Source organism: Deinococcus alpinitundrae, from assembly GCF_009982895.1.
Lineage (GTDB): Bacteria > Deinococcota > Deinococci > Deinococcales > Deinococcaceae > Deinococcus > Deinococcus alpinitundrae.
Window position 1 is genome coordinate 1 of sequence record NZ_WXZL01000005.1, and the last position, 109,133, is coordinate 109,133.

At 66.5% G+C, this 109,133-nt stretch carries 117 protein-coding genes and 3 tRNA genes (1 of these 120 running past the window's edge); 48 read left to right on the forward strand and 72 right to left on the reverse strand.

The window, feature by feature from the left end:
• The first annotated feature begins 21 nt into the window (after nt 1-21).
• From GUI70_RS05805 to tgt, 3 genes are all read left to right on the forward strand, one after another.
• Nucleotides 22-97, forward strand: a tRNA-Gly gene (locus GUI70_RS05805).
• A 133-nt stretch (nt 98-230) separates the two neighbouring features.
• Entirely contained in the window at nt 231-677 is a 447-nt protein-coding gene (locus GUI70_RS05810) for a macro domain-containing protein (RefSeq protein WP_237724726.1), read from the forward strand.
• 19 nt (nt 678-696) lie between these two features.
• Nucleotides 697-1,869, forward strand: a complete 1,173-nt coding sequence (gene tgt / locus GUI70_RS05815; RefSeq protein ID WP_161881376.1) for a tRNA guanosine(34) transglycosylase Tgt — start codon at nt 697-699, stop codon at nt 1,867-1,869.
• Here the strand turns inward: tgt and GUI70_RS05820 are convergent.
• A complete protein-coding gene (locus GUI70_RS05820; protein WP_161881377.1) occupies nt 1,790-2,800 on the reverse strand; it encodes a DMT family transporter in 1,011 nt (336 codons plus the stop codon). The genes tgt and GUI70_RS05820 overlap by 80 nt on opposite strands.
• Nucleotides 2,801-2,941: 141 nt before the next feature.
• Here GUI70_RS05820 and GUI70_RS05825 point away from each other — a divergent pair, with 141 nt between their 5' ends.
• Complete coding sequence (locus GUI70_RS05825; RefSeq protein WP_161881378.1) at nt 2,942-4,099, forward strand: tetratricopeptide repeat protein; 1,158 nt, start codon at nt 2,942-2,944, stop codon at nt 4,097-4,099.
• 799 nt (nt 4,100-4,898) lie between these two features.
• On the opposite strand, the gene GUI70_RS05835 is transcribed toward GUI70_RS05825, so the two are convergent.
• From GUI70_RS05835 to GUI70_RS05850, 4 genes are all read right to left on the reverse strand, one after another.
• A complete protein-coding gene (locus GUI70_RS05835) occupies nt 4,899-5,792 on the reverse strand; it encodes a carbon-nitrogen hydrolase family protein (RefSeq protein WP_161881379.1) in 894 nt (297 codons plus the stop codon).
• Between the two features lie 50 nt (nt 5,793-5,842).
• A complete protein-coding gene (locus GUI70_RS05840; protein WP_161881380.1) occupies nt 5,843-6,364 on the reverse strand; it encodes a hypothetical protein in 522 nt (173 codons plus the stop codon).
• 269 nt (nt 6,365-6,633) lie between these two features.
• Nucleotides 6,634-7,383: a lysophospholipid acyltransferase family protein gene (locus tag GUI70_RS05845; protein ID WP_306468267.1), complete on the reverse strand. Its 750-nt coding sequence runs from the start codon at nt 7,381-7,383 to the stop codon at nt 6,634-6,636.
• Nucleotides 7,346-8,320 carry a sugar-binding transcriptional regulator gene (locus GUI70_RS05850; protein WP_161881382.1) on the reverse strand — a complete coding sequence of 325 codons (975 nt, stop codon included), beginning with the start codon at nt 8,318-8,320 and terminating at the stop codon, nt 7,346-7,348. The genes GUI70_RS05845 and GUI70_RS05850 overlap by 38 nt, the downstream gene beginning before the upstream one ends.
• A 151-nt stretch (nt 8,321-8,471) precedes the next feature.
• On the opposite strand from GUI70_RS05850, the gene glpK reads away from it, so the two are divergent.
• Complete coding sequence (glpK, locus tag GUI70_RS05855) at nt 8,472-9,986, forward strand: glycerol kinase GlpK (protein WP_161881383.1); 1,515 nt, start codon at nt 8,472-8,474, stop codon at nt 9,984-9,986.
• Between the two features lie 122 nt (nt 9,987-10,108).
• Nucleotides 10,109-11,671, forward strand: coding sequence for a glycerol-3-phosphate dehydrogenase/oxidase (locus tag GUI70_RS05860; protein WP_161881384.1), 1,563 nt, complete (start codon nt 10,109-10,111; stop codon nt 11,669-11,671).
• A 303-nt stretch (nt 11,672-11,974) separates the two neighbouring features.
• On the opposite strand, the gene GUI70_RS05865 is transcribed toward GUI70_RS05860, so the two are convergent.
• Nucleotides 11,975-12,871, reverse strand: a complete 897-nt coding sequence (locus GUI70_RS05865; protein WP_161881385.1) for an ROK family protein — start codon at nt 12,869-12,871, stop codon at nt 11,975-11,977.
• Between the two features lie 320 nt (nt 12,872-13,191).
• Between GUI70_RS05865 and GUI70_RS05870 the strand changes: the two genes are divergently transcribed.
• The 3 genes from GUI70_RS05870 (at nt 13,192) to GUI70_RS05880 (ending at nt 17,418) form a co-directional block, all read left to right on the forward strand.
• Nucleotides 13,192-15,543 carry a penicillin acylase family protein gene (locus GUI70_RS05870; RefSeq protein WP_237724727.1) on the forward strand — a complete coding sequence of 784 codons (2,352 nt, stop codon included), beginning with the start codon at nt 13,192-13,194 and terminating at the stop codon, nt 15,541-15,543.
• 61 nt (nt 15,544-15,604) lie between these two features.
• The gene (locus tag GUI70_RS05875) at nt 15,605-16,609 is read left to right on the forward strand and encodes a DHH family phosphoesterase (RefSeq protein WP_161881387.1); all 1,005 of its coding nucleotides are present in this window, start codon (nt 15,605-15,607) and stop codon (nt 16,607-16,609) included.
• Nucleotides 16,610-16,644: 35 nt separating this feature from the next.
• Entirely contained in the window at nt 16,645-17,418 is a 774-nt protein-coding gene (locus tag GUI70_RS05880; RefSeq protein WP_161881388.1) for a metallophosphoesterase, read from the forward strand.
• Here GUI70_RS05880 and GUI70_RS05885 read toward each other — a convergent pair.
• On the reverse strand, nt 17,415-18,092 hold the full coding sequence (locus GUI70_RS05885; protein ID WP_161881389.1) for a hypothetical protein: 678 nt from the start codon (nt 18,090-18,092) through the stop codon (nt 17,415-17,417). The genes GUI70_RS05880 and GUI70_RS05885 overlap by 4 nt on opposite strands.
• A gap of 48 nt (nt 18,093-18,140) precedes the next feature.
• A complete protein-coding gene (locus GUI70_RS05890; protein WP_161881390.1) occupies nt 18,141-18,713 on the reverse strand; it encodes a GNAT family N-acetyltransferase in 573 nt (190 codons plus the stop codon).
• 38 nt (nt 18,714-18,751) lie between these two features.
• Here GUI70_RS05890 and GUI70_RS05895 point away from each other — a divergent pair, with 38 nt between their 5' ends.
• Nucleotides 18,752-19,321, forward strand: a complete 570-nt coding sequence (locus GUI70_RS05895) for a putative glycolipid-binding domain-containing protein (RefSeq protein ID WP_161881391.1) — start codon at nt 18,752-18,754, stop codon at nt 19,319-19,321.
• Nucleotides 19,322-19,447: 126 nt separating this feature from the next.
• On the opposite strand, the gene GUI70_RS05900 is transcribed toward GUI70_RS05895, so the two are convergent.
• From GUI70_RS05900 to clpS, 7 genes are all read right to left on the reverse strand, one after another.
• Complete coding sequence (locus GUI70_RS05900; RefSeq protein WP_161881392.1) at nt 19,448-20,830, reverse strand: YdgA family protein; 1,383 nt, start codon at nt 20,828-20,830, stop codon at nt 19,448-19,450.
• A 98-nt stretch (nt 20,831-20,928) separates the two neighbouring features.
• Nucleotides 20,929-21,645 (reverse strand): ABC transporter ATP-binding protein, encoded by a 717-nt coding sequence (locus tag GUI70_RS05905; protein WP_161881393.1) that lies wholly within the window; start codon nt 21,643-21,645, stop codon nt 20,929-20,931.
• Nucleotides 21,642-23,405 carry a branched-chain amino acid ABC transporter ATP-binding protein/permease gene (locus tag GUI70_RS05910; RefSeq protein ID WP_161881394.1) on the reverse strand — a complete coding sequence of 588 codons (1,764 nt, stop codon included), beginning with the start codon at nt 23,403-23,405 and terminating at the stop codon, nt 21,642-21,644. The genes GUI70_RS05905 and GUI70_RS05910 overlap by 4 nt, the downstream gene beginning before the upstream one ends.
• Nucleotides 23,402-24,457, reverse strand: a complete 1,056-nt coding sequence (locus GUI70_RS05915; protein ID WP_237724728.1) for a branched-chain amino acid ABC transporter permease — start codon at nt 24,455-24,457, stop codon at nt 23,402-23,404. Before GUI70_RS05915 ends, GUI70_RS05910 begins: the two co-directional genes overlap by 4 nt.
• 101 nt (nt 24,458-24,558) lie before the next feature.
• Nucleotides 24,559-25,698 (reverse strand): ABC transporter substrate-binding protein, encoded by a 1,140-nt coding sequence (locus GUI70_RS05920; RefSeq protein WP_161881395.1) that lies wholly within the window; start codon nt 25,696-25,698, stop codon nt 24,559-24,561.
• Nucleotides 25,699-25,818: 120 nt separating this feature from the next.
• On the reverse strand, nt 25,819-28,011 hold the full coding sequence (locus GUI70_RS05925) for an AAA family ATPase (RefSeq protein WP_161881396.1): 2,193 nt from the start codon (nt 28,009-28,011) through the stop codon (nt 25,819-25,821).
• 46 nt (nt 28,012-28,057) lie between these two features.
• Nucleotides 28,058-28,384, reverse strand: coding sequence for an ATP-dependent Clp protease adapter ClpS (gene clpS, locus GUI70_RS05930; RefSeq protein ID WP_161881397.1), 327 nt, complete (start codon nt 28,382-28,384; stop codon nt 28,058-28,060).
• Between the two features lie 194 nt (nt 28,385-28,578).
• Here clpS and GUI70_RS05935 point away from each other — a divergent pair, with 194 nt between their 5' ends.
• The gene (locus GUI70_RS05935; RefSeq protein ID WP_161881398.1) at nt 28,579-29,451 is read left to right on the forward strand and encodes a DUF4384 domain-containing protein; all 873 of its coding nucleotides are present in this window, start codon (nt 28,579-28,581) and stop codon (nt 29,449-29,451) included.
• A 51-nt stretch (nt 29,452-29,502) separates the two neighbouring features.
• On the opposite strand, the gene GUI70_RS05940 is transcribed toward GUI70_RS05935, so the two are convergent.
• From GUI70_RS05940 to def, 6 genes are all read right to left on the reverse strand, one after another.
• Complete coding sequence (locus tag GUI70_RS05940; protein WP_237724729.1) at nt 29,503-30,957, reverse strand: ATP-binding cassette domain-containing protein; 1,455 nt, start codon at nt 30,955-30,957, stop codon at nt 29,503-29,505.
• Complete coding sequence (locus GUI70_RS05945; RefSeq protein WP_237724730.1) at nt 30,954-31,928, reverse strand: CdaR family protein; 975 nt, start codon at nt 31,926-31,928, stop codon at nt 30,954-30,956. Before GUI70_RS05945 ends, GUI70_RS05940 begins: the two co-directional genes overlap by 4 nt.
• Nucleotides 31,925-32,656, reverse strand: a complete 732-nt coding sequence (gene cdaA / locus GUI70_RS05950; RefSeq protein WP_161881399.1) for a diadenylate cyclase CdaA — start codon at nt 32,654-32,656, stop codon at nt 31,925-31,927. Before cdaA ends, GUI70_RS05945 begins: the two co-directional genes overlap by 4 nt.
• 59 nt (nt 32,657-32,715) lie before the next feature.
• Nucleotides 32,716-33,702: a GNAT family N-acetyltransferase gene (locus GUI70_RS05955; RefSeq protein ID WP_161881400.1), complete on the reverse strand. Its 987-nt coding sequence runs from the start codon at nt 33,700-33,702 to the stop codon at nt 32,716-32,718.
• Nucleotides 33,703-33,766: 64 nt separating this feature from the next.
• Complete coding sequence (fmt, locus tag GUI70_RS05960) at nt 33,767-34,738, reverse strand: methionyl-tRNA formyltransferase (RefSeq protein ID WP_237724731.1); 972 nt, start codon at nt 34,736-34,738, stop codon at nt 33,767-33,769.
• Nucleotides 34,735-35,370 carry a peptide deformylase gene (gene def / locus GUI70_RS05965; protein WP_237724732.1) on the reverse strand — a complete coding sequence of 212 codons (636 nt, stop codon included), beginning with the start codon at nt 35,368-35,370 and terminating at the stop codon, nt 34,735-34,737. The genes fmt and def overlap by 4 nt, the downstream gene beginning before the upstream one ends.
• Before the next feature lie 89 nt (nt 35,371-35,459).
• Here def and GUI70_RS05970 point away from each other — a divergent pair, with 89 nt between their 5' ends.
• The 4 genes from GUI70_RS05970 (at nt 35,460) to GUI70_RS05985 (ending at nt 38,147) form a co-directional block, all read left to right on the forward strand.
• Nucleotides 35,460-35,987, forward strand: coding sequence for a DcrB/PsbP domain-containing protein (locus tag GUI70_RS05970; RefSeq protein ID WP_161881401.1), 528 nt, complete (start codon nt 35,460-35,462; stop codon nt 35,985-35,987).
• 139 nt (nt 35,988-36,126) lie between these two features.
• The gene (locus tag GUI70_RS05975) at nt 36,127-36,606 is read left to right on the forward strand and encodes a hypothetical protein (protein WP_237724733.1); all 480 of its coding nucleotides are present in this window, start codon (nt 36,127-36,129) and stop codon (nt 36,604-36,606) included.
• A 79-nt stretch (nt 36,607-36,685) separates the two neighbouring features.
• Nucleotides 36,686-37,747 carry a M20/M25/M40 family metallo-hydrolase gene (locus GUI70_RS05980; protein WP_161881402.1) on the forward strand — a complete coding sequence of 354 codons (1,062 nt, stop codon included), beginning with the start codon at nt 36,686-36,688 and terminating at the stop codon, nt 37,745-37,747.
• A 19-nt stretch (nt 37,748-37,766) separates the two neighbouring features.
• Nucleotides 37,767-38,147: a hypothetical protein gene (locus tag GUI70_RS05985; protein ID WP_161881403.1), complete on the forward strand. Its 381-nt coding sequence runs from the start codon at nt 37,767-37,769 to the stop codon at nt 38,145-38,147.
• A gap of 13 nt (nt 38,148-38,160) precedes the next feature.
• Here GUI70_RS05985 and ilvA read toward each other — a convergent pair whose 3' ends face one another.
• The 3 genes from ilvA to GUI70_RS06000 all read right to left on the reverse strand — a co-directional run bounded on the left by ilvA (nt 38,161) and on the right by GUI70_RS06000 (nt 41,373).
• Nucleotides 38,161-39,666, reverse strand: a complete 1,506-nt coding sequence (ilvA, locus tag GUI70_RS05990) for a threonine ammonia-lyase, biosynthetic (protein WP_438503454.1) — start codon at nt 39,664-39,666, stop codon at nt 38,161-38,163.
• A gap of 310 nt (nt 39,667-39,976) precedes the next feature.
• Entirely contained in the window at nt 39,977-40,228 is a 252-nt protein-coding gene (locus GUI70_RS05995) for a hypothetical protein (RefSeq protein WP_161881405.1), read from the reverse strand.
• The gene (locus tag GUI70_RS06000; RefSeq protein ID WP_161881406.1) at nt 40,225-41,373 is read right to left on the reverse strand and encodes an FAD-dependent oxidoreductase; all 1,149 of its coding nucleotides are present in this window, start codon (nt 41,371-41,373) and stop codon (nt 40,225-40,227) included. Before GUI70_RS06000 ends, GUI70_RS05995 begins: the two co-directional genes overlap by 4 nt.
• A 91-nt stretch (nt 41,374-41,464) precedes the next feature.
• On the opposite strand from GUI70_RS06000, the gene GUI70_RS06005 reads away from it, so the two are divergent.
• Genes GUI70_RS06005 through GUI70_RS06015 form a run of 3 tightly spaced genes read left to right on the forward strand, consistent with a single transcriptional unit; the run spans nt 41,465 to nt 46,727 of the window.
• Nucleotides 41,465-42,730 carry a SpoIID/LytB domain-containing protein gene (locus tag GUI70_RS06005; protein WP_161881407.1) on the forward strand — a complete coding sequence of 422 codons (1,266 nt, stop codon included), beginning with the start codon at nt 41,465-41,467 and terminating at the stop codon, nt 42,728-42,730.
• A complete protein-coding gene (locus tag GUI70_RS06010; protein WP_161881408.1) occupies nt 42,727-45,645 on the forward strand; it encodes an LPS-assembly protein LptD in 2,919 nt (972 codons plus the stop codon). Before GUI70_RS06005 ends, GUI70_RS06010 begins: the two co-directional genes overlap by 4 nt.
• Before the next feature lie 47 nt (nt 45,646-45,692).
• Nucleotides 45,693-46,727, forward strand: coding sequence for a hypothetical protein (locus GUI70_RS06015; protein WP_161881409.1), 1,035 nt, complete (start codon nt 45,693-45,695; stop codon nt 46,725-46,727).
• On the opposite strand, the gene GUI70_RS06020 is transcribed toward GUI70_RS06015, so the two are convergent.
• From GUI70_RS06020 to GUI70_RS06030, 3 genes are read right to left on the reverse strand one after another with little or no spacing between them, the layout of a single operon-like run.
• On the reverse strand, nt 46,724-47,095 hold the full coding sequence (locus GUI70_RS06020; RefSeq protein WP_237724734.1) for a VanZ family protein: 372 nt from the start codon (nt 47,093-47,095) through the stop codon (nt 46,724-46,726). The genes GUI70_RS06015 and GUI70_RS06020 overlap by 4 nt on opposite strands.
• Nucleotides 47,092-47,553 (reverse strand): VOC family protein, encoded by a 462-nt coding sequence (locus GUI70_RS06025; RefSeq protein WP_161881410.1) that lies wholly within the window; start codon nt 47,551-47,553, stop codon nt 47,092-47,094. The genes GUI70_RS06020 and GUI70_RS06025 overlap by 4 nt, the downstream gene beginning before the upstream one ends.
• Nucleotides 47,554-47,602: 49 nt before the next feature.
• Nucleotides 47,603-47,824, reverse strand: coding sequence for a hypothetical protein (locus tag GUI70_RS06030; RefSeq protein WP_161881411.1), 222 nt, complete (start codon nt 47,822-47,824; stop codon nt 47,603-47,605).
• A gap of 208 nt (nt 47,825-48,032) precedes the next feature.
• On the opposite strand from GUI70_RS06030, the gene GUI70_RS06035 reads away from it, so the two are divergent.
• Nucleotides 48,033-49,028 carry a biotin--[acetyl-CoA-carboxylase] ligase gene (locus tag GUI70_RS06035; RefSeq protein ID WP_237724735.1) on the forward strand — a complete coding sequence of 332 codons (996 nt, stop codon included), beginning with the start codon at nt 48,033-48,035 and terminating at the stop codon, nt 49,026-49,028.
• A 147-nt stretch (nt 49,029-49,175) separates the two neighbouring features.
• A complete protein-coding gene (locus GUI70_RS06040) occupies nt 49,176-49,799 on the forward strand; it encodes a biotin transporter BioY (protein WP_161881412.1) in 624 nt (207 codons plus the stop codon).
• A 199-nt stretch (nt 49,800-49,998) separates the two neighbouring features.
• Here the strand turns inward: GUI70_RS06040 and GUI70_RS06045 are convergent, their stop codons facing one another.
• From GUI70_RS06045 to GUI70_RS06055, 3 genes are read right to left on the reverse strand one after another with little or no spacing between them, the layout of a single operon-like run.
• Nucleotides 49,999-50,655: a phosphoribosylanthranilate isomerase gene (locus tag GUI70_RS06045; protein WP_161881413.1), complete on the reverse strand. Its 657-nt coding sequence runs from the start codon at nt 50,653-50,655 to the stop codon at nt 49,999-50,001.
• Between the two features lie 49 nt (nt 50,656-50,704).
• Nucleotides 50,705-51,685 carry a DNA polymerase III delta subunit-related protein gene (locus GUI70_RS06050; protein WP_161881414.1) on the reverse strand — a complete coding sequence of 327 codons (981 nt, stop codon included), beginning with the start codon at nt 51,683-51,685 and terminating at the stop codon, nt 50,705-50,707.
• A 31-nt stretch (nt 51,686-51,716) separates the two neighbouring features.
• The gene (locus GUI70_RS06055; RefSeq protein WP_161881415.1) at nt 51,717-52,466 is read right to left on the reverse strand and encodes a metallophosphoesterase family protein; all 750 of its coding nucleotides are present in this window, start codon (nt 52,464-52,466) and stop codon (nt 51,717-51,719) included.
• A 110-nt stretch (nt 52,467-52,576) separates the two neighbouring features.
• Between GUI70_RS06055 and GUI70_RS06060 the strand changes: the two genes are divergently transcribed.
• Both GUI70_RS06060 and hemW read left to right on the forward strand, forming a co-directional pair.
• Nucleotides 52,577-53,128: a hypothetical protein gene (locus GUI70_RS06060; RefSeq protein WP_237724736.1), complete on the forward strand. Its 552-nt coding sequence runs from the start codon at nt 52,577-52,579 to the stop codon at nt 53,126-53,128.
• Between the two features lie 73 nt (nt 53,129-53,201).
• Nucleotides 53,202-54,374 (forward strand): radical SAM family heme chaperone HemW, encoded by a 1,173-nt coding sequence (gene hemW / locus GUI70_RS06065; protein ID WP_237724737.1) that lies wholly within the window; start codon nt 53,202-53,204, stop codon nt 54,372-54,374.
• Nucleotides 54,375-54,381: 7 nt separating this feature from the next.
• Here hemW and cutA read toward each other — a convergent pair whose 3' ends face one another.
• Nucleotides 54,382-54,696, reverse strand: a complete 315-nt coding sequence (gene cutA, locus GUI70_RS06070) for a divalent-cation tolerance protein CutA (protein WP_161881416.1) — start codon at nt 54,694-54,696, stop codon at nt 54,382-54,384.
• Between the two features lie 5 nt (nt 54,697-54,701).
• A complete protein-coding gene (locus GUI70_RS06075) occupies nt 54,702-55,256 on the reverse strand; it encodes a macro domain-containing protein (protein ID WP_161881417.1) in 555 nt (184 codons plus the stop codon).
• Between the two features lie 263 nt (nt 55,257-55,519).
• On the opposite strand from GUI70_RS06075, the gene GUI70_RS06080 reads away from it, so the two are divergent.
• The 6 genes from GUI70_RS06080 (at nt 55,520) to GUI70_RS06105 (ending at nt 59,468) form a co-directional block, all read left to right on the forward strand.
• Entirely contained in the window at nt 55,520-55,795 is a 276-nt protein-coding gene (locus GUI70_RS06080; protein ID WP_161881418.1) for a cold-shock protein, read from the forward strand.
• A 199-nt stretch (nt 55,796-55,994) separates the two neighbouring features.
• Complete coding sequence (locus GUI70_RS06085) at nt 55,995-56,249, forward strand: hypothetical protein (RefSeq protein ID WP_161881419.1); 255 nt, start codon at nt 55,995-55,997, stop codon at nt 56,247-56,249.
• A 39-nt stretch (nt 56,250-56,288) separates the two neighbouring features.
• Nucleotides 56,289-56,726 carry a hypothetical protein gene (locus GUI70_RS06090; protein WP_161881420.1) on the forward strand — a complete coding sequence of 146 codons (438 nt, stop codon included), beginning with the start codon at nt 56,289-56,291 and terminating at the stop codon, nt 56,724-56,726.
• A gap of 69 nt (nt 56,727-56,795) precedes the next feature.
• Entirely contained in the window at nt 56,796-57,053 is a 258-nt protein-coding gene (locus GUI70_RS25210; RefSeq protein ID WP_368733630.1) for a hypothetical protein, read from the forward strand.
• An 81-nt stretch (nt 57,054-57,134) separates the two neighbouring features.
• Complete coding sequence (locus tag GUI70_RS06100; protein WP_161881422.1) at nt 57,135-57,977, forward strand: HAD hydrolase family protein; 843 nt, start codon at nt 57,135-57,137, stop codon at nt 57,975-57,977.
• 57 nt (nt 57,978-58,034) lie between these two features.
• Nucleotides 58,035-59,468: a CbiX/SirB N-terminal domain-containing protein gene (locus GUI70_RS06105; protein WP_161881423.1), complete on the forward strand. Its 1,434-nt coding sequence runs from the start codon at nt 58,035-58,037 to the stop codon at nt 59,466-59,468.
• Between the two features lie 71 nt (nt 59,469-59,539).
• Here the strand turns inward: GUI70_RS06105 and alaS are convergent, their stop codons facing one another.
• Nucleotides 59,540-62,257: an alanine--tRNA ligase gene (gene alaS, locus GUI70_RS06110; protein WP_161881424.1), complete on the reverse strand. Its 2,718-nt coding sequence runs from the start codon at nt 62,255-62,257 to the stop codon at nt 59,540-59,542.
• A gap of 568 nt (nt 62,258-62,825) precedes the next feature.
• On the opposite strand from alaS, the gene GUI70_RS06115 reads away from it, so the two are divergent.
• The 4 genes from GUI70_RS06115 (at nt 62,826) to ahbA (ending at nt 66,071) form a co-directional block, all read left to right on the forward strand.
• Entirely contained in the window at nt 62,826-63,887 is a 1,062-nt protein-coding gene (locus GUI70_RS06115) for a PP2C family protein-serine/threonine phosphatase (protein WP_161881425.1), read from the forward strand.
• A 65-nt stretch (nt 63,888-63,952) separates the two neighbouring features.
• Nucleotides 63,953-64,363 carry a RidA family protein gene (locus GUI70_RS06120; protein ID WP_161881426.1) on the forward strand — a complete coding sequence of 137 codons (411 nt, stop codon included), beginning with the start codon at nt 63,953-63,955 and terminating at the stop codon, nt 64,361-64,363.
• A 64-nt stretch (nt 64,364-64,427) separates the two neighbouring features.
• The gene (locus GUI70_RS06125) at nt 64,428-64,907 is read left to right on the forward strand and encodes an Rrf2 family transcriptional regulator (protein ID WP_237724738.1); all 480 of its coding nucleotides are present in this window, start codon (nt 64,428-64,430) and stop codon (nt 64,905-64,907) included.
• 78 nt (nt 64,908-64,985) lie between these two features.
• Nucleotides 64,986-66,071, forward strand: a complete 1,086-nt coding sequence (gene ahbA / locus GUI70_RS06130; RefSeq protein ID WP_161881427.1) for a siroheme decarboxylase subunit alpha — start codon at nt 64,986-64,988, stop codon at nt 66,069-66,071.
• Between the two features lie 27 nt (nt 66,072-66,098).
• On the opposite strand, the gene GUI70_RS06135 is transcribed toward ahbA, so the two are convergent.
• The gene (locus GUI70_RS06135; protein WP_161881428.1) at nt 66,099-67,115 is read right to left on the reverse strand and encodes an alpha/beta hydrolase; all 1,017 of its coding nucleotides are present in this window, start codon (nt 67,113-67,115) and stop codon (nt 66,099-66,101) included.
• 34 nt (nt 67,116-67,149) lie between these two features.
• Nucleotides 67,150-67,452 carry a hypothetical protein gene (locus GUI70_RS06140; RefSeq protein WP_161881429.1) on the reverse strand — a complete coding sequence of 101 codons (303 nt, stop codon included), beginning with the start codon at nt 67,450-67,452 and terminating at the stop codon, nt 67,150-67,152.
• A 72-nt stretch (nt 67,453-67,524) separates the two neighbouring features.
• On the opposite strand from GUI70_RS06140, the gene GUI70_RS06145 reads away from it, so the two are divergent.
• On the forward strand, nt 67,525-69,276 hold the full coding sequence (locus tag GUI70_RS06145; RefSeq protein WP_161881563.1) for a dynamin family protein: 1,752 nt from the start codon (nt 67,525-67,527) through the stop codon (nt 69,274-69,276).
• Nucleotides 69,277-69,404: 128 nt separating this feature from the next.
• Here GUI70_RS06145 and GUI70_RS06150 read toward each other — a convergent pair whose 3' ends face one another.
• The 11 genes from GUI70_RS06150 to GUI70_RS06200 all read right to left on the reverse strand — a co-directional run bounded on the left by GUI70_RS06150 (nt 69,405) and on the right by GUI70_RS06200 (nt 77,355).
• A complete protein-coding gene (locus GUI70_RS06150) occupies nt 69,405-70,439 on the reverse strand; it encodes a DUF4384 domain-containing protein (protein ID WP_161881430.1) in 1,035 nt (344 codons plus the stop codon).
• A gap of 333 nt (nt 70,440-70,772) precedes the next feature.
• A tRNA-Gln gene (locus GUI70_RS06155) sits at nt 70,773-70,846 on the reverse strand.
• Nucleotides 70,847-70,937: 91 nt separating this feature from the next.
• Nucleotides 70,938-71,339, reverse strand: coding sequence for a ribosome silencing factor (gene rsfS / locus GUI70_RS06160; protein ID WP_161881431.1), 402 nt, complete (start codon nt 71,337-71,339; stop codon nt 70,938-70,940).
• A 58-nt stretch (nt 71,340-71,397) separates the two neighbouring features.
• Nucleotides 71,398-72,744, reverse strand: coding sequence for an LCP family glycopolymer transferase (locus GUI70_RS06165; protein WP_161881432.1), 1,347 nt, complete (start codon nt 72,742-72,744; stop codon nt 71,398-71,400).
• Entirely contained in the window at nt 72,741-73,319 is a 579-nt protein-coding gene (gene yqeK, locus GUI70_RS06170) for a bis(5'-nucleosyl)-tetraphosphatase (symmetrical) YqeK (protein WP_237724739.1), read from the reverse strand. Before yqeK ends, GUI70_RS06165 begins: the two co-directional genes overlap by 4 nt.
• 82 nt (nt 73,320-73,401) lie before the next feature.
• Entirely contained in the window at nt 73,402-74,709 is a 1,308-nt protein-coding gene (gene obgE, locus GUI70_RS06175) for a GTPase ObgE (protein WP_161881433.1), read from the reverse strand.
• Between the two features lie 209 nt (nt 74,710-74,918).
• Nucleotides 74,919-75,194 carry a 50S ribosomal protein L27 gene (rpmA, locus tag GUI70_RS06180; RefSeq protein ID WP_161881434.1) on the reverse strand — a complete coding sequence of 92 codons (276 nt, stop codon included), beginning with the start codon at nt 75,192-75,194 and terminating at the stop codon, nt 74,919-74,921.
• Nucleotides 75,195-75,286: 92 nt separating this feature from the next.
• Entirely contained in the window at nt 75,287-75,589 is a 303-nt protein-coding gene (gene rplU / locus GUI70_RS06185) for a 50S ribosomal protein L21 (protein WP_161881435.1), read from the reverse strand.
• A gap of 169 nt (nt 75,590-75,758) precedes the next feature.
• Nucleotides 75,759-76,052, reverse strand: a complete 294-nt coding sequence (locus GUI70_RS06190) for an exodeoxyribonuclease VII small subunit (protein ID WP_161881436.1) — start codon at nt 76,050-76,052, stop codon at nt 75,759-75,761.
• A gap of 15 nt (nt 76,053-76,067) precedes the next feature.
• Nucleotides 76,068-76,997: a hydroxymethylbilane synthase gene (hemC, locus tag GUI70_RS06195; protein ID WP_161881437.1), complete on the reverse strand. Its 930-nt coding sequence runs from the start codon at nt 76,995-76,997 to the stop codon at nt 76,068-76,070.
• A gap of 151 nt (nt 76,998-77,148) precedes the next feature.
• Nucleotides 77,149-77,355, reverse strand: coding sequence for a hypothetical protein (locus tag GUI70_RS06200; protein WP_161881438.1), 207 nt, complete (start codon nt 77,353-77,355; stop codon nt 77,149-77,151).
• Nucleotides 77,356-77,545: 190 nt separating this feature from the next.
• Between GUI70_RS06200 and GUI70_RS06205 the strand changes: the two genes are divergently transcribed.
• The 3 genes from GUI70_RS06205 to argR all read left to right on the forward strand — a co-directional run bounded on the left by GUI70_RS06205 (nt 77,546) and on the right by argR (nt 78,643).
• A tRNA-Leu gene (locus GUI70_RS06205) sits at nt 77,546-77,630 on the forward strand.
• Nucleotides 77,631-77,754: 124 nt separating this feature from the next.
• The gene (locus tag GUI70_RS06210) at nt 77,755-78,117 is read left to right on the forward strand and encodes a cupin domain-containing protein (protein WP_161881439.1); all 363 of its coding nucleotides are present in this window, start codon (nt 77,755-77,757) and stop codon (nt 78,115-78,117) included.
• Between the two features lie 64 nt (nt 78,118-78,181).
• On the forward strand, nt 78,182-78,643 hold the full coding sequence (argR, locus tag GUI70_RS06215) for an arginine repressor (RefSeq protein WP_161881440.1): 462 nt from the start codon (nt 78,182-78,184) through the stop codon (nt 78,641-78,643).
• Nucleotides 78,644-78,646: 3 nt separating this feature from the next.
• Here argR and GUI70_RS24260 read toward each other — a convergent pair whose 3' ends face one another.
• Entirely contained in the window at nt 78,647-79,033 is a 387-nt protein-coding gene (locus tag GUI70_RS24260; protein WP_237724740.1) for a DUF4037 domain-containing protein, read from the reverse strand.
• 146 nt (nt 79,034-79,179) lie between these two features.
• Here GUI70_RS24260 and GUI70_RS24265 point away from each other — a divergent pair, with 146 nt between their 5' ends.
• A complete protein-coding gene (locus tag GUI70_RS24265) occupies nt 79,180-79,335 on the forward strand; it encodes a hypothetical protein (RefSeq protein WP_237724741.1) in 156 nt (51 codons plus the stop codon).
• Nucleotides 79,336-79,345: 10 nt separating this feature from the next.
• On the opposite strand, the gene GUI70_RS06225 is transcribed toward GUI70_RS24265, so the two are convergent.
• Nucleotides 79,346-79,489 carry a nucleotidyltransferase domain-containing protein gene (locus GUI70_RS06225; RefSeq protein ID WP_161881441.1) on the reverse strand — a complete coding sequence of 48 codons (144 nt, stop codon included), beginning with the start codon at nt 79,487-79,489 and terminating at the stop codon, nt 79,346-79,348.
• Between the two features lie 8 nt (nt 79,490-79,497).
• Nucleotides 79,498-80,256 (reverse strand): PIG-L deacetylase family protein, encoded by a 759-nt coding sequence (locus tag GUI70_RS06230; RefSeq protein WP_161881442.1) that lies wholly within the window; start codon nt 80,254-80,256, stop codon nt 79,498-79,500.
• Nucleotides 80,257-80,289: 33 nt separating this feature from the next.
• Here GUI70_RS06230 and GUI70_RS06235 point away from each other — a divergent pair, with 33 nt between their 5' ends.
• The gene (locus GUI70_RS06235) at nt 80,290-80,994 is read left to right on the forward strand and encodes a phosphorylase family protein (RefSeq protein ID WP_161881443.1); all 705 of its coding nucleotides are present in this window, start codon (nt 80,290-80,292) and stop codon (nt 80,992-80,994) included.
• 58 nt (nt 80,995-81,052) lie between these two features.
• On the opposite strand, the gene GUI70_RS06240 is transcribed toward GUI70_RS06235, so the two are convergent.
• The 3 genes from GUI70_RS06240 to GUI70_RS06250 all read right to left on the reverse strand — a co-directional run bounded on the left by GUI70_RS06240 (nt 81,053) and on the right by GUI70_RS06250 (nt 84,217).
• Nucleotides 81,053-82,621, reverse strand: a complete 1,569-nt coding sequence (locus GUI70_RS06240) for a bifunctional metallophosphatase/5'-nucleotidase (RefSeq protein ID WP_161881444.1) — start codon at nt 82,619-82,621, stop codon at nt 81,053-81,055.
• 60 nt (nt 82,622-82,681) lie between these two features.
• Nucleotides 82,682-83,632 carry an endonuclease/exonuclease/phosphatase family protein gene (locus tag GUI70_RS06245; protein ID WP_161881445.1) on the reverse strand — a complete coding sequence of 317 codons (951 nt, stop codon included), beginning with the start codon at nt 83,630-83,632 and terminating at the stop codon, nt 82,682-82,684.
• A gap of 66 nt (nt 83,633-83,698) precedes the next feature.
• Nucleotides 83,699-84,217: a PadR family transcriptional regulator gene (locus GUI70_RS06250; protein WP_161881446.1), complete on the reverse strand. Its 519-nt coding sequence runs from the start codon at nt 84,215-84,217 to the stop codon at nt 83,699-83,701.
• 79 nt (nt 84,218-84,296) lie between these two features.
• Between GUI70_RS06250 and GUI70_RS06255 the strand changes: the two genes are divergently transcribed.
• Entirely contained in the window at nt 84,297-84,794 is a 498-nt protein-coding gene (locus GUI70_RS06255; RefSeq protein WP_161881447.1) for a DUF4188 domain-containing protein, read from the forward strand.
• On the opposite strand, the gene GUI70_RS06260 is transcribed toward GUI70_RS06255, so the two are convergent.
• The 10 genes from GUI70_RS06260 to GUI70_RS06295 form a co-directional block, all read right to left on the reverse strand.
• Entirely contained in the window at nt 84,791-85,639 is an 849-nt protein-coding gene (locus GUI70_RS06260) for an SDR family oxidoreductase (RefSeq protein WP_161881448.1), read from the reverse strand. The two genes, GUI70_RS06255 and GUI70_RS06260, sit on opposite strands and share 4 nt — an antisense overlap.
• 57 nt (nt 85,640-85,696) lie before the next feature.
• A complete protein-coding gene (locus tag GUI70_RS06265) occupies nt 85,697-86,437 on the reverse strand; it encodes an enoyl-CoA hydratase-related protein (protein WP_161881449.1) in 741 nt (246 codons plus the stop codon).
• Between the two features lie 72 nt (nt 86,438-86,509).
• Entirely contained in the window at nt 86,510-86,662 is a 153-nt protein-coding gene (locus GUI70_RS06270; protein WP_161881450.1) for a hypothetical protein, read from the reverse strand.
• Nucleotides 86,663-86,686: 24 nt separating this feature from the next.
• On the reverse strand, nt 86,687-87,037 hold the full coding sequence (locus tag GUI70_RS24270; RefSeq protein ID WP_237724742.1) for a hypothetical protein: 351 nt from the start codon (nt 87,035-87,037) through the stop codon (nt 86,687-86,689).
• Nucleotides 87,034-87,666, reverse strand: a complete 633-nt coding sequence (locus GUI70_RS06275) for a hypothetical protein (RefSeq protein WP_161881451.1) — start codon at nt 87,664-87,666, stop codon at nt 87,034-87,036. Before GUI70_RS06275 ends, GUI70_RS24270 begins: the two co-directional genes overlap by 4 nt.
• Nucleotides 87,663-88,559, reverse strand: coding sequence for a pyridoxal kinase PdxY (pdxY, locus tag GUI70_RS06280; RefSeq protein ID WP_161881452.1), 897 nt, complete (start codon nt 88,557-88,559; stop codon nt 87,663-87,665). The genes GUI70_RS06275 and pdxY overlap by 4 nt, the downstream gene beginning before the upstream one ends.
• Before the next feature lie 77 nt (nt 88,560-88,636).
• Complete coding sequence (locus GUI70_RS06285) at nt 88,637-89,782, reverse strand: alpha/beta hydrolase (protein WP_306468269.1); 1,146 nt, start codon at nt 89,780-89,782, stop codon at nt 88,637-88,639.
• Nucleotides 89,783-89,797: 15 nt separating this feature from the next.
• Nucleotides 89,798-90,034, reverse strand: coding sequence for a hypothetical protein (locus tag GUI70_RS25145; RefSeq protein ID WP_306468271.1), 237 nt, complete (start codon nt 90,032-90,034; stop codon nt 89,798-89,800).
• Between the two features lie 113 nt (nt 90,035-90,147).
• On the reverse strand, nt 90,148-90,318 hold the full coding sequence (locus GUI70_RS06290) for a hypothetical protein (protein ID WP_161881453.1): 171 nt from the start codon (nt 90,316-90,318) through the stop codon (nt 90,148-90,150).
• A 49-nt stretch (nt 90,319-90,367) separates the two neighbouring features.
• Entirely contained in the window at nt 90,368-91,219 is an 852-nt protein-coding gene (locus tag GUI70_RS06295; RefSeq protein WP_161881454.1) for a M55 family metallopeptidase, read from the reverse strand.
• A 36-nt stretch (nt 91,220-91,255) separates the two neighbouring features.
• Between GUI70_RS06295 and GUI70_RS06300 the strand changes: the two genes are divergently transcribed.
• Nucleotides 91,256-92,005 carry a GNAT family N-acetyltransferase gene (locus GUI70_RS06300; protein ID WP_161881455.1) on the forward strand — a complete coding sequence of 250 codons (750 nt, stop codon included), beginning with the start codon at nt 91,256-91,258 and terminating at the stop codon, nt 92,003-92,005.
• Here the strand turns inward: GUI70_RS06300 and GUI70_RS06305 are convergent.
• From GUI70_RS06305 to mglB, 3 genes are all read right to left on the reverse strand, one after another.
• Nucleotides 91,996-92,394: an ACT domain-containing protein gene (locus GUI70_RS06305; protein WP_161881456.1), complete on the reverse strand. Its 399-nt coding sequence runs from the start codon at nt 92,392-92,394 to the stop codon at nt 91,996-91,998. The genes GUI70_RS06300 and GUI70_RS06305 overlap by 10 nt on opposite strands.
• Before the next feature lie 21 nt (nt 92,395-92,415).
• Nucleotides 92,416-93,006, reverse strand: coding sequence for a GTPase MglA (gene mglA, locus GUI70_RS06310; RefSeq protein WP_161881457.1), 591 nt, complete (start codon nt 93,004-93,006; stop codon nt 92,416-92,418).
• Between the two features lie 104 nt (nt 93,007-93,110).
• Entirely contained in the window at nt 93,111-93,596 is a 486-nt protein-coding gene (gene mglB / locus GUI70_RS06315; RefSeq protein WP_161881458.1) for a GTPase-activating protein MglB, read from the reverse strand.
• 131 nt (nt 93,597-93,727) lie between these two features.
• Between mglB and GUI70_RS06320 the strand changes: the two genes are divergently transcribed.
• Nucleotides 93,728-95,971, forward strand: a complete 2,244-nt coding sequence (locus tag GUI70_RS06320) for a phosphodiester glycosidase family protein (RefSeq protein ID WP_161881459.1) — start codon at nt 93,728-93,730, stop codon at nt 95,969-95,971.
• A gap of 29 nt (nt 95,972-96,000) precedes the next feature.
• Here GUI70_RS06320 and GUI70_RS06325 read toward each other — a convergent pair whose 3' ends face one another.
• Nucleotides 96,001-96,636: a metallophosphoesterase gene (locus GUI70_RS06325; RefSeq protein WP_161881565.1), complete on the reverse strand. Its 636-nt coding sequence runs from the start codon at nt 96,634-96,636 to the stop codon at nt 96,001-96,003.
• 259 nt (nt 96,637-96,895) lie between these two features.
• Between GUI70_RS06325 and GUI70_RS06330 the strand changes: the two genes are divergently transcribed.
• Nucleotides 96,896-97,417, forward strand: a complete 522-nt coding sequence (locus GUI70_RS06330; RefSeq protein ID WP_161881460.1) for a GNAT family N-acetyltransferase — start codon at nt 96,896-96,898, stop codon at nt 97,415-97,417.
• Here GUI70_RS06330 and GUI70_RS06335 read toward each other — a convergent pair.
• The 3 genes from GUI70_RS06335 to GUI70_RS06345 form a co-directional block, all read right to left on the reverse strand.
• On the reverse strand, nt 97,414-97,953 hold the full coding sequence (locus tag GUI70_RS06335) for a DUF4385 domain-containing protein (protein WP_161881461.1): 540 nt from the start codon (nt 97,951-97,953) through the stop codon (nt 97,414-97,416). The two genes, GUI70_RS06330 and GUI70_RS06335, sit on opposite strands and share 4 nt — an antisense overlap.
• 71 nt (nt 97,954-98,024) lie before the next feature.
• Complete coding sequence (locus GUI70_RS06340; RefSeq protein ID WP_161881462.1) at nt 98,025-98,699, reverse strand: Dps family protein; 675 nt, start codon at nt 98,697-98,699, stop codon at nt 98,025-98,027.
• Between the two features lie 89 nt (nt 98,700-98,788).
• Nucleotides 98,789-99,679, reverse strand: a complete 891-nt coding sequence (locus tag GUI70_RS06345) for an MBL fold metallo-hydrolase (protein WP_161881463.1) — start codon at nt 99,677-99,679, stop codon at nt 98,789-98,791.
• Nucleotides 99,680-100,030: 351 nt separating this feature from the next.
• On the opposite strand from GUI70_RS06345, the gene GUI70_RS06350 reads away from it, so the two are divergent.
• From GUI70_RS06350 to GUI70_RS06370, 5 genes are all read left to right on the forward strand, one after another.
• Entirely contained in the window at nt 100,031-100,960 is a 930-nt protein-coding gene (locus tag GUI70_RS06350; RefSeq protein WP_237724758.1) for an Ig-like domain-containing protein, read from the forward strand.
• A 49-nt stretch (nt 100,961-101,009) separates the two neighbouring features.
• Nucleotides 101,010-103,685: a S8 family serine peptidase gene (locus GUI70_RS06355; protein ID WP_237724743.1), complete on the forward strand. Its 2,676-nt coding sequence runs from the start codon at nt 101,010-101,012 to the stop codon at nt 103,683-103,685.
• A 106-nt stretch (nt 103,686-103,791) separates the two neighbouring features.
• Entirely contained in the window at nt 103,792-104,280 is a 489-nt protein-coding gene (locus tag GUI70_RS06360) for a thioredoxin-like domain-containing protein (RefSeq protein WP_161881465.1), read from the forward strand.
• A gap of 8 nt (nt 104,281-104,288) precedes the next feature.
• Complete coding sequence (locus GUI70_RS06365) at nt 104,289-105,020, forward strand: SIR2 family NAD-dependent protein deacylase (RefSeq protein WP_161881466.1); 732 nt, start codon at nt 104,289-104,291, stop codon at nt 105,018-105,020.
• The gene (locus GUI70_RS06370) at nt 105,017-105,640 is read left to right on the forward strand and encodes a GNAT family N-acetyltransferase (protein ID WP_161881467.1); all 624 of its coding nucleotides are present in this window, start codon (nt 105,017-105,019) and stop codon (nt 105,638-105,640) included. Before GUI70_RS06365 ends, GUI70_RS06370 begins: the two co-directional genes overlap by 4 nt.
• A 31-nt stretch (nt 105,641-105,671) precedes the next feature.
• On the opposite strand, the gene GUI70_RS06375 is transcribed toward GUI70_RS06370, so the two are convergent.
• The gene (locus tag GUI70_RS06375) at nt 105,672-106,643 is read right to left on the reverse strand and encodes an NAD(P)/FAD-dependent oxidoreductase (protein WP_161881468.1); all 972 of its coding nucleotides are present in this window, start codon (nt 106,641-106,643) and stop codon (nt 105,672-105,674) included.
• 54 nt (nt 106,644-106,697) lie between these two features.
• Here GUI70_RS06375 and GUI70_RS06380 point away from each other — a divergent pair, with 54 nt between their 5' ends.
• A complete protein-coding gene (locus tag GUI70_RS06380; protein WP_306468273.1) occupies nt 106,698-107,102 on the forward strand; it encodes an MmcQ/YjbR family DNA-binding protein in 405 nt (134 codons plus the stop codon).
• A gap of 23 nt (nt 107,103-107,125) precedes the next feature.
• On the opposite strand, the gene GUI70_RS06385 is transcribed toward GUI70_RS06380, so the two are convergent.
• On the reverse strand, nt 107,126-107,413 hold the full coding sequence (locus tag GUI70_RS06385) for a hypothetical protein (protein ID WP_161881469.1): 288 nt from the start codon (nt 107,411-107,413) through the stop codon (nt 107,126-107,128).
• Nucleotides 107,410-109,133, reverse strand: the 3' portion of a protein-coding gene (locus GUI70_RS06390; RefSeq protein ID WP_237724744.1) for a copper amine oxidase N-terminal domain-containing protein. The gene runs 19 nt beyond the window's last position; the window shows 1,724 of its 1,743 coding nt (coding positions 20-1,743); its start codon lies beyond the right edge, outside the window — the gene reads right to left on this strand; the stop codon is at nt 107,410-107,412. The genes GUI70_RS06385 and GUI70_RS06390 overlap by 4 nt, the downstream gene beginning before the upstream one ends.

A 109,133-nucleotide genomic window follows, 5' to 3' on the forward strand; every position in this document is an offset into this window, starting at 1 on the left:
TTAGCGCTGCACCGATTTTTCGCGGGAGTAGCTCAGCTGGTAGAGCACTACCTTGCCAAGGTAGATGTCGCGCGTTCGAATCGCGTCTCCCGCTCCAAACCAAAAACGCCCCAACTGTCAAAGGTTGGGGCGTTGCTTATTGCCGTTTCGGCTTCTGGCCGTGGCGGACAGACGTGTGCCGAAGTAGAGTGGGCCCTATGTCCCCGGAGCTTCAGCTTGTTGAGGGTGATTTGCTGACCCAGCCAGTGGAGGTCATCGTCAACTCGTGGAACCGTAACCTCATTCCCTGGTGGCTACTGCTGCCGCAAGGGGTGTCCGGGGAGATCAAGCGCCAAGCAGGATTTCAGCCGTTTTGGGAAGTCTCCCGTGCTGGTTCAATGCCACTCGGAACGGCGGTCTTGACCTCGGCAGGCCGTTTGCCTTACCGGGGGATCATTCACGTCGCAGGCATCAACTTGTTGTGGCGGGCGTCAGAAAAATCGGTACGGCAGTCGGTGTGCAGCGCTCTGGCCCTGGTGGAGCAACATCGTTTTCGTTCTCTGGCCTTTCCTCTGATCGGTGCTGGCACGGGTGGATTGAGGCCGGAGCGGGTCGAGTGCTGGATGCTGGACGAATTCAGCCGTTCTGTCTTTTCCGGCGTTGTTTTGCTGGTGCGCTACGACCAGTCACTTTCCTGAGCCGTGAGAGAATGACCCAATGTTCGAATTTGAAATTCAAAGTCGTGATGGCCTCGCCCGGACGGCCACATTTGCCACACCGCACGGGACCGTCCAGACGCCGATGTTCATGCCGGTGGGCACCCAGGGCAGTGTCAAGGGAATCAGCGCCCAGGAATTGACCGAGATCAAGTCGCAGATGATTCTGGGCAACACCTATCACCTGATGCTGCGCCCCGGCGCCGAGATGGTGGCGGCCCACGGCGGTCTGCCGGGATTCACAGGCTACCCCGGCCCCTTCCTGACCGATTCCGGCGGGTTCCAGGTGATGAGCCTGGGCCATATGCGCAAAATTTCCGAACACGGCGTGGTCTTCAAAAGCCACCTTGACGGCTCACTCGTCGAGCTGACGCCGGAGCGCAGCGTGGAGGTGCAGCAGGGCCTTGGCGCAGATGTGATCATGGCCTTCGACGAGTGCCCACCGTTTCCCGCCGAGGTGCCGTACATCCGTTCCAGCCTGGAGCGGACGGTGCGCTGGCTGGAGCGCTGCCTGAAAGCCAAGACCAGGGACGACCAGGCGCTGTTTGCCATCGTGCAGGGCGGAATTCATCCTGACTTGCGCCAGCAGAGCCTTGACGCCACCGTGCCGTTTCAGACACCGGGATTCGCCATCGGCGGGCTGGCGGTGGGGGAGAGCAAGGACGAGATGTTTCCGGCTGTAGCGTACACGGCACGCGGTCTGCCCGAGAACAAGCCGCGCTACCTGATGGGTGTGGGCCACCCGGAAGATCTGGTGGCGGGGATCGCGCTGGGGGTGGATATGTTCGACTGCGTATACCCCACGCGCACGGGGCGCTTCGGCTACGCCCTGACCGACGACGGACGGCTCAACATGAACAGCGCTGCGCCCAGGCAGCAGCTCACTCCGATTGACCCGGACTGCGACTGCTACGCCTGCACCCACCACACCCGCGCCTATTTGGCCCATTTGGTCAAGGCCGAGGAGATGCTGGCTCCCCGACTCTTGTCACTGCACAACCTGCGCTACCTGCACCGGCTGGTCGAGCGGGCTAGGGCCGCGATTCAGGCGGGTGAATACCAGGCATGGGCCAGTCAGTGGGGTGAGCGCTACTTCAGGACTCAGGCGACGGCCCAGGCGTGGGCCGGTCCGCTTCCAGGGTGGTTTGCCCGTGCGGTGCGTGGGGAGGATTGAGCGTCCCGTCAGCTCGGGTTGTCGGCACTCCGCCGTGCCACTGACTCAGCACCGTGGCGACCACCACCAGCGCGCCGCCGGACAGGCCCCGCAGGCCTACCCGTTCTCCAATCAGAAAGAAGCTGAAGACGCTGGCGGTGACGGGTTCCAGGGCATAGATGATGCTGGCCTCGGCGGCACTGACCCAGCGCTGGCCCACGGTTTGCAGCAGGGTGGTGACGGTGGTGGCGACGATGCCCAGGTAAAGCAGGCCGGACCACTGTGCGTTGGGCGGCCACAGCGCCGCGCCCGAGAGCAGTGCCCACAGCCAGGCCAGCGCCGTGACACTGGCGAGTTGCAGCAGGGTAAACGGCAGCGCGGCATGCTGGCTGGCCGTACGCTCCAGGGTCAGGATAAAGCCTGCGTAGCTGACGGCGCAGCCCAGCGCCCAGGCGTCGCCGCCGACCAGCGCCCCGCCTTCCCAGGAGAGCAGCCCCAGCCCCACCACCGCCAGCGCCGCCGCTGCCCACAGGGACACGCTGAGCGGACGCCGGGCCACCAGCGCTTGCCACAGCGGCACCAGCACCACGCTCAGCGCCGTGATGAAGGCGGCCCGGTTAGCCGAGGTGGTTTGCAGGGCGATGGTCTGGGTGCCGTAGCCGACGATCAGCCACGCGCCCACCAGCAGGCCGTCTTTCCACAGTGAGCGGGGCCTGGGGGAATGCAGCAGGCCCGAATCTGAACGCTGGGCCTCGCTGGCCTGCGGTTGCGGTCCGTGCTGCCTCCACAACAGCAGGAGCGGCAGGGTCGCCAGCGTGCCGATCAGGAAGCGCCAGGCGATCAGCACCTGCGGCTCCAATGTTTCGGTCAGGGTCTTGACGACAGCGAAGGTGCTGCCCCAGATGGCAGTCACCAGGATCAGCAGCAAGATTCCGAGGGTATGACGCGGCATTCTGCCGAGTCTAGCGGGCTGTGAATCCAACCGCCCAGCTGCGGCCCGGGTTCACTGCGTTTCTTAAGGTCTGATCGGCTGGGCATCATGTGGGTCATCTGGGAGTTTCTAGACTGGAAAGAGTTTTGATGGAGGTTTTTCATGAACAGAACCACATTCACCATGGCCGCGCTGGTGTCGCTGGCGCTGCTGACGGCCCAGAATGCCGCTGCCCAGACGACAGAGACCCCGACCACCCCCCAGACCGCCGCCCCGACGAGTGCGGCACAGTATGCCCAGCAGGCCACCGATCTGGCGGCCCAGGCCCGCTCAACTCTGCCGAAAGCCGACTGGAACGTGGACCGCACGCCCTGGAAACAGGCCGCCGCCGCCGCCGACCAAGCCGTGAACGCTGAGCCGAACAACCCCGATTACCTGCTGCTGCGTGCCACCATCTACACCGACGTGGGCTTCTGGAAGCAGGCCGAGCGTTCCTGGGACGCTTACTTGGCGCTGAAGCCCGATGACAACGCGGCGCGTGGTAAGGCCGCCACCGTGCAGTACAACATCGGTTACGCCGCCTACGTGCGCGGCGATCTGGTCAGCGCGCCGCTGTTTTTTCAGAAGTGCAGCCAGTTGCAGCCGGACAACGTGGCCTGCGTCATCTGGAATGCTCGCGTGGCGCTGGAGGGCGGCAACTACAACGACGCCACCCGGCTCTATCAGCAGGCGGCCCAGCTCGCGCCGAGCGACAAGACCGTGCCGTACTTCCTGCAAATCTCGCAGAACGCGGGCAAGTACGGCCCCGCCGCCACCACCGCCTTCAGCCGCGCCTACCAGGCAATCGACAAGGGTGATAAGGCTGGGGCGCTGAAGCTCTATCAGCAAGCCACCGCTGCCGCCCCAAACTTTCTCGAAGCCTGGCGTGAGCAGGGCCGCCTGGGTCTGGAACTCGGCGATCTGCCTGCCGCCACCGCTGCCTACACCGCCGCGACCCAGTTGCCGGGCGTGAGCGCCGCCGACCGCTACAACCTCGGCGTGGTGCAGGAAGCCCAGGGCGTGGGCCTGAGTGCCGTGCAGGCGTTCCGGGCGGCCTACACCAAGTATGCGGCGGGCGACAAGGCCGGAGCCGAGACCGGCTTCATTCAGGCCACCCAGCTTAGCCCCAGGTATGCCAAAGCTTGGGCCTGGGCGGGCCGGGTCGCCTACGAGAACAAGGATTACCCGGCGGCGGCCTCGGCCTACGGGCAGGCAGTGGTTCTCGACCCAAACGACAAGTCCAGTGCCTACTATCTGAAGCTGGCGCAGCAAGGCAAATAAGCCCAAGCGCGCAAAAGAGAAGCACTGAGAACGAGCGAGCGGCGGGCCACCCTGTGAAGAGGGGTCCGCCGCTCACTGTGAGGTGTAGATTTATGTCGCGGCGGCGAGAACGGTGTATCTCTTCCCAGTAGGTCCGTCCCCGCACTTCAGCCTCTCGCGCCCAGCGCTCCGGATCGTGGGCTTCCCCCAGAAATTCCGAGCGGGCACGGTCGTCGTCCTCGCTAGGGAGCCAGGCCCGCACGTAGGTACGCCACTCGCCCAGCACCTGCCAGCCGATGGCACGGAGTTTTCTGGGCACGCTGGGCACATCCAGCTCCGGTCCTACGTAGAGGAAGCGGGCTTCCGGCGCGGCCACTTCCGGCAGATGGTCGATGACGCTGGTCGGTCCCCGGCACGACACCAGCAGGTCGTAAGGACCGCGCAGCATCAGCGAGAGTTCGCTCTTGCCGTCCCAGACGGCGAAGGCCGCTTGCGGGACGTTTTGACGCGCCAACCGGATGAATTCTTCCTCGCGGTCGTAGCCGGTCCAGGCCGCCGCGTAGATGCCGAAGCGGGCCGCGTCCCTGGCGTCAGCGCACCCCGCTTCCAGCACCCACATGCCGCCCGCCAGCAGGTTCGAGAGCAGCGCGTCATAGATTAGCTCCGGGTCGGGGCCGTTGATGTGGCGTTTCCACGGGTGGCTGTAGGTTCCCAGTTCGCGGGCCAGTTTGGCATACCACTCACGGGACTGGGGCTTCATCACACTTTGAAGTCTAACAGTTCAATTCTCACAGTCCGGTGGGTCAGTTCAGCGGGAGATTCAGAAGCTTATCCTCTTCACCGTGCCCGCCGCCTGATGCACGGCCCAGGACTGATCGCAGGCATTGAGTACCTGGCCGCTGCGCCGCACCTCGCGGATCAGGGCTAGGTCGAGGTCACAGCACAGCCAGCCGGGCGTGCCGAGGGTTCCCTGCGCCACCACACCGCTGGCCGGAAAACCGTTGTCGGGCGGCGCGTAGATGGCGGGCGCGCCCACCGCCGTCTCGATGGCATAGCTCCACGGTGCGTCGGCCAGGCACGGCGCGTGAACGGTGTAGATCTGGTTTTCCAGGGCGCGGGCCATGCTGCCCACTCTCACCCGCTGGTAGCCGTGCAGGCTGCCGGTGAAGCTGGGCACCAGCAGCACGTCGCAGCCCGCTGCCGCCTGGGCGCGGGCGAAATCGGGAAACTCGGCGTCGTAACAGATGTTGACGCCGAGCGTGCCGCAGGCCGTTTCGAAGACCTTGAGGCCCTCGCCGCTCTCGATCAACCACTCCTCGGCCTCGAAACGGGTCATGACCAGCTTGTCCTGAAAGTGGCGCTCGCCGCCGGGGCCAAAAAAATAAGCGCGGTTGACGTATCTCCCCGCCGCTGCCTCGACGATCAAGCTGGCGGCCAGCAGATACACGCCGTGATGCGTTGAGAGCCGGGCGTGCAGCTCCAGAACAGCAGGCAGAAAGACCTGTAATGCGCTGCGCTGGGCCTGCACGTCGTCCCACAGGGCAGCAGGCAGCAGGCCGACGAGTTCCAGGCTGGCATACTCGGGCAGCACCAGCACTTGAGCGCCGCTGGCCGCGCCCACCGCCACGAAGTCGCTCAGCGCGGCCTCGTAGTCGTCCCAGTGGGTGTGCTGGCGGCACAGGTAAGCGGCGGCGGCCACGCGCAGGGCGGTCATCTGCCGAGTCTATAGGTTTTGCAGTCGGCCTAGCTCTTTGTTCGGCGGCTTCAGTAGCGGATGTTCTGTTGCAAGGTCGAGGCCAGGTTCAAAGTGGCCGCACAGCCCACCGCACCGTCGTTGAAGGTAACGTTCATGCTGAGCGTGGCAGTGTTGGGCGTGTCCGTGCCGTTCTTGGTGACGATGGCCTTGAAGTCGCTCCACTTGGCCTTGAGCAGCATCTTGGTGCTGGTCACCGAGTACCCGCTGTCGATTTTGGTCAGGGTCAGGGGAACATTGGGGCTGGATGTCACCGTCTGGGTGCCGTGAGCAGCGTCACTGACAGTTAGGCTCAGGGTGTTGACGGTCATGCTGAGAGAGGAGGCTGCCGGAGCGCAGGCCAGCGTCACGTTGCTGATCACGACAGGAATGTCGAGTCCTGAGGGATTTTGCAGGGCCGAGGGCAGGCTGGCCGGATCGAAGTCCCCGAACGGCAGGGCTGGACTGGTGAACGGCACGGTGTAGAGGGCCTGGGCGCTGAGCTGCTGCGCTGCGTCTCCAAGACTCAGCGGCGTGGCTCCGCTGGCGCTCATGGTGCCGGTAAGCTTGAGGCTGGCCAGGGGATTAACGTTGACCGCCGGGTTGTCTGCAGTCTTCTGGATAACGCCACTGCATCCTGCCAGGGCAAGCGTTCCGGCCAATATTAACCCGATTTGAATTTCCTTTATAATTTCTTCGTATAACTCTCATCTAGAGTAGAAGTGCAGCATAAAAAAAGGATATTAAAAATTCGTCGAAGAGAAACCGAGCTTGGTTCAGTTATGGAACCTACCCCTTTCACAGGCTGACAGATCTGCTCCTCTCAACGGTCCAGCGGCGCACTGAGCCGCAGAATTTCCTCACCGACCTGGGCCGTTAGCGCCTTGATGCTGCCTTTCGGCTCGATGACGGGGCCGAAGCGCACTAGCCAGCGTTTACCATCGCGCCGCAGGCCCACCGGCAATACCGGGGCGCGTCCGCGCAGGGCGATCAGGGCCACGCCGCCCTGCATCTGGCCGCCGCCGCGTGTGCCCTCGGGAAACAGGCCCAGGCTGCCGTGTTCCCTCAGAATCCGCAGGGCGGTGCGAATAGCCGCCACGTCGTTGCCGCTGCGGTCGATGGGAAAACTGCCGCCCGCCTTGATAATGTCGCCGATGATGGGCTTAAACAGCTCTTTCTTGGACATGAACTGCACATGGTGGCCTGGCATGACCTTGGCGATGATGAACGGATCGAGCGCCGAGACGTGCGCCCCGGCGACCACCAGCTTGGAGCCGGGCGGCGGAATGTGCTCGTGCCCCAGGGTGTGAATGTACTCGCCGCGCAGCAGCCGGGGCAGGTTCATGGCCGTGACGACCAGCTGGTACACCAGCGGGTTGACCGGCGGGGCGTGAAGCTCTTCGGCGTGTCCAGGCGCAGCGGAGCTGGCCGCAACAGAGCTGGGCTGCGGTTCGGGCTGGGGCGCGGTCATGGCTTCAGGATACAGCGGGGCTGGGCGGCGGTTCGGCACGCCGTTGTCTCCCGGCCACTCCAGCTCAGTCCAGTTCCAGCACTGCCCGGGCGGCTCGCTCATCGACCACCAGTGTTTTGGCCAGGCCGCCCCGGAGGGCCGCGTGCAGGGCGCGGGCCTTGCCGACGCCCGCCACCACGCAGATCGCCTGCTTGGCGGCCTGGACTCTGGCCAGATCGGGACCGCTGGCGCGTTCGTTGAGCGGAATGCCCCCGAAGCTGCCGTCGGCGCGGTAGAACACGGTGGCCAGGTCGCCCACCACGCCTTGCTCGCCTAATTCGGCCTGCTCCTGCGTACTCAGGTAACCCGCCGTGTAGACGTGACTGGGAGCATCGGCCTGGGCACTGCCCAGCGAGTAGAGCAGCACCTCGGCCCGGTCTTGCAATCCCAGCACGTGCCGGACGCTGCGCTCCTGCCACATCAGGTGCTTGGTCTGGGGATTGTCGAAGAAGGTCGGCACTGGAAAGAGCTGCGCCCGGCCTCCGTAGGCGCGGGCAAAACGCAGCAGCGTGTCGGTGACGAACCCGCTGACAAAATCGTGGGCATTGGCTGAGCCGTTGAGCTGCACGAAGGTCAGCTCGGGAATGGCGCGCGGCTTGAGGGCGCGGCTGACAGCGTCGAGGGTATTGCCCCAGGCCAGGCCCACTGTCTGGCCTGGCTGGAGCGTGTTTCCAAGCAGGTTGGCGCTGTAGGCCGCCACCCGCTCCAGACTCAGCGCCTCGCTGCTGCCGGGCGGCACATCGACCACGTGCGGTGCGAGGCCGGGAAAGCGTGCTCGGAGTGCAGCTTCCAGAACCTGTGGATGCTCGGCAGGATCATGAATACGGATCTCGACCAGGCCGCTGCGCCGCGCCAGGGTCAGTAGCCGCGAGACACGCGGGCGCGAAACGCCGAGTTCGGCGGCGATCTCGCCGGTGGTCAGGCCCTGATAAAAATACAGCCGTGCCACCTGCACTGCTTGGGCGGCCTGATCAGGAGAAGTGGCGGGGTTGCGGCTCATCGCCGCTCAGCATAGCGAGGCGGCGCGGGAGCACAGGCGGACGGCAGAGTTGCACAGGTGTTCAGAATAGTATTGACATTTGTTCAAGCGGCTTCGAGACTAAACTGAACGCCAGCTCTCAGCGCTCCGGCAAGCGTTTCAAGGAGAACCGATGCCCGAAACATACATTCTCGCGCTCGATCAGGGCACCACGTCCAGCCGCGCCATTGTCTTCGACCGGGCGGGCAACATCAGGGCGCAGGCGCAAAAGGAATTTCGTCAGCTCTTTCCCGAGCCGGGCCAGGTCGAGCACGACGCCCTGGAACTCTGGAGCACCCAGATCGGCGTGGCGCAGGAAGTCATCTCGCGGGCGGGGCTGCGCTCCAGCGACATTGCCGCCATCGGCATCACCAACCAGCGCGAGACGGTGGTGCTCTGGGACCGGGCCAGCGGCCAGCCGATTCACAACGCCATCGTTTGGCAGGACCGCCGCACGGCGGGCGAGTGTGACCGGCTGCGAGCAGCGGGCCATGAGGCGCTGATCGAGCAAAAAACCGGACTGAGGCTCGACGCCTACTTTTCCGGCACCAAGCTGCGGTGGCTACTCGACCACGTGCCCGGCGCAAGAGAGAAGGCCGAGCGCGGCGAACTGGCCTTCGGCACTGTCGATTCGTGGCTGGTCTATAACCTCACCGGCGGCGAGTTGCACCTCACCGACGCCTCCAACGCCTCGCGCACCCTGCTCTACAACATCCACACCGGTGGGTGGGATGACGAACTGCTGGCCCTTTTTGACGTGCCGCGCGCCGTGCTGCCGCAGGTGCGGGCGTCCAGCGAAATTTACGGCGAGACCGCCGAGGGGCTGCTCGGCAGCCGCATCAGGATCGCCGGAATCGCCGGGGACCAGATGGCCGCCACCTTCGGGCAGGCCTGCCTGGAGCGCGGCATGGCCAAGAACACCTACGGCACCGGCTGCTTTTTGCTGATGAACACGGCAGACGCGGCGGTGCCCAGCCGGAACCGGCTGCTGACGACGGTAGCCTGGCAGTTCGGCGCAGGAGAACAGGCCCGGCGGACCTACGCCCTGGAAGGCTCGGTGTTCGTGGCGGGCGCAGTGGTGCAGTGGCTGCGCGACGGCCTGGGCATCATCCGCAGCAGCGGTGAAGTGGAGGCGCTGGCCCGCAGCGTACCGGACAGCGGCGGGGTGTATCTGGTGCCCGCCTTCGTGGGACTGGGTGCACCGTACTGGGACCCCTACGCCCGCGCTGCCCTGCTGGGCATGACGCGCGGCACCACCGGAGCGCACATCGCCCGCGCCGCGCTGGAAGCGGTGGCCTTTCAGAGTGCCGAGCTGCTGCTGGCCATGCAGAAAGACAGCGGCGTCACGGTGAGTGAGCTGCGGGTCGACGGCGGCGGCAGCACCAACGACCTGATGATGCAGTTTCAGGCCGACTTGCTGGGTGTGCCGGTGGTGCGCCCCCGCATCACTGAAACCACCGCGCTGGGCGCTGCTTATCTGGCGGGCCTGGCGGTGGGCTACTGGCACAGCGAGGCGGAAATCGCCGCCCAGTGGCAGGAAGGCCAGCGCTTTGAGCCGCAGATGACGGGGAAGGCACGGGACGCGCGCATGAACCGCTGGAAGAAGGCCGTGGAGCGCTCCCGCGACTGGGCCGAGGACGACAACTGAGCACACCGCCCGGTCTGCTGACACTCTGTAAGCCAAACCATTGAACGTCTGTTCCGAATGTGGGAACATTTGTTCAAAGCTTATCGTTCTTTCCCTTCCTCGTTGTTCCAAAGGATGTTTTCATGACCTCACCCACTACCAACCGCCGGGCTCAACTTCTTCAGGCCGCTACTCAGGACACCCTCTGGGACGTACTGGTGATCGGCGGCGGCGCTTCTGGCCTCGGCGCGGCGCTGGAGGCGGCCACGCGCGGCTACCGCACCCTGCTCCTCGAAGCCCACGACTACGCCAAGGGCACGTCGAGCCGCAGCACCAAGCTGGTGCACGGCGGGGTGCGCTATCTGGCCCAGGGCAACGTGTCGCTGGTGCGCGAGGCACTGCACGAGCGTGGCCTCCTCAAGAAGAATGCCCCGCACCTCGTTCACGACCTGGGTTTTCTGATCGCCTCGTACACCTGGTGGTCCAAGCCCTTTTACGGCATCGGGCTGAAGATGTACGACGCGCTGGCGGGCAAGCTCAACCTCAAGTCCAGCCGCCTGATCGGGCGCAAGGAGGCGCTGACCCTCGCGCCCACCCTCAAGCAAGACCGCCTCAGCGGCGGCGTGCTGTACTTCGACGGCCAGTTCGACGACTCGCGCCTGGCGATTACCCTGCTGCGTACCTTCGAGGACTACGGCGGCGTGGCGCTCAACGCGGCCCCGGTGGTGGGCCTGAGCAAAGCGGGCGGCAAGGTGTCCGGCGCGACCTTCAAGGACTCGGAGACGGGCCGCGAGTACGCGGTGCGGGCCAGAACCGTCATCAATGCGACGGGCGTGTTCGTGGACAGCCTGCGCCAGATGGACGACGCTGGGGCCAAGCCGATGCTCTCGCCGAGTCAGGGTGTGCATGTGGTTGTTGACCGCCGATTTTTGCCAGGCAACAGCGCCCTGATGGTGCCGCGCACCGACGACGGGCGGGTGCTGTTCGCCGTGCCCTGGCACGACCACGTGGTCATCGGCACCACCGACACCGCCGTGCCGGAGGTCAGCTTAGAGCCGCGCGCGTTGCCCGAAGAGATTGAGTTTATCCTTCAGACGGCGGCGCAGTACCTCGACCCGGCCCCTACCCGCGCCGACGTGCGCAGCGTGTACGTGGGCCTGCGCCCGCTGGTCAAGGCCGCCGAGGGCAGCGATACCAAGGCGCTCTCGCGCGACCATGTCATCCGCATCTCGGAATCGGGCCTGCTGACCCTGACCGGCGGCAAGTGGACCACCTACCGCCGGATGGGCGAGGACGCCGTGAACCGCGCCGCCGATCTGGCGGGGCTGCCGCCTCGCCTGAGCCTGACGCCGGGCCTACCGCTGCACGGCTGGAGCCAGGCCGATGTTGCAGACCACTGGAAGGTTTACGGCACCGACGCCGCCAGCATTCAGGCGCTGGACGGTGGGAAGACCCTGCTGCACCCGGAGCTGCCCTACAGCGAGGCCGAGGTGCGCTGGGCCGCCCGTATGGAGCAGGCACGCACTGTCGAGGACGTGCTCGCGCGCCGGTTGCGGGCGCTGCTGCTGAATGCCAGGGCCAGCCGCGAGGCCGCGCCGCGCACCGCCGCCCTGCTGGCCGAGGAGCTGGGCCACGACGCCGCCTGGCAAGCCGAGCAGGTGCGGGTGTATCAGGAGCTGGCGGCAGGCTACATGCTGCCGGGCTGAAGCAGGTTACGAAGTGGGGGCTGGGGCGGGTGCTTTGGCTCCCGATTTATTGATCTCACGTGCGTAGCCCAGGCCAAAACATGCAGGCATAAAAAATCCGCCTCGCGGGCGGCTTGCGGTCATTCGACTGATAGGAAAAGTATAGCGTGGTATACAACCGAAGTCAAGAGCCATGCACCGGGTGCGTGGCTCGACCTCCGAACGCTCATAGACTGTGACGGTACGCACGGCAAGGCAGGGCAGGCGCACACCTCAATGGACATTCAGACGGTCCTGGCCCGCTGGATGACCGTTCCTCTCACGTCAGCGCCCGGCCCACAGCCCGGCACCGATCAGCCCAGCGTCCACGCCCAGTTCGGCGTGGACAATGTGCGGTTGGTAACGCAACGGAAACAGGGCCAGGCTTTCGCGGACCCGCGCCAGATAACCTTGCCGTAGCCCGACACTGCCGCCCAGCGCCACCTTGGTGACGCCCAGCAGTGCGGCAGTGTCGGCCACCTTCCAGGCGATCAGCGAGGCGGAGCGGCGGTACATAGCGTCGGCGGCGGCGTCTCCGGCCTCGGCAGCGTCGGCCAGGGCGCGGGCATCGGGCAGATTCAGGGTCTGGGCTTGCCCGCCCAGCGCCGTGCCACTGGTTTCGAATTCCAGTGGCCCCAGTGCGCCCAGCGGCGGCACTGCCTGGCCTGCAGTCCACTGGGCAGGCACGCTGACAAAGCCCAGTTCGGCGTCCAATCCGTTGGCCGCCAGGTGGAGCTGGCGGTTCAGCACCAGCCCCGCGCCGACCCCCGTGCTGACCGTGACGAACATGAACTCGCTGCTGCCCCGCCCCGCGCCCGCCGCGTACTCGCCCCAGGCAGCAGCGCGGGCGTCGTTGAGCGCCGAGCAGGGCAACGAGAGGCCCACCGAGAGCCGCTCGGCCAGGGCGATATCGGTCCATCCGGGAAAAGTGTGCGCCGCCGTCGCGGTGACGCGGCCCGAGGCCACCGCGCCCGCGCATGCCACCCCCACGACGGCGGCAGCCGGGGCCAGCGGCATGGCCAGTTCGAGCGCGGCGGCGATCACGGCGTCGGGCGTGCTGGGCTTGGGCGTGCGGGCCTCCACACGCCGGGTCAGGTGACCCTCTTGCAACAGGGCCGCCCGCATGGACGTGCCACCGATGTCCAGGGCGAGCAGGGGCAATGAAGTGGAAAGTGAGGACATGGCTGTATTACAGCATCTGCGGGCCGCCGGGCAGCGCTCTCATCCAGAACAGGGAGCAATAAAAAATCCGCCTCTACTGGGCGGCTGTGGTTTGACTGATAGGAAAAGGATAGCCCGATATGCAGCCGAAGTCAAGAACCATGCAGCGAGTATGGGCAGCGGTACCGCTTCCGGCACTAGAACGCTTCTTTTCAGGTTGTCTGGGCCAGCTTCGGTTTCTTGCTTCACCCAAGCCGCCCCGACCTATTCGTGGACTCGGTTCAAACGAGCGTCTGACGCGCTAGGCTGTGCGGCAACGTTCAAGGATTGATCTGGAGGAAATGGATATGCGTGTTCTGCGCGGGCTCGGCATTGTTTTGCTGCTGCTGTTTGTGGTCGTGGCGGCAGTACTGATTTACCTCAACACTGTGACCAATCCGAAGCGGACGGGTGAACTCGACTTGCCAGGGCTGTCGGGGCCGGTGACCGTCACCCGCGACCGCTGGGGTGTGCCGCACATCGTGGCCGAGAAGTCCGACGCCGACGCGGTGGAGGCGCTGGGCTTCGTCCACGGCCAGGACCGGCTGTGGCAGATGGAGTTTCAGCGCCGGGTGGCCCAGGGCCGCCTGAGCGAGGTGCTGGGCAAGGCTGCTCTCGATCAGGACAAGTTCCTGCGGACCTGGGGCTTCGGGCGCGCTGCCGTGAGCATTCTCCCGGCCCTCTCGCCGCGCAGCCGCGAGCTGATCCGCGCCTACACGCGGGGCGTCAACGCCGCCATCGCCCAGAACCGCCTGCCGCTGGAGTTCCGCATTCTGGGCTTCAAGCCTGAACCCTGGACGGATGTGGACAGCGTGTCGTGGAGCAAGCTGCTGGCCTACGACCTCGGCGGCAACTGGGACGACGAGTTGCTGGGCGCGCAGGTGGCGCAGAAACTCGGCCCGAACGCGCTGGGCGAGGTCATGCCGCCGTATCCCAAAGGTGCGCCGACCATTCTCAGCGCGGGCGAGTTGCCCAGCGGGGCGCAGCGTCCAGCAGCATCCGGCAGCGCCCGGCTGCCCGCCGTGACCCTCCGGCGGCTTCAGGCACAGCTGGCGGCGGCCCGCTCGCTCGGCTTCGTCAATGTGCCGGGCAAGGGCAGCAACGACTGGGTGATCGGCGGTCAACGCACCGTCAGCCGCAAGCCGATTCTGGCCGACGACCCGCACCTGGCCCTCAGCGCTCCGATGCTGTGGTATCTGGCCGATCTCAAGGGGCCGACCCTGCACTCCATCGGGGCCACCTTACCGGGACTGCCCGCCGTGGTGATCGGCCGCAACGACCGTCTGGCCTGGGGCGTCACCAATGTCAACCCCGACGTGCAGGACCTCTACATCGAACCCGCCGACGCCAAGCTGACGACCCGCACCGAAATCATCAAGGTGAAGGGCCAGCCGGACGTGAACCTGACGGTGGCCGAGAGCGCCCACGGCCCAGTCATTTCCGGCGTCAGCGGCGATGCGGCGGCGGTCGGCCCGCGTGTGGCCCTCCGGTGGACGGCGCTGGCGCCCGGCGACACCACCCTGGACGCCTTCCTGGGCCTGAACTACGCCCACAACTGGACCGATTTCACCAGCGCCCTCAAGTTTTACGTGGCCCCCAGCCAGAACTTCGTCTACGCTGATCTGGACGGCAACACCGGCTACTACGCGCCCGGTAAGGTGCCGATCCGCCAGGGCAAAGGCTGGGACGGCAGCTTGCCGGTTCAGGATGACGGCCAGCACGAGTGGACCGGCTTCATTCCCTTTGACGCTTTGCCGCACACCTACAACCCCGTAGACGGCCTGATCGTCACCGCCAACAACAAGGTCGTGCCGGACAGCTACCCCTACTTCCTCGGCAACGACCGCAACTGGGCCGAGCCGTACCGCGCCGAGCGCATCACGCAGTTGCTGACGGCCAAGGCCAAATTGACCGTCGACGACGTGAAGGCGACCCAGCTTGACACCGTCAGTCTGGTGTGGCGTGATCTCAAGCCGTATCTGCTGGCGGCCAGGCCCGACGGCGACCTCAGCACCAGGGCGCTCGATGTGCTCAAGAACTGGGACGGCAACGAGCGGGCCGACACGGTGCCGCCGCTGATCTTCGAGGCCTGGCTGATGCAGCTTCAGATGCTGGCGCAGGACGAACTCGGCAACACCGGCCACGTCAACAGCCTCGCGGTGCTCAATGCCCTCAAGTCCGGCAGCCAGCTGTGCGCGGTCAACGCTCAGGGCGACTGCGCGGCGTGGCTGACCCGCAGCCTCAAGGCCGCCGTGACCGACCTCAGCGCCCGCCTCGGTGCCGACCCGGCCCAGTGGGTCTACGGCAAGCTGCACCAGGTCGCCAACGACCACCAGGCCTTCGGCGGCGTGAAGGCCATCGGCTGGCTGTTCAACCGCCATGCACCGACCTCCGGCGGCACCGACACGGTGGACGTCGCCCGGCCCGATCCCGGCAGCTACCTTCAGACGCACGCGCCGAGCTACCGCCAGATCGTGGACTTCTCCGACCTCAACAAGAGTTTGTTCGTGGGCACGCTGGGGCAGGGCGGCAACCCCATCGGGCCGCACTACGCCGACCAGCTGCGAATGTGGAAGGAGGGCGACTACATCCCCATGAGCAGCGACTCTGCGGACTGGGGCCGGACACGGGTGCTGGAATTGACGCCGCCCTGACGGACCGCCCCCTGCAACACTTCTGAGCGACTTCTCAGTGGTGGTGCTTATACTCGGCGCTATGACTGCCCAGAATACTGCTGAACCACGCTATGCCCAGCTCGTGCAGGCGGCGGCGGCCCACCTGAAGTCGCACCCCGGCCCCATCGTGATCCTGGCGCACGTGGACCCCGACGGTGACGCGCTGGGCAGTTGCCTGGGCCTCCAGCGGGCGCTGCGGACCCTTGGCAAAGACGTCCAGCTTTACATGCAGGTGCCACGCTACCTGACGTTCCTGCCGCAGGAGGGCGAGGTGCTGCCGCGCCTGGATGTCTGGCCCGAGGGTGCGCTCGCCGCCGTGCTGGACGTGGACAACACCGATCTGGCGCGGGTGGCGGGGGCTGACCTCACGGCGTTTGCCGGGCCGGTCGTCAACATCGACCACCACGGCACCAACCGCCGCGAGGCCGCCGTCAGCCTGGTCGATCCCTCGCAGGCGGCGGCGGCCATGATGATCAAGGACGTGGTGGACGCCCTGGGCGTGGCCTGGACCGGCGAGATCGCCACGCCGCTGCTGCTCGGCACCAGCACCGATACCGGCTCCTTCCGCTTTTCCAACACCACTCCGCAGGTGCTCAGAACCGCCGCCGATCTGGTCGAGCACGGCGCGAACCTGGGCTGGATCAACGACCAGATGGCCCGCAACCCGCCGCGCTACTATGCCCTGCTGCGCGAGGTGCTCGACCAGATGGCCTTCTCCCCGGACGGTCTGATCGTCTCCTCACAGGTGAATGAGGCCGCGCTGGCGCGTACCGGCTCAGCCTGGGAAGATGTGGAGGCGTATGTCAACACCATCCGCAACGCCGACGGCGCGGAACTGGCGGTGATGTTCAAGGACTACGGCGAGCGGGTCAAGGTATCGCTGCGCTCACGCGGCCGGGTCAGTGCCCAGAACATCGCGGTGGCGCTGGGGGGCGGCGGGCACGTGGCGGCGGCAGGAGCCTCGGTGGACGCGCCCTATGCTGAGACGGTGCAGCGCTTCGAGGCCGCGGCGGACGCCGAGTTGCGGCGGGCGGGCCTGCGCTGAGCGGAAAAGGGCGCTGGCTGGCGGCACTCGGTCTGGTGGGCCTGGCCTGGCTGGTGGCCGAGACCCACTGGCTGCGGGTCGTGCGGTTGAAGGTGCCGGTGGCGGGTCGGGGCCGCGCCGTGCGGGTGGTGCAGCTCAGTGACCTGCATGGCCGCACCCGTTTTCTGAACGGGCGTATTTCGACCCAGGTCAACGCCCTGAAGCCGGACGTGGTGTGCGTCACGGGTGATCTGGTCAGCCACCAGAGCGATTTGCCGCGCGTGCTGGCCGAACTGCGGCGGCTGGAGTGTCCCCGCATCTACTTCGTGCCGGGCAACTGGGAGCGCGAGACGCTGGCGCAGGGCCGCAAACGCCTGATGACTCTGGCGGAAACGGACGCGCTGCTGCGGCGGGTATCCAGGGTGGCGCGGGTGTTGCTCAACGCGGGCGAGGTGCTTGACATCGGCGGCCTGCGGCTGCTGATCTACGGCTTTGACAACAGCTTGGAGGGGCTGGACGCTTACCATCCGCCCATCCAGTCCGCCGACGCCCGGTTGCTGCTGGCGCACTCGCCGCTGATCATCCAGCGGCTGAGGTCAGAAGCGCTGCCCTACGACCTGCTGCTGACCGGCGATACCCACGGCGGCCAGATTCGCGTGCTGGGCCGCACCCGCCCGGATGTGCAGCGCTGGCACGTCGGAGCCGAGCGTCAGGTTAGGGGCGGCGTCTTCTACATCTCGCGTGGCCTGGGCACCACCCATCTGCCGCTGCGGCTGGGCAGCCCGCCGGAACTCCTATGCGCCGATCTGGTTCCGTCCGGGCCGGGCTAATCCCAGTCCCACTTGCGCCAGTCGGCAGGCTTGGCCTGGCCCGTCTTGGTGCGGCCCGCTTTCTTCGCCTCCACCTCGTCGGGGTCGGGAAACCAGGGATAAACAACGGCCAGCGCCGTGTCCAGCCGCCGCATCAGGTCGGCGCGCAGGTCTTTTTCCTCCGACTCGGTCAGCGGTCTGGGGTTGCTGGCCTTCGGGGGCTTACCAGACTTCGGCGCTCTGGGTGTGACTTCCGGCGACTCGGCAGCAAAGCCCCGTCGGATCTGGTCCAGAACCTGCTCCACGCCGTTCAGGTAGGGGTCACGGGCCTTCTTGATTGCGCCCTTGCGGAGTAATTCAGGCACGATCTGAGGGCGGTAGGCTTCGGCAGCGGCATTCAGTCGGGCGGCACGCCTAGCCTGGCGCTCGGCCCTGGCGGCTTCCAGGCGTTCGCGTGCCTGCATGGCGCGGTGCTGGGCCAGCAAAAAGCGCTCCTCGCGCTCGGCTTCCTCAACCCGGCTTTCCCGGTACAGCTTGACCGGCGGCAACCTCCGGCCACCCATCTTCAGGCCGTTGGGCCGGGTCTGGTCGTGCTGGCCCAGAAATTCAGCGATCAGGCGCGGGGTCCAGCCCCGGTCCTTGAGGTCCTGGGTGGCCACGAAGCCCGCTGGATTGAGAAACGCCCCCCGGTTCATCTCCTGCTGAGCTTAAACCTGCGCCGCGCCCGGCGACTTGAGCCGTTCTTAGGTAAGTGGCGTTTGAGCTTCACCGGAGCCGGTCCACTCGGAGCGCAGCAACTGCATCTGCACGCTGTCGTAGCGCTGGCCCTGCCACAGCCGCGCCTCCCGCACGCGGGCGCACTCGCGGTACTGGGCGCGCCCGGCGGCACGGATCATGCGCTGGTTGCCGCTCCAGGTCGTTAGGGTCAGCAGGTGCGCGCCGGTCTCCTCGAAGGTGAGCGCGCTCCAGCTCCTCAGCGCCCGTGTGCCCAGCCCGCCGCCCCAGTGCCGGGGGTCGTAGATCAGGATGCCCACTTCCCACCAGCCGCCGCTGCTCGGCGCTTCGGGACGGCGCGTCACCAGCCCGATTCCCTGATCGCCCTGCACGATCAAGCGCTCGTGGGGCGCTGCGCCGGGGCCGTCTGCATTCTGTGCTGCGTCGGTGGTGTCCGGAGCTGATGGCTCGCCCTTCATGAAAGGCGCGTCCCACTGCCGCCACTCGGCCTGCGGATCGGTGAGCCAGAAGGCCAGGTGCAGGGCGTCCCGGGCCGTCTGGGGGCGTAAGGTCAGCGCCGTGGGGTCGGTGAGGTCAGTCATCCGCGTCTAGCTTGCCACAGCCTGCTAGGCTGGTCAGTATGGCCGCGCGCCGACATTTTCTGTGGCAGCATCAGTCGGGCCGGATTCCTTCGTCAGGTCAGGGCCGTCCACTGGGCCTGGAGCACCTGCTGACCGGTCAGGACTGGGCCAGCAGCACCGTGATCGGTGTGGCCGGGGGCATGCCGTTTACCCTGCGCTACCGGCTGGAGGTCGGCGCGGACGGCTTTGTGCGGGCCGGGGTGCTGCGCGTCTCGGGGCAGGCGTCCCTTACGCTGAGCCGCACCTCGGTGAGCCGCTGGCAGGGCAACAACGGCGAGGAACTGCCCGACCTCAGCGGCTGCACCGACCTCGCTCTGAGCGTCTCGCCCTACACCAACACCCTGGCGCTGCGCCGCCTGAAGTTGCGCCCCGGTCAGTCCGGCGAGGTGCTGGCCGCCCTCATCGAGGTGCCGACCCTGACCCGGCGGGTGGTGCGGCAGCGCTACACCAGGCTAGGGCCGCACACCTACCGCTGCGAAAACCTCGGCGGCGGCGACAGCGCCGACCTGACGGTAGACGACGAGCTGTTCGTGCGCGAGTATCCGGGGCAGTTCACCCTGATTGATTAGCGCGGTTGTTCGTTGCGTTGCCTCAAAAAAGGCCCAATTCACGCCACTCTCTTGGGCAGCACCCGTATGGAGCGGGTCCTCCCGTGGAGACGTCGAATGCCTTGACGTGCCGAGCAGCGCCGGGCTTCAGAAGCCGCCGCCCAGCGCCTCGCCGTTGACAGTGCCCTTGCCGCCCTCGAAGGCCAGATCGCTCGTCAGGGCGGTGCCCTGGCGCTTGAGGTAGCCCGCGTCGATCAAGCTCTGGAGATTGGCCGCCGCGTCCGGCGAGAAGCTGCCCAGCAACGCACGCAGGGCTGGTTCGGCGGCGTTCAGGCGGACTTGCAGCTTGACCATGCCCAGGGCCGTCATTGGCACCGTGCTGAGCATCTGGGCGGTTTCAGCGCTCAGGTCCGCCGCGCCAGGCAGCTCGGCAGTGCCGCTGAGCACGATGTCGCCGCTCGGTTGGGTCAGGCTCAGGCGGTCAATCGAGAACACCGGCTGGGCCTTGAGGAGCGCGAGCGCGTCGCCCTGAAGGGCCTGCTCCTGGGCCTTGCTGAGCTCCGCCTTCTCGGGATCGCCTTGCAATTGCTGGCCGAGGGTGCTGAGCGTCTTGGTCATGCGGGCCAGCGGTTCGCGGCTGAGGTGGTTCATGCCCAGGTGAAGCTGCACGTTCCTGAAGTTCTGCGCGCCGCTACCGGGCATCGTCACATCGAGCTGGCCGATGTCGTACTGGAGGGTGCCGCCGTAGAAGCCGCCGACCAGCGTGCTCTTGCCGCTGACCTTGAGGTTATTCAGGTCGAACTTGCCCATGCCCGCGCCGGACGCGGCGCTGTAGGTCATGGACTTGAGCGTGAAGACCTGTTGGCCCAGCCCCAGCGGATCATCCGCCTGCTGCTTCTGGGTGCTGCCGCTCACGGCTAGGCCGCGCAGGGTCACCCGGTCCCCGTTCGTGGTGACGTCGAGTTCGGGCCAGGTGAGCTGGGTGGTGGCGTTCAGGACGCCGTTGTGGATCTCGCCAGTCAGTGCCTGCCAGCTCAGCGTGGTGCCGCTGTCGGTCATCTGTCCCCTGGGCACCTTGATGTGGGTCTCGGTGCTGCCGCTGAGGCCGACGACAGTGCGGATGGTCGGCTGCTGACCGCCGAGGGCCACCTCGAACTGCTTTTGCACGGCAGGATCGGCGAATTTCACCTCGGTGTCGATCAGTGCGTTGCCCACCGTCCTCAAGCCCGGCAGCGGCCCGTGCTGAATGTGGTTGACGACGATCAGGGCCACGTCGCCCGCGCCCTTGCCCAGCACCACGTTCATCGTCTGGGTGCTGCTCAGAAAGCCGCGCTGGTAGGTGCTGCTCTTGACGTGGGCGTAGCCGGTGGCCTCGACCTGGGCCTTCAAGGTCTGGGCCAGGTCCTGCTGGGTCTGCACCGTCTGACTGCCGGTGTAGGCGGTGGCCCCTGCCAGTGCGCCCACCACCAGTAAGACGCCGATACCGAGGGCGGGGAAGCGGGAACGTCGGCCAGTCTGGGGTCGGGTCATGAAGTGAATCTAACGCCTGGCTAAAGTCGGCGGCTAGCCACTTTATGATGACAAAACGGGCGCGGGCCACTGCCCTGAGCCTTAGCTTGGAGAGCTGCTTAGCTTTCCTGACTGCCCAGATATGCGCTCGTCACCGCCGGATCGTCCGCGAGTTGCTGGGCCGGGCCGCTGAGTTTCACGTCGCCGGTTTCCAGAACATACCCGTGATCGCTGCACGCCAACGCCGCCCGCGCATTCTGCTCGACCAGCAGCACGGTGACGCCGCTCGCGCGCAGCGACTCCACGATCTTGAAGATTTCCCGCACGATAATCGGCGCCAGGCCCAGGCTCGGTTCGTCGAGCATCAGCAGTTTGGGGGCCGTCATCAGTGCTCGGCCAATCGCCAGCATCTGCTGCTCGCCGCCCGACAGCGTTCCGGCAAGTTGTTTGCGGCGCTCCAGCAGCCTTGGAAAGCGGGCATAGATATTCTCCAGATCGGTTCCCACCTGACTGCGGCTGCGGCGCGAGTACGAGCCGAGCAGCAGATTGTCGGCCACCGTCATCGAGCCGAACAGCTCGCGCTTTTCCGGCACCATCACCAGCCCCCGGCGCACCCGCTCCTCCACACTGAGACTGGAGAGCGCTTCGCCCTGGTAAAGGGCCGTGCCGCGCGAGGGCAGCACGCCCGCCAGCGCCGAGAGCAGGGTGGTCTTGCCCGCGCCGTTGGGACCGATCACGCTGACGATCTGGCCCGCGCCGACTTCCAGCGAAACGCCGTGCAGGGCCTCGACCCGGCCATAGTTGACGTGCAGGTCTTGTACAGAAAGCAGGCTCACGCCGCGCCGCCCAGGTACGCCTCGCGCACGGCGGGGTGCTGCTGAATCTCGCGGGGCGTGCCCTCGGCCAGCTTCTCGCCGTAGTTCATGACCACCAATCGGTCGACCACATTCATCACCAGGTCCATATCGTGCTCGACGATCAGGATAGTGACGCCCTCGCCCTGCAACTTGCGCAGCAGCGCCGCGAGTTCGCGCTTTTCACCCAACCGCAGGCCCGCCGCCGGTTCGTCGAGCAGCAGCAGGGTGGGGTCGGCCACCAGCGCCCGCGCGATTTCCAGAATGCGCTGCTGGCCCAGCGGCAGATTGCCCGCCAGCTCGAACACATCGCCGAGGCCCACCCTCGTCAGTTGCTCGGCGGCGGCGTGTTGCAGGGCCGCTTCCTCGCTTCTTTCCAGGTGCAGCAGACTGCGGGTCACGCCAGCGTGGGCGCGGGTGTAGCCGCCCATCATGGCGTTGCCGAGGAGGGTCATCTCCGGAAAGAGTTTGACGTGCTGAAAGGTGCGCGCCATGCCCAGGCGGGCGATCTGACGCGAGGCGAAGCGCGAGATATCCTGGCCGCGCAGGGTGATGTGCCCGGCAGTCGGCGGCAGTACCCCGGAGATGACGTTGAAGAGGGTGGATTTGCCCGCGCCGTTGGGACCGATCAACCCCAGGATTTCACCGGAGTTGAGGCTGAACGACACCCCGTTGACCGCCTTGAGGCCGCCGAAATGCTTGGAGACGCCTTCGAGCCGTAGTAGTTCCTCGCCGGAAGCGGGTTTGGTGTGAATGGGCAGGCGCTCGGTGCCGGGCATCAACGTTTGCGAGGGCCTGGGCAAGATGCGCTCCAGCAACGGCCACAGCCCTTCGCGGGCCACCTGAAGCATCAGAATGACTAGAATGCCGAACACGGGCGTCACGAAGTCGCCGGACTGGCCCAGCAGTTTGGGCAACAGGTTTTGCAACTGGTCGCGCAGCAAGGTGATCAGGCCCGCGCCCAGAATTGCCCCGCCCACCGAGCCGGAGCCGCCGACCACCGCCATGAACAGAAATTCGATGCCCTGTGAGAGGCCGAACGGTGTGGGGTTGATGAACCCCTGCCCGTGCGCGTAGAGCCAGCCCGCCAGCGCCGCCAGCACCGCCGAGAGCAGGAAGGTCTGCACCCGCAGGACGTAGGTGTTGACCCCGAAGCTCTCGGCCACCGTGACGCCGCCGCGCAAGGCCCGCATGGCCCGCCCGGTGCGGCTCTGTAATAAGTTTTGAGTGACCCAGGCGCACAGCGCCAGCACGGCCCAGACCAGCCAGTAAAAGCGGCTGGGCGTGTTGAGGGCCATGCCGAACAGCGAGATCGGCGGCACACCCGTGAGGCCGGTAAAGCCGCCGGTAAACGGCGCGTTGCCGAAGGTGTAGTACAGGCTCAGACCCCAGGCGATCGTCGCCAGTGGAAGAAAGTGGCCCTGCATCCGCAGCGTGATGGCCCCCAGAATCAGCGCCACCACTCCCGTGACGACCACCGCCGCGAATAGGGTCAGCCAGGGCGAGAGGCCGAACCGGAGGCACAGCACCGCGCTGGTGTACGCCCCCACACCCATGAAGGCCGCCTGGCCGAAGCTGGTGCTGCCCGCCACGCCCGTCAGCAGCACCAGGCCGAGCGCCACCAGCGCGTAAATGCCCACGTTGCCGAGCAGGGTTAGATAGAAGGTGGGCAGCAGGAAGGGCAGCAGGGCGATGACGGCGAAGAAGGCCAGCGCGAGCCACGTCCGAGAACCGAGCTTCATTCCTCTTCCTCGGCGTGGCGGGTGGTGAGCGACCGCCACAGCAGCACCGGCAGAATCAGCCCGAACACGATGACTTCCTTCCAGGCGCTGAAACTGAACGAGGCGAAGCTCTCCAGCAGGCCCACCAGCAGCGCGCCGAGGGCCGCCACCGGATACGACACCAGCCCGCCCACGATGGCCCCCACGAAGCCCTTGAGGCCGATCAGAAAGCCGCTGTCGTAACTGAGTGGCGTGCTGGGGCCGATGAGCAGGCCGCTGAGCGCCCCAATTGCGGCGGCCAGTGTGAAGCTGACATACCCGGCCCGCACCGGGCTGATGCCGCTGAGCCGCGCGCCCAGCCGATTGACGGCGGTGGCCCGCAGCGCCTTGCCCGCCAGGGTACGGTCAAAGAAGAAATAGAGGGCCAGCATCAGCACGGCACTGACCAGAATGGTGACCAGGCTCTGGGCGCTGAGTTGCACCTGCCCCAGCGTGATCTGCCCCTCGGCGAAGGCAGGCGTGCGCGAGCCTTCCGCCCCAAAAAACGCCAACCCCAGCCCGCTGAGAATCAGGTGCAGGCTGACGGCGGCGATCAAGAGCACCAGGGTGCTGGCTTCCCGCAGCGGCATGAAGGTCAGTCGGTAGGTCATCGGCCCCAGCGGCACCACCAGCAACAGGGTGAGCAGCACTTGCAATGGCAGGGCTAGCTTGAGCGGCGCAAGCCAGGTCAGCAGCGCCCACAGCCCTGCGCTGATGCCGAGCGCCGACAGCAGCACCATTCCGGCCCGGCGGCCCTGGCCCTGCCGAAGTTGTGAAATGCCCTCCACCACCGCGCTGATCGCCAGCAGCGCCAGCACCAGCCACAGCGTGCCCGGCACCTTGCCGAGCTGCAAACTCGCCAGTGTCAGCGCCCCGAACGAGACGAATTCACCCTGCGCCACAAAGATGACCCGCGTGACGGCAAAGACCAGCACCAGCGCCAGGCTGAGAAGGGCGTACACCGCGCCGTTGGTCAGGCCGTCAGCGGCGAGAACGGGGAAGATGGCGGGGTCGAACAGCTGGGCTAAGTCCAAGGTAGGTGGCCTCCGGGTGTGGGGTGGGGCGGAGTGGTGGCTTCAGCAAATTCAAACTCAAAAAAAGGGCGGCCCGCAAGCCGCCTCTGTGTGACACCACCTTACTTCAGCAGTTTCCAGGTGCCGTCTTGCACGACCACCATCACGCGCGAGCGGGCGTCAAGGCCCAGGTGGTTGGTGGCCGACAGATTGAAGATGCCGTGCGCGCCGATCACGTTGCGGGTGCCCTCGATGGCGGCTCTCAGCCCTTCGCGGAACTCCGCCGTGCCGGGCTTGCCGACCTTGAGTGCCCTGGGAATGGCCTTTTGCAAGATCAGCCCGGCGTCGTACATATGCCCCCCGAAGGTGCTGACCGAGTCCTTGCCGTAGATGGCCTCGTACTGGTTGACATAGCTCAGGCCGACTTTCTTGTTGGGGTTGGTGTCGGGCAGCTGATCGGCCACCAGAATCGGGCCAGCCGGTAAGATCGCGCCCTCCACGTCCTTGCCGCCCACGCGCAGGAAGTCGGGGTTGGCAACGCCGTGCGTCTGGTAGATCTTGCCCGCGTAGCCCCGGTCACGCAGCGCCTTTTGCGGCAGCACCCCCGGCACGCCCGAAGCGCCGATCAGCACGGCGTCGGGCTTGGCGGCAGCCACCTTGAGGGCCTGGGCGGTGACGCTGGTGTCGGTGCGGTTGTAGCGCTCGGACCCCACGATCTTGATGCCCTTGGCGGCAGCATTCTTCTGCAACTCGGCAAACCAGCCCTCGCCGTAGGCGTCGTTGAAGCCGATGTAGCCCACCGTCTTGATGCCGTTCTTGGCCATGTGATCCACGATGGCGGCGGCCATGATGGCGTCGGTCTGCGGCGTCTTAAAGACCCAGCGCTTCTTGGTGTCCACGGGCGCGATGATGCCCTCCGAGGCGGCCAGGCTGATCATCGGCACCTTGGCCTGCGCCACCACGTCGATCATGGCGAGGCTTGCGGGCGTGGTCGTGGTGCCCAGAATCAAATCGACCTTGTTGTCCTGAATCAGCTTGCGGGTGTCGGTGACGGCGGTGGTGGTGTCGGAGGCGTCGTCGAGAATGATGTAGGTGATGTCCTGCCCAGCGATCTTCTTGGGCAGCAGGGCCACGGTGTTCTTCTCGGGAATGCCCAGGCTGGCGGCGGGGCCGGTGGCGCTGATCACCACGCCGATGCGGATTTCGGCGCTGGCTGAGCTGAGCAGCAGGGCGGTCAGGGAAAACAGCAGGGTACGTTTCATGAATCTCCTTGAGGATCGAAGCTACGGCGGGGAAGGATCTGCCCGCCGCTGGATTGTGGATGGTCGGAGTATAGCCTAACGGGTGTTAGGGCGTGCAGCCGGGAGCCGGGTGGATCGCCCTCAGCGCACCTCCAGCTCGCCGTCTTTGACGCCCACCGTCGCCTTGCCGCCGCCGCTGAGGCGCCCGAACAGCAGTTCGTCGGCCAGCGGGCGCTTGAGTTTGTCCTCGATGACGCGAGCGAGCGGACGCGCGCCCATTGAGGGATCGTAGCCGAGTTTGGCGAGCAGGGCGCGGGCGGCGGGGGTGACGGTCAGCGACACGCCACGCTCACTGAGCTGGGCGTCCAATTCCTTCAGGAACTTGTCGACCACCTGCGCCATCACGGGTTCGGACAGCGGCGAGAAGGCGATCACCGCGTCGAGCCGGTTGCGAAATTCTGGCGCGAACATCCGCTTGACCGCTTCCAGCATCTCGCCCTGGCGGCTGACCTTGCTGAAGCCCAGGCCGGGCCGTGAAGCGCCTTCGGCCCCAGCGTTGGTGGTAAACAGCACCATCAGGCCGCGCCCGTCGATCTTCTTCCCGGCGTGGTCGGTGAGGGTGCCGTGGTCGAGCAGTTGCAAGAACAGGTTGTACACGTCCGGATGGGCCTTCTCGATCTCGTCGAGCAGGAGCACGGCGTTGGGTTGCCGGGCAATCGCGTCGGTCAAGAGTCCCCCCTGATCGAAGCCCACGTAGCCGGGCGGGGCACCGATGAGGCGGGCCACCGTGTGCGCTTCCTGGTACTCGCTCATGTCGAACCGCAGCAGCTCCACGCCCAGCCGCTCGGCCAGCGCACGGGCCAGCTCGGTCTTGCCCACCCCGGTCGGCCCGGCGAACAGAAAGGCCCCCTGCGGTTTGCGCGCATCGCGCAGCCCGGCGCGGGCCAGCTTGACGGCGCTCGACAGGGCCTTCACGGCGGCGTCCTGGCCGTAGACGCGCGTGCCCAGGTCGGCCTCCAGGGTGGCGAGCGACTGCACTTCCTCAGCCCTGACCTGACCCACCGGCACGCGGGCGATGCGGGCCACCGTCGCCTCGATGTCGGCCTCGCTGATCTCGCCACCCTCGCCACGCACCGACCTCGCCGCGCCCGCCTCGTCGATCACGTCGATGGCCTTGTCGGGCAGAAAGCGGTCGCGGATATAGCGCGCCGAGAGCTTCACGGCAGCGTCCAGCGCGGCGGGGCTGTAGGTCACGTGATGATGCTCGGCGTAGCGGCTTTGCAGGCCGCGCAGAATGCCGAGCGCGTCTTCCTCGCTCGGCTCCGGCACGTCCACCACCCCGAAGCGCCGCCACAGAGCCCGGTCCTTTTCCAGGTGGCGCAGCTCCTGCGGCGTGGTCGCGCCCAGCACCCGCAGCTTGCCGCGCCCCAGAGCGGGCTTGAGCAGGTTGGCCGCGTCCATGCTGCCGCCCTCGGTGGCCCCGGCCCCGACCAGGGTGTGCAACTCGTCGATAAACAGCACGCTGTTCTGGCCTTCCAGGGCCTTCAGCACGGCCTTGAGGCGCTGCTCGAAGTCGCCCCGGTAGCGGGTTCCGGCGATCAAGGCCCCCATGTCCAGAGCGTAGATGCGTGCTCCCTTCAGGAAGCCGGGGGCCTCGCCGCCCACCACATGCTGCGCTAGCGCCTCGGCCAGGGCGGTTTTGCCCACGCCCGGCTCGCCCACCAGCACCGGGTTGTTCTTGGTGCGGCGGGCCAGAATGTGCAGCATCCGGGTGAGTTCGTCTGCACGGCCAATCACCGGGTCGAGCGCGTTATCCTCGGCCTGCTGCGTGAGGTCGGCGGTGTAGGCGGCCAGCGGGTCCTGGGCAGCCTCGGTGTCGGGAGCCGTGCCCTCGGTGCCCGCGACCTCCCTCTCGTCATTGCCACCATGACTGACGTATTCCAGCAGCGAGAGCCGGGTCACGCCCTGGGCTTCCAGCGCGGCGCGCGCGAAGCTGTCGGGCTGCTCCATCAATTCGATCAACACCAGGTCGCCGGTCACGGCCTCATTGCCCTTGCCACTGGCGTGGCGCTGAAGCAGGGCGTCTTGCACCACCTCCTGCACCGTGAAGGTCAGTTCGGGGGGTTCGTCCACCGTATCGAAAGTTTCCAGCACCACGTCCAGGTCGCGTTTCAAGCGGGCCAGGTCGGTGCCGCTGGCGTTCAGGGCGGGCCGGGCGTCAGGGTCGTCGGTGAGGGCGTAGAGCAGGTGCTCGAGCGTCACGTATTCGTGGCCGCGCTCCCCAGCGAGGTCGGCGGCGCGCTGGACGGTGTCTCGGAACTGTTCGGCAATCATGGGGTGGCCCTCGTAGACAAAATGAATGGCAGTGTGAATGGGACGCTCACGCGCTCGGCTCCGGCTCGGCCACCACCCGCAGCGGATAGCCCTCGCGGCGGGCGTGCTGGGTCACCTGGGCGACCTTGGTTTCGGCCACCTCGCGGGTATAGACCCCGGCCACACCCTGCCCCTTGCGGTGAACGGCCAGCATGATGGTCTCGGCGTCGGCAGCCGATTTGCGAAAGTAGCGGCCCAGCACCATCACCACGAATTCCATCGGCGTGTAGTCGTCGTTGAGCAGCAGCACCCGGTAGAGGCGCGGGCGCGTGGTCTGGGTGCGCTCCAGAATCTGGGTGTTGGCGGCGGGATCGGTGGGCGTGCGGCGGGTCACACCTTCATGCTAGCGCCGGGTGCGCAGCGTGAAAGAGCAGCGGTGATGGATTGGGCGCGGGCGACGCCGCAGCCTGACCGCGCCCGGCCACGTCCCGGGTGGTCCAGCAAGCTGACGTCTCCATGAGAATTTCCCTGCCCATCCTTGGGGCGCGGCGTCAGTTCGGCGTCAGTGCACAGGCTCACACTGCGGGCATGAAAAAGACCCTGATCTCCGCTGCCGCCCTCGGCCTCTCGCTCGGCCTGCTCAGCGCGCCCGCCCACGCCACGCCCAAGATCAGTGCCCAGAGCATCATCGTCAACCCGGTTCCGGCCTCGGTTTCGGTGCAGGTCTGGACCGACCGTGACAGCTCCGGCGCGCAGACCCCCAACTACGTGCCCGGCGATAAGATCCGTCTCTACACCCGCGTCAGCCGCGACGCCTACGTCTACCTGTTCAACGTGGACCCCAACGGCCAGGTCGACATGATCTTGCCCAACCGCTATGCGGGCGGCGCGAACTTCGTCAAGGCCAACACCGTCAAGGTGTTCCCGGCGGCAGGCGATCAGTTCACCTTCGACATCGCCGCGCCCTACGGCCTCAACAAGGTCCTGGCGCTGGCCAGCCTGACCCCGCTCAACACCTCCTCGATCGCCAGCTTCACCAACAGCCAGAGCAACTTCGCGGTGAGCAACGTGCAGGGCCAGCAGCAGCTCGCCCAGGCGCTCTCGATCGTGGTCAACCCGGTCCAGAGCCCGATTCCGCAGAACAGCTGGATCACCGACGTGGCCTTCTACAACGTGGCCTATGGCAACAGCGGCACGGCCCCGGTCTACAACAGCGCTCCAGTGACGACGCTGCCCACCTGGAACTATCAGCCGCAGTGGCGCTCGCAGTTCGAGAGCCAGCAGACGGTGGCCCAGGTCTACATCACCTACGCCAACGAGCTGCAACGCCGGGGCTACAAGCTGGTCAACCGCGACGAGCTCGGCAACACCGTCAACGCCCGCTTTCAGGGCAGCGACAACGCCCAGCTGATCATCACCGTGCGCGGCGGCAAGTTCGACGTGCAGATCATTCGCCGCTGAGCGGACTGACTTACCGCGCCCGCCACCAGCCGCTGCTGGGGCGGGCGCTTTTTACGGCTTCTGCCGGTCCACGATCAGGCCGCCGCCGAGTTCCAGGTGGTGCGTCAGGCCGGGCGGCGCGTCCTCCTGGCGGTGGGCGATCACCAGCAGGTGCGTGCCAAGCGCCATCATCTCGCCCAGCAGGGTCAGCACCCCGCTGCGGGTGGCTGCGTCCAGAAAATCCAGCCCCTCGTCCAGCAGCAGCAGCCGGGGGCGGTGAACCAGCGCGCGGCCCAGCAGCAGCCGCCGCAACTGGCCCTGCGAGAGCGTGTCGGCGGGGCGCGTCAGCAGATCGCTGGCCCCGAGCCGGGCGGCCAGCGCCTCGACCTGCTGGTGCTGCTCGTCCGTCAGTGGGTGGGCAAAGCCCTCGGTGCCGCCGAAGGCCGAGCCGACGACGTCCAGGCCGCGCCAGCCACGCCGCTGGCGAATGGCGATCTCGGCTCCGATCAGGCCGATGTGGCGCTGACGCTCGCTGAGTAGGTCACGCCTCAGAAAGGGTCGGCTGACCCGGCCCCCCAGCGCCGGGTGAAACTCCCCGGCCACCAGCCGGGCGAAGGTGCTCTTGCCGGAGCCGTTCTCGCCGGTGACCAGCCAGTGCTGGCCCTCCCGCCAGGTCCAGTCGACGGGGCCGAGGGCATGATGGCCGTTGCGGTAGACCTCGGCCTGATCGAGCTGTACCAGCACCTGTCCGGCGGGTGCGGACGCGCTCAGCTTGAAGTGGGCCGGGTGATGGGCGGGTACGGGCGGCGGCACATCCGCAGTCAGCCGTCCGGCCTCAATGCGGGCATGCCGCCAGCTCAGCTTCGGGGCTTCCTCGGGGCGGTGGGTTACCAGCACCAGCGCCGTGCCCTGGGCCACCAGCGTTTCCAGGACGCCGCGCAGCTCCTTGCGGGCCAGCACGCTCAGGCCGTCGGTGAATTCGTCGAGCAGCAGCGCCACCGGGCGGGGCATCAGGGCGCGGCCCAGCAGGGCGCGGCGGCGCTGGCCGTGGCTGAGCGTGCGGAAATCGCGCTCCAGCAGGTGCTGCAAGCCGAGCTGCTCCGCAACCTCAGCCAGCCGGTCCAGCGCCTCGGGTGCGGCCTCCCACAGCCGGAGGGTGTCGCCGGAAAAGCCTGAGAGCAGCACGTCCGAGACCGTTTGTACCCAGTCGCGGGTCAGGTAGAAGGTTTCCTGCTCGGGCGACACCAGTGCCAGCGCCCGCATGGCCCGCACCGCCGACGAACGCGGCTGGCCGTCCAGCACATAACGGCGCGTGCCGCGCGTGGGCGAGAGTTCGCCGCGCAGCAGCTTGAGAAAGGTGCTCTTGCCGCCGCCGTTGGGGCCGGAAATCAGCCAGGCCTCACCGGGCCTGAGCCGGAACGTGACGCCTTCGAGCGGCGGCAGCCCGCGCCCGGTGGAAACGCCACTCAGCTCGGCCAGCGGCTCAGCCGGGACGGTCTGTTGTGGCTGGAGTGCCCAGCTGCTCACCGGTTCTCCGCGCGAATCTGCACCGTCACCCGGTCGAGCACCCGCACGCCGTCGGGCAATATCAGCGGCGGCTGGCTGCTGAACGACCCATTGCGGTAGAGGACGGTGGCGGTGACGCTGCCGATGCTGGAGAGTAGTTCCGGCGGCCCGACCAGCCGCACGGTGGCGGGTTCGATGTTCGACGACAGCACCCGTAGATTGCCGGGTGGGGCGCTCAGCTTCACCGGCACGCTGCGAATCGGCAGGCTGCCGCTGTCGATGCGGGCCACCGTGGTGCTGGCCGGACTCAGGCGTACCTGGACCGGCTGGCCCTGGGCGTTGAGGGCGATCAAGCGGGTTTCGAGCTGGTCACCCTGGGCCAGCGTCACCGGCACCGTCACGACCCGCGCCACGCTATCGACGACCTGACTCGGCCCGCTGATGGTCACCTGGCGCGGCGAGAGCACGTACCTGGGCACGCTGTCGCCGGGCGGGGCCGTCACGCTCAGGATGATCGGCTGGCTGCGGCTGAGTTCGGCGTCGATGCGGCCCTGCGCCACAGTGGGCACCACCTTGATGCTGCGGGTCCCGTCGGGGCCGACCACCCGCACGGTGCGGCTGAATTCGCCGTCGGGCAGATCGGTCACGTCCACATATGCGCCGATGTCGCTGGCATTGAGCGCGCTGAGGCGCTGGCGGCTGCCGCTCAGGGTCACCCGCACGCTGGCCGGGTTGAGGCCGTCGATGGCCCGCTTTTCCTGGCCCCCGGTGGTGTCGCGCACGTCGAGCGCCACGTCGTAACTCTGCTGGATGTTGGCGCGGCGGTCCTCGGTGGCGACGAACCACAGAATGAAGGCCAGCAGCAGCGCCAGAAACTTCTGCGGCAGGTTGTGCAGCAGGCGCTGCCACCAGTAGCGCACGGCCCGCGCCGGACGGCTGGGCGGCGTGTGGTCGGCGGGCGGCTCCGGCAGGGACGGACCAGGGCGGCTCACTCGTACACCAGTTCGCGCAGGCGGTCGCGCAGCTCTGCGCCGGTCAAATCGGCACTCAGCCGCCCGCCGGTCGCCAGCCGGATGCTGCCGCGCTCCTCGCTGACCACCAGCACCACCGCGTCGGTGAGTTCCGACAGCCCGATGGCGGCGCGGTGGCGGGTGCCGTAGCGCCGGTAGATGCCGTCACTGGCCTGCAGGGGAAAGAGGCAGGCGGCGGCCATTACCCGGCCCGACTGCACGACCATGCCGCCGTCGTGCAGCGGCGCGTTGCGGGCGAACAGCGCCTCGATAAACGGCGCACTGATCTGGGCATCGAGCTTGACCCCGGTGGCGGCGTACTCGCCCAGCGGCGTGCGGCGCTCGATGGCGATCAGTGCTCCCGTCTTGCGCTCGGCCATGCGCTCCATCGCCCGCGAGATGTCTTGCAGGGCCGCGCTGCTGCCGGGGTCGCGCACGCGGGTGCGCCCGATCTGCTCCAGGGCAGCGCGCAACTCCGGCTGAAACACCACCACCAGCGCGAACAATCCCACCGGGGCGATGCGGCCCAGGAGAGAATTGAGCGCCGTCAGTTGCAGGAAGTTCGAGACCCCCCAGGCCAGCACGAACACGCCCACACCGCGCAGCACGTTCACGGCGCGGGTGCCGCTGAGCAGCATGTAGCCCTGGTAAAACAGGGTCGCCACCAGCAGGATGTCGAGGAGGTCTTTGAGAGATGAGGTGAGCAGCACAGTTGAGACCTTGTGAGACCTTTCCGCCGCCCCAGAACGGACTTATCGGGCGGCCCTCACTATACGGGTCCGGGGTCTGAGAAGGCTGGCGGGCGGCGAAGACGTGTCAGCCACAGCCGGGCGGGGGTCTGGGCAAAGCCCAGCGCGTCGTTGATGGCGATCATCGGAGCATTGGTGGCGTCGTTTTCGGTTCGGACGCGTCGGTAGCCGCGCTTTTTCGCCTCCGTCAGGGCCGTCAGTTTGAGGGCCAGCGCCAGGCCCCGGCGGCGGTGGGCGCGGGCGGTGGCGGTCAGTCCGGTGCTGAGCACTTCCGGCAGCGCAGCGACGGTTTGCAGCTGCGAGAGGCCCGCCAACTCGCCGTCCCTGACGGCCACGAACCACAGCGAGGGGTCGTGGGTGGGGTCGGCGCGAATCCGCTCCCAGTAGCGTTCCGGCGTGGGAAAGTCGAACACCTCGTCGGCGGGGCGCGGCGTGTCCTGGCTGGCCTCACGGTCAAAAGCGTAGAGCCGCCCTTCCTGAGTGGGGCCACTCCATTCGGCGAAGGTCATCAGCGTATAGCCCTGCGCCTGGACTCGGTTGACGGCGGCGTCGAAAGCGCTCAGGTCGGCGTCGGCCAGTGACAAGACAGCCACGCGCTCGCGCTGCTCTTCGGTAAAACCGCGCTCGCTCAGGAAACGTCTGGCCCGCGTCTCGTCCTCCCGCACCGAGGCGAACAGCTTGACGGCGTCCAGCGCCCGCAGCTCCGACTCCAGCTTCTCCCAGAGCCGTTTGCCGATTCCCTGGCCCTGATGGTCGCGGCCCACCTGCACGTTCACCAGGAACTTCTGCGGGTGAAACATCCACTCCTGCTGGGTGTACAGGCCCTGCCCGGCGGGTTGGCCGTCCACCTCGGCGATGAAGCGGTGCTGGATCAAATCGGCGCGGCGGGTCTCGTCCTGGCGCTGCAAGTCGGCCAGCGTGGTCGGCTCGCCGGGAAAGAGGGCGTTGTGCAGCGCCGCCCGGAACGGCAGGTCGGCGGGTGTCGCCGGGCGCAGATTGAAGGTCATGGTTCAGTCTGAGGCGGGCAGGGCGCACGGCGCATCGGCAGCCTGACTTAGACGCTGGGCTGATTTAGCCGGGCATCGGCGTGAGGTCGAAGCGCCCGCCCACATTCAGCCCGCCGCCGCGCTGCCAGTCCGCCGCCGCCATCGCTTTCTTGCCTTCCGGCTGCACGGTGCTGATGAGCAAGGCACCCTCACCGCAGGCCACCGTCAGGCCCGCCGCATTGACACTCAGCAGTTCGCCGGGCGGCCCCGATGCCTGCACCGGGCGCATGTCCAGCACCTTCAGCCGCCTGCCGCTCACAAAGGCGCTGGTCTGCGGCCAGGCATAGACGCCCCGGTAGCGGTTGTAGATGGCCTGCGCGGACTCGTGCCAGCGCACGTCGCCGTCCGATTTGTCCAGCATCGGGGCGTGGGTGGCCTGAGTGCCGTCCTGCGGCTGGGGGTTCAGGGTATCCAGCGTGTCCAGCGCCGCCACGATCAGCCGGGCGGCCTGAAGTTGCAGCGCTGCCGAGAGGTCCATGCTGGTCCAGTCGGCGGCGATGTCCAGCGCTTCTTGCAACAAAAGCGGCCCGGTGTCCATGCCGGGGTCGGTCTGCATGATGGTGGTGCCGGTGGTGCTCAGGCCTGAGATCAGCGCCCACTGAATCGGAGCCGCACCGCGCAGCGAGGGCAGCAGGCTGGTGTGGGTGTTGAGAAAACCGAAGCGGGGAACCTGGAGCAGCGCGGCGGGCAGAATCTTGCCGTAGGCGCAGGTGACGGCCACGTCGGCGCCGGAGCCTCGCAGCACGGCTTCAAAGTCGGTGTTCTTTTTGAGCCGGGCCGGTTGTGCGAGCGGCAAGCCCAGCTCATGAGCGCGGGCGGCCACCGGCGGCGGGGTCAGCCTCAGGCCGCGCCCCACCGGCTTGTCGGGCTGGGCCACCACTAGCACCACGTCGTGCGCATCCAGAATCGCTTCCAGCACCGGCACGGCGAAGGCGGGCGAGCCGAAAAAGGCTACCCGGCGGCGCAACTTTGCTTGGGCCTGAGTTGAGCCGATCAACCCTCCAACTCTTTGAGGTTGGCCTTCGACTGGCGCTGGAGGGCACTCAGCTCCTTGCGGTACTCGTCGGTGATGCTGGCGGGCAGGTGGTCGAGGAACAGCACGCCGTTGAGGTGATCGATCTCATGCTGAAAGACGCGCGCCAGATAGTCCTCGGCCTCGATGCTCTGCGGCTGGCCATCGAGGTCGAGGTAATCGACCCGCACGGCGCGGTTGCGCTTGACACCCTCTTCGTAGATGTTGGGAATCGACAAGCAGCCCTCGGTCATCTGGTCGTCTTTTTTCTTGTTGAGGACCGTCAGCACCGGGTTGACGAACACGAACTCGCGCAGCATCTTGCTGCGAAGCGGCTTGTCCTGGCCCTCGTTTTCCTCCTCGTCGTCCTCGTACTCGACGGCCACGAACAAGCGGGTGGACAAACCGACCTGCGGCGCAGCGATGCCGACGCCGCGTGCCTCGAACATGGTTTCTAACAGCGAGCGGGCGACCTGCTTAAGGCTGACCGGCGCGAAGCCCGGCACGCTTACGGGGGCCGTCACGTCAGTCACGGCGTTGGCTTTGCGGCGCAGCACCGGGTCGCCGTAAAGGCGAAGCGGGTACACGCTGGGATGAGGACGCAGAACTTTGGGCACAGTGGCGTTATTTTAGCGGGTTCGGGGCCGGGGGATGCTGGCCCCCCGCCCTCACCCTCCGTCAGCCGGGCGCTGCTAGCCTGCCCAGCATGAAACGCGCCCTCCTGCTGTCCCTGCTGCCCGCCACGCTGCTCGGCTCGCTTCCGGTGGCCCAGGCCGCCACCTTCAAGAGCAAGGCCTATCCCTACACCCTCAGTGTGCCCGACGACTGGCAGAGCAAGAAGGTGCCGGGCGTGGACGTGGCGCTGGCCGCGCCGGAAACGGGCGGGGCCGTGCCGCCGAGCTTCAACGTCTCGGTGATCAAGGTGCTGCCTGCCATGAAAGTCACGCTGAGCGACGTGCGGCTGCTGATGCTCAAGCAGGCCAAGGAGAACGTCAAGGATCTCAGCGTGCTGGGCGACGCCGATATCAGCGTGAGCGGGCTGCCGGGCCACCTGCTCAACTACCTGGGCAGTCAGTCGGTCAGCGGCCAGCCGACCGTAACGATGCACTGGATTCAGATTTTCACCCTCAAGAATAATCAGGCCTACATCCTGACCTTTGCCGCGCCGCAGACCAGCTTCGATCAGGACAAGCAGATCGCCAACAAGATGTTCAACAGCTTCAAGATCAACTGAGACGGCCCCGCCGCATTGAGCAGAAATGTTCGTTCAGGGCACTTTAGGCTCGCCTCACGCGGCATTGGCTCGCCGGGCCTAGCGTGGAAAGGCAAGAGAAGCTTCATTCTCAGTCTTTTCCATATCAGGAGGCAGCGACATGGCATTTGATCTCAGCAGCTTAGGCAATCTGTTCGGCAACACCCAGAACCCCCAGGCCCAGGACATGCACCAGCGCATGGCCCAGGCCGGTGACGTGCGCGACACCAACGGCGACGGTACCGTCAGCCCCGAGGAGGCTGCCGCCTACGTGCAGTCGTACTTACAGCAGGCCAGCCCCGAGGAGCGCAGCCGGGTGCTGGGCGGTTATTTCCAGAACATGGACCCCAACCAGCGCCAGCAGATCGGCAACGCCATTGTGCAGGACCCCAACAACCCGGTGCAAAACGTCAACGTCAACGATCCCCAGGATCTCGCCAACGCCTACAGCCAGGCGGCACAGGCTCCGGCCCAGAACGGCAAAAGCCCGCTGGAAGCGGCGTTCTCGCAGGGTGGCATGCTCAGTAGCCCGCTGGTCAAGGCCGGGCTGGTGGGGCTGGCCGGGGTCATCGGCAGCAGCTTGCTGCGCGGCAACCGCTGACCGCTCCCCCCGCCTGAGACCCCCTCTAAGTGGGTTATGTCCCGCTGCACGGGCTGGTGCCGTGCCTTAGACTGGCCCCGTGCCGCTCGCTTACCTGACCCGGATTGCCCAGACGCCCGCGCCGACCTTTCACGAGGAGCTGCGGGCGCAGCTTATTGAGGAGCTGTGGCGCGAACTCGGGTACGCCCCCACGCGCGACGCGGCAGGCAACGTGCTGCTCCGGCTGGGTCCGGCGTCCGGCAAGGCGCTGCTGCTGGCCTCGCACCTCGACACGGTGTTCGGCCCCGAAACCGACGTGACGGTGCGTGAGGAGGCCGGACGGCTGATCGGCCCCGGCGTGGGCGACAACTCGTCGAGCCTGGCAGTGCTGACCGCCTTTTTGCGCGACCTGGACGCCTCGCAGCTGCGCCGCCCACTGTGGCTCTCGGCCAACGTGGCCGAGGAGGGGCTGGGCGATTTGCGCGGCGCGAAGGCGCTGCTCTCGGCCCACGCCGAGGACCTAGCGGCTTTTGTCGCCGTGGACGGCTACCTGGGTGTGGCGGTGACCAAGGCGGTGGGGGTCCGGCGCTACCGGGTGGTGTTTACCGGGCAGGGCGGGCACTCTTGGGGCGATCAGTCGCCCAGCGCCCTGCACGCCCTGGGCCTGGCCGTGACCGCGCTGTACGGCATCCCGCTGCCCAACAGTCCGCGCACCACCCTTAACGTGGGGGTGGCCTCGGGCGGTAACAGCGTCAACAGTATCGCCAGCAGCGCCGAACTGCTGCTCGACTTGCGCTCGCTCGACGCCCAGGTGCTGGCCGACCTCGACATCAAAGCCCACCACGCGGTGCGCGGCGCGGCCCGGCAGGTGGGGGTGCATGTGCAGCTCGAAGCGGTGGGCAACCGCCCCGGCGGCGATCTGCATTCCGACACGCTGCTGCGGCTGGCGCGGCTGGCCGGGCAGCCGGTGGGCCTGGAGATCAAGACCGCCGCCAGCAGCACCGACGCCAACGCCGCCGCGCCCCACGGTGTTCCGGCCATCGCGCTGGGGGTCTACCGGGGCGGCAATGCCCACCGTGAAGACGAGTGGGTGCAGCCCGGCAGCCTGAGCATCGGCCTGGGCGTCTTGCAGCGCTTCGTGCGCGGCTACATGCATGAATAACGGGCGCTAAGCTGGGGGCATGGCCTGGCTGAGCGCCCTCTTCTTGTTGCTGCTGGCAGTTCTCACCGGCTGGATTCCGCTGTTGGGGCCACTGGCGCTGGGCTTCTTCGCGGCGCGCTCCACGCCCGGGCCGCGCGCGGTGCTGGTGGCCCTACCGGGCGTGCTGGTCATCGTTCTGGGCTGGCTGGCCCTGCGCGCCGCCGAGCAGACCGCCCAGCGCTACGGCCTGAGCGCCTGGATCTGGACGGCGGTGAGCTGGCTGATCAGTCCGCTGGGCACCTGGCTGGGCCGCCCGCTGACCCACCTGATCGGTGAGAGCAGTGTCCAGACCTTCGCCCTGCTGATCGCCGCGCCGCTGGTGGTGGGCCTGCTGGCCGGAGCGCTGACCCGGCGCAGATGAAGATGAGTTGCCCTCACTGCAGGAACAGTTTGTAGGCCGCGTTCTGGCTCATGTCGTGGGCCGGGTAGCCGAGCGCCTCCACCGATTCGAGAAAGTCGGGCAGCTCGGCGGCGGGCACCTGAATGCCCGCCAGCACCCGTCCGTGCGCGCTGCCGTGGTTGCGGTAGTGAAACAGGCTGATATTCCACCTCGACTGGAGCTGGGTCAGGAACGCCAGCAGCGCACCGGGCCGTTCGGGGAAATCGAACGAGTACAGCCGCTCGTTTTGCGCTTCCGGCGCGCGGCCCCCCACCATGTGCCTCACATGCACCTTGGCGAGTTCGTCCTTGGTGAGATCGGTGACCGGGTAGCCCTGGGCCTCCAGCGCGGCCACCAGTTCAGGGCGCTGGTCGGGGTGCTCAAGCTGCACACCCACGAAGATGCGGGCCTCGTCGCGCGGCGCGTAGCGGTAATTGAACTCTGTGATCTGGCGCACGCCGATCGACATGCAAAAGGCCTTGAAGGCCCCGGCGCGCTCGGGAATGGTGACGGCCAGAATGGCTTCCCGCTGCTCGCCGATCTCGGCCCGCTCGGCGACGTGGCGCAACCTGTCGAAGTTCATGTTGGCTCCGCAGGTCAGCGCCACCAGTGTCTGGCCCTGCAGTTTGTGCTGCCGGGCGTACTTCTTGAGACCCGCCACCGACAGCGCTCCGGCCGGTTCCATCACCGCGCGAGCGTCGTCATACACGTCCTTGATGGCGGCGCAGACCTCGTCGGTGCTGACCGTTACCCAGTCGTCGACGTACTCGCTCGCCAGCGCGAAGGTGTGCTCTCCGACCATCTTGACCGCCACGCCGTCCACGAACAGGCCCACGGTATCGAGCCGCACCCGCTCCCCGGCCTGCACACTCCGGGTCATGGCATCCGAGTCGTCGGGTTCCACGCCCACCACCTTCACGCCCGGCTTGAGCGCTTTGAGGAAGGCCGCCACGCCCGCGATCAAGCCGCCGCCGCCCACCGGCACGAACACCGTGTACTCGTCGGCCTTGACCTGCGAGAGGAGTTCCAGGCCCACCGTGCCCTGCCCGGCGATCACGTCGGGGTCGTCGTAGGGATGCACAAAGGTCAGGCCGAGTTCGCGCTGAAGGCTGTAGGCGTGCGCCTCGGCGTCGCTGAACGAGTCGCCGAACAGCACCACCTCGGCTCCCCGCGCCCGGCAGGCCTGCACTTTAATTTCGGGCGTCGTCACTGGCATCACGATCACGGCCCGCACACCGAGTTTCTGGGCGCTGAAGGCCACCCCCTGCGCGTGGTTGCCCGCCGACGCGGTGATAACGCCGCGCGACTGCTCCTCACGGCTGAGCTGGGCCATCTTGTTGTACGCGCCCCTGAGCTTGAACGAGAACACCGGCTGCTGGTCCTCGCGCTTGAGGAGCACGGTGTTGCCGAGGCGCTGAGAGAGCTGCGGGGCGAGCTGCAAATCGGTTTCAATCGCCACGTCGTAGACGCGGCTGGTCAGCACCCGGCGCACCCAGTCCATGTTGGTCGGCGTCGTCGGGAGAGCGGGCGGAGCAAGGACGGTGGGTTCGGTCATGGGCGAATCTCCCCTGGAACAAACAAAAAAAGCCCCCAACACGAGGTCAGGGGTCAACGGTGGGCGCGAAAGAGGGCCCCAGTTTACCCGGTGGTGAAAATAATTCGGGCCTGCATGGCGAGCAGTCTACGCCTTGAGCGCTGGCGGTGGAAGGGGGCGCTACTCAGCGTTTTCTGTCTTCGTAAGTCAGATGTTTAGAGATAAAATTCACGTATGCCTTAAGCATATCCAGTATGCTCTGATCGTTTTGAGATCGTTAGGATTTCAAAGGTTTATCCCACCTGTTATCCTCAATCAAGGCAATCGTATATTGACCTTCAATACTAAAAGCTGGATACCAACCGATATCTATCCCGTATTGCCCAGTATTATATTCTATATAAAGAATGTCTTCTTGGAACTCCTCAAGCTGTTCGAGATGACATAAGGAAGGACTGACCGATCTGTCTAGAATGATCACTTTTTCAGATTTGAAGTCGACTTCGCCAAAATTTTCTGGATCGCTCATTTGTCTATCCTCGCCGCCAGTTCCCGCGCCACGCCTGCGCCCACCACGTCGGCCCGCTCGCCGCCCAGCAGCAGCCAGTGGCGCTCACTGAGCGGCTGATACATCGGCCAGCCGCTCTCCGGCAGGGCCAGCCACGCGCCCGGCACGTCCACGACGCTGCGGCCCAGTTCCAGCGCCTCGGTGCCCAGGGCGGGCAAGGCATCGAGCGCGCAGAGCACGTCCTCCAGGGTCTCGCGGCGCAGTCCCACCGGCACGCCGCTCAGCCGCCCCCCGGTGGGTAAGTAGCCGTGCGGGTCGCGGTGGTGAATGGCCGGGATGACCGTGAAGCCCCCGGCGTGGGGCCGCAGCGTCAGCCCCGCCGCCCGGAGGACTGGGGTCGTGTCGGTGGTCGGCAGGTTTAGCCTCGGCAACTGCCGGTAGGCCCTGGCGTGGTGCGTCACTGTGCCCAGCGTGCTCTCGGCCAGGGCCGGTCCCCCCGCCCCCGCCGCCACGACAACCTGCCGGGCCTCCAGAGGGTGCGTTTCGTGAACGACGATTCTATGGGTATTGGTCACGCTCAGGCGGCGAAGTTCCACGCCGGTGGGTGTGGGCACGGCCTCCACGTTCAGCATCAGATCGGCCCCGGCCCGCACGGCGCTCTGGGCGGCGCGGGTGGTCAGCGAGGCGGCGCTGTAAGTCAGGGCGGTCGGGTCGAATCGGGCATAGGGCAGCAAAGCCGGGTCGAACAGGTCGGTGGGCAGGCGTTCGAGCTCCGAGACGGCCACGCTGCCCGACGCCGCCTCCGGCAGCAGGTCCACCAAGCCGCGTGCCAGGGTCGGCGCGTCGTGGGGGCCGCTTAGCCCCAGGCCGCCGTCGCTCCCGCTCAGCTCGCCCGTGATCAGGCGGCGGGTGAAGTCGGCCCGCTCACGCTGCGCTTCCGGCACATCGGCGGTCCACACCCCCGGAGCCAGGATGGTCGCGCCCTCCTCGTTGGGCAGGCCGCCCTGGTCGAGCAGCAGCAGCTTCAGGCTGGGATGCTGCACCATCAGAAAATGTGCCGCCAGCGCGCCCATCCGCCCCGCGCCCAGCACCACCACATCGTAGGGCGTGGGTGCAAAGGGCTGCCCGACGTGCGCGTAAACCTGACCTGCGTTCGGCAACTTCATCTCCGGCAGTATGCCGCCCGGCCCCACGCTCTCACCCATCCGGGCGGGCTTCTCACGTCGCTGACCAGAGAAATTGGTTAAGCTAGCCTTCATGCGTCTTTTCCCCGCGCTGCTTTCCGCCCTCGCCGCCCTGTGCGCCGCGCCGCTGTGCAATGCCCAGAACGTGCGGGTGCTGATCGCCAGCCAGGCGACCCTCAGCGTCAACACTGCGTCCACCCCGGCAGCGCCCGGCACAACCAGCGCGCCGACCCTCTGGAGCATCGGGGTGCGCGGCGGCAAGCTCACCCTGGGCGGCCAGGACACCGGCAGCGCGCTGCTGAGCCTGCCCGCCAATCCGGGCGGCACCCTGGAAGTCGCCGGACGCCGCTACCGGGGTGGGCTGACGCTGCGCGCCACCAAGAGCGGCGTGCAGGCCATCAACGTCGTCGATATCGAGGATTACCTCCGCGGCGTGGTGCCGGCCGAGATGCCGCCCCTGTGGGCCGCAGCGGCGGTGCGTGCCCAGGCCATCATCGCCCGGACCTACGCCGCCGCGCGCATCAATCCGGCAGCTCCCTACGATCTGTGCGCCACCACCCAGTGCCAGGTCTACGAGGGCGTGGCCAAAGAGCATCCCCTCTCGGATGCTGCCATTCTGGAAACCCGCGCCCAGGTGGTCAGCAGCGGCGGCCAGCTGGCCGACACCTACTTCTCGGCGGATTCGGGCGGCTACACCGCCAGTAGCCTGGAAGCCTGGGGCCGCGACATTCCCTACCTCAGAGCGCAACCCGACCCGACGTCGCCCACCGCCCAGAAGCCCTGGGTCATCACCGCCCCGCTCGGCAGCGTGGAGGAAGTGGCGAGGCGCTACGGCGTCAAGCTCGGTCAGCTCAGCAGCGTCTCGGTCAGCAAAACCAGCGCCTCCGGGCGGGTCATTCAGCTGAGTTTCGTAGGCGAAAACGGCAGCCAGACGCTGGCTGGGGCCAACGCGGGCGGCTTCGTGCGCTCATTGGGGGCCAAGTCGTCCAGAGTCAAGCTGAGCGTGGACGGCGGACTGCTGACCCTGACCGGCAGCGGCTCCGGGCACGGGGTGGGGTTGTCGCAGTGGGGAGCCAGGGGCCTGGCCGAGAGCGGCAAGAGCGACCTGGCGCTGCTCGCCTTCTATTACCCCGGCGCGCAGATCAGCGTACTAACCGAGGCTCAGGCCAATACCCGCCCCGAGCTGGGGACGACCCTGCCGCTGGCGGTGGCCGCCCGCCGGGGTGCGGTGCCTGCGCTGGCCGCCGTGATTCCTGCGCCGCTGCCGGACGCTGATCTCTTTGCGGCTCGCCTCGCTGATCCGCTCATTCCCTATCCCGTGGCTTTTCTGAACCTGTGAGCCGGACCAAAGCCTCTCTGCACACTCCGACGCAGTTTCAACCGCGCCGCGCCGCCGCCCTGGTCGCCGGGCTGCTGGCGCTGGGGCTGGGCAGCGCGCAGGCCCGCACCGTCCGGATCATTCAGGCCGACCGGCTCGAACTCAACAAGGTCGACGATCAGGAGATCGTGGTCATCAGCGGCGAGCGGGTCGAGCTGCGCGTCGACGACGACGTGGTGGTGGCGACCCGCGTGGAGTTCAACCGCAGCCGCCGCACCCTCACCCTGATCGGGCCGGGCCGCTACGACGCGATTGACGACAAGGGCGCGGTGCAGCATCTGGCCGGCTCGGACCTGGTGGTCAACCTCGGCAACCAAGCGGTGAGCGGCGAGGATGTGATCATCAGCGACGCCAACTTGGAAATTCGCGGCGAGGCCGTCGAGCGGGTCCCGGGGCAGCTCAGCGCCCAGAACAGTTACTTCACGCCCTGCGCCAAATGCGGGCGCACCCCCAACGACTACGCTTTCAAGGCCAAGCGGCTGCTGCTCTACCCCGGCGACCGCTTGATCGGCTACGAGGCCACCTTGCTGCTGGCGGGCGTGCCGGTGCTGTACCTGCCGATCGTGGCGCTGCCGCTCAACGAACCGTCGCGCCAGCCCAAACTCAGTTACACCAACGACGCCGTGGACGGGCGCACCTTCAAGGCCGATCTGCCGTTCGCCTTCAGCAACAACGTGCTGGGCACCACCTTTTTGCGCTACTACCAGAACCGATCGCCCAGCTTCGGCGGCGGCGGCGAGTTCACCGTCTACGCGCCACTGCCGAGCCTCGATCGCCTGAGTGTTTCAGGACTGGCCGAACCCAATCCCGTCAACCCGGACGGCACCTTCACCACTGGTTACGCCGTCAACTACAGCTTCGCTGCCAAGGGGCACGCTGACCTGGAAAACACTGCGCCCGGCGGGCTGGTCTACAGCGTGGCGGCGCTGCGCCAGGACATCGGGCTGGATCCCACCGACACCAACAAGGGCGTGACCAGCATCAATGGTCAGGCCGACGTGACCCTGACCAACATCAAGACCTTCGGCAACGTCAAGGTGAACGTGACGGTGGCCGACCGGCGCGGCCCCGAGCCGACCACCGCGCTGAGCGCGCCGCTCAAGAAGCCGGAAGTGGTGCTCGACCCCGATCCGTATCTGGTGACGTACCGAAACGGCAGCACCCTCAGCGCCGATTTCCGGATCACGGCGGGCAACTACGTGGCGGCCAGCAACCCGCTCAGCCGCGCGGCCAGTTTGCAAGGCCCCAATTACGCCACCGCCCGGTTGCAGGAGGAACACCAGATCACCTATCTGGCGCGGCCCTGGCGCAACGCCGACCTGAACGTGACCAACACCTTCACGGGCCGCTACTACCTCAGCGGGCAGCGGGTGGTCGATCTGAGTCTGTCGGCCAGTTTGACCCAGGCCTTCGGGGTGCGGATGGTCAGCGGCGGCTACACACCCACCTACAACGCCTACGGCACGGCGCTCAATCTGCCGAGCAGCGCGGGCAGCTTCACGGTGGGCTACAAGTACCTGCGCCGCGAGGGGGTCAGTCCGTTCGCCTTCGACCGCGTTGACAGCAAGCTGCTCAGCGCGCCGCTGGGCGCGGCCCTCAACCTGACGCCCGGTTCCGGGGTGGCGGTGCGGCTCTCGCAGGACTACGACCTGATTTTGCCCGCCGATCAGCAGACCGCCGCCGATCTGAACGTCAGTGTGGCGCAGGAGCCGGTGCAACTGGGCCTCGATGTCAAGAACAATTTCTTCAAGGGCAGCCTGGAAAGTGTGACTGCCAACGGCTCGTTCGGCGCGTCGGCGGCGCGCGGCCTGAACGTCTCGTTTTCGGGCAGCTACACGGCGCTCTCCGGCCCCGGTCCCTTCACGACCAGCGTCAGGGCGATCGGCGGCGTGCGGACCAATACCTTCGGGGTGTCGCTGGTTCAGGACCTCCAGAAGCGCGAGCTGCAAAGCGTGACCGTCAGCGCGGCGGCGGTGGCGACCCGCGACGCGGTGATCAATCCGGTGACGCTGAGCCTGAACGAGACGGTCAACCTGCAAAGCCCCCATCTCGACGGCAACTTGAACGTCAACTGGCGCGGCTACGCTTTTTCGAGCACCCACAGCCTGACCTTGCCCAAGGGCACGCTGCAGAACGCCACGGCTCAAAATGCCTTTACCAGCGACACCCTCTTTTTCAGCGTGGGCAACGTGCCGGGCGGGTATTCGCAGTCCTACGGCTCGGCCAGCCAGTACTCGGGCAACCCGTATTCGACCAGCTCATTTTCGAGCGGCCAGACCTCGCCCAGCAGCCTGACCTGGAACCTTCAGTACGGCGGTCCCTACGACCTGGCCACCACCGGCTGGACCCGCCCCACCCTCACGGGCGCACTGACGGCGGCCCGCCCCGCCCAGCGTATCAGCGCCCAGGCGACCCTGGCCCTGCCCGGCAGTCAGCAGAAAGACGCCTTTTATGTGCAGAGCGCCAGTCTCAGCGGCGACTGGCAGTTTGGTCGTCGGGTGGCGCTCAGCGGGCTGGCGAGTTACACCCGCGCGCCCGTCTACGGCCCCAACCAGCCGCTGAGTGAAACCCTGAGCCTGCAGCCCCTGGCCTTCAATTTTACCTTTGGCCAGAGCGACCGCCCCGACGCCGCGCTGACCGCTACCTTCCAGCAGACCCTGACCTGGGTGAACGGCGTTCGCACCGACACCACGCCGCTGCAACCTGTCTTGCTGCTCACGGTGGACCGCTGCTGCTGGGCGTTTCAAGCCGAGATCAACCCGGTCGCCCGGCGCTTCCGGGTCGGGCTGGTCATTCCCGGTTCCGGCAACGTCTCGGCCTTCGAGAACACCGCCGGGGTCAGCAAATTCCCGATCTTCAACCTCAACAACAAATAGATTCGACCACGCCGACCTGACCTCCCCACCTTCAAGGAGCCGACACCATGCGCCGACTGATTTCCCTGCTCACCCTGGGCCTGCTGCCCGCGCTGCTCTCGGCCTGCACCGGCACCACCGAGGACGCGGTGACGATCCGGCTGGCAGTGCTGGCGGGAACGGGCGGCGCGGCGACCCTCAGCGCGGTGGACGTGGGCAAAGTAGATCCGCAGCTCAGCGTCAGCGTGCCGGGCGCGCTCGACCTGGAGACGCTGCCCGGCGGCGTGGGGCTGGCGCTGCTCTACGGCGATCATCTGGAAGTCCGCAATCCCAATCTCGGCGCTCCCTCCACCTGGCCCAATCCGGCAGACCCGGCCTTCAAGCCCTGCTATGTCAAGCTGGAGGCCAGCGTGGCGCGTGACCGCCTGGCGGCCCTGTCGGACTGCGGGAGCGGCGCGCTGCAACAGGTGGTGGTGTGGCGCAGCGACGGCAGCATCGCCATGAGCGCCACGCTGCCCGCGCCGACGCCCAGCACGCCGCTGCAAACCCGCCTGGCGGTGCAGGGTGACGTGGTGTGGGCCGTGCATCCGGCGGTGGGCGGCGGCTCGGAGCTGATCCGCGTGCTGCGCAACACCGACGGCAGCAGCAGCCTCAGCACGCCCGTCACCCTGCCGACCGTCAACGACCTGGCCTTTTACAGGAACGTGGTGTACGCCGCCACCGAAACCGGCGTTCAGACCCTCAGCGACACCGGTACCCTCACGGCGCTGCCCGCCGCCGCCCAGCTCGGCAGCGCCGCCTCGCGCCTCTACACCAACGACCGCCTGCTGGCAAGCTGGCGCAGCACCGCCAGCAACCCGCTGCTGATCTGGAACGGCAGTACGACAGGCGTTCCGGCCTACTTCAACGACCTGCGCGACCTGACCTACGCGCCCGACGGCACCCTGTACGCCCTCAGCGACGCCACCCTCAGCCAGTACGACAGCGCCTACGGACTGGCGGGCAACGGCTGGCGCGGCACGAATCTGGCCAACTTCAACAATCCCCGCGCCGTGACCTGGCTGATTCCGCTGGGCGGTCCGGCGGCCAAAGCCCAACCTTAAGGAGCCTTGCGCTGCTCAGCGCGGCCCGGCCACCACTCGCTCAGGCCGCTGCCCAGCACCACGCTCCCGGCCCAGCCGCCCAGCAGATCGAACCACCAGTCCCCAATTCCCGCGTCGCGCCCCGGCACGAACGCCTGGTGCACCTCTTCGAAGGCCCCGAACCAGGCGGCCAGCAGCCAGCCTGCCGCCGACGAGCCGCACGCCCGGCCCAGGCAAAAGCCCAGCGCCGCGTAGCTCAGGAAGTGCGCGGCCCAGTCGAGCGGATGCGCCAGCGCCACCCCCAGCGGATCGGCCGTGCTGCTCAGCCACCACAGCAGGGCCATCAGCGCCAGTGCAGGCCACCACCAGACCCGGTTGGCGGGCCTCAAGCGCCGTGCCCGGCCGGGTGCTCGACGAGTTCGATCAGCGTGCCTGCGCCCCACTTCGGGTGCAAAAAGGCCACCCGCGTTCCGGCCCGCCCCGCTCTCGGCTCCTCGTTCAAAAAGACCGCTCCCGCTGCCCGCAGCCGCCGCATCTCGGCGTCCAGATCTGCAACCCGCAGCGCCAGATGGTGCAGCCCCGCGCCGCGCCGCGTGAGGAAGGTGGCCACCGGGCTGTCCGGGCGGGTGGGGGAGAGCAGTTCGATGAGGCTGCCGCCCACCACGAAGGCCCGCACCCGTACCCCCTGGCTCTCGACCGTTTCGTCCGGTCCTTCCGGGTGCAGGCCAAGGGCCCGGTACGGCGCGCTGCCGCTCTCCAGATCGGGAGTGGCAATCGCCAGATGGTCCAGGGTCAGGTGGGTCAGCGCAAGCGGGGTGGAAGGCAGTTCAGGGGTTGGCCCGGTCATGTCCAGCAGTCTAGGTCAGCGCTGCTGTGGACGGGTGCCCTGGTAAGGCTCACTGAACCAGACCGGGGCGGGCCAAATCGGATCGGGCCGCAGCGGGCCGCGCCGGGCGCACGAACGCCTCGGTCTGGTCATCCGCGTAGATTTCCACCGAGACGCTCACCGTCACGCAGGCAGGCAACTCCGACAGATCGCGGTAAAGCCGACCTCCACGCAGGCCGGGGAGTGGCAGGACAACGTCGGGCGCAAAGGACAGCTGGGCCGGGTCGGACATACGAAGCCTCCTGGGCAGGGCCGCACCAAGCGGGCGCTTGGAGAGAAGGAGAGCGGATTTGAAGTGGATGCTTATTCAAGCACGCCGGTTCGCCGGGCGGATAGGAGGATCTTTAGAGTGCCCCCGGTCGGCCTTGGACTGCCGTCCATCTTGGCGGTCCCTCTCGCCGATTTGCGCTGGCCTGGCCCGGCAGGTCAGACTGCCCGGCGTGACTGTCCTGCCCGACCAATGGTCCACCGCTCTGCTCGCCGCCCTCACCGAACGCCCCCAGCTTCCGGCGACCCTGGCGGCGCGGCTCGGCCTCCACCCTGACAATCTGGCAGAGCTGGCCGATCAGCTGCGGGAGCTGGGCGTGCCGCTGGAGACTTCTGTTCACGGCCACGCCCTGCGGCCCGGCACGCCGACGCCCGCCGCGCTGCGGGCCGCCGGATTTTCGGGCGCTTACCGCTACCAGCCGCAGGTCGGCAGCACCCAGGACGAGCTGCGGCGCTGGGCCGACGACGCGCAGGCTCCGGCCCCAGCGGGCGCAGCGCTGCTGGCCGAGTCGCAGACCGCCGGGCGCGGGCGGCGCGGGCGGGTGTGGCAGGCGGCGCAGGCCGGGCCGCCGGGCGCGGGCCTCACCTTCAGTGTGCTGCTGGCCCCGCTCCAGCTCAGCCGCCTGCCGCTGCTGCCGCTGGCGGCGGGCGTGGCATTGCGGGAGGCCTGCCTCAGCTATCTGGCCACTGCGGCTGAACCGGCTGCTGGCGTGCCGGGCCTGAAGTGGCCCAACGACCTGATCACACCGCAGGGCCGCAAGCTGGCGGGCATCCTACTGGAAGCCGAGCTGCGCGGTGGATCGGTGCGCCGGGCAGTGCTGGGCATCGGGCTGAATGTCACGGCTGCGCCCGGCGGCGCGGCCTGCCTGGCCGACCTCGCGCCGGGGCGAAGCTGGCACCGGGCCGAGCTGCTGGCGGCCATTTTGCGGGCGCTGGAGCACTGGCTCAGCGCTCCGGACGCCGAGATTCTGGACGCCTGGCGAGAAGCCAATTTCACCCTGGGCCGCTGGGTCCAGGTTCAGACTTCCGGCGGCCCGGTCAGCGGGCAGGCCCAGGCCCTGACCGGCAGCGGCGAACTGCAAGTCGTCACCGATGCAGGTGAGCTGCTCACCATCGGCGCGGGTGATGTGGCGCTGATCGGAGCATTGGCGGCGGAAGCGCCGCGCTGAGCCGCCCTCATTCGTGCGGCAGTGTCGCCCGAGCGCAGTGAAGGCGGCGGGCAAATGCTCTAGACTCATGCACCTCGGCTCCTCCTAACGACGTTTCACAGGCTCAATTCTAAGTAGCTGCCCACTTTCGCGGCAAAGGAAACCTCCATGACCCAGTCTTCCAGCCAGCTCCTGCACCCCACCCTCGCCCGCGCCCTCAGCGCTCCGGCCAAGGCCCGCTCCAGAACCCAGTCCACCCCGCTGCGCACGGCGGCTCTGGTCGTGGGCGGTGCGGCGCTGGTGGCCGTCTGTGCCCAGATCAGCGTGCCGATGGTCCCGGTGCCGCTGACTCTGCAAACGCTGGCGGTGCTCCTGGTCGGGGCTGCGCTGGGGAGCCGCCAGGGAGCCGCCGCACTGCTGACGTATCTGGCAGCGGGCGCCGCGGGGCTGCCGGTCTTCGCGGGCGGCCTGGGGTCGCTGCTGAGCGCCAGAGGCGGCCTGACCCCCACCCTCGGCTACCTGATCGGCTTCGTGCTGGCTGCCGGCCTGGTCGGCTGGCTGGTCGAGCGCTTCGCCGCCGACCGCACCCCCTGGGGCATGGCGGCCACGATGCTCCTCGGCAATGCCGTGATCTATGCCATCGGCTTGCCGGTGCTCGGCGCATTGACCGGCCTACACGGTCAGGCGCTGCTCGGTGCGGGCCTGATTCCCTTTTTGCCTGGTGACCTGATCAAACTGGCGCTGGCCGCTGCCTTGCTGCCGGGAGCCTGGGCGCTGCTGCGCCGCCGCTAAGTCTCACAGTCGAGTGCTGCAAAGTTATCCACAGGCTTATCCACAGGGCCTGTGGATAACTTGTGGATAACCGATTCGAGGCCCACAGACCCAGAAGAGACCTATGCTGTCTCAGACGCGGTCGCGCAGGATTTTTCGGGTGTTCTGGAACCTTCCAAAGTTATCCACAGTGAAACGCCAAACTGTGGATAACTTTTGTTTAACAGCCCGCCGCGCCGTGTTTTTGCTCATCTGGACCGGCATCGGCCCGGCGCACAGCAGCCACGAAGGCCCGTACCCGCGCCGGGTCCTTGAGGCCGGGCGCGTGTTCCAGGGCGCTCACCGCGTCCACCCCGGCGGGATGCAGGGCACCCATCGCCTCGGCCACGTTGTGCGGCCCCAGACCACCGGCCAGCCAGCTCCCCGCCGGGAAGTGCGGCGCGAGCCCGGCCCAGTCGAGCGGCTGCCCGCTGCCCGGCTGCGGTGCGTCGAGCATCAGCGTGAGGTGGGGCGGTAGCAACGCTTCAGGGTCCTGGGGCAGGGTCTGCGGTGAAACCACCCGCACCACCGGATACCACCCGGCCAGTTCGGCGAGTTCGGCGCCCGAGAACCCGCCATGAACCTGCACCGCCGAGACGCGGGCTGCGTCTGCCAGATGCAGAATCTCGGCCACAGTCTGCCCCAGAAAGACCCCGACCCGGCCCACCCCCGGCCCCACGGCCAGCGAGATACTGCGGGCCACGTCCGGCGCGACAAGCCGCTTGCTGATGGGCGCGAAGATCAGGCCGATGGCGTCCGCGCCCGCCTCGGCAGCGTCCAGCGCGTCGCCTAGGGTGGTGGTGCCGCAGATTTTGATGTGGGTGCGGCCTGAAGGCATGGGCCAGAGGGTAGCACGCCGAAGCGGGCCACGTGGGCCTGTCTGCCCGTCATCCCTCCGCTTCTCCGAAAGCGCTCCGCAGCGCCAGGGCGAACACCTGAAAACTCAGCCCCGGGTTGGCGTAGGCTTCCAGCGCTTCCTGCAACGCTTCGAGGGCCGTGTCGGCGGCGGCCCGGACCGCGCCCGGCTGGCTGCGCCATACGAAGCGCAGGGCCTCAGGATGTAGCGCGGGCGCAAAATTCTTTTCCAGGGTGGCGGCGGCCTCCAGCGCGGGCCACAGTCCCTCTCGCAGCGCCTCGGTGAGCTGGCGGGCGTCGTCCAGGGCGGCGCGGACGGTGTCGAGGTCGCTCAGCAGCCCGGCGCGCCCGGCGGCAAAGGCCAGCAGCTCGGTGTCGGACGCTTGATCTGCGGCCCGGTTCCCTGACGGAGGCTCAGCGGCCAGCAGCCGGGCCAGTTCGGCGTCCGGTACTGGCGGCACCCCCAGGCGGCTGGAGCGGCTGACCAGGGTGGGGATCACCGAGCGCAGGTCCTCGGCCAGCAGCACGAACAGGGCGCGGTGCGGCGGCTCCTCGATGAGCTTGAGCAGGGCATTGGCAGCCTCGGTGTTGAGGTACTCGGTGCCGTCGATGATCACCACGCGCCGCCGGTAGGTGGGCCGCACCTCCAGAAACTCGTAGACGTGCTGCTCATAGTCCTTGCCCTGGTCGCGGGCCGAGAGCACCGCGCCGATAGGGATAATTTTGCGCCGCGCCGCCTTGCCGGTGCTGGTGACGGTGCGCGGTGAGAGCAGCAGCACATCGGGGTGGACCCCCAGCGCCGCCGCCCGGCACGACGTGCACTCGCCGCAGGGCAGCGTGCCACCGGAGCGCGCGCAGTTGTGCCGCGCGGCCAGCACCGTCGCCAGCGCCCGCTTGCCCACCCGTGCCGGGCCGGTCAGCAGCCAGGCGTTGCTCTGCGGCAGCGCGAGCTGAACCAAGAGGGCGGCGTGGCTCTCCGGCAGGTGCGGCAGCTGGGGCCGTATCAGGGTCATGTGGAGGGCCCCGGCATGCTCACGGCGTGCCTCATTTGCCCAGCAGCAGCCGAGCGCCCAGCACTTCCGGCAGCCCGGCCAGATTCACGTCGCGCTGCACCTGAGCCATGTCGTAGTTGACCCGGTACACCTGAAAATGCGCGCGGGTGCTGTCATAGACGGCGTAACTGGCCTGCGGATTGCCGTCGCGCGGCTGGCCCACCGAGCCGGGGTTCAGAATGACCCGCGCGCCCGGCGGCACCATGTAGCTGCCGCCCTGCACGAAGGCCTGGTGCTTGACCCACTCGCCCACCGGGGCATTCAAGGTGGCGTAGACCGCCGGGTGGTGGGTGTGGCCCACGAAAGCCAGACGTCCGTGCCACCCGGCAAACGCCTCGCGGGCCGCCGTCACCGAGTCGGTGTAGTCGTCCAGGCTCAGCGGCGTGCCGTGACGGTAACGCGCGCCGATGCTCTGGTCGTCGATGCCGTCGCGCCAGCTGCGCACCCAGGCCAGATCGCGGTCCGACAACTTCTCCAGTTGCCAGGCCAGCGCCTGCGAGACGATGCTCACGCGCATATTCAGGCCGTCGGCGCGGTCGAGCAGCATCTGGTCGTGGTTTCCCATTAAGCAGGTCGCGTCGAGGTTGCGCAGGGCCTGAAGCACCTCGCGCGGGTGCGGGCCGTAGCCCAGCGCGTCGCCCAGGTGCACGACCTGACTGTAGTTGCGCGCCTGGGCGTCCGCCAGGACAGCTTCAAGCGCGGTGAAATTGGCGTGAATATCGGAAAGCAGCAGCAGCCGCACGCAGGCATGATAGCGGCAAGTCTGGTCGCAGGCGACCCGCCGCCGATACGGCCTGCCCGTTCCGATGACCGGACGCGTCCCCGGCCCGGCCCGACCGCTATGCTGGGCGCGTGCCGAGCGACGTTTCTCCCCTCTGTTTGCCCTCCTCACCGCAGCTCTGGACCGACGTCTACGGCGCGCTGCACGCCCGCTACGCTGCCCGCACCGGAGTGCATACCTGGCTCGTCACGGCGGCGCCTGACACAGCCTGGGCCGCCGCCGAGGCCCTGACACTCTGGCGAGCGGGCGAGGGCCAGCGGCTCAAGGGCTGGCTCGAACTGCTGGTTCACGACACCCTGTTGCCGCTGGAACAGACGCTGCGCGGGCAGCGCTTCGGTGGGGTGGTGGTGGTGGGCGAGGCGCTGGCAGGCGGCCCCGCTCCACAGTGGCCCGAGCGCACCGTCACCGCTCTAAGCGGCCTGCGCTACCGCGAGGGCGGCTCTCTTCCAGCCTGGCGCGCGGCCACCCCGCTCGGCGGCGTGATCCGGCAGGGCGAGAGTGCCGCCGCCAGCATCTGCGCTGCCCAGGGCGTGCCGGTGGTGGTCTGCGAACCGCCGCGACTGGGCGAGGCGCTCCTCGGTCTGGCCGGGCAGGTGCCTCAGGGCCTGGCGCTGCTCCCCTGAAAAGCTGCTGGGCGTATTGGATGGCTCGGCAGCCCTCACGGTTGCGTCGCCCGGCTGCGCCTAGACTGCCCACGTGAGTGTGCCCGCCCCGTTTGATCTATCACCATTTTTGCCGACTGAGGCCGTGCCGGTTCGGCACCTCTACGTGCATGTGCCATTTTGCCCTAGCATCTGCCCCTACTGCGACTTTCACGTCCTGACGCGGCGCAGCGGGCAGGTCGAAGCGTATCTGGAGCAGTTGGAGCGCGAGGCGGCGTTGCTCTCGGCCAGCTACGCCACCGAGCTCGACACCGTCTACCTCGGCGGCGGCACCCCCAGCTTCCTGAGAGACGACGAACTGGCCCGCCTGACCCAGATCGTTCGGCAGCACCTCGGCTGGGGCCGTCTGGAAAACACCCTGGAAGTCAATCCCGGCACCGTCAGCGCGGCGCGGGCGCAACACTGGAGATCGCTGGGCTTTGACCGGGCCTCCGTGGGCGTGCAGAGCCTCCACGACCCGACCCTCAAGTTCCTGGGCCGCCAGCACGACGCCGAGCAGGCCCGGCAGGCAGTCGGGCAGCTCAGTGCGGCAGGGTTCCGGGTCAGCGGCGACCTGATCACGGCGGTGGCGGGGCAGCCGCTGGACGACGACATCGCCGGACTCATTGAACTGGGGGTCGGTCACATCAGCGCCTACACCCTGACCATCGAGCCGGGCACGCCGTTCGCCCGCCGGGGCGTCACGGTGGCCGAGGACGACGAGCGGGCCGGCTTCGAGCGCACTGCCGAGCTGCTCACTGAGGCGGGCTTCGGGCGCTACGAGATCAGTAACTACGCCCGCCCCGGCGAACACTCGCGACACAACAGCGCCTACTGGCAAAACCGCTTTTACCTCGGTCTGGGGCCGGGCGCGGCAGGCCACTATCCCAGTGCCGATCCGCAGCTGAGGGCTGAGCGGCGCACCAATCCGCAGCTGCACGACTGGCTGGCCCACAATTTTTCTGCCGGTCCAGCTGGAGAAACCGAGGGCATTGACGCCGAGGAACACGTCACCGACGCCCTGTTCATGGGCCTGCGGACCCGCGCTGGGGTTGATCTGGCCGAACTGTCACGGGCCAGTGGGCTGGACGTGGTCGGGCGCTACGCCGAACCGTTGCGGCGCAATCTGGCCGCACACCTGCTGATCCGCGAGGGCGAGCAGCTGCGGGCCACTGAGCAGGGCTGGTGGTTGCTTAACAAGGTGCTGGGCGATTTCGTCAACGGCTAGGCCGGGTTCAGGACAAGCTGAGGCTGCCGTTGAGCCACCTCAGAAACTCCGGCGAGGCGCGGTCCACCGGCAGCGCCACGATTTCCGGCACCTCGTAGGGGTGGTGCTCCTTGATAAATCGCTCCAGCTCCGGGTAGCGCTCGCCGTTGGTCTTGATCAGCAGCAGGGTTTCGGGCTCCTCGGCCACCTCGCCGCCCCAGCGGTAGACCGTCTGCACGCCGGGCAGCACATTCACGCAGCCTGCCAAGCGGTGCTCGACCAGGGCGCGCGCCAGCTCGGCGGCTCCAGCGGGCGGCACCGTGACCATCACAACTAAAGACATGCCGGTTACTCTAGAGCATCGGGCGGCGCGGCGGCGGGCGGGGGCTTGCGCTGCCGGTCTAGCACCCGCTGCGCCGTATTCAGGGTGCCCCGGTCATACAGCACCAGCCGCACGTGTAGCCCGGCGTGCGTCTCCAGATAGGTCTGAATGGTGCCGATGGCAATGTCCAGCGCGGCTTCCAACGGATAGCCGTAGACGCCGGTGCTGATGGCTGGAAACGACACGCTGCCGCAGCCCGCCCCGATTGCCAGCTCTAGGGTGCGGCGGTAGGCCCCGGCCAGGAGTGTCGCCTCTTGCTGCCTGCCGCCGCGCCAGATCGGCCCCACCGCGTGAATGACGTGCTTTACACCCTGACGTGACAAGTCGAAGGCGGGTGTGATCACCGCGCTGCCGGTGGGCGTGCCGCCGATGGCACGGATGGCCGCCAGCAGGCGCGGCCCCGCCGCCCGGTGAATCACGCCGTCCACGCCGCCGCCGCCCGCGAGTTGCGCATTGGCCGCCGTGACCAGCGCGCAAGTCGTCTCGGCAGCGATATCGCCCTGTACCAGTTCAAGTGGCATCTTCAAAAGATAAGGAGGCCAGCGGCTGGATAAATTTGACTTCGACTGAATCTGCCTTTATACTTGAGAAGATCAACGCCCAATAGCGGGTGTTTTTTTTGGTTTCGACGACGCCAAGAGGTCTACTTTGTAAGCCAGTCTGCAATGCTGAGGCGGCTAAAAAGGGACACTATGGACGTTCCAGGTTCGCCAGAAGGTCGAGGTCGCGCACTCTGGTCAACGAACAAGCGCGCGGTTTTACCTGGAATGACTCAAGGAGAAGTATGGCTGCAGGACGAGTAAAGTGGTTTAACGCGGAAAAAGGTTTCGGTTTCATCGAGTGCGAAGGTCAGCCTGACGTGTTCGCGCACTACAGCGCCATCAAGGCGACGGGCTTTCGCAAGCTCAACGAAGGCGACGAAGTCGAGTTTGACATCGAACCCGGTAAGAATGGTCGTGGCCCCCAGGCTGCCAACATCGCTGTGACGAAGGCTGCCCCCGAGAGTGACCGTGGTGGCAGCAGCTTCGCGCGTAGCGGTGGCGGCAACAACCGCTGGTAAGCGTTTCAACCTAAATCATCTTCATTAACAGAAGCGGTAAGAGACTTTCGGGTCTCTGCCGTTTTTTCGTGCCGTCGCTGTTTGTTCTTGCCTCCGGTGATTCCTCTGGGATCCTCAGTCACGGCGCGGCTGGGTTAACTGACATCTTGCAGTTTTGAAAAGGGACGTCTGGAACGCGCTTTTGGTCCCATAGTGGGGTGTGATCCCAAAAGAACAGCGTTCCAGACGACTTTATTCTGACATCCTGCCTTGCTTTACCCGCAAGCGACACCGCGAATCGTTCGAGGTCTTCCTCGACCTGCTGCTGGATGGTTCCGGCAGACCCCTGCCGGAACGGGCGACGGTCAAATCGCCCTCGTCCATCAGTCGTTTGCTCAACCATGTGGCCTGGATCACCCGGCAATTCTGCCGGGTGATGCGTCAGTACGCCCTTCAGACGATACAAGGCCTGTGAGGACAACAACCCTATCAGCGCCCTCGACTGGAACTGCTGGTGGACCTCACCAGCCTGGAAAAGACGGGCAAGTTCGCTGAACTTGCCGACTGGGTCCACACTTTCAACAGCGTCTATGGCGTTCACCTGGTGGTGCTTTACCTGTGCTGTGGAGCGCTGCGTCTTCCCTGGGCTTTTCAAGTGTGGCGGGGCAAAGGGTCGCCTTCCCCCGCGCAACTCGCGTTGAAGTTGCTCCGGACTGTGCCCGCCACCCTGCTGGCTGGAAAACGGCGTCCCCGTCTGTACGCTGACGGGGGCGTTGAGCGCGCCGAATTGATCCAAGGTGTGCTGACTCGGGGGTTGGACATCGTCGTGGGCGTACGTTGCACCCGCAAGCTGGAGGATGGCCGCCAGCTCTGCGATCTGATGGTGCGCGGGAGCCTGGTCAAGCCCACAGGGCTTGACCAGGCGATGCGCGTCTCCTGGGTCTGGCTGTAGCGCAACAAGGAACCGGAGCAACGTGTCGTGATGTCGAACCTCGACCGGGGTGGCAAGTCCCTGGCAAGGATGAGGAAACGTCGTTGGCGAATCGAAGCCTTTTTCAAAACAGTGAAGGGGCGCTTCGGGCTTGAACGCTTCGCGCAGCACAGCAAACAGGGTGTAATGCGCTGGTGGTGCTTGTCAGGGATGGCTTTTCTGCGCTGCCATCTTCAGAACCTTGCGATGCCCGTGAGTGTGCCCGGATCGTGGCCAAACTGGGGCGACTTGGCGAGAACCGTACGGTTCTCGTTCGTTCCCGAAGTGCGTCGTCGAGCGCTCCAATGAGAACTCGACGCTCTTGACGCCTTCCAGTACGCACTGCTTGCGTTCTCAACTTAAACTGCAAGATGTCAGTTAAGTTAAAGCATGTCCCTGCACCCACACCGCCCCCGACTTCTAGCTTTCGACCTTGACGGCACTCTCATTCTGGAAGCCAGCCTTAGCGTTCCCGAGGCGACCATCAGCGCTCTGGCCCGTCTGCGCCGCCTAGACGTGCAGGCCGCCGTCGTGACCGGGCGCGATCAGCCGCCTCCCGGCGTGCTGGCCGCCGCGCAGCCCACAGCGGTGGCGACCAGCAACGGCGGCCACATCGAGATCAACGGTCAGGTTCATACCTCACTGCGTTTCAGCGAGGCCGAACTCGCCGCCGTGCTCGGCCACCGACTCGGTAATGCCCGCGTGATCGCCTTTACCCCACACGCCATTTACGTGGATGTGCCGCCCGGCGTGACCGCACCCGAGTGGCTGGCCCGCCGCGAGCACTTTCCGCTGAGCGAAGCCCCGGCGGGTGAGATCATCAAGGTGGGTTTTTACCACCCCGAGGTGGCCAGCTGGCGCGACGAGTTGCGCAGCGGCGGCTTCGGGCATCTGGTGTTTACCGGCGCTCGGCTGCCCTACCCGGAGTTTCTGACGGTGACACCTGCGGGGGCCGACAAGGGCGCGGCCCTGAGCGTGATTGCTGAGCAACTCGGCGTGCCGATGGCGCAGGTCACAGCCTTCGGCGACAGCGACAACGACGAGGCGATGCTCGCCGTCGCGGGCCGGGCGGTGCAGGTGGGCCACCTGCCGCTGCTGGCTCCCTATGCCCACGAGCAGGTCGAGCGCCCCGAGCTGCTGGGCGCGTACCTACACGCCCTGGCCGATGAATTGGAAGCGGACGGTGCAGTGCGCGGCGCTCGGCAACAGACGGCCAGCGGGCAGGACAAATAACCCAAACACCCGCCGATCTCACAAGCTGCGCCCCGGCTGGGCGCTAGATTCGGGGCTATGCGTTCTCTGGTGCTCATCGGTCACGGCTCCCATCTCAACCCCGAATCGGCGGCGGCGGTCTACGCCTACGCTGACCTGCTGCGCCAGCGCGGCCTCTTCGACGAGGTGGTGGAGGGCTACTGGAAGGAGGAGCCGTCGCTGCGTCAGGTTCTCAGAACGGTGAGCTACACCGATGTCACCGTCATTCCGATGTTCATCAGCGAGGGCTACTTCACCGAGACGGTCATTCCGCGCGAGCTGGGGCTGGGCCACCAAGGGCCGGTGCCGCCCCAGGGCGTGGCCCGCGTGATCGGCGGGCGCACTGTGCGCTACACCCTGCCCTACGGTGTACATCCGCGCATGAGTGAGGTCATCCTGGCCCGTGCCCGCGAAGCCTACCCGGAAATGAACGCCGAAGACACCGCCCTGATCGTGCTGGGGCACGGCACCACCCGCAACGAGAACAGCAGCAGGATTGTCCACCAGAACGCCGAGCGGCTGCGCGAGGGCGGTGAATTTGCCGAGGTCCACACCTTCTTTCTGGATCAGGACCCCAAGGTGACGACCTGGCGGGAGCAGGTGAAGGCCACAAACGTGGTGCTGGTGCCGTTCTTCGCTTCCGAGGGCTGGCACACCCTGGAAACCATTCCCGAGGACATCGGTCTGACCGGCGAGGTCACCGTGTTCGCAGCCGACCCGGAGGCCGAGCCGGGCAGCCAGCCGGACTACGCCCAGACGGTGTATTACAGCAAGCCGGTGGGCACCCACCCGGCCATCGCGGAAGTGATCATGCAGCTGGCAGAGGACGCCCACGGAGCCAGCGCCCAGGGCGACATTGAGCGCGGCCACCACGACGCTTGGAGCGCTTTGATCCAACTGGCCAGCGACACCCTGCGACTCGGTGAGGTGATCGTGCGCCCGGTGGAGGGCATGTTCGAATTGCGCCACGCGCTCGACGAGGGCAAGGCCAACGAGGGCCTGAGAACGGTGGTGACACCCGAGGGGGTGGGCGAACAGGTGCGGCTCGACGAGCGCGGCGAGTACCGCCCCGTGCACACCCTGCGCAATTTGGCGCGCGGCTGGCGGGCGGTCCTGTGCGAGCGCGACTTGGCGCGTGCCCTGCACCTGCTCTACCCGGCGGTGGTCGAGGAGACCTACGCCCACCACCACCATGCCCTGCGCTGCACCCCCTGGGCCGCCACCGCCCGGCGGCAGACCGGCATCTACGCCAAGGTGCAAAAAGCCACCCCGCAGCAGGTCGAGGCCGTCGCCAACGACGTGTGTGGCGGCTGCCTCAAGACCCGGCTGTGGGCCGGAGAAGTGCTGCACCAGACCTTTTTCAGCGGCGTGCCGGGCGGCATTCCCTGTGCCGAAGCCTGCACCCTGCTGGTCGCCGAGGTGCGCGAGGAAGTCAGCGGCAAGCGGGGGCAGGGCGCGGCGGTGCACGGTTGAAGCAAGGGTATGAATGACGAAGGGGCTGAGGAGATTGCTTTCCTCAGCCCCTTCGTCATTCATAGAGCTGTCTAGAACGCTCCTTCCAGCGCGCCCAGGGCCGCTTCCGGGTCCTGCACGCCTGCCTGGGCCATGTCGGGTCGCCCGCCGCCCTTGCCGCCGCCCGCCGCCGCCAGTTTGCCGATCAGCTGGCCCGCGTGTGCGCCGCGTGCCACCGCGTCCTTGCTGGCCTTGACGACCAGGCCCTTATCCCCAGCCACGACGGCCAGGTCGGCTCCGCTTTTGGCCAGCAGATTGTCGGCCGCGCCGCGCAACTCGCCCGCCTCGATGCCGCTCAGACGGGCGGTGGCCACCTTGAAGCCGCCGAGTTCGCGGGTCTGGGGGCCGCTGCCGCTGGCTTCGCCCGACTGGGGTTGATTGAGCTGGGCCTGGGTCAGCTGGCGGCGCACCTGCACCGTTTCCTGCTGGGCCGCCTTGAGCTGTGCCTGAAGCTGCGCCACCCGGTCGGGCAACTGCTCCAGGCTGGTGTTGAGGGTGCTGGCCGCCCGGCCCGCCGCCGTGAGGCGTTCACGTGCCCAGCGCACGGCCAAGTCGCCGGTCAGCGCCTCGACGCGCCGCACGCCCGCTGCCACGTTCTCGTCGCCGACGATCACGAACGCGCCGATGTCGCCGGTGCGCTCGACGTGTGCGCCGCCGCAGAGTTCCAGGCTGGTGATGACGGCATCGCCATAGGGCACGCCGCCCTCCACGCTGACCATCCGAACCACGTCACCGTATTTCTCACCGAAGAGGGCCATCGCGCCCGCTGCCCGCGCCTGGGCAATCGGCAACTCGCGCCAGGTCACGGGAAAGTTGGCGGTGATCCAGCGGTTGACCAGCTGTTCGACCTGTGAGAGTTCGTCGGCACTCAGGGCCGCACCGTGCGAGAAGTCGAAGCGCAGGCGCTCGGGGGCCACCAGCGAACCTTTCTGGGCCACGCCGCTGCCCAGCACCGCCCGCAGCGCGGCGTGCAAGAGGTGGGTGGCCGTGTGGTGGCGCTCAGTGGCCTGACGCTCGGGGTTGACCTGCGCCTGCACCTTCTGGCCCACCGTCAACTCGCCCTCAGTCACCTGAACCCGGTGCAGGAACACGCCCTGCGCCGTCTTATGGGTGTCCAGAATCTGAGCTTCCCCGCTTTCCCATTCCAGTCGCCCGGTATCGCCCACCTCGCCGCCGCCCTCGGCGTACAGCGGGGTGCGGTGAAGCACCACCTGCGCCTCGCTGCCCGCCGGGAGGTGCCGCAGGCTCTCGCCGCCGCTGAGGATGGCCTGCACCAGACCCGACGCCTCGAGCTGGCTGTAGCCGACAAACTCGGTAGGGGACACGTCCGAGAGCGCCTCGCCCGCGCCGCCGAACAGCTCGGACTTACCGTACTTGCTGCCTGCCCGCGCCAGTTCCTGATCCTCAGCCAGCGCTTTGTCGAAGCCCGCCTCGTCGATGCTGACGCCGTACTCCTCAGCAATCTCGCGGGTCAGGTCGAGGGGAAAGCCGTAAGTGCCGTACAAGGTGAAGGTGTCCTGACCGCTCAGCACGCTGCCCTTTTCCTGCTTGTTCAGCAAGGTGTCGAGCCGCTGAATGCCACTTTCCAGCGTTTTCAAGAACCGTTCCTCCTCGCCCTGAATGGCCTTCTCGATGCGGCCCTGGTTCTCTCTCAGCTCCGGGTACGCCTCGCCCATGCTTGCCACCACCAGCGGCACCAGCTTGTAGAGGGCCGGTTCGCGCAGGCCCAGCAGGTAGGCGTGGCGGGAAGCGCGGCGCAAGATCTTGCGAATGACATAGCCGCGCCCGGTGTTGCTCAGCGTCACGCCGTCGGCCACCGTCATGCTCACGGCGCGGAGGTGCTCGGCCACCACCCGGTGCGAGACGCTTTGCTCGCCCTCGTAAGGCTGGCCCGACAGCTCGGCGATCTTCTCGATCAGCGGCAGGAACACGTCGTTGCTGTAAAAGTCCGGCACGTTCTGCACCACGCTGGCGACGCGCTCCAGCCCCATGCCGGTGTCGATGTTCTTGAACGGCAGATCATTGAGGGTCGGCGTGCCGTCCGGCTGCGGTTCCTGGCGGTCATATTGCGGAAACACCAGATTCCAGACCTCCAGAAAGCGCGCACTCTCGCGGGTCTGCTCGTAGTCGGCCCAGCTGTCGTCGCCGTACTCCGGCCCCCGGTCGTAGTAGATCTCGCTGCACGGCCCGCACGGCCCGTTGGGTCCCTTGAGGGGCGCGTCGGCGGGCCAGAAGTTCTCGTCCGCGCCGAAGCGGTGAATGTGGCTGGGGTCCAGGCCGATGTCCTGGGTCCAGTACCCGAAGGCCTCGTCGTCGTCCTCGTAGATGGTCACGTACATCTGCGCGGCGTTCATGTTCATCCACTGCGGCCCCGTCAGAAATTCCCAGGCCCAGGCAATCGCCTCGCGCTTGAAGTAATCGCCGAAACTGAAGTTGCCCATCATCTCGAAAAGGCTCAGGTGGCGGCGGGTGCGGCCCACGTTCTCGATGTCGCCCACCCGGATGCATTTCTGGGCGGTGGTCACACGCCTGCTCTCGCCCTGCTCGAAGCGGGCGGCTGAGCCCATGAACTGCGGCTTGAACGGCTGCATCCCCGCCACTGTGAAGAGGGTGGTCGGGTCGGGGGCGATGCTGGAGTGTGAGGGCAATCGCAGGTGCCCTTTGGATTCAAAAAAGTGTAGGAACTTCTCGCGGATCTGGCCCGTCGAGAGCGGCGTGCTAGCGGTCTGGCCGGGGGTCTGGGCAGTCATAAGTTCCAGTATAGCGGCGGCTTCTAATCACGTCAGGCGCCCTTCACGTCGGGCACGGTCGCGCCGCGCAGCAGGTGACCACCCCCTGCTCCACCTGAAGCGAAAATAAGGAACCTGAAAGGTTTAACGTCTTATTATCCATCTAAGCCGCTTCAAGATGAAGGAGATGAGACTGTGCAGGCCGTTTCCGATGCCCCCATCCCCCCTAATATCTTCTTCTCAGGTCGTGATTCAGCTCTCAAATGCCCCTGGTCTTAAACTTTTAGAATAATCAATGGCTCTGTCAAAATCCTGACAAACAGTTTTTTTATCACCCAGCGGGTTTCCACGGTTTGCTTCGGTCTTCGCGCTTCTCCGGTTTGTGCCGCGGGGCGTAGACTTTAACTCTGTTTCATTTATCGTTCATCTGACCATGTGGGTATTTTACGGCCAAGCGGCCCCGCTCTCTGTCAGACTGCCGATTCGCCCCGCTTTCAGCGCCCGAGCTCCGCCCCACTTCGAGAACGCCTGGACCAGAAGGAGGAAAGGGATGGCCACTTCGCACTCGCCGCCGATTTATACTGCATCCATGCGCCGCAGCGCCACCTCGCCGCTTCTCTCGGGCCTGCTGACCGATACCGGGCGTCAGCGGAGTATCAATGAGGACGCGGGGCTGGCGGTGGAATCGGCCCAGGGCGGCCTGTACGCGGTGGCCGACGGCATGGGCGGGCATGCGGCGGGCGAACTGGCGGCCAATCTGGCGCTCGACGCGCTGGGCAACACCTTTTTGCAAGGTAAAAATCGCAGGCGGCCGCCCGAAAGATTGGCCGAGGCGGTGCAGGCGGCCAACATGGAAGTCATGCGCCACGCGGTGGGCGAATACGTGGGCATGGGCACGACCCTGGTGGCGCTGGCGATCGACCGGGGCGCGGCGATTCTGGCGCACGTCGGAGACTCGCGGGCCTACCTGCTGCGCGGCGGCGAACTCACCCGGCTGACCGAGGACCACTCCTGGGTGGCCGAGCAGGTGCGGCTGGGCAACCTGACCGAGGCCGAGGCCCGTGACCACCAGTGGCGCAGTGTGGTCAGCAACGCCCTGGGCGGCGAGGAGCGGGTGCGGCTCGAACTCTACGGTTTTCCCCTCAGGCGCGGCGACCGGCTGCTGCTGTGCAGCGACGGCCTGAGCGGCGTGGTCGAGGAGCAGGATTTGCGGGTGATGCTCGGCTGGCGGCTGCCGCCGGAACTGACCGCCCAGCGCCTGATCGACGCCGCCAACGCCCTGGGTGGCCCCGACAACGTGACCGCCGTGATCATCGATGTGGGCGCGCAGCAGCCAATGCCGAGCTACAGCCTGCCGCCGCGTCAGAACGACGGCCCGGTGTATGTGGACGTGCTGCTGGGCCTGCGCCGCGGCAGCAGTCCGGCGGTTTATCTGGCCCTGGCCCTGGTGTACTTCGCCCTGATGGGCGCTCTGCTCTTTCAAGAAGAGCGCACGCTGATCTTGCTGGTGACGGCGGTGCTGCTGGTGGGGCTGCTCGGCTGGGTGACCCGCTGCAACCGCCTCAAGCTGCGCCGGGCACTGCCGGATGCTCTGCCGCTGGGCGGGTCGGCGCGTTCCTCCGAGCCGCCGGACCGCCAGAACCTGAATTGAGCGTACTGGGCCTGGGCGCACCGGAACTGACGGCCCCGGTAGCGGGCGGCTGCTAGACTCGGCGAATGAGCGACCAGCCCGATCAGCGCCAGGCCCTCCACAAGACCGTGATTTCTACCGCCGACGCGCCCGCCGCCATCGGCCCCTACAGCCAGGCCGTGCGATTTAGCGATCTGCTGATCACCAGCGGCCAGATTCCGCTGACGCCGGGCGGCGACCTGGTCGCGGGCGGTATCGTCGAGCAGACCCGCCAAGTCCTCGACAACCTCTCGGCGCTGCTGACGGCGGCGGGCAGCGACTTCGCGGACGTCGTCAAGACCACCGTCTTTCTGAGCGATATGAACAATTTTGCCGAGATGAACACCGTCTACGCCGAATATTTTGTGCAACCCTACCCGGCCCGCTCGACGGTGCAGGTGGCCCGGCTGCCGCGCGACGTGCTGGTGGAGATCGAGGTGATGGCCCAGCTCAAATGAAACGCTGCGCCTTGACTTGCAGGGCTGCCTGTAAGTAGCATGCTGACATGTCAGGAAGCGGTTCATGACGGTGTCGAGCCGTTTCGCGGTGGCCTCACACGTGCTGGCGTTGCTGAGCGTTCACGAGAGCCAGATAGGGGAGAGCGCACAGAGTTCGGAGAAGCTGGCGTGCAGCGTCGGGGTCAATCCGGTGATCGTGCGCGGCATCAGCAGTATGTTGCGCCGCGCCGGACTGGTCTGCTCGCGCCAGGGCGTCACCGGCCTGAGTCTGGCGCGCTCGGCGAGCGAGATCAGTTTGCTGGAGATCTACCGCGCCGTGCAGCCTCCCGAGCGTTTGATTGCCCTGCACGAGCACCCCAGCCAGGCATGCGTGGTGGGGCGGCACATCCAGGACGTGCTCGGCGCGGTGTGCAGCGAGGCGCAAGCTGCCCTGGAAACCCGGTTGTCGCGCACCAGCCTGGCTGATCTTGCCGAAGAGCTGAGCGCCCGCGCCGACGCTGAGGGTTCAGACGCTGCGGGTATGGTGGGCCGGTTGCCTGTCTGAACGGTCAGTCAGGGAAAAACGGCAAAAATGGAGTCTGACAGGACGTTTTACTGCCCGGAGTGGTGTTAGCCTGAGCAGATGACCGCCACCAATCTGACCCCGGCGCAGGGTGCCCAGCCCGCTGCGCCCTCGGCGCGTGACCTGCTGCTCAACCGTATCCAGAAGGATATTCCCATCGTGCAGCGCCCCTACGCTGTGCTGGCCCAGGAAGTGGGCCTGAGCGAGGCCGAAGCACTGGGGATTTTGCGCGAGGTCAAGGCCGAAGGGGTGCTGAGGCAGGTCAGCGCCATCTTCGATACCCGCACGCTGGGTTACCAATCGAGCCTGGTGGCCGCCGTCCACGACGCTGAGCAACTCGACGCGGGGGCCGAGATCGTCAGCCAGCATCCCGGTGTGAGTCACAACTACCGGCGCAACCACGACTTCAACTTGTGGTACACCATCGCCGTGCCGCCGGAGAGTGACCTGGAAGCCCACGTGCAGCGCCTCCACGAGCTGTCGGGCGCGAAACTGACCCGCTTGATGCCCACGCTGCATCTCTACAAGATCGGCGTGGAATTCGACATGACCGGTAAGGAAGCCTGGAACGCCAAGAGCCGGCCCCAGTACACCAGCGCCCAGCGCAACATCGGTTACGCCGTGACCGACACCGACAGGCGCTTCGTGGTGGAGTTCCAGAAAGACCTGCCGATCACCGAGGAACCCTATGCGGCGGCCTGCGCGGCGCTGGGCATGAGCATTGACGAGGTGGCTGCCCACGCCGAGAAGATGAAGGCGGCGGGAGCATTGCGGCGGGTCAGCGCGGTGTTCAAGCACCAGTCGGCGGGCTTTACTTTCAACGCCATGGGCGTGTGGGCCGTGCCGCAGGAGCAGGTGGCCGAGATCGGACAGAAGATGGCCGAGTTCAAGGCTGTCTCTCACTGCTACCTGCGTCCTACCTATCCCGAATGGCCCTACACCATCTTCACCATGGTGCATGGCCGCAGCAAGGAGGAGGCGTTCGGCAAGATCAAGGCCATCAACGAGGAGGTGGCTCCCTTTGAGTACGACATCCTGTATTCGACCAAGGAGTACAAGAAAGTGCGTCTGGAATTCTACAAGCCGGAGTTCTACGAGTGGGAGCAAGCGCAGCAGCTGACGCCTCGGACGGCAGCCCAGGTCTGAGTCAATAAAACTGACACCCGCTCTGACTCAGCGCCCCTGCATATACAGCAGCGCTTCGGGCAGGGCGTTTTGCCAGGTGACCCAGTTGTGGCCGCTGGGATACTCGCGGTACTGGTGCGCCGTGCCCAGGTCTTGCAGCGCGGCGGCCATGCGGCGGTTGGGAGAGAGCAGCCACTCCAGGGTGCCGCTGTCCAGACTGATCTTGAGGGTTGTGGGCGGCTGGGCCTGAAGCTGCGCGAGCAGCCACTCGCCCGCCGTGGTGGTGTCGATCTGCTGACCTTGCCTGCCCTGCGGCGAGGCGATGAAGGCCCCGCTGTGACTGATGACCCGCCCGAACACCTTGGGGTGCTGCCAGGCGGTGAAGAGGCTGATCAGGCCGCCCAGCGACGCGCCCCACAGCCCGCGCTCACTGGCCTCGCGGCTGACCGGGAAGCGCGCCTCGACCTGCGGCAGCACCTCCTGAAGCAGGAAATCGAAGTAGCGGTCGTTGAGGTAGTACTCGGCGTTGCGGTCCAGCGGCTCCACGAACACCAGCACCGCTGGGTCAATCAGATGCTGGGCCAGTGCCCGGTCGAGCAGCTCGCCCAGTCTGCCGGTGCGGTAAAAGGCCACGCCGTCCTGCACGTAGTACACCGGGTAGGTCCGGGCCGCATCGTAGTTCGGCGGGGTGTAGACGTAGCCCCGGCGCTTGCCAGGAAAGACCTGACCGTTCCAGGCCAGCCGGTGCGCCTCGCCGCGCTGCGCGGGGGCCTCACCTTGCCACAGCCGGTGACGCGGGTACTCGCCCACCTCGGCGGCGCGGGGGTAGGTCCACCAGGGGTTGAGCGACTTCTGCGGATTGTCGGGGTCGGCAAACGGCTGGCCGTCTCCGCCGAGCCAGGCGTACTCTACCCACGCCCCGCGCGGCAGCGTCAGCGTGAGGGGCTGGCCGCCGATGACGGGCAGCGGCGCGCGTTTGGTCCAGTCGGTGAAATCGCCCAGCAGCGCGGTTGCGCCGTCGGGCGGGGTGAAGGTGACGCGGGTGCCTGAAACGGAAACGGCCATGTCCAGAAGTCTAGAGTAGGGACGCTCCTCCCGCTTAGCCCGCCTCGCCCGGCATCCGGATATGGTCGACCTGCGCGCCGTATCTGAGCAAGATGGTCTTGAGACGCTGCACCGCTTTGCTGGCCCGCTCACGGTCCGGAGGCAAAAAGGCCAGCGTCACCTGCCCGTCCACGCCGGGGCGCGGTTCCATCACCCGCACTTGCAGCGGCACGGCGAACGCCTGGTCCTGCATGATGTCGCGGATCACGCGGGTAAAGGTCAGGCCATCCATGTCTTGCAGCGTGAACTGAATGCCCAGGACGTCCTGCTCCGGCTTCTGATTCGGGGAATCGTTCATAGCGTGCAGGCTAGCAAACCCGCCGCCCGCAAGAAGTCGCCGCCGAACTCCCGCTAAACTGCACCCATGACGCTGCTGGTCAATGCACAGGTCCAGGTTCTGCTGACGCACGAGCGCACCCTGCTGGCTGACCTCCAGGTATTTCTGGAGACGCAGGACGCCCCCCAGGGCGAAATCGAGCAGGTTCGCCAGAGTGCGCGCAACCTGGACGAGGCGTTCTTGCTGGTAGTGGTGGGCGAGTTTAATTCCGGCAAGAGCAGCTTTATCAATGCGCTGCTGAGCGAAGCGGTGTTGCCCGAGGGCGTGACGCCCACCACCGACCGCATCTATGTCATCCAACACGGCGTGATTCAGCACAGTGCCGTTCAGCAGGGCGGTGTTCAGGGCCGGATGGAAGCCACCGACGATCCGTTCGTCAGCCGCATCCGGGTGCCGCTGAGCGTGCTGGAGGGCGTGGCGCTGGTCGATACCCCCGGCACCAACGCCATCATCCGCCAGCATCAGGTGCTTACCGAGAGCTTCTTGCCGCGGGCCGATCTGGTGCTGTTTCTGACGAGTGCCGACCGGCCCTTCACCGAGTCCGAGCGGCAATTCTTGGAACTGGTCAAGCGCTGGGGCCGCAGCGTCGTTATGGTGGTCAATAAGGCCGATCTGCTCGAAACGCCCGAGGCCAGAGAGCAGGTGCGGGCCTTCGTAGAGGGCGGAGCGCGCGCCACCCTGGGCCTGACACCGCCGCTCTTTCTGGTATCGGCCAGGGGTGAGCAGCGCGGCGGCGACGCGGGATTCGCCGCCCTGCGGAACGTCCTCAGAGCGCGCCTGTCGGAAACCGAGCGCACCCGGCTCAAGCTGGCCTCGCCGCTGGCCGCCGCCGCCACGCTGCTCGGTGCCCAGGAAGCACGCGCCGCTGGGGCCAGGCTGGCCCTCAAGTCCGATCTGGCAGCGCTGGCCCTCCTGGAGCAGCAGCGCGAGCGCCATCAGGCGGCGATGCAGGCCGAACTCGGCAGCCAGCTTGGCCGCATGAACCGCCTGCTCGGCGAATTCGAGGTGCGCGCCGACAAGTTCATCGACCGCGCCCTGCGCATCGGCAATGTTCGCCAGCTCGTCAATGCACGCGAGCTGGAGGCCGCTTTTCGCCGCGACGCGGTGGCCGACTTGCCAGAAGCTATTGAAAAGCAGTTCGGCCAGTTGATCGACCGGTTCGTGGAGAGCAATCTACATTTCTGGGAGGATGTGCAGGCCGGTCTGATCAACCGTGATCCGGTCAGTCGTGATTCAGCCAGTCCTCAGCCGGAAGCCGGGGCAGGGCGGCCCCGGTTCTCGTATGATCGCGCCGCGCTGGTCGAGAACCTCTCCGGTACCGCCCAGCGCCATCTGGCCGAGAGTACACAGCAGCAGCTCACGCGTCAGCTCACCCAGGACGCCGAGGACGCCATGAAAGGCGTGATCGGCTTCGGCGCGGGCGGCGTGGCCATCGGCACCGCCACGGCCCTGATCCTGAGCGGCGCACTCGCCGACTTCACCGGCATCCTGGCCTTCCTGACAGTAGGCAGCCTGGGCCTGTTCGTGTTGCCGCAGAAACGTCTCGCTGCCCTGAGACAGCTGCGTACCCGCCTCTCAGCCCTGCGTGAGAGCTTGGACACCATCCTGCGCCGCGAGTACGAGCACGAGCAGGAACGCGCCGACGTCCGGCTGAATGACGCAGCCCTGCCGTTTACCCGCTTTCTAGAGCAGCAGCAAGCCCGGCTGATGCAGGCCGAGCAGCGCGGTGGCGAGTTGCAGCAGCGGCTGGAGCAGCTCCGGCGTGAGGTGGAAATGCTGGGTTGACGGACGAAGGGTTGATGGATGACCTGAGCGCAGGTGGAGTTCAGCCTTACCCAGCCAAACCTCAGCCAGGCCAGCAAAAAGCCCCTGCACAGGGCCGGGGCTTATGACTTTGGATATCAGGTCAGGGTTCAGCGCTTGGGGGTGATGGTGATGGTGCCGCCCTGCGACACGTTGTAGGTGTTGACGAAGGTGTTGTAACCGGGGGCGACCAGCACGATCTCGTGCCCGCCGCGTGTCAGGTTCAGATCGAGGCCACCGTTCTGGATGGTGCCGGCCTGGCGTCCGTCCACGAAGATCAGCGCGCCCGCGACGGTGCTGCGAATGCTGACCGGCGCGGTGTTGCTGACCGGTGCGGGGGCAGGGGCAGGCGTCACGACGGTGCTGAATTCCACATTGACGTTGGTGGTGGCGTTGGCGCGCACCGTGATGGTGGTCGCGTAATCGCGGTAGCCGGGCGCGGTGATCCGCAGCGGATAGCTGCCCGGGCGAACGGCGCTGTACGTCTGATTGGCGTCGCCGAGGCGCTGGCCGTTGAGGTACACCACCGCGCCGGACACATTGGTGCCGACGAAGACGTTGCCGGTCTGAGCGACCTGCTTGGAGACGACGTTATAAAACGCCGTGTCGCTGACCCAGCTGTTTTGCGGAATCGGGCTGACCACGATGCTCAGCGCCTGGGCGAGCTGCTGCTGTCCCTTGGCGTTGACGGTGGCGAGCTGGTCTTGCTGGCTGGAGAACTTGCTGAGGTCGCCCAGGTCAAGCTGGGTCTTGCTGGCGAGCACCAGCACCTTGTTGAGGCCTTCAGGACCGGCGATGTCAAAGGTGAACTGATCGCCCGGAGCCGGAAAGGTCTTGACGGTGTTGGCCTTGACGAAGTTGGTGCCGCTGGCAAAGCGGTTGGGCAGCAGCTGATCGACCTTGCCGGTGCCGTCCACGTTGAAGAGGTAGATGTAGGCGTCTTGGCTGGGCCTGACGCTCAGGGTGATCTTGTCGTCGACTTTGTAGTTGGGAATCTGGGTGCCGTCGGGATTCTTATCGGTCCACACCGAGACGCTGAGGTCCGGCTGAACGGGGTTGACGATAATACTCTGGGCGCTGATCTTGGGGGCCGCCATGGCGCTGCTGAGCAGCAGGGCAGCGGGCAATACGAGCAGTTTCTTCATGTGGTGCCTCCTGAAAAGAAGCCTAAACTGCAAAAGGTGACGCCCCATGAGTGGGGCAGGAGAAAGCCTTTACTAAGGTTCAGTCTTTCGTCAGCTTGGGCGAACGCGGCGCAAAGGCAAGCCATCTTAAGGAATCCGGTTTTTTTCGGAGACAGATCAGGAGAAAGCCGATTTGTATCCTCGATGTTCCGCAACCTGTTTTGCTCTTCCGCCCATATGGGAATTGCCCGCTCGGTCGGCGTTCGCCAGTTCTATATCCCGGTTCAATTAGAATCCGTATCAAACGACCGCGAACCAAAAAAGACGCGCCGAGACTGAACTCAGCGCGTGTGGTGGCTGGGGCACATGGATTCGAACCATGATCGTCGCTTCCAAAGAGCGATGTCCTGCCATTGGACGATGCCCCACCGCAAGGTTATGGACGGGGGGAAGTATACCGGCCTGCCGGGAACGGGTCAAGCGCACAGGGGCGTCAACCGCGCCCCAGCAGTGGGGTCTTCAGATGGCGGCTTCGGGAAAGCTCAGCGGCGCGGCGTCGCTCCACAGCCCTTCGAGGTCGTAGTACTCGCGGGCGTCTTTGGTCATGATGTGCACCACGATGCTGGCCCCGAACGCCAGCAGCAGCCAGCGGTCCGAGGGACCCTCGACGGTGGGGCGGCCCAGCCCAGCGGCCATCGCCTTCTCGCGGATGTTCTCGCGGATGGCGTTGAGCTGCAAGCCCGCCGTGGCGGTGCAGATAACGAAGTATTCGAGGGTGCTGCTGACCTCGGTGAGGTCGAGCACGACGACGTCCTCGGCGCGGCGCTCGCGGGCCGCGTCCACGATGGCGCGCAACTGGGCCAGAACCGGGTCGGGGCTGAGCTTGGAACTGGGGGTGGGTGAGGTGCTGGGTCTGGTCATGTCAAAACTCCGAATTGAGAGGGGAAGGTGGGGAGCGGGGCGGGGGAGGGCCGTTTCTTCAGTTGACGGGAGGCGGGTCGACAGGTGACTGGTTGACAGTTGACTGGGACGCGAAGGGGGTCAGGGCGGCGAAGAGCTGGCGGGCATTGCTGCCGAGCAGCACCCCGATCTGGCCCGGCTGTACCGCGAACCGCTCGCCCTGGAGGCGCGGCAGATTGAGCTGGTCGGCGAGTTGCTGGGCCATTTCCACGTCGGTCTGGGTAAACACCTGGCTGTGCTCGTCGCTGCTGGGCAGAGTGCTGAGCTGCACCTTCAGGTAGCCTGCCGCATGGAGAGCTTGCACCATCGCCGGGCCGAGGCCCCCGCCGCTGGCGTCTTCGAGCAGCACCGTGACCCGGCTGTCTGGCTCGCTGCCAGTGATCGGATTACCGGATGCCGGGTGCCGGGTGGTCTGGGTACCTGTAGCTTGACTGCTCAGGCTGTCGCCCCACACCTGCGCCAGTTTCTGGCGGTCGACGGCCAGATTGAAGCTGCGCGGGATGGTGTCGGTGGGCAGCGTGGCGAAGTTCAGCTTGAACTGTGACAGCACCGGCTGAACACTCTGAAGCAGCGTCGGGTCGAGGTTGGTTTCGAGACCGCCCATCACGCTGAGAATGGTGGGCAGGGCGCTGAGGCCGCGTGCGGTGGTCAGTTTGCCGGCCAGCTGGCTGAGCGCCTGCTTCTGGTGATCAATGCGGCCATAGTCGTCGCCGAAACCCTTGCGGACCCGCAGGTACCACACGCCTTCCTGCCCGCCGAGGTGGTGCGGTCCCGCTGCGAGCTTGAGATTGACGCCCGCCGCCTTGTCGATCCACTCGATGCCGCCCTTGGGCACGTTCACATCCAGCCCGCCGAGCGCCTCGATGACCCGCGCGGCCTCCTCGGTGCGGACGATCAGGTAGTTGTCGACGCGCTCACCGGTGATGGTTTCCACAGCGCTGACGAGCGCCTGTGGACCGCCTGCCCAGTATTTGCCGTTGACTTTCTGGGCGGCGGCAGCTTCGCGGGGGTTGAAGTCGCCCACGTTGGTGTCGCGCGGAATCGAGAGCACGCTGACGCGCTTGCCGCGCACCTTGACCAGCATCAGGGTGTCGGTGTTGGCGGTCTGGAGGACACCCTTGCGCTGGTTCTGGTCCTTGCAGGGCTGGTGGTAGTAGCAGTAGATCACGTCGCGGCCCGCCAGCAGCAGCGTGAAATTGGGCAGGCTGCCGCTGAGGACCACCGCGCCGCTGCCCTGGCCGCTGGCGCTCAGGGCGTAGTAGCCGCCGCCGCACAAACCCGCCAGCGTCAGGGCGGCGAGCTGCAGCGGTCTGACCCAGCGCGCCCAGCGTCCTGAAGGCGATTCTGGGCGCGGCGCGCCGCTCACGCCGGGCCGGGCAATGCGCCGCGCTCTTGCAGGCCCCGGTAGGCGTCGAGTGTGCGCGGATGCACCGGGATGCCGCGTGCCTGGAGGTAGTGCACCTTGGAGCTGATGGCCAGTGCCAGCGCGCCCTCGAGGTCCACCATCGCCAGTTCGCGGATGTTCTGGTTAACGCCCCGGCCCGGCTCCGACACGTCGGCCACATAAACGCAGGCGGCCACCGGACAGTCGCTGCGCGGCCCGGTGGTGTGGTCCTCGACGGCCTGCAGCACCACCGGGTCGTGGTAGCCCCAGCGCTCCAGCAGGGTGCGGGCCGCCCGGCCGTGCAGCGCCAGCGGGTGGGCAGCGTCGATCGGCACTTCCGGTGGAGCCAGCCGCAACAGTTCGCGGGCGATGTCGTGCAGAATACCCGCCAGATACGCCCGGTCGGCGTCGAGCCGATTGGCGACGGCAATCTCGCGGGCCAGGCCCGCCACCCGCAACACATGGTCAAAACGCCGGGCCTTGACCATCAAGCGGACACGGGCTTCCCACTCGGCGACCTCACCGAGCGGCGCAAACGCGGCGCGATTCTGAATCATGACTGGAGTTGGGGAAGCCACGACTGCATGGCCTGAGTATAGCGCCGGGAACGCGCCGTTCATCTGAAAAACGGGTGAAGATTCAGCGGCGACCGTCGTCATCTTCATCAAAATACTCGAAGCGCATTCCCCCGATATCGACGCTGTCGCCCTCGCGTGCGCCGACCCGCCGCAGGGCGTTGTACAGGCCCTGGCGCTTGAACAGGCCCGAGAGGTACTCGGCAGCGTCCTCGAGGTGGCGCGCAAAGCGCTCGATCTTTTCCTCGAAGCCGCCGCCACTCACCATCCAGATGCGCTCGACTTGCCCGTCCTTGTCGGCTTCCTCGCGCATTTCGAGTTCGAGGGGCGCGACCACCAGCACGTCGCTTTCCTCTTCCAGCGCGTGGGTCTGCGCCCACAGTTCGCGGGCGGGCAGCAGCTCGAAGAGGGCGCGGCGCAGCTCGTCGAGTCCGGTGCGCTCGGCGGCGCTGATCCGCAGCACCGGCAGGCCGAAGCGCACCAGCTCGTCTTCGACCATCACGGCCACGTCCTCGTCTACCGTATCGACTTTGTTGAGGGCGATCAGCGACACGCTTTCGAGGAGGCTCGGGTCGTAGCTGCGCAGCTCGCCTTGCAGCGCTTCGAGTTCACGCACCGGATCGACGGCCACGTCCAGCACATAGATCAGCACGCGGGTGCGGCTGATGTGACGCAGGAATTCCAGGCCCAGGCCGCGTCCCTCGCTGGCTCCCTCGATGATGCCGGGAATGTCGGCCAGCGTGAATCGCTCGTCGCCGGTGTCGTCGCTGACGACGCCCAGGATGGGGGAGAGGGTTGTAAAGGGGTAGGCCGCGATCATCGGGTTGGCGTTCGACAAGGCCGCCAGCAAGCTGGATTTGCCCGCGTTGGGGTAGCCCACCAAGCCCACGTCGGCGATCAGGCGCAGCTCCAAGCGCAGCTTGCGCTTTTGCCCGCGCACCCCGATCTCAGAGAAGCGCGGAGCCTGCCGGGTGCTGGAGGCGAACACGCTGTTGCCGCGTCCGCCCGCCCCGCCCCGCCCGACCACCTTGAGTTGCCCGGGGCGAATCAGGTCAGCGACCACCTTACCGGTCTCGGCGTCGAAGGCGGTGGTGCCCACCGGCACGTCGATGATGATGTCCTCGGCGTCGGCTCCGTTGCGCAGGCGGCCCTCGCCGCCGTTGCCGGTGCCTGCCTTGAACTTGCGGCGGCCCAGCAGCCGCTCCAGGCTCTCGACGCCCTCGACGGCCCGCAGGTATACGCTGCCGCCCTTGCCGCCGTGCCCACCGTCAGGCCCGCCCTTTTCCATATACTTGGCGCGGTGAAAACTCATGGAGCCGTCGCCGCCGTTGCCGCCGATGACTTCGATTTCGAGTACGTCTCTGAAGGCCATAATGACTCCGTGAAGCTGTGGGCGCTGAGCGGTGAACGCGGCCCGGCCGTCAACCCGAATTCGAGTTGGACCGGGGCGCGGCCAGAGGGTATGGATGCAGGAGACTCGACGCGCTCAGCGCCCGCCTGCTTGCCCGGCAAGCCGAAAAAGGCCGAGCGCGTGGCCCGGCCTTTTTCGGCTGCCTGTGACTGCGGCAAGAAGCGCCGTTTTCAGTCGGCGGCGAGTTGGGTCGGGGCGGCCTGCACGCTGATGAAGCGGCCCTTGTTGCCCTTGTTGGCAAACACCACTTCGCCGTGAACCAGCGCGAACAGGGTGTGGTCGCGGCCCATGCCGACGCCGACGCCCGCCTTGAACTTAGTGCCGCGCTGACGAACCAGGATATTTCCGGCCAGCACCTGCTCGCCGCCGAACTTCTTGACGCCGAGGTACTTGGGATTGCTGTCGCGTCCGTTCTTGGACGAGCCTACGCCTTTCTTGTGAGCCATGTTGGGTACCTTCCGGGAGTGAAACTGTTAGGGTTCTGGTGCATGGGTGAGGACAACCCTCACTTCATCCGATGTTCGCTTCGGCGCGGGCCTCAGCCCTGAATGCCGGTGATCTTGAGCGCCGTGAACTGCTGGCGGTGCCCGGTGCGGCGGCGGTACTGCACGCCACTCTTGTACTTGCGGATGTAGATCTTCTTGAGCTTGCCGTGATCGACCACTTCGGCGTTCACGGTGAACTTGGCGGCGTCCGCGCCGAACAGGGTCTGCTCGCCGCCCACCATCAGGGCCGTGAGGTCGAGCTTGTCGCCCGCTTCACCCTGAAGCTTCTCGACGCGGATCACGTCGCCTTCCTCTACGCGGTACTGCTTGCCGCCGGTTTGGATAATTGCAAACATCGGTGTGCTCCTTGGTGGCCCCGGCCTGTCCAGTGTCTCGGCCTCATGGTGCGGGCGACCGGAACGTGATGGAGGCTTCGGGGCAGCTCCCCGCCTTTAAAGGCAGGGCATCAGCGCAAAATTGTATCACGCCGGGAGGCCGCCCTCAAGTCTGGTGGTAAATCGGGATTCAGAAGTATAGATCGTCGTCGCTGTCGGCGTCTGCATCGGCGTCTTCGGCGTCTTCCTGAGCCGGGCTGCTGGGCAGCGTGCGCTCCCCGTCCTCATCCAGCGCACTGCGCAGAGCGTCAATGCGTTCCTTGCAGACGGCGTAGGCGGCCTGGGCTTGATTCAGCAGCAGCAGTACCTTGTCGAGATCGGTCTCGCCGCCTTCGAGTTCGGCGGCGATCTGGGCGAGCTGCTCGGCGGCGGCGCGGTAGCTCTGGGTTCGGGCCGCGCCGGGCTGGGCCTTGCGGGCGTTCATCTGCGCAGACTCATTTCACACCCGCGCCGCGTCCACCAGTTCGCGTGCGCCGCGCTTGAGCACGTCCTGGGCCAGTTCCGCGCCCAGCTCGGCGCATTCGGCGGGGTCGCCCTGGCTGTGCGCCTGGATGATGGTGGTGCCGTCGAGGGCGCCGACCCACCCTTCCAGGCTCAGCAGCCCATTCTTGATGGTGGCCAGTGCGCCCACCGGGGCTAGGCAGCCTGCGCCCAGACCCGCCAGAAACTCGCGCTCGGCGGTGGTGCGGTCATCGGTGTCGCGGTCGTGGATGGCGTAGGCCACCTCGATGCCCAGATCGTCGTCACTGCGGGTTTCGAGCGCCAGCGCGCCCTGGCCCGGTGCGGGCAGCAAGATGGCCGGGTCAATCAGTTCGTCGATGCGGTTGCGCAGTTCGGTGCGAATCAATCCCGCCGCCGCCAGGATGATGGCGTCGTACTCGCCGCCCGAGAGCGCCGCCAGCCGGGTATCGATGTTGCCGCGAAGCTGCACGACCTGCAAGTCGGGCCGGAAGGCATTCAGAAACGACTTGCGCCGCACGCTGCTGGTGCCGACCCGCGCGCCCTGCGGCAGATCGGCGAGCTTTTTCATGCCCTCCTTGCCGACCAGCGCGTCACGGGCATCGACCCGCCTGGGAATGCTGGCGATTTCCAGGCCCTCCGGCTGCTCGGTGGGCAGGTCCTTGAGGCTGTGCACCGCGATGTCGATACGGTTTTGCAGCAGGGCGTCCTCGATCTCCTTGACCCAGAAGCCCTTGTCACCCTGGGCGGCCATACCTTCCAGACTACCCCGGTTGCGGTCGCCCCGGGTGACGATGCTCTGGATGCGAAATTCGGTTTCCGGCCATTCTTCCTTGAGGCGGGCGACAACCCAACGGGTCTGCGCGAGCGCCAGGGTCGAGCCGCGCGTACCAACAGTGATAGAGCGCATAACGCTGAGCATTATGTCAGGCTTTGACCGGGCGCGGCGCGAATGCTCCGGTGTTTGTGCTCCGGGCCACGCCACGCCGGGCTGCCAAAGCCCCAGCAGCAAAAAGTTAACGCCCCCAGTGCTTGACCGGGGGCGCCATTGGAGCGGAAGTTCAGATCATGGCGGGCATGCCGTCGGGAATCCCGGGCAGGTCCGGCAGATCGGTGTTGGGACTGGGATTCGGTTCCGGCAAGCCGGGCGTGTCGGGGTTGGTCGGCGGGTCGTACATCGGCACGCCGCCGCTGCCGGGCATCCGTTCGGGCAGCGAGGCGGGCACGTCGGTGGGTTCGGTAGCGGGCGCAGCGGGGGGGTCGGTCATGGCGTACCTCCTGAAGTAAGTGGGCCGGGGTGAATTGAAACGCCGATGTGATCCTGCCAAGTCTAAGCCGTGTCTTTGGCAGCCGCGCGAGGGAAGTGTGAAGACGGATTCACGCCGGGGCCGCGCCGCGTTCCAGTCGGCATGTCTTGACAAGCCTCAGGGCCGCCTGTACTCTGACTGAGCCTGAAACGCCGAGGTGGCGGAATTGGTAGACGCACTAGTTTCAGGGACTAGCGCCGCAAGGCGTAGGGGTTCAAGTCCCCTCCTCGGCACCACCCCCAAGAACGGCTCTTCGCAGAAACGCGGGAGCCGTTTTGTTCTGCTGGCTGCCCTGCGGTAGAAAGCCTGACGGGCCCGCCGCGGTGCGTTCCCGCCGCCCGGCAGCGTATCCTTGGAGCCATGAAGCATTTTCCCCTCTCGGCCTTGCCTGCCCGCCCCGCTCCCGATTCGCGCTTCAGCGGCCCGGTCTGGATGCAGGAACTGACTTCCTGCGCGATGCGCGTGACCTTTACGCCCGGCGCGCGCACTGCGTGGCACCGTCACCCGCACGGCCAGACCTTGCTGATCCTGAGCGGCAGCGGGCTGGTGCAAAAGCGCGGCGAGGCGGCCCTCAGCTTTCAGGCTGGGGACGTGGTGACTATCGCGGCAGGCGAGGAGCACTGGCACGGGGCCGCGCCCGACTCGGTGATGTCGCACTTCGCTTTACAGGAAGGTCAGACCGAGTGGCTGGCGCAGGTGACCGACGCGGAATACAAGGGCTGAAGCGCGGAAGCCGGGCACACAAAAGCAGGCATATTTGCATAATTATGCGCTATGCTGAATGGATATGCTCAGCAAGGACCAGCGTCAGAAGCGGATTCAGGAAATCATCGCCCGCGAAAATGTCGCCACCCAGGGCGAACTGGTGGCCCTCCTCCAAGCTGACGGTGTTCAGGTGACGCAGGCCACCGTCAGCCGCGACATCAACGAGCTGCGGCTGGTGCGGCTGCCGATGGGTAAGGGTCGTCACCGCTACTCGCTGGCCCAGTACCGAGGCAACGAGAATCTGGAAGGTGAACTGGCCCGGCTGTTTCAGAACTTCGTCCACGATATTGACCGGGGCGAGAACATGCTGGTGATCCGCACCGCTGAGGGGCACGCGTCGGGGGTGGCCCTGCTGCTCGACCGGCTGCGCCGCGACGACATCGTGGGCACCATTGCGGGTGAGGACACCATCTTCGTGGTCGCCCGCAGCATCGAGGAAGGCGAGGCCATCTTGGAGGAGTTTCACGAGCTGATGCTGGGGTAACGCTCAGTCTGAGCGTTCTTCGCCCCAGGCGGGCGGCAGTTGTCCATGGGCTGCCAGCAGTTCCAGCAAAGCGCCCACCACCCGCTCGGTTTGGCCCGGCACCTCGCCCAGGGTGTCTGAGGTCAACGACAGCAGCCGCTCGATGTCTGCGGCAAAATCTGGAGGCGTTAGCGGCAGCGCGGCGGCGAGCGTGAGCAGCTTTTTCTCGCCGGGGTGGGGCCGGCGGTTGAAGGCGAACAGAACGTCAAAATAACTGTCGAGCAAGCGGGTCGTCGCCATCGGCATGGCGACGATGTCGCCGCGCCCGGCGGCCCGCTTGAGCTGCACCGGGCGCGCGTTGATATGCCCGCGCAGCAGCGGCACGTTCAGGGCGATGATGGCCTGGGCCAACCATCTGGGTAAGCCACGTTCGCCCTCTGTTGCAAGGCGGCAAACCACCCTTCGCGGTCAAACAGGATACGCGCGGTGCGCAGGTTGTGCCACACCGCTGTTGAGTAGCCTTGCCGTGCCTCGTTCCTTTCCAGCAGATAGGTCAGGTGATCTTCAAAGGAGGCGGCGGGCCTGCAGATGATGTCCACCGGCACGCCGCTGCCGCGCTCGATCCACTCGTCGCCGTGCTCGGCGAAGTTGTTGTCAATTTCGACGTGTCGCCCGTGCCATTTGGCGATCGCGCGCCGGGCAGTCAGCGGTAGCGCCTCGCGGCTATACGCGGCTATAGATGTAGAGGTCGATGTCCGAGTGCTCGTCGGCGTTGCCTGCTGTGACCGAGCCACCCTGCACGACGGCCAGCACCTGCGGCACAGCAGCGTATTCGGCGGCCAGCGCCTGCGCCAAGTCATGTGTCATCCGTTGCCTCAGTCCAGATAATCCCGCGCCTTGAGGTGGGTCAGGCGCACATTGAAATGCTCGGCTGCCTTCACGCCGCCGAGTTGCCCGGTGCGGGCGCGGCCCTCGCGGAAGCGCTCGGTGTTCCAGGGCCACTTGTAGAAGTCGTGGTAGAAGGTCATGACCTCGGCGGCCACTTCCAGATACTCTCCGATGTCGATGAACACTTCAGGATAGGGGCTGGCGGGCGCGTGGTACTGGTAAAAGCGAATCGGCTCGCGCCAGGGATCGAGCTTTCCGGCCTGCTGGGGGGTGTCCTCGCCGCTCTGCAGGCCGGGATCGCCGCTCAGGTCGGGCGGCGGCAGCGGTTCACCCGGTTCGTTGATGATCTTGGGAATGCGGGCCAGGGTAATGGCGTCGTAGGCGATCTTGGCTGACATGCGGTGGTCGGGGTGCGGGTGATCGTCGCTCCAAGTGATCACCGCGTTGGGCCGGAACTGGGCGTAGAGTCGTGCCAGCTGGAGGCCCTCGGCGCGGCTTCCGGTCATGCGGCTGTCACCCATGTCGAAGAAGTGGTGCTGAGCGCCGATCTTGCCCGCCACCCAGGCCCCGTGCTCGCGGCGGATGCGGGTGACTTCCGCGTGCGAGGCGTCGCCGAACTGCGAGGCGAGTTCGCCCAGGGTGGTCCACACCAGCATCACCTCGTCGCCGCGTGCCGCGTGCTTGGCCAGCGTACCGATGCAGCCTATCTCGTCGTCGGGGTGGGCAAAGACAGCCATGATTCGCATAGGAAGCAGGATACGCCCGAATATGCTTGAGGCATGCCCAACCATGTTCATGCCCAGCCCGGTGATGTGGCCGACTTCGTTTTGCTGCCTGGCGACCCCGACCGGGCCAGCTACATCGCCGAGCACCACCTGGAAAACGCCCGGCTCTACAACGATCACCGGGGCCTGCTCGGCTACAGCGGTACGTACCGGGGTCTGGCGGTCAGTGTGCAGACCACCGGCATGGGCTGCCCCACCACCGCCATCGTGCTGGAAGAACTGATCGAACTCGGCGCGCAGACGGTCATCCGGGTCGGCACCTGCGGCTCGCTCAAACCCGAGGTGCAGCCAGGCGACCTGGTGCTGGCGCAGGGCAGCTTGCCGTTTGACGGCACCACCCGGCTTTATCTGGGCGAAGGTCCTGCCGTGCCGCTGCCGAGCTGGGCAGTGCTGAGGGCCAGCGCCGGACTGCTCGAAGCGTCGAATATCCCGCACCATGTGGGTCTGCTGGCCAGCAGCGATACCTACTACGCCGGGGAGTGGCTGCGCCGCGAGCGAACGGCACGTGGGGCCGTCGCCGTGGAGATGGAAGCCAGCGCGATCTTCACCATTGCCATGCTGCGCGGCATCCGGGCGGGTTGCCTCTGCACCGTGTCCAACCACGTCGGCCAGCCGCACCTGAGCCGCGAAGCGCTGCGCCCTGGCGTCGACGCCATCACCGCGCTGGCACTCGAAACCTTCCGGGTGCTGGCTGAATAAAAATCGGGGCCGCTCTCCACAAGCGGCCCGCCCAGTGCGCCGGTGCGCTCTTCCCGAATTACGGTTTCGGCTCGTTCAGAATGACGATCCGGCCCTCGTTTTGCGCCGCGACATCCGGCACAGCCTTGAAGTAATTGACCAGCAGATCGATATCGAGCGTGCCGGTATCCAGACGGCGGCCCTGGGCGTTCTTGAGCACGTCGAAGCCGTCGCCGCCCTTGGCCGTGAAGGTGTTGACGGCGACCGTGTAGGTCTTGGCGTCGTCGAGCGGCTGTCCGTTGAGGCTGGCCCCCACCAGACGCTGCCCGGCGGGCTTGGCGAGGTCGAAGGTGTAGCTCAGGCCCTTGGAGACGCTGAGAAACTGGCCCTTGTTCTCGGCCCAGGTCGCCACGCCGTATTCGAGTGCCGCCTTGAGTTCCGCGCCGGTCAAATCGAGCAGGCTCAGGGTGTTGCCGAACGGCTGCACGGTGATGGCCTCCTCGTAGGTGATCGGTCCCTGGTCGATGCTGGCGCGCACGCCGCCGCCGTTGACCAGCCCGATCACCGCTCCGCCTTTCTGTCCGGCCAGCAGCGCCGCGTCGGCCAGCACATTGCCCATGGTGTTCTCGCGCTTGCGAACATTCTCGCGCGCGCCGTTGAGGCCGGTGCTGGTCTGCCCGATCACCTGGCGGCGCAGGGCGGCAATCGGCACCGTCAGGGTGTTGAGCATCTTGCGGCTGATGGGGTCCTCGGCGATGTCCATGGTCACCGGAATGGGGTTGCCTTCCCAGGTGGTCACCGCGCCTGAATCGTCAAAGTCCACCTTGATGCGCCCCAGCACCTTGCCCCATTCCCAGGCGGCCACCAGCAGGGTCTTGTGGCCGTCCGGATTCTGAACGACGGTGGGGTACGGCCCTTCGGAGGCCGGGAAATCCTTGTTGGCAAAGGTGCCGAGCAGGGTGTGGCTGTGGCCGCCGACGATCACGTCGATGCCCGGCACCTTGGCCGCCACTTCCTGCTCCAGCGTGTAGCCGAGATGCGAGGTCAGGATGATCTTGTTGACGCCCTGATCCTGGAGGGCTTTGACCGAGTTGTTGAGGCTGGTCATCAGATCGAGCATCTTGACATTGTCGCCGGGGCTGGAGATCAGCGGCAGATCCGGCGTCACCGCGCCGATCACGCCGACTTTCTCGCCGTCGACCATCAGCACGGCGTAGGGCTTGATCAGATCCTTGAGCAGCGGCTCCTGGCTCACGTCGATGTTGGCCGACAGCAGCGGAAAGTTGGCTTTCTGGGCAAAGGCAGCCAGGGCCGGAGGGCCGTCGTCGAACTCGTGGTTGCCCACCGCCATCGCCTGGTAGCCTTGCAGGTTCATGAACAGCACGTCGGCCAGGCCCTTGTAGAGGTTGTAGTACAACGTGCCCTGAAAGGTATCGCCGCCCGACAAGATCAGCGGATTGACATCGGACTGGCTGTACTGCTTGACCAGGGTGGCCTGACGGGTGTAGCCGCCGTACATGTTCTCCCCGATCTTGGTGGGGTCCACGTGGCCGTGCAGATCGTCGGTGTGCAGAATAGTGACGGTGAGCGGCTTGGCACTGGCGCTGGCGAGCAGGGCCGTGGTCAACAGCAGGGCAAGTTTTCTCATGGCCGCATTCTAACGGATGGGTGAAATATCCGGGCTGGGCAGCCGCTCACTTTGCTAGCCTCACTCGCGCAGCCGCGCCGCCAGTGCCCGGTGATCGCTGCCGCCGGGCGGCTGCACCTCGGCGCTGACCACCTTCAGGCCGCGCGCGAACACGTAGTCGATCCTCAGACTCGGCTGGGCGGAGGCGAAGGTGTAGCCCAGCCCGCGCCCAGCCGCGTTCCAGACGTCGGCAAACTGGGCTGTCAGGGCGCGGTAGATCCGGCCGCGCGGCGGGGTGTTGAAATCTCCGGCGACGATCAGCGGTCCCCGGACGGCGGCAGCCTCGCGCGTCAGGATTTCGAGCTGGTTCTGGCGGTTGCGGCGGGTCGTCTGCACCTGACCGTCGATCACCCGGCTGAACATTACGGTGGAAAAATGCACGTTGACGACGCTCAGGTCGCCCTGCGGCGTTCGCAAGAGCGTCACCAGAAAGCGCCGGGTGGTGCCGGGCAAGCTGACTTCGCGGGTAGACACGACCGGAAAGCGGCTGAGCGTGAGCAGCTCGGCGCCCGGCGTGTCGGAGCGCGAGACGAAGTAGCCGGGCAATCTGTTCAGCAGGGTCTCGGTAAACGGCCAGCGCACGCCGTTGGTCTCCTGAAGAGTGATGACGTCGGCTTCGGCGGCCCTAAGCTGGGCCGAAAGGCGCTCGGCGCTGCCCAACTGACCGCGCGCGATGTTGTAGGTCAGCACGCTCAGGTCGCCGGGCTGGCTGGCCCGCACCGGGTGCCAGGTAAAGCCCAGAAAGAACAACGCCGCACCGCACGCCAGCAGCGCCGGGAGCAGCGCCCGCCCATTTTTTCGGACGGCCCACTGGGCCAGCGCCGCCAGCATGAGCAGCGGCGCGGGCCAGGCCAGCAGTGCGGGCGGCGCGTAGGCCAGCAGCAGGGTCGGCAAGCTGCGCTCGGCGACGACTTCGCCCAGGCTCCAGGCCAGCAGCAGCACGGCAAGGTAACTCCAGATCAGGCGGCGCACGCTGACCACTGTGCCAGCCACAAATGAGAACAGGCCCCCTGAGACTGGCTGCAGTTCAGCCGGGCCTCAGCTCAGCAGCTCGCTCCAGAAGGCGATGCTGGCCCGTTCGTAGAGCAGCCCCATCTGGAGTGGCTGGACCGCCGAGAGGGTGGGCGGCAAGCAGACAGACTGGCGTTCGTATTCGGCCAGCCGGGCGCGGTGCAGGGCCAGCTGCTCGGCGGCGAGCGCCCTGACTTGCTGCGGCGTGCCCTGTTCGGCAAAGAAGAGCTTGAGCAGCCCCAGGTCGCGCAGTTCGGGAAAGCCCGCTGGTTGCGCGAGCCAGTCTTGCAGGGCGGCCCGGCCTGACTGTGACACCTGATAGGTGCGCCTGCGCCGTCCGCTCTCTTCCTGGGTTTCTTCCAGCAGGCCCAGGGCAGCCAGGCGCTGCGGCTCGGCGTAGAGCTGCGAGCGCGGAAAGGTCCAGAAGTTGCCCACCGATTCGTCGGCCCAGCGTTTGAGGTCGTAGGACGTGCCAGGGCCGTACTGCCCCAGCAACCCCAACACGATGTAGGAGGAGGGGCCGAGCGCCGGGCTTGCAGGATTCACCTTCGGAGTCTACACTTTCTTCAGACCGTCCAAAATAGACTATCCAGAACGGATGGTGCGCGGTCGGGAGAAAAACAAGATGAACAGCACAGTGACCAGCACCCAATCTGCTTCACGGCGCGTGACCGCCGAACTCGACGGCGACTTTGTGGTGTTCATGATCGGCATGCGCGTCAACAAACCCTGGAGAGTCTCGGCCTGGTTGCCAGTGTTTCTAGCGATGCCGAAGATGCTCGGCGAACTCGGAAAGCACCCGGAACTCGGCCTGCTCGGCGGGCGCTTTGCGGGGACCACCCTGATTCAGTTCTGGCGCAGCAGCGAGCACCTCAACGCCTACGCCCAGTCGCGCCAGAACGAGCACCTCCCGGCCTGGCGGGCCTTTAACCAGAACGCGCGCAAGTCGGGCGGCGCGGTGGGCATCTGGCACGAAACTTACCGGGTGGCGGCAGGAGAGTACGAAACGGTGTATGTGGACATGCCCGCCTTCGGACTGGGCCAGGCGGGCAAACTGGTGGAGGCCACGGGACGCCGGGCGACGGCGGCGGGGCGGATGGGCGGCGCAACGGGGAGCGTCTAGCTCTTCTGCTTGGCTTGCTCGGCGGCCTGCATCCCCAGATACATCTGGTACTGCGGCGCACCGCCAAGCATGTTCTGGCCGCCGTCGACCGGCAAGATGACGCCCGTGACATAGCTGGCCGCGTCCGACACCAGAAACAGCGCGGCGTTGGCGATGTCCTGCGGCACACCGAAGCGGCCCAGCGGCACGGTGCGGGTAAACTGTCCACGCGTCTTCTCGTCGGGGGCCAGCCGGGCCATCCCCTCGGTGCCGTCGATCGGGCCGGGAATGATGGCGTTGACGCGCACGCCGCGCAGCCCCCACTCGATGGCGAGCGTCTGGGTCAAGGCGTCCACGCCTGCCTTGGCCGCCACCACGTGCGCCTGCATCGGCACCGGCACACCGTAGGCGCTGATGCTCAGCACGTTGCCGCCGGGCGTCTTGAGGTGCGGGGCCGCCGCCTTGATGGTGTGGTAGGTGCCGATCAGGTCAATCTCGACGACCGTCTTGAACCCGTTGGGCGAGATGCCGTCCACCGGGGCCGGGAAGTTGCCCGCCGCGCCTGCCAGCACGATGTCGAAGTCGCCGTGAACTTCTACGGCCTGCGCGACCGCCGCCTGCATGGCCGCAAAGTCGCGCACGTCAGCGCTGACGCCCAGTGCCCTGCCGCCGTCAGCGCTGATGCCCGCCGCCGCGTTCTGAGCCTTCTCCAGGTTGCGCCCAAGAATGGTCACCGCGCAGCCGTGCGCCGCGAAACTCTGGGCGATGCCGAGGTTGATTCCACTGCCGCCGCCAGTAATCAGGGCATGCTTGCCCGCCAGCAGATCGGGGCGGAAGGTGGAGGACGCGGGGTGGGGCTGGGTCATGTGGCTCCTTTGGAATCGGAAAGAAGGAAGAGGAAGGTCGAGGCCGCAGAACGGGGACTACTTTCGAAACGCCGCCGCCAACCCCTCCGCCGTCATGTGCTCGGCGTTCCAGTCCACCGCCTGACTCAGGCTCTCGGCGTGGGGCAGGCCAGCGTTCAGCACTTTCTTGGTGCCTTCCAGCGCTCTGGGCGGCAGCGTGGCGAGGTGGGCGGCCAACTGCTCGGCGCGGGCAAACAGGGTGGCGGGGTCGGGAAGCACCTCGGTCACCAAACCGATGTGCTCGGCCCTCTGCGCGTCTATCGGCTCTCCAGTGAGGGCCAGTTGCCGCGCCCAGCCCTGCCCCACGATGCCGGGCAGGCGTTGCAACCCGCCCAGATCGGCGGCGATGCCCAGCCGCACTTCCGGGAGGCTGAAGCGGGCATCCGCGCTGCACAGGCGGATATCACAGGCGCTGATCAGTTCGGTGCCCGCACCGATGCACCAGCCGTGCACGGCAGCGATCACGGGAATCGGCAGCGCCGCCACACCCTCGAAGGCCGCGTGCATCGGGGCGACCTGGGCGCGGAACTTCTCCAGGTCGCCCAGCGACTCGCCGATACTCTGGGCCGACGATTTGACGTCCAGCCCGGCGCTGAAGAGTTCCTCGCCGCGAATGATCAGCGCCCTGGCCGGGCCGAGTCGGGCCAGAACTTCGGCCATCTCGCGCCAGAAGACCGGTCCCATGCTGCCTTTCTTGGAGACGATGGTCAGGGTGGCGACCTCATCGGCAAAGGTGAGCCGAACGGACTGTTCACTCATGGCGGAAGTGTAGCGCGGGAAAGTGGACCGGGCTCAAGGAGAGACGACCGGCTTCATGCCGTACTGGAGCCGCTACCAGACCACCCACATCACCAGGGCAGCGGACAGTACCGGCAAGCCGTACCGGAACGTGACCAGGAGGCCGTCTGAAAGCCCATTGACTGACAGGCTGCCCAGCACGACCTCAAACAACACCAACACACTGACCAGCCCAGCGGTGCCCACGCTGACCCACCCGGCTTCGCGTCCTCACCAGTACGCCAGACGAGGGGGTATCAGCAGGACTGTGCCCGTGAGAAGAAGGCGAGCGAGTTCACCGAGCGCACTGAAGATGCCAGGCAACCAACTGTCGTTTGTGGTCACGCAGCAGGCCGAGGGAAATAGCAGCGCTGGCATCAGCAGAAATATGCCCAGACCACCGAGGATCTGGCTGCTCGGCGGCTTGAACGTGGTCAGCAGCAGTGTGAACCCGCCAACGAGTAGGGCCAATACACACCCCAGGATGAGTCCGAGGGGTTGGGCCAGCGTTGGTGTAACGGGTGGGGAATTCTCGAACGACTTCTCTGGCGGCTTCGGTGGCAGCACCTCCGGCAGCGTCACCAACACGCCCTTTTCGGCCAGACTGCCACATTATACCCCTCGACAATTTCTGGCCGCAGCGTGATCAGGCTTTTCTCAATGGCTGTATTGTTGTTCGCTGGGACCAGGCCCGCTTCAGTACAGCCCTGTCTGTCCCACTCGGGTTGGAGCCGTTCAAGATGGTCCACTTTGTACTGTTCTAGAGCAGTGACACATATTCTGGCTCTGTTTCCGGCCGCCACCTGATAGGCCGCTGCCTGAGCCTGGGTTTGTTGTTGCGGTGTCAGCGGCGAGGGTGCTCTGGGTGGCAATTTGGGGGAGTTGCTCAGCGACCCCGTCCAAGTCTTGCCACCTGTATCGGTCACCTCCACTTTGAAGTCTTCAAGTCCACCACTGCTGAAGATAATCCGGCTATTGGATACGGCAGGTGTTTTGAACTTGCCACCAAAAAACCGGGTCATATTGAACACATGGTTGTCGCAAGACTGGCCGTTAAACGCCTTGGTGGTTCCACTCTCCATAACAGTGAACGCCACCGCGTTGATGTAGGCATGAAGGTAGCGCTTGGCTTCCAGCTCGCTGCTAGACATGGTTCGTGTAGATGCGCTCTCCAGCAGCAAGACAAGCCAGAGCAGCCACCCCCACTTCACCCCACCTGCTCCGCTCCAAACACCCGCCCCGGCTGCTGGTACTCGTCCTGCGCGGCCACCAGCTGAATTTCGCGGGTTCCGGCGGCGTGGGTCATCTCCAGCAAGGCGTACAGAGCACTCATGCTGAGGCTCAACGCCTGCGACACGTCTCCGGTCTTGAGGTAGTGTCCCAGAAACAGCGCGGCGATGGCGTCCCCGGTGCCGTTGCGCGGCGGGTCGAGCGGCAGCATGGGCGTGCGGCACAGCCACGCGCCAGCGTCCGTCACCGCCAGCGTCTCGATGCTGTCCGGCGGCGCGTCCACCCGCACCAGACTGGTCACGACCACCACGCGCGGCCCACCCTCACGCAGGGTGGCGCGGAGCTGGTGGGCGGCCATCAGCGCTTCCTCCAGCGTCTGAACCGTGGTGCCGGTCAGTAGTTCCAGCTCGAACTGGTTGGGCGTCACGATGTCGGCCTGCGGTACGGCCAGCGCGGCGATGCGCTCCGGCAGTTCGGGCCTCACGAACACCCCGCGCCCGTAATCGCCCATCACCGGGTCGCAGCAGTACAGCGCCGCTGGGTTGGCCGCCCGCACCCGCTGCACTGCCTCTGCCACCGCCGCTACCGTGCCCTCGCTGCCCAGGTAGCCGCTGAGCACCGCGCCGCAACTCGGAAGTGCTCCCCGCGCTTCGATGCCGCTGAGCAATTCGGCCACCAATTCCGGCGCGAACACCTGGCCGGTCCAGGCTCCGTAGCCGGTATGATTGGAAAACTGCACGGTATTGATGGCCCACACCTCGAAGCCCAGCCGCTGCAAGGGAAAGACGGCGGCAGCGTTGCCGACATGGCCGTAACTGACCCACGACTGAATCGAGAGGATGTTGGGCGGTGCTGCAGGGCCAGGGGTGGTCATGGCCGCACAATAGCGCCGCGCCTTGCCGAGCTGGGGCGAGCGCATTGGGCAGGCGCGTTAGCAGGTTAGCGGACGGCTCAGGGCGTGCAGGCGTCCACCCCCGGCCGGGTCGCCAGCGTGAACTTGCAGCCGTACTTGACATCGGCAATCGTGCTGGGCGTCATCACATCGTCGCCCGCCGGCCTGGGGCCGCCGCTGGCCCAGGCCATCCAGTCGTTGAAGGCCGTGACCACTTCCGGTCCCGCGAACTCGCAGTGGCCTGCCGCCCGAATGGCCCGCTGGACCAGCAAAACGGTGTTGCCGTTTTGCTGGTCCGCCTTGAAATAGTGCATTTCGTGACCAAACGGCACGTACAGGTCGCCCAGCGTGTGCATGGTCAGCACCGGCACCTTGAATGTACCCTCGATGACGGGCAGCCAGCGCAGCCCGCCGGATTGCGGCGGGTTGGCGGCGGGGTCCGCCGTGACGCGCAGAATGCTCTGGTTGTAGGCCGTCTCTGCGGCGGTGGGAGCCGCGCCCTGGGTCCAGCGGTAGGTGACGTCCGGGTTGCCGTAGATGGGTTTGGCGAGGATGCCGTTGATGGTGCCGTCCGAGCCGCCGGTGCCCAGCACCGCCTTTTGCCAGGTCGCCGATTCGAAGCCCACCGCGTCGAACACCGGGCGCGGCCCGCCGGTCAGGTTGAGCGCCACGTCGCGCAGCCTCGCGCCCTGCACGGCGTTGGGCGTCCAGGTGGTATCGGTCACGCTGCTGAACAGGCCCGCCGTGATGTCGGGTAGGAGTGCCTGGAAGCCGCTGGCCGGGGAGCTGGCCGCGCCGTATCCGGCCAGTTGCTGGGCGTTGAGGGTGTAGTCGCCCAGCCACTGAAATTCGTAGGGCGGGTCGAGCACCCCGCACAGCGGCATAGCGGCGTCGTAACGGACCTTGTGCTTGGCGGTGGCCAGGGTCTCGGCCTCCACAGCGGCGGCGGCGACGTTGCCGCCCATCGACACGCCCATGATGTAAGTTGCTTTCGGCGCGGTGTACCTGTTCTGGGTCAGCACTCCGAATTGCTGGGCCAGCGCGTTGGTGTCCTCGATACCTGCCCGCACGTCGTAGTAGTTGGCCGAGTAGCTCGACGCGGCCCAGGCGTAGCCCTGCGAGAGCATGTAATTGCCGAAGTCCGCCGAGATCGGCGGCGTCACGTTCAGCGCCTCGCCGGTGCCCGCGTAGCCGTGCGCATACATCACCAGTTTGCCGTTCTACTTGTCCGGCACCTCGATCACGTAGCCCGCTTTGCCGTGCTCGCCGTCGTAGCCGCCCTGGTACACCGAGGCACCCGGCAACGCCGGGAACGTGGGCGTGGCCGCCGTGAAGACGCGGCTGTCCTGCAAGCGGGTCTGGGGCGGCTGCGTCGTCGGCCTGGAGGTCATGGTGCAGGCGGTGAGGAGCAGGCCCGACAGCAGTAGTGAAGCGAAACGTCGATGGCTCAGATTCATGAATCCTCCCAGAATGATGGTGATGTGCTGGAAGCATTAGAAACCCCGATTAGACTGCTGTCAAATCCCTTCTTTTTGAAGATAGAGGGCTACTATTGTGCAACTTTAGGGACTTATTTGTTCACCAGTTCCCGGCCCAGATATGAGCTCAGCGCCACGCCCAGGTCGATGCCGATCGCCAACCCGTCTGCACCAAAGCGGGCCAGGCCCATCAGAGCCGCGTCCAGTGTGGCACTGATGGCCTTGCCTACACCCATGGCCTGATTCCCGGTGTTGAAGTTCATGCCCCGAGTGTTGAGGGGTAGCAGTGGTGTGGGCGACAGTTGCGCGGCCTCAACCGTTCAGCTGCACCTGGGCCACTTGGCACAGCATCCGGAACATCTGAAACAGGTGGAAGGCGTCGGGACTGCTGTAGCCCACCGTCACGGCGTCGATGCGGGTCACGCCCGGCACCCGCCCGGCCTGATCGGCCCTGGCCTGGTGATCGAAGGAAAGCTGCACGCTGGCCGGAAAGATGACCGTGAATGGCTTGAGCCGGGTAGCCTGCTCGACCGCTTCCCGTGCTCCTGCCTGAATCCGGCGGCACGCCTCAGCCGGGTGCAGATGTACGGCGCTGAACATGCTCAGGCCCTCTTTGACCGCCACACCGATCACCTCCGCGCCGAGATCGTCTTGCACCTGCTTCACGGCAATGTCGTCGCCGCTGACGAACACCGTTGGCACACCGTAGTGTCCGGCCAGCAGCGCGTTGAGGTACGGCTCCCCGGCCTGCACACCGTTGATCCTGACGTCGCGCACCGAGCCGTTCCAGGTGTGGGCCAGCGGCGCGCCCTGGGTTCCGGCGCGGGCGTGGTAGCCCACCATCAAGAGCGCCACCACGCCGCTTTCCTGCACGCCCTGTACCATGCTCAGAGGCCGGTCGTTACCCGACACGTAGCGCACCCGCTCGTCGATGTGTTCGGGCAGCAGGTTGCGCATCGTCTCGTGCGAGTCGGCGATCAGCACCCCGCTTGCGCCGCCCTCGAAGGCCCCTAGGGCGGCGGCGTTGGCCTCGCGACTCATCTGGAGACGGGCGCGTTCGTACTCGCCCGCATTGACCAGCCCCCCAAACTCCGGTGGACTCACTTGCACCCACGACGCCACCCCGCACACGCCTTCCATATCCACGCTGATGACGACATTCATGGGCTGAGCGTAGCGGCTGGGCGGTAGCCTAGGCAAATGACCACCGTGCAGATGACCGAATTGCAGCGCGTCGAGGCGGCCCTGGCCGCGAGCTGGCGTGGCTATCCCGGCGATTGGGCCACCTTCGGCCCGCTGAGCGCTGTCTACGCCAGGGCCGGGCTGCCGATCAACGTGGCGCTGGGAGCCACCAACGAGGAAAGCGCAGCAGAGCAGTTGCCGCAGATCGAAGGCTTCTTCGCCGCCCACGCTCACGCCGCCTCCGTGCTGGCGCACTCGCACGCGCACCCGGCGCTTCTGGCGGCGCTGGCGGCCCGGAACTACCACCTGGACTATCTGCTGCATACCTACGCTCGTGCTCCGTCCGGCGAGCGGCCTGCTTCAGCCTTCGAGACGGAGCTGGTGACGCCCGACGAATGGATCCGGATCACGCCGCTGGCCTTCGGGCCGGAGAGTCTTGAGATGATGCGGCTGGCGGCCAGCGTGGCGGATGTGGTGCGGCTGGGCGTCAAGGTGGGTGGCCAGTGGGCGGGCTTCGGGGCTGTGACCGTCATGCCGGATTCAGAGGGCGGTGTGGCCCTGCTGTTCAGCGCCGGAACCCTGCCGGAGTATCGCGGCCAGGGCATTCAGGCGGCTCTCCTCGCGGCCCGCTTGCAGATCGCCCACGAACAGGGCGCGACGCTGGCCGCCGTGGACGTGTCGCCCGGCAGCGGCAGCGAGCGCAACGTGGTGCGGGCAGGCTTCGGGCTGATTGGAGCGCGGCTGAATTTTGTGCAGACTCAGGGCTGAAGGGTGTGGCCCGCGCTCCGCAGCGCCGTCTGTGCTTCCCCTAACTGCTCGCGCTTGACCAGCACATAATCGGTGTCGAACGTCGAGACGGCGAAGATGCCCACCCCGGCGTCACGCAGCGGATTGAGCACGGCGGCCAGGATGCCGGTTAAGCCAAAGTCGAAGGGGCCGTGCAACTTGAAGGCCACCCAGCCGGAGGCATGCGTCGTCCCTGGCGGCAGCAGGTGGGCCTCGCAGACCAGCGAGAGTTCGTCTTCGCTGCGCGTCAGGCTGAACAGGGCGCCGGTTAGCAGTTCCGTTGGCAAACGTGCCGAGGGCGGCCACTGTGCCACCGCAAATTCGGTGGGATCAGGGCCGCCCAGCAGCGACAGCGTGAGTTGAGGCGTCATGCCGCCCAGTCTAGGGCAGGCTTACTGTCCTTTGGCGAGGCGTTCAAGCACCAACCGCGAGACGGTCTTGAGCGTCTCGAAGACGCCGCGTCCCTGGTCGGCCACCGCTTCGTGCCACTGCAGTTCGTGCTTGGGGTCAATTACGGCGCGGATCATCTCGGTGCTGAGCGCGCCGTCGAGGTCGCGCTTGTTGATCTGGAGAATCATCGGCACTTCCTTGACGTCGATGCCGTGCTCCAGCAGGTTCTCGCGCAAGTTGCGCATGCTCTCGGCGTTGGCGCGCAGGCGGTTGGGTGCGCTGTCCGCGACAAACACGATGCCGTCCACGCCGCGCAAAATCAGCTTGCGGCTGGCGTTGTAAAAGACCTGCCCCGGCACGGTGTAGAGGTGAAAGCGGGTCTTGAAGCCCTGCACGCTGCCGAGATCGAGCGGCAGAAAGTCGAAGAACAGGGTGCGCTCGTCTTCGGTGGCCAGGGAGACCATCTCGCCGCGCAGGTGGCCCGGCACCTTGGCGAAGACCTGCTTGAGGTTGGTGGTCTTGCCCGACATGCCGGGGCCGTAATACACGATCTTGCAGTTGATTTCGCGGGCGGCGAAGTTAATGGTACTCACATCATTCCCCTTTGGGCCAAGGCCGCGCGGCGAGGCGGGCGAAACGGTGAACGGAGTCGGGGTGAATCCCGAGTGGCGGACGTCGGTGTCGGACCAGCTTGGAATCAGCCCAGCAGATCGTCGAGCATCGAGACGGCGTTGCTGCCGAAATCCGCGTCGAATTTGATCGGCGGCGCTTCCTTGAGGGTTCTCATGATCTCGCTGAGGACCGTGATGGTTTTCTTGGCGTGCAGTTTGACCCGGCCCAGCGGCACGCTGCTGTCGAAAATCAGGGTGAGAAGCGCCACGTCACCGACCGACTCGACGTAGATGGCTCCCTGTTCACCCTGGTGAATCTGCTCGCTGAAGGTGCGTTCGCCGAGCATATTGGCCAGTGCGGCAGTCGCGGCGGCGTTGGAGGCCACCAGGGTCGCCACCGAGTCGAGGGCGGGGGGGCGGGGGGCCCACAGCGCTTCCTTGTGAGAGAGCACGAAGCCCTTGCGGTCAACCAGAAGGCAGTAGCGGACACCTGTGGCCGCGAGCAGGTCTTCGACTTGCGTCTCGACCTGATCGAAGGCGTCACCGTACAGCGCGAGAGAAGGCTCAATCATCGAGGGGCAGTATAAGGAGGGTGTTCTTACAAGAGGCGTACAGATTTTCAGGCAGCGTTGGGGCGGTACCGGCCCCGGCTCACCTGAATTGGCTCATCTGGCCAGCGGAGGCAGCCGCTACACTGCCCGGCGTGAAGCCCCTGCTCTCCCTGACCCTGCTGCTGTCGCTGCTGAGTGCTGCCGCCGCGCGCCCGGTCGCCATCGGCGGCGTGCCGACCAGCCCGGTGATCGAAACCAAAGTGCTCCCCAGCGGGCGCGAGGGGCTGCCGATCTGGTTTTTGCCGCAACTGGGGCTGCAAACCCGCAACGATCCCCAGGACGTGTGGCTCAGCTACGGCGCACGCAGCCTGCGTTATACCGCTCCGGGCGGCTGGCAGGCCACGGGCTTCAGTGTGCCCGCGCCGCTGCCCGCGCCCGAGCGCTACGGCGCGGGCGGCAGCCTGCATGTGGGCCTGGAGGTGCTGCGCGCGCTGGGGGTGCCGTTGGGGGGCAGCACCCAGCGCCTCGACGTGCGGGTGGTTCGCTCCGGCGTTGATGCGCCCGAGCCGCCTGTGCCGCAAGTGGCTTTTCAGGCCGCTCCGGTCAGCCCGCCCGCGCCTAAGCCCGCTCTCCAGACGGCCCCGAAAGCGGCCACCGTCAAGGCGACGGGCAAACTCAACCCGGCCAAAACCAATTCCGCAACCTTCAACCCAGTCAAGGCGGCCACCAAAGCGGCGGCCCAGACAGCCGTGACCCAGTCACCCAGAAATCAGTCGCCTGCGCCGCTGGTGCCCCGCAGCACGGCCCAGCCCACCCCAACCCAGGTCAGCCGGGTACCGACGCCCCCGCCCGCACTGAGAAGCGCCAGCGTGGTGCCGACGCCAAAGCAGAACCCGATACCGACTGCGCCCGTTCCCGCGAGGGCCGCGTCCGCTTCGGTCCAGCCGCCGCCCACCCCAGCTGCCCCGATCCCGCCCGCAGCGACGCTGCCCGCACCCACCCCGCCGACCGTTTCGCCCTCGGCGGACAGCGCTCCGGCTCCTCCGGCCCCGCTGCCCACGCCGCTGAGCGGTCCCCGGATTCTGGGCGTGCGCTCCAGCCTCAGCACCATCCGCAACATTCAGGTGCAGCGGCTGGTCATCGATCTGAGCGGTCCCGCCACCTACAGTGCCCGGAGCGAGCGCGGCGGCGTAACCCTCTTTCTGCCGCAGGCGAGTGCAACCCCCGGCGTGCAGACCCTGGAAAGCGGCGACACGCTGACCTTCGCCCCCGACGAGCGCGGCGTGACGGTGCGGCTCGACGCGGGCGGCGGCCAGAGCCAGGTGATAACCCTGGACGACCCGGACCGCCTGGTCATCGACACCGCCACCAGCCTCAGCGCCGATGTGCCGCCGCCCATCAAGGAGGACGCCCTGCCGGACGGCGTGAGCCTGAACGTGTTCGGCGGGCTGTCGCTGCTGAGTTTCGATGCCAGCCGCTACGCGCCGCATGTGGTTGCGGCTCCCAGCGGGGCGGCGCTGAGCGTCGCCGAACTGGTGCGCCGGGGCGGCGGGGTCGCGGGTATCAACGGAGGTTATTTCGATCCGCCCAGCGGCTTGCCGGTGGACTTCGTGGCCTCGGGCGGCAAACTGCTCTCGGCCAGCCTGGAGCGGCGCGGCACGGTGGGCTTCGATGCGCGCGGCGCGGCCCTCTTCGGCTTTCCACGCCCACGCTACATGCTCTCCGGCACCTTCGGTACCCTTCTGGTCAACACCGTCACCGCTCGGCCCGCGCCCAAACTGCTCACTGCCTTTGTCGGCGACGGCAAGACGGTGGTGGGCGGACCGGGCCTGCTGACCCTGACGCTCAATTCAGCGGCCAATGGCGTGCTGCGCGCCGACATGAACGGCACGGTGCCCGCCGCCGATCTGATCAGCCTGACGTTTGACCCGGCCCGCTTTCCGCAGTTGCCGCGCACGCCGGGCAGCGCCCTGCAAGCGGTGCTCAATTACCAGTCCGCCGACTGGCAGAACATCCGAGAAGGCCTCAGTGCCGGCCCGATGCTGATTCAGGGCGGTCAGATCGTGCTCGATCCGGCCCGCGAAGCCTTCGACGTGCTGACCGGGGTGTGGCGGCCCACCCGTCAGGTGGCGTTTGCCATCTATAAAGGTCAACCGACCCTGGCGTTCCTGGAGTTCGGCACCCCCGAAACCTTCGCCCGTGCCCTGCACAGCGCCGGGGTGCAAGAGGCTTTGCGGCTCGACAGCGGGTCGAGCGCTACTGTCTTCGTGTCGGGCGGTTACCTGGGCACGGGCGGCTACCTCAACACGGTCTGGAGCCGCCCGGTGCCCAACGCCATCGTTCTGGTGCCGGTGGGCGCGGCGGGGGCGCTGGGTACTGGCAACAAAGTCAAGTAGCGGGGCCAGTTAGCGCGGCGCGGGCTGTTTCAGTCGCCCGCGCCCACTTTCGCCAGCAGCCGCTCGTCTTGCTGAGCGAGTTCGAGAATGTGGTAGCCGTAGGCGTTGAACACCTGCGCGCCGCTGGCCTCGTCGGTGTACGACACTTTCTTGCCCTCGTACTCGTGGATATGGCCGTGAACGACCAGCCTGGGGCGGCGCTTACTGATAAAGCCACTGATGAATTCGCAGCCCCGGTGGGCGTAGTCACTGCCCGCGTGTGGGCCCGTCGGCGGCGCATGCGTCAGGAAGATGTCCACGCCGCCGCGCGCCTGCCAGGCCAGCTTGCCCAGTCCCCAACGCGCCTGGGCCGGGGTGTACTGGTTCTCGCCATCGCGGTAGCGCGGCACCCCGCCCCAGCCCGCGATTTTCAGCCCCGCCTCGCTGACGACTCGCCCGTCGGCGTTGATAACGCCCTGTGGCAGATGCCGCCCCGACCCTTCGTTGATGTACTCGTCGTCATGGTTGCCCGGCACGTACACCACCGGCACGGTCAGGGTGGACGCCAGAAATTCCAGAAAATAACCGGGAATGTCACCCGCCGACAGCACCAGATCAAGCGGCGGCAGGCCCTGGGGAAACCCGCTGCGGTACACGTAAGGATGGACCATGTCTGCGATAACCATGACCCGCTTGGTCGTGGTCGGGTCAGACGTGTCGAACTGGGCTTGGGTCGGAATCCGTGATTGAAGTGAGGGCTGAGCGAGGGACGTCATGGCTGAAGGCTCCTGCCCGGAGACGGTGAAACGAAGGAGTTGCCGTCAATTGAACGGCTGCGCTGACCGCCGGAAAAACGCGACCATCCTCGTAAACCACCGGGGCTTGTATCCCGGCAGTCTAGCGCGTTTTCGCTGTGGGCGGGGTGTTTCCTACAGAATACTAAAGATGACCGACCCACCTTCTGACGTCCCGATGCTGCGCACTCCGCGCCTGACGCTCTGGCCACTCTCCTCTGAAATCATCACCCGGCAACTGACCGGGGGACCGTTTGTTCTGGAGTTACCAGCTGTCGGCCGCGCTGTATTCGATGCGCACTGGCCCAGCGGCGCGCTGGGATTTTTCCCCGGTTGGGCCAAGCATCCTGATTTGATCAGCGGTTGGGTCATCCTTCACGCGGGGGAGGCGGTCGGCACCATTGGTCCCAAAGGTCCGCTGACGGGCACAGTCGAGATCGGCTACGGACTGCGGTCCCAGAATTGGAACCAGGGACTTGCCAGCGAGGCGGCGCGAGCGGTGACGGAGTGGCTGCTGGGGCTACCGGAGGTCAAGAAGGTCACCGCCGAAACCGCGACCGGCAACGCCGCCAGCGCGCGGGTACTGGAGAAAGCAGGTTTTGTCGAGATTGGGCGCGATTTTAGTGAGGAGGACGGCGAACTGCGGCTGTGGGCCAGAGTGAAGATCCCTTAGCCGTATTGGGCCTTATGGCGCCGCTTCAGCTCGGCGTACTCGGGATTGGCCGCCGCCTCGTCCCACTTTGCCTTGAAGATGCGGGCCGACTCGGCCTTCACCGGGTCCTCGGGGCTGCGCGGCAACTCGGGGCGGCCATGCGCGCCGCTGACCCCCTTCTGGTCGTCCGGCACCGGGCCGTCATACTTTTTGCCGCCCTTGTGGTTGGCGTAGCGCCGCGAGCGGGTGTAGCCCATCTGAAGAAACTTGCGGGCCATGTCCGCGCCCACGAAGTCGCCTGCCGCCAGATACTCCAGAAACAGCTTGAAGATGGCCTCGCTGCTCTCCCGCGCCGCCTCGGGGGTAGCGAAGCGCCAGTACGGCAGGATCTCCGATTTGTACGGCTGCACCAGCAAGACGCCCTGTTCGCCCACGCCCACCCGGTACAGCTCAGGATGCGCCCGCAGATCGAGTTCGGCGTAGTGGAGGCTGTAGTCGAATTTCTCGGTCGGTTGGGAAACGTCTTTGGTCTCCGGTGTTGGCTTGGTTGTCTTCATTCCAGCTCCGCATCACGGGTTTTGAAATGCGAAAAGGCGGAGGTCGCCCCCCGCCCCGCCTGTTCCTGGGTTCAGTTCAGTTGCTCGTCGTCCATCATCGCCTGAAGCATCCAGCGGATCTTGTCGATGGTGGCGGCGTAGCCGTTGTACAGGTCGGCGGTGGCGTGGTCTTCGGCGTCGTCCACCGTGCCGGAGTCGTCGCGGTAGCCCTTGCCCACCCGGCTGAGATCGGCGACCAGATCGGCCACCTGGGTGCGGGCGTCACGCACCGTTTCGGTGGGCACACGCACCACGCTGTACTTGTCGAGGTCGCTCGGCGCGTTCTTGGGGCTGCCGCCCAGCGCGACCAGACGTTCGGCCTGCTCGTCAATGCTGGGAAAGATTTCCTCGATGAACTCGTCGTAGGCCAGGTGCAGATCGCGGAAGAAGCGGCCCCGGATGTCCCAGTGGTACTTCTTGAACTTCAGGTACAGGCAGATGCTGGTCGAGAGGTTGCGCTGCAAAGTCTCCGAGACGATGCCGAACTGCTCCTCGGTGAGGTAGTGGTGGTTGACCAGCTGGTTGAACGCCCCGCCCTCGTGCGCGGCGTCGGTGCGCTGACCTACCGAAGCCTCGGCAGGAGAGGGCGCGTTGTGAACGTCTTCCACGATCAGCGGCGCGGTCTTGTTCTTGCCGGCCTTAGCGCTGGCGGGCGCGGCGGGCGCGGCTGCCGCTTGTACGGCGGACTTGCTGCTCTTCTTGGTCATGGGCCTAACTTACCCCTGCCCCCGCGCCGGGCAGATGACGTGCCCGTAAGGACACCTTTAACTCTTGAGATGCGATTGCGGTATGTGCTTCAAACGGCCCTGAAGCGCAGTTCGTTGTCCTGCACATCCAGCACCACCGCGCCGAGGTCAGCGAGTTCGGCCAGGTGAGCGCTGATCACGCTGCGGTTGAGCAAGGCCGCACTGGGCGTCGTCATCTGCACGCCCAGCGCGTCGCAGACTCGCTTGAGGGCCGTGTCCACTGTGGAAGCGTCTTGAACGGCGGTCAGAACTGCCTCCGTGACGGCCCCAAACGCTGCCAGGTTGGTCGCCACCAATCCAGTCAGGTTCTCGGTGGGGTTCCCGTGTCCCGGCACGGTGAGACGCACGCCCGGCACGTCGAGCAAACCGGCGGCACTCGCCTTCATAGATGTGCTGTCCACACAGAACGTCAGCGGGTGCTTGGCCAGTGGTTCCTCGCCGAACAGGGCGTCGGCAGCGTACAACACGTCACCGAAGCGGACCGCATACATCTGCGAGGCGTGACCGGGCACGTCTATCAGTTCCACCGCCACGCTGCCGAGCGTGACCCGACCTGCCGCCACCGCCTGCGCCGGACTTGCCGGAGCGAGCAGGAACTTGGTCCGCAAGACTTGCGGCGGGTGCGCGCCGTAGAGATATAGCGGCTCCAGCAGCGGATGCTGGATAATGGCGGCCTCGAAGGGCGGCGCAAAGATCGGCAGGCCCGGAAACCGCTTGAGGAAAGTGGCGTTGCCGCCGTGATGGTCGGCGTGCGAGTGGGTATTGAGGATGGCCGTCGGCGTCAGGCGCTGGGCCTCCAAGGCGCGCAGCAGCTTGCGGGCGTGTGAATCGTCGAGGCCGGTATCGACCACTAGCACGCCGGATCCTTCCACGAACACTAGCGAATTGACGGCGGCGGCAAACAGAAGCGCGCCGGGCGCGAGCGGCAGCAGATCAGACATGGTCCGAGCTTAGCGGTTGCCCGCCCGGGGTCGCTTTACGGCTGAAAAGTAAGGTGGCCCAGTAAAGCGATGAGAAGCACTTGAGATGAGTGAAGCTTCCCGGTATTCTGCGGCCTGTTCGTCCCCCACAGTTTGTCAACCGTGTTCGTGCTCAGGGCTGCCGCTGCACGCCTTTCCCCGTTTACCGTCGGTCATTTGACTGTGCTCGACTGTGCCCGAACGTCAAGGAGAAACATGAAGAAGCGCTTCCTCCTCACTGCCCTCGCGCCCACGCTGTTGCTGGCGGCCTGCAATACCGGAGCGACCACTCCGACGCCTCAGCCTCAGCCAAGCGCAGACACCACCCTACCGGTGATCAGCTTGCTGGCCGCGCCCGCCTCGGTCAGCGCGGGCAGCAGCGTGATCCTGACGGCCACTGCCAGCGACAACGTGGGGGTGAGTAGCGTCAAGTTCTACCGGGACGACACCCTGCTCGCCACCGATACCAGCGCGCCCTACGAATACACCCAGGTGACTACGGCTGCAGATGTGGGCACCCTCGGCTTCAAGGCCGTGGCCAGCGACGCAGCAGGCAACACGGCCAGCGCTGCGGCCAGCGTGACCGTAACGACACCCAGGCCACCAGTCAGCCCGGATATTGACCTGAACATCAGCGCGATAACAATCTCAGGAAATCTGCCGATTACTGCTGCGGTCAGCAGCCAGATTGGCATTGCCAAGGTGGAATTTCTGCTGGACGGCAAGAGTGTGGCTACGGACGTGACTGCTCCTTATCAGGTGGTTTTGCCCGGCCTGACCAGTCTGCAAAACGGTCTGCACACTCTGGTCGTGAAAGCGACCGATCAGAACGGCCAAGTCAGTGAAGACAGCCAGACGTTTCTGATCGCTATCGACGATAACGAGCCGAATAACAGTGTTCTTGCAGCAAAGACAATTAAAATTGGCGATATCTTGAACGGCACAATCGCTGGACAGGCACAGGATGTCGATTACTTCCGATTCAATGCCGTCAAGGGCGATCAACTCAAACTGGGTGTGATGGGTAAATCACTGACAGCCAGCACCCTCGATCCTTACATCACGCTTTACTCGCCTGACGGTCAGACCATGCTCGAGCGCAGCGACGACGGCGGCCCTGGCGAAGATGCCGAGATCCTCTTTAACGTGCCCGCAGCTGGCAGCTACGTGATCGCAGTCACAAGCTTCGACATTCATGACGATCCCGACGCCAACGACAATCTGCCGACCAATTTTTACCAGCTTGCCCTGACCCGCCGCTGAGCCGTCGCCTGGCCCGGCTTTGCCCTGGTCTCTCTCAAGGAGCGTCAACGTGAAGATCTCTTCCCATACCGGCCTCAAGGCCCTGTCCCTTCTGACCCTGAGTATTGCCCTGGCCGCCTGCAACCAAGCCGCGACCCCGCAGTCCCAGGCGCAGTCACCCCGCCCCGCCGCTCACCTCAAGCTGGCTGACAACGCCGCGCCCCGGCAGTACTTCGTCGAGCTTTCCGGCGATCCCACCGATCTGTCGGCCCAGAGCGTCGGCAGCCAGCAGGCGGGTTTTCGCGCCCAGGCCAAGGCCCAGGGCATTCAGTACCAGGAACTCAAGTCGTACTCGCTGCTGTTCAACGGCTTCGTGGTCGCGGCAGACACCACCGCCAAGCGTCAGATAGAGCGGCTCGGCGGCGTGGTGGCCGTCTACCCGGTGCAGCAGATTCAGATGCCGCAGACGCAGGCGATTCAGGCGTCTGCCGAGCCGCAGATGTTCACCGCACGCGGCATGACCGGAGCGGATATCGCCAACAACGAACTCGGGCTGACGGGCAAGGGCATCAAGGTCGGCATCATTGATTCGGGTATCGACGTCGACCACCCAGCCTTCAAAAATCGCATCATCAAGCAGCACGACTTTGTGGGTGACGCTTACAACGCCAATGATCCGCAGAAAAGCACCCCGGTGCCTGATGAGAGCGCTGACGATTGCGGCGGGCACGGTACCCACGTCTCGGGTATCGTGGGCGGTAACGATCCCTCTACTGGCTTCAAAGGCGTGGCCCCCGAGGTGGTGTTCGGGGCCTACAAGGTGTTCGGCTGCGAGGGCTCGGTCAACGATCCAGTGGTTATGGACGCCATGGAAATGGCAGTGCGCGACGGTATGCAGGTCATCAACATGAGCCTGGGCAGCGGCTATGACTGGGCCGAGTCGCCACTGGCCCGCGCCGCCAGCCGGGTGGTCAAGCGCGGCGTCGTGATGGTCAACTCGCAGGGCAACGAAGGTGACAACGGCCAGTTCTCGTCGGGTTCACCGGCGGCGGGCGATCAGGTCATCTCGGTGGGATCGGTGGCGAACGTGGCGTTCCGGTTGCCCAAAGCGGTGCTGAGTGACGGCACCGAGATAGGTTACACCAACAACAACGACGGCCACGACGCCCCGCTGAGCGGCAGCATCGAAGTCGTCAAAGGTCCCAAGAGTAGCCCCACCGCCACCGAGGACGGCTGCACCTCCAGCGGCGGCTACGCGCCCAACAGCCTGACCGGCAAACTGGTGCTGATCCGGCGTGGGACTTGCTCCTTTTACGAGAAAGCCTTCAATGCCCAGAAAGCCGGGGCGGCCATTGTCCTGATCTACAACCGCCTGCCCGAGCACCTCGACGGCGTGGGGCTGACGGGTGATCCGGCCATCACCGTGCCGGTCATCTCGATCAGCGGCGTGCTCGGCGCCAAGATCGACGCAGCCATCGGCAAGGGCAAAACCACCCTGACCTGGACCAAGGACACCATCAGCATCGCCAATCCGGCGGGCAATACCAACTCGACGTTCAGCAGCATCGGCGCGACGCCGACCCTGACCTTCAAGCCGGAAGTCTCGGCCCCCGGCGGCTCGATCTACTCGACCTACCCGCTGAGCAAGACGGCGGTGGGCTACCAGACCCTCAGCGGCACCAGCATGTCCTCGCCGCACGTGGCGGGCGCAGTGGCGTTGCTGCTGCAGGCCCACCCCGGCATGGCTGCCAAAGACGTGGTTACGCTGCTGCAAAACACTGCCAATCCGGTGTCGCTGCGATTCAACAGCACCACCTACGATGGTCTGCTCAATTACGTGCAGCAGCAGGGCGCGGGCATGATCGACATTCCAGCGGCGGCGACCACCCAGGTCATCGCCACGCCCAGCAAGCTCGAACTCGGCGAGAGCCAAACGTTCCCCACCCGCCTCAAGGTGGTGGTGTTGAAAAACAGCTCCAGCAAGGCCGTCACCTACACGGTTTATCACTACCCGGCGCTGACGCTCTACGGCGACACCTACACCGTGCAGCCCGACGACGAGAACGTGGCGACCATGACGGTCAACGGCCAGAGCGTCGACGGCGAAAGCACAGTCGACGTCACCGTTCCGGCGGGCGGTCAGACCGAACTCAATCTGGCGATCACCGCGCCTGCCGGGGCCGACGACCTCAGCCAGTACGGCGGCTACCTGATGCTCGACTCCAAGAACGGGGGCGGCCACCTGAGCGTGCCGTACATGGGCTTCAAGGGCGATTACCAGGCCATTCCGATTTTGACCGACGCCTACATCGGCGACACCAAGGTCAAGTTCCCGGTGCTGATCCAGCGCGACGCTGCCGGCGATCAGGATTTCGCGCCCGACAAGCCGGTTTACACCCTGGCCGATATCAAGCCCGGCAAGCCTGACCAGCCCTACGCGTTCGTGCATTTCAACCACCAGGCCCGCCGCGCCAACCTCGACGTGCTGAATGCCAACGGTTCGCTGGCCGCCGAACTCGACCGCGACCAGTACCTGCCGCGCAACGCCAAGGACCACTTTGCCGCTGCGGAAGACGACGTGTGGTTTGCCTTCAGCTGGGACGGCAAGGGCACCGACGGCAAGAGTCTGCTGCCCAACGGCGACTACAAGCTGCGTCTGCGGGTGCTCAAGCCGCTGGGTGACGAGAGCAACCCCGCCGATTGGGAAACGTGGGTCTCGCCAGCTTTTGGCATCAAGCACAACTGAATCCAGCTTCTTTCGGGGATTTCTTGCGGCGCTTCCTTTCGGGGGAGCGCTTTTTCGCTGTTTGCTTTTTCGTTGTCTGCCCGTCAGATTTGTTAGCCTGTCTGTGATGCCCCGCCGCCTGCTGATTCTGCCGCTGCTGCTGAGTGCTTGCTCAGGTCAGATCAGCGGCGTGCAGACCTTCTCGTATGTGGGCGGGGATCTGCGCGGCGGCCTGATCAGTTACGACCACGTTCCCCCGGCGGGCGGTCCCTACGCGCCGCTGTGGCAGACCTGCGGCAGCTACGACGCGCCCATCTATCCCGAGTATGCCGTACACAGTCTGGCGCGCGGCGCGGTGTGGTTGACCTACCGCCCCGACCTCGCCCCTGGCGATCTGGTGGCCCTCGAAGCGGTTCAGGCTCAGCAGCCCTGGGTGCTGCTCTCGCCGCAGGGCGCGCAGGCCGCCGCCGTGATCGCCACCGCCTGGAACGCCCAGTTGGAGGTTCAGCGTGTCGGCGACAGCCGCCTGCGCCGGTTCGTGCAGCGTTACGCCAGTTCGACAGCGGTGCCGGAAGCCGGGCAAGCCTGCGCGGGCGGCTATGCGGGCACCCAGTAGGGGAGGGGATGATGCTTGAGCGTGCCCGCCAGCGCCTTCGATCGGCCCAGCGTGTGGTCGTCATGACGGGTGCGGGCATCAGCGCCGAGAGCGGGATTCCCACCTTCCGGGCCGCCCAGACCGGCCACTGGGCCAGATTCAGGCCCGAGGACCTGGCCAGCCCGGACGCTTACCGGCGAGACCCGGAGACGGTCTGGGCCTGGTATGCCGGGCGCTGCCGCGGAGTGCAGGCCGCCCAGCCCAATCCCGGCCATCTGGCCATGGCCGAACTGGAGCGCCGCCAGGGGAAGGGCTTCTTGCTAGTGACCCAGAATGTAGACGGGCTGCACCAGCGCGCCGGAAGTCGCCGACCCGCCGAGCTGCACGGCAACCTGACGCGGGCACGCTGCGAAAGTTGCGGCCTCAAACAGCCTCTGAACGCACAGGAACCGTTCACGCCGCCGAGCTGCCCACACTGCGGCACGGTAATGCGCCCCGACGTGGTGTGGTTCGGTGAGCGGCTCCCGCCGCTGGCGCTGGCCCAGGCCGAGGCCGCCTTCTCATCGGCGCACATCGCGCTGGTGATCGGCACCAGCAGCCTGGTCGAGCCTGCCGCCAGCCTGGCGCTGCTGACCCTGGATACTGGAGGCACCGTGATCGAAATCAACCCGGAACCGACGCCGCTGACCCCTCTCGCCACCTTCTCGCTGCCCATGAGCGCCAGCCGGGCGTTGCCCGCACTCTTGGAGGGCTGGTCATGAGCCAGGCCGAACCTGGCCTGCTGCTGCGCCCCTACGCCAGCCGCGATCTGGCCGCCGTCTACGACATCTGTCTCAGAACAGCCGATGCGGGCGGCGACGCCGCGCACCTCTACACCGATCCCTGGGTGCTGGGCCACCGCTACGCCGGGCCGTATGTGGCCCTCGAACCGGGGTTCGCCTTCGTGCTGGAAAGCCGTGAGCGGGTGGTCGGCTACATCCTGGGTGTGCCTGACAGCGCCCGCTTTGCCGCCGAGAGCGAGGCGCGGTGGTTCTCGCTGCTGCGCCCGCTGTACCCGCTGCCCGCCGAGAGCGACAGGAGTCTGGATGCCCAGGCCCGCCGTCTGATTCACGCCGGATGTCCCGCGCCGGACGCCGCCTGGCTGGAGAAGTACCCGGCCCACCTGCACATCGATCTGTTGCCGCAGGCGCAGGGACTGGGCCTGGGCCGGGCGCTGATGGAATCTCTCTGGGCCGCGCTGCGGGCGGCTGGCGTGCCGGGCGTGCATCTGGGCGTCGGTGCGGGCAACCCCAGGGCGCACGCCTTTTATACCCACCTGGGCTTCACCGAACTGGAAAAGGTGGAGGGCCGCTTCTGGACCCTGGGCTACGATCTGCGCTGAGAAAGCCGAATTGAGTCAACGTTGCCGGTGCTCAGACCTGCTGCGCAAGTGCCCAGCCGCTCAGCAGGGCCGCTTCGACGCGGGGGCCGTGTCCATCACTCTCGCACCAGTCGCCGCACCAGCCGAGCCGCAGCTCCGGCAGCCAGCCGCAGGCCTCGGGAAAGCGCTTGTCCGGCGTGGCGTAGCGCCAGCGGTGGGCGAAGCTGTCACCCACGCCGAAGTCGCCCACGATCTCTTTTGCGGCGGCGATCAGCGCGGCCTGCACCTGTTCCGGCGAATCTTCCAGGTGCTGCTCACTCCAGTCGGCGCGGGCGTGCAGCATCAATGCGGGCGGGCCGGGTCGCTTGGTGTGCTCCCGGGCGATCCATTCCAGTGCCGGGTGGTCCTTGACATTCAGGGCGGGCCAGTCGGCGTTGACATCGGCCTGCAGCGCCGCACCGACGGCCCAGCAGGGGCGCAAGGTCACGGCGTCCAGCATGGAGGTGTCCGGCCCGTTGGTGAGTCCGGCCAGCAGCACGCTGAGCTGCGGCGCGGGCGCGTTGAGCAGCAGGGTGCGGCCCCCGAAGACCCGTCCGCCGGCACTGATCAGTCGCCAGCCGTCCTCGTTGCGCTCCAGGCGGGTAATCTGGGTACTGGTCTGCACGTCCAGCTCCCCGGCCAGCGCCTTGCCGATGTCGCTCATGCCGCTGCGGCCCACATAGCGTGGGTGGCCGTCCTCGGGGGTGCTGATCTGCCCGGCCTGCCGGCTGGGTATCTGGCGGGTCCACTCGCTGAGCCAGCCTGCGTCCAGGCCTTCCTCCACCAGCGCCCGTGTGCGCGGCTGCCGGGCCGTGAAGAAGCGTGCGCCGTGATCGAGCCGCAGCGGCCCGAAGCGTTTGGTGGCGGCCCGGCCCGCGACGCCGCGTGCCTTGTCGAGCACCTGCACCCGCATGCCGGCAGCGGCCAGGTCACGCGCCGCCGCCAGTCCGGCCAAGCCCGCGCCCAGGATCAGAACGTCCATCATGGGCGGAGTGTAGCGCCCTGAGCGGCCCGCGCCGTTGGCGTGGATACTGTGTTGATGAAGCCTTCAGGTCTGGATCCTGTCGCCATCCATACTGTCGCCGCCATTCGGGCCGCCTGCGCTGCGCTGCCGCACTCGCGCGAAACGTTTCCGTTCGGCGCCGCCACGCTGGTATTCAAGGTGGGCGGCAAGATGTACGCCCTGACCGATATTCACGCCGAGTCGCTGAGCTTGTCGCTGAAGGTGCGCCTGGAGCGCGGCGAGGCGCTGCGGGCCGAGCATGCGGCCATCACGCCGGGATATCACCTCAACAAGCGCCACTGGATCACGCTGCAGCTGGACAGTGTGCCGGGCGACCTGGCCTGCGAACTCCTGGCGGAAAGCCACGCGCTGGTGCTGGCGGGCCTGACGCGGGCGCAGCGGGCTGAGCTGGCGGCCTCGGCTCTGGAGAGCGAAACGTAACCTCTGAAGCAACCGTTTTGCCCCTAGAGATGCTCGGGGCGGTAATCCTTTTCCACGTCCACGCGCGGCGGGCCGCTCAGACTCACACCCTCGGTCTGGGGGTCGGCCAGGTGCGCTATCTCGCCGCGCAGGCCCACCGTCAGTGCCGCGCCCTGGCCCGAAACGCCCACTAGCTGTGGGTCGAGGACAAGCTGCCAGCCGCCACCCGGCCAGTTCAGGGCCGAAGCCAGCCGCTCACCGCCGAGCAGCGCGGCGACCTCCAGATCGTCGAGCCGCACCCGCACGCTGCGGGTTGTCCAGCGAACTTTCATGGCGAGTAGGTCTTGGTGAGGCTGCCCAGCGTGCTGGGGGTGCGGGCCTGATAAAACACCAAGCTGATCGGCAAATTGCTGCCGCTGGCCGGAACAAAGTCGATCTTGAGCAGATCGCTCTGGGCACGCCACAGCAGGGTGGGCTTGTCGGGCGTCAGGGCCACGCCGCTGCGCGGCAGTTTGACCGTCTGGGTAATCGGGCCGTCCTGCACGTTCATGGCCCCCCGGTACAGCCCGCCTCGGGGACTCAGCGCCACCGCCACGCCGCTGCTGCCCGACACCTGAATGTCATAGAGCACGCCGTAATTGCCGCTCAGGCGCACCGGCTGGCCGCTCAGCACGTCGCTGCCGAGGATGGCCGGGTCGATCTGGCCGTCGCCGATGACCATCCGTGAGGGCAGCGCTCCGAGCTGTGCCCGGATGGTCTTGACGGCGTTGGGAAAGGTGCCGCGCACGTGTTTGCCGTCGGCGGGCAGGTAAGGAAGCTGCTGCAACACCTGGGTGGTGGGCGGCAGCCCGCTTTCGAGCAGGGCGAAGGTCAGCTCGATGCGCCCGGAGGCGTTGATGTCTTGCAGCAAATTGACGCCGCTGCCGGGGCTGAGCGTCGGGCTGGCGTAGAGGGCCACGCTCTCGCCGGGCTGCAAGGTCACCTTGCCAGTCGCGGTATCGGCGAAGTAATCGAGCAGGGTTACCTGGCCGAGCTGTCCCTCGATGCGGGTGGGGGCCGTTTCGCCGAGGCGCTCGGTGATCACCTCCAGCGGGCGGGTTTCCAGGTTGCGGGCCACCACGTACAGCCGGGCCGGTTGGCTGAGCGCATTGAGGTGGTAGGCCAGCAGCCGGGCGCGTCCCGACAAGCTGTCCTGATACAGCAGGCCGCTCTGAATGGGCGCTTCGGGGCTGTTGGAGAAGATCAGGGCGGTGGCCGACACCGAAGTTGGGAGCGCCGCAACGGTGCTGCTGCCCACCAGCGGGTAGGTGTTGACCAGGGCATCGGGAAAGCTCTCGCCGGGGTCGGCGTACTTGAGGGCGTAGCTCAGCGGGGTGTCCATGACGGGTCCGGTCACCGTCAGGGTGCGCGAGTACGGCGCGCTGACCTGGCCGCGCGCGTTGGTCACCTGCAAGGTCACGGTGTAGAGACCCGGCTCGAAGTACACGTCGCGCTTGTTGCCCCACTTGCGGCTGACGATGTCTGCGCCGTCGGGGTCGAAGGGGTAGTCGGTGTACACGACCCGCTCGCCGGGCGCGTAGCTGGCCTTATCGGTGCTGAAGCGGGCCTGCGGCGCGAGCGGGTCGCCGCCCTGCGGCACGGCGGTCAGGGTCAAGCTGCGCCCGTCGTCGGAGAAGCTGAGGTTGGCATCCAGGGCGTCGGCCAGCAAGCGGGCGCTGATGTACAGCACCCCGCCCAGATCGGTGAGGCTGCCCGCCGGTTGCGGCGCGGCGTCGAGCAGGGCACTCTGGGTCACGCTGTCGAAGCTCAGGTGGCCCAGCCTCAGCAAGCTGCCCTGCTGACTGACCGGCTGCCCCAGCAGCGCGGCGACTTCCAGGAGCGGCAGCAGGGTGCGGCCCTGCACCAGCCGGGGGGGGTTACTGAGCCGGGCGGCCTGGCCGCTGAGCAGCGCCGCCGTCTGGTCGGTGCTGGCCTGAAGCTGGGCCGAGGCCGCCGCCGAGGCCTGGCCCTGGGTGAGCGCGGTGCCCAGTAGCGCCGCGAGGAGAAGAGGGA

Bases quoted from the DNA above. Each gene is read 5' to 3' on its own strand.
- tgt (WP_161881376.1), top strand. From the start codon at position 697: ATGTTCGAATTTGAAATTCAAAGTCGTGATGGCCTCGCCCGGACGGCC.
- GUI70_RS05820 (WP_161881377.1), bottom strand. From the start codon at position 2,800: ATGCCGCGTCATACCCTCGGAATCTTGCTGCTGATCCTGGTGACTGCC.
- GUI70_RS05825 (WP_161881378.1), top strand. From the start codon at position 2,942: ATGAACAGAACCACATTCACCATGGCCGCGCTGGTGTCGCTGGCGCTG.
- GUI70_RS05835 (WP_161881379.1), bottom strand. From the start codon at position 5,792: ATGACCGCCCTGCGCGTGGCCGCCGCCGCTTACCTGTGCCGCCAGCAC.
- GUI70_RS05840 (WP_161881380.1), bottom strand. From the start codon at position 6,364: ATGAGCGCCAGCGGAGCCACGCCGCTGAGTCTTGGAGACGCAGCGCAG.
- GUI70_RS05845 (WP_306468267.1), bottom strand. From the start codon at position 7,383: ATGAGCGAGCCGCCCGGGCAGTGCTGGAACTGGACTGAGCTGGAGTGG.
- GUI70_RS05850 (WP_161881382.1), bottom strand. From the start codon at position 8,320: ATGAGCCGCAACCCCGCCACTTCTCCTGATCAGGCCGCCCAAGCAGTG.
- glpK (WP_161881383.1), top strand. From the start codon at position 8,472: ATGCCCGAAACATACATTCTCGCGCTCGATCAGGGCACCACGTCCAGC.
- GUI70_RS05860 (WP_161881384.1), top strand. From the start codon at position 10,109: ATGACCTCACCCACTACCAACCGCCGGGCTCAACTTCTTCAGGCCGCT.
- GUI70_RS05865 (WP_161881385.1), bottom strand. From the start codon at position 12,871: ATGTCCTCACTTTCCACTTCATTGCCCCTGCTCGCCCTGGACATCGGT.
- GUI70_RS05870 (WP_237724727.1), top strand. From the start codon at position 13,192: ATGGATATGCGTGTTCTGCGCGGGCTCGGCATTGTTTTGCTGCTGCTG.
- GUI70_RS05875 (WP_161881387.1), top strand. From the start codon at position 15,605: ATGACTGCCCAGAATACTGCTGAACCACGCTATGCCCAGCTCGTGCAG.
- GUI70_RS05885 (WP_161881389.1), bottom strand. From the start codon at position 18,092: ATGAACCGGGGGGCGTTTCTCAATCCAGCGGGCTTCGTGGCCACCCAG.
- GUI70_RS05890 (WP_161881390.1), bottom strand. From the start codon at position 18,713: ATGACTGACCTCACCGACCCCACGGCGCTGACCTTACGCCCCCAGACG.
- GUI70_RS05895 (WP_161881391.1), top strand. From the start codon at position 18,752: ATGGCCGCGCGCCGACATTTTCTGTGGCAGCATCAGTCGGGCCGGATT.
- GUI70_RS05900 (WP_161881392.1), bottom strand. From the start codon at position 20,830: ATGACCCGACCCCAGACTGGCCGACGTTCCCGCTTCCCCGCCCTCGGT.
- GUI70_RS05910 (WP_161881394.1), bottom strand. From the start codon at position 23,405: ATGAAGCTCGGTTCTCGGACGTGGCTCGCGCTGGCCTTCTTCGCCGTC.
- GUI70_RS05920 (WP_161881395.1), bottom strand. From the start codon at position 25,698: ATGAAACGTACCCTGCTGTTTTCCCTGACCGCCCTGCTGCTCAGCTCA.
- GUI70_RS05925 (WP_161881396.1), bottom strand. From the start codon at position 28,011: ATGATTGCCGAACAGTTCCGAGACACCGTCCAGCGCGCCGCCGACCTC.
- GUI70_RS05935 (WP_161881398.1), top strand. From the start codon at position 28,579: ATGAAAAAGACCCTGATCTCCGCTGCCGCCCTCGGCCTCTCGCTCGGC.
- GUI70_RS05955 (WP_161881400.1), bottom strand. From the start codon at position 33,702: ATGACCTTCAATCTGCGCCCGGCGACACCCGCCGACCTGCCGTTCCGG.
- GUI70_RS05970 (WP_161881401.1), top strand. From the start codon at position 35,460: ATGAAACGCGCCCTCCTGCTGTCCCTGCTGCCCGCCACGCTGCTCGGC.
- GUI70_RS05975 (WP_237724733.1), top strand. From the start codon at position 36,127: ATGGCATTTGATCTCAGCAGCTTAGGCAATCTGTTCGGCAACACCCAG.
- GUI70_RS05985 (WP_161881403.1), top strand. From the start codon at position 37,767: ATGGCCTGGCTGAGCGCCCTCTTCTTGTTGCTGCTGGCAGTTCTCACC.
- ilvA (WP_438503454.1), bottom strand. From the start codon at position 39,666: ATGGACTGGGTGCGCCGGGTGCTGACCAGCCGCGTCTACGACGTGGCG.
- GUI70_RS05995 (WP_161881405.1), bottom strand. From the start codon at position 40,228: ATGAGCGATCCAGAAAATTTTGGCGAAGTCGACTTCAAATCTGAAAAA.
- GUI70_RS06000 (WP_161881406.1), bottom strand. From the start codon at position 41,373: ATGAAGTTGCCGAACGCAGGTCAGGTTTACGCGCACGTCGGGCAGCCC.
- GUI70_RS06005 (WP_161881407.1), top strand. From the start codon at position 41,465: ATGCGTCTTTTCCCCGCGCTGCTTTCCGCCCTCGCCGCCCTGTGCGCC.
- GUI70_RS06015 (WP_161881409.1), top strand. From the start codon at position 45,693: ATGCGCCGACTGATTTCCCTGCTCACCCTGGGCCTGCTGCCCGCGCTG.
- GUI70_RS06025 (WP_161881410.1), bottom strand. From the start codon at position 47,553: ATGACCGGGCCAACCCCTGAACTGCCTTCCACCCCGCTTGCGCTGACC.
- GUI70_RS06030 (WP_161881411.1), bottom strand. From the start codon at position 47,824: ATGTCCGACCCGGCCCAGCTGTCCTTTGCGCCCGACGTTGTCCTGCCA.
- GUI70_RS06040 (WP_161881412.1), top strand. From the start codon at position 49,176: ATGACCCAGTCTTCCAGCCAGCTCCTGCACCCCACCCTCGCCCGCGCC.
- GUI70_RS06045 (WP_161881413.1), bottom strand. From the start codon at position 50,655: ATGCCTTCAGGCCGCACCCACATCAAAATCTGCGGCACCACCACCCTA.
- GUI70_RS06050 (WP_161881414.1), bottom strand. From the start codon at position 51,685: ATGACCCTGATACGGCCCCAGCTGCCGCACCTGCCGGAGAGCCACGCC.
- cutA (WP_161881416.1), bottom strand. From the start codon at position 54,696: ATGTCTTTAGTTGTGATGGTCACGGTGCCGCCCGCTGGAGCCGCCGAG.
- GUI70_RS06075 (WP_161881417.1), bottom strand. From the start codon at position 55,256: ATGCCACTTGAACTGGTACAGGGCGATATCGCTGCCGAGACGACTTGC.
- GUI70_RS06080 (WP_161881418.1), top strand. From the start codon at position 55,520: ATGGCTGCAGGACGAGTAAAGTGGTTTAACGCGGAAAAAGGTTTCGGT.
- GUI70_RS25210 (WP_368733630.1), top strand. From the start codon at position 56,796: ATGAGGAAACGTCGTTGGCGAATCGAAGCCTTTTTCAAAACAGTGAAG.
- GUI70_RS06100 (WP_161881422.1), top strand. From the start codon at position 57,135: ATGTCCCTGCACCCACACCGCCCCCGACTTCTAGCTTTCGACCTTGAC.
- GUI70_RS06105 (WP_161881423.1), top strand. From the start codon at position 58,035: ATGCGTTCTCTGGTGCTCATCGGTCACGGCTCCCATCTCAACCCCGAA.
- alaS (WP_161881424.1), bottom strand. From the start codon at position 62,257: ATGACTGCCCAGACCCCCGGCCAGACCGCTAGCACGCCGCTCTCGACG.
- GUI70_RS06115 (WP_161881425.1), top strand. From the start codon at position 62,826: ATGCGCCGCAGCGCCACCTCGCCGCTTCTCTCGGGCCTGCTGACCGAT.
- GUI70_RS06120 (WP_161881426.1), top strand. From the start codon at position 63,953: ATGAGCGACCAGCCCGATCAGCGCCAGGCCCTCCACAAGACCGTGATT.
- GUI70_RS06125 (WP_237724738.1), top strand. From the start codon at position 64,428: ATGACGGTGTCGAGCCGTTTCGCGGTGGCCTCACACGTGCTGGCGTTG.
- ahbA (WP_161881427.1), top strand. From the start codon at position 64,986: ATGACCGCCACCAATCTGACCCCGGCGCAGGGTGCCCAGCCCGCTGCG.
- GUI70_RS06135 (WP_161881428.1), bottom strand. From the start codon at position 67,115: ATGGCCGTTTCCGTTTCAGGCACCCGCGTCACCTTCACCCCGCCCGAC.
- GUI70_RS06140 (WP_161881429.1), bottom strand. From the start codon at position 67,452: ATGAACGATTCCCCGAATCAGAAGCCGGAGCAGGACGTCCTGGGCATT.
- GUI70_RS06150 (WP_161881430.1), bottom strand. From the start codon at position 70,439: ATGAAGAAACTGCTCGTATTGCCCGCTGCCCTGCTGCTCAGCAGCGCC.
- rsfS (WP_161881431.1), bottom strand. From the start codon at position 71,339: ATGACCAGACCCAGCACCTCACCCACCCCCAGTTCCAAGCTCAGCCCC.
- yqeK (WP_237724739.1), bottom strand. From the start codon at position 73,319: ATGATTCAGAATCGCGCCGCGTTTGCGCCGCTCGGTGAGGTCGCCGAG.
- obgE (WP_161881433.1), bottom strand. From the start codon at position 74,709: ATGGCCTTCAGAGACGTACTCGAAATCGAAGTCATCGGCGGCAACGGC.
- rpmA (WP_161881434.1), bottom strand. From the start codon at position 75,194: ATGGCTCACAAGAAAGGCGTAGGCTCGTCCAAGAACGGACGCGACAGC.
- rplU (WP_161881435.1), bottom strand. From the start codon at position 75,589: ATGTTTGCAATTATCCAAACCGGCGGCAAGCAGTACCGCGTAGAGGAA.
- GUI70_RS06190 (WP_161881436.1), bottom strand. From the start codon at position 76,052: ATGAACGCCCGCAAGGCCCAGCCCGGCGCGGCCCGAACCCAGAGCTAC.
- hemC (WP_161881437.1), bottom strand. From the start codon at position 76,997: ATGCGCTCTATCACTGTTGGTACGCGCGGCTCGACCCTGGCGCTCGCG.
- GUI70_RS06200 (WP_161881438.1), bottom strand. From the start codon at position 77,355: ATGACCGACCCCCCCGCTGCGCCCGCTACCGAACCCACCGACGTGCCC.
- GUI70_RS06210 (WP_161881439.1), top strand. From the start codon at position 77,755: ATGAAGCATTTTCCCCTCTCGGCCTTGCCTGCCCGCCCCGCTCCCGAT.
- argR (WP_161881440.1), top strand. From the start codon at position 78,182: ATGCTCAGCAAGGACCAGCGTCAGAAGCGGATTCAGGAAATCATCGCC.
- GUI70_RS06225 (WP_161881441.1), bottom strand. From the start codon at position 79,489: ATGACACATGACTTGGCGCAGGCGCTGGCCGCCGAATACGCTGCTGTG.
- GUI70_RS06230 (WP_161881442.1), bottom strand. From the start codon at position 80,256: ATGCGAATCATGGCTGTCTTTGCCCACCCCGACGACGAGATAGGCTGC.
- GUI70_RS06235 (WP_161881443.1), top strand. From the start codon at position 80,290: ATGCCCAACCATGTTCATGCCCAGCCCGGTGATGTGGCCGACTTCGTT.
- GUI70_RS06240 (WP_161881444.1), bottom strand. From the start codon at position 82,621: ATGAGAAAACTTGCCCTGCTGTTGACCACGGCCCTGCTCGCCAGCGCC.
- GUI70_RS06255 (WP_161881447.1), top strand. From the start codon at position 84,297: ATGAACAGCACAGTGACCAGCACCCAATCTGCTTCACGGCGCGTGACC.
- GUI70_RS06260 (WP_161881448.1), bottom strand. From the start codon at position 85,639: ATGACCCAGCCCCACCCCGCGTCCTCCACCTTCCGCCCCGATCTGCTG.
- GUI70_RS06265 (WP_161881449.1), bottom strand. From the start codon at position 86,437: ATGAGTGAACAGTCCGTTCGGCTCACCTTTGCCGATGAGGTCGCCACC.
- pdxY (WP_161881452.1), bottom strand. From the start codon at position 88,559: ATGACCACCCCTGGCCCTGCAGCACCGCCCAACATCCTCTCGATTCAG.
- GUI70_RS06285 (WP_306468269.1), bottom strand. From the start codon at position 89,782: ATGTATGCGCACGGCTACGCGGGCACCGGCGAGGCGCTGAACGTGACG.
- GUI70_RS25145 (WP_306468271.1), bottom strand. From the start codon at position 90,034: ATGAATCTGAGCCATCGACGTTTCGCTTCACTACTGCTGTCGGGCCTG.
- GUI70_RS06290 (WP_161881453.1), bottom strand. From the start codon at position 90,318: ATGAACTTCAACACCGGGAATCAGGCCATGGGTGTAGGCAAGGCCATC.
- GUI70_RS06295 (WP_161881454.1), bottom strand. From the start codon at position 91,219: ATGAATGTCGTCATCAGCGTGGATATGGAAGGCGTGTGCGGGGTGGCG.
- GUI70_RS06300 (WP_161881455.1), top strand. From the start codon at position 91,256: ATGACCACCGTGCAGATGACCGAATTGCAGCGCGTCGAGGCGGCCCTG.
- GUI70_RS06305 (WP_161881456.1), bottom strand. From the start codon at position 92,394: ATGACGCCTCAACTCACGCTGTCGCTGCTGGGCGGCCCTGATCCCACC.
- mglB (WP_161881458.1), bottom strand. From the start codon at position 93,596: ATGATTGAGCCTTCTCTCGCGCTGTACGGTGACGCCTTCGATCAGGTC.
- GUI70_RS06325 (WP_161881565.1), bottom strand. From the start codon at position 96,636: ATGGTTATCGCAGACATGGTCCATCCTTACGTGTACCGCAGCGGGTTT.
- GUI70_RS06330 (WP_161881460.1), top strand. From the start codon at position 96,896: ATGACCGACCCACCTTCTGACGTCCCGATGCTGCGCACTCCGCGCCTG.
- GUI70_RS06335 (WP_161881461.1), bottom strand. From the start codon at position 97,953: ATGAAGACAACCAAGCCAACACCGGAGACCAAAGACGTTTCCCAACCG.
- GUI70_RS06340 (WP_161881462.1), bottom strand. From the start codon at position 98,699: ATGACCAAGAAGAGCAGCAAGTCCGCCGTACAAGCGGCAGCCGCGCCC.
- GUI70_RS06345 (WP_161881463.1), bottom strand. From the start codon at position 99,679: ATGTCTGATCTGCTGCCGCTCGCGCCCGGCGCGCTTCTGTTTGCCGCC.
- GUI70_RS06360 (WP_161881465.1), top strand. From the start codon at position 103,792: ATGCCCCGCCGCCTGCTGATTCTGCCGCTGCTGCTGAGTGCTTGCTCA.
- GUI70_RS06365 (WP_161881466.1), top strand. From the start codon at position 104,289: ATGATGCTTGAGCGTGCCCGCCAGCGCCTTCGATCGGCCCAGCGTGTG.
- GUI70_RS06370 (WP_161881467.1), top strand. From the start codon at position 105,017: ATGAGCCAGGCCGAACCTGGCCTGCTGCTGCGCCCCTACGCCAGCCGC.
- GUI70_RS06375 (WP_161881468.1), bottom strand. From the start codon at position 106,643: ATGATGGACGTTCTGATCCTGGGCGCGGGCTTGGCCGGACTGGCGGCG.
- GUI70_RS06380 (WP_306468273.1), top strand. From the start codon at position 106,698: ATGAAGCCTTCAGGTCTGGATCCTGTCGCCATCCATACTGTCGCCGCC.
- GUI70_RS06385 (WP_161881469.1), bottom strand. From the start codon at position 107,413: ATGAAAGTTCGCTGGACAACCCGCAGCGTGCGGGTGCGGCTCGACGAT.